This is a genomic window from Halopiger thermotolerans (assembly GCF_054654555.1).
Window position 1 is genome coordinate 333,095 of record NZ_BAAIEU010000001.1, and the last position, 110,882, is coordinate 443,976.

At 67.8% G+C, this 110,882-nt stretch carries 109 protein-coding genes and 1 pseudogene (2 of these 110 running past the window's edge); 53 read left to right on the top strand and 57 right to left on the bottom strand.

Going from position 1 to position 110,882, the window contains the following annotated elements:
- Positions 1-1,090, bottom strand: partial view of a heterodisulfide reductase-related iron-sulfur binding cluster gene (locus ACYQ26_RS01735; protein ID WP_459806562.1) — the 5' end (the start) only. Its footprint begins 1,097 nt before the window's first position; 1,090 of the gene's 2,187 nt are visible here — the first part of the coding sequence; the start codon lies at positions 1,088-1,090; its stop codon lies beyond the left edge, outside the window.
- A gap of 179 nt (positions 1,091-1,269) precedes the next feature.
- Between ACYQ26_RS01735 and ACYQ26_RS01740 the strand changes: the two genes are divergently transcribed.
- Both ACYQ26_RS01740 and ACYQ26_RS01745 read left to right on the top strand, forming a co-directional pair.
- On the top strand, positions 1,270-1,860 hold the full coding sequence (locus tag ACYQ26_RS01740) for a conditioned medium-induced protein 4 (RefSeq protein WP_459806563.1): 591 nt from the start codon (positions 1,270-1,272) through the stop codon (positions 1,858-1,860).
- A 107-nt stretch (positions 1,861-1,967) separates the two neighbouring features.
- A complete protein-coding gene (locus tag ACYQ26_RS01745; protein ID WP_459806564.1) occupies positions 1,968-2,708 on the top strand; it encodes a CRISPR-associated protein Cas4 in 741 nt (246 codons plus the stop codon).
- A gap of 34 nt (positions 2,709-2,742) precedes the next feature.
- On the opposite strand, the gene metX is transcribed toward ACYQ26_RS01745, so the two are convergent.
- The 3 genes from metX to ACYQ26_RS01760 all read right to left on the bottom strand — a co-directional run bounded on the left by metX (position 2,743) and on the right by ACYQ26_RS01760 (position 5,768).
- Positions 2,743-3,957, bottom strand: a complete 1,215-nt coding sequence (gene metX, locus ACYQ26_RS01750) for a homoserine O-acetyltransferase MetX (RefSeq protein ID WP_459806565.1) — start codon at positions 3,955-3,957, stop codon at positions 2,743-2,745.
- Positions 3,954-5,297 carry an O-acetylhomoserine aminocarboxypropyltransferase/cysteine synthase family protein gene (locus ACYQ26_RS01755; protein WP_459806566.1) on the bottom strand — a complete coding sequence of 448 codons (1,344 nt, stop codon included), beginning with the start codon at positions 5,295-5,297 and terminating at the stop codon, positions 3,954-3,956. Before ACYQ26_RS01755 ends, metX begins: the two co-directional genes overlap by 4 nt.
- A gap of 216 nt (positions 5,298-5,513) precedes the next feature.
- Positions 5,514-5,768 (bottom strand): DUF8028 family protein, encoded by a 255-nt coding sequence (locus ACYQ26_RS01760; RefSeq protein WP_459806567.1) that lies wholly within the window; start codon positions 5,766-5,768, stop codon positions 5,514-5,516.
- A gap of 381 nt (positions 5,769-6,149) precedes the next feature.
- Here ACYQ26_RS01760 and hisB point away from each other — a divergent pair, with 381 nt between their 5' ends.
- Entirely contained in the window at positions 6,150-6,743 is a 594-nt protein-coding gene (gene hisB, locus ACYQ26_RS01765; protein WP_459806568.1) for an imidazoleglycerol-phosphate dehydratase HisB, read from the top strand.
- Between the two features lie 105 nt (positions 6,744-6,848).
- On the opposite strand, the gene ACYQ26_RS01770 is transcribed toward hisB, so the two are convergent.
- Positions 6,849-7,634, bottom strand: a complete 786-nt coding sequence (locus tag ACYQ26_RS01770) for a hypothetical protein (protein WP_459806569.1) — start codon at positions 7,632-7,634, stop codon at positions 6,849-6,851.
- A gap of 176 nt (positions 7,635-7,810) precedes the next feature.
- Between ACYQ26_RS01770 and trpY the strand changes: the two genes are divergently transcribed.
- Entirely contained in the window at positions 7,811-8,314 is a 504-nt protein-coding gene (gene trpY / locus ACYQ26_RS01775) for a TrpY family transcription regulator (RefSeq protein WP_459806570.1), read from the top strand.
- An 11-nt stretch (positions 8,315-8,325) separates the two neighbouring features.
- Here the strand turns inward: trpY and ACYQ26_RS01780 are convergent, their stop codons facing one another.
- The gene (locus ACYQ26_RS01780; RefSeq protein WP_459806571.1) at positions 8,326-8,703 is read right to left on the bottom strand and encodes a DUF7522 family protein; all 378 of its coding nucleotides are present in this window, start codon (positions 8,701-8,703) and stop codon (positions 8,326-8,328) included.
- Positions 8,704-8,882: 179 nt separating this feature from the next.
- Here ACYQ26_RS01780 and ACYQ26_RS01785 point away from each other — a divergent pair, with 179 nt between their 5' ends.
- A complete protein-coding gene (locus ACYQ26_RS01785) occupies positions 8,883-9,503 on the top strand; it encodes an IMPACT family protein (protein ID WP_459806572.1) in 621 nt (206 codons plus the stop codon).
- A 70-nt stretch (positions 9,504-9,573) separates the two neighbouring features.
- Here the strand turns inward: ACYQ26_RS01785 and ACYQ26_RS01790 are convergent, their stop codons facing one another.
- From ACYQ26_RS01790 to ACYQ26_RS01800, 3 genes are all read right to left on the bottom strand, one after another.
- Positions 9,574-12,300 carry a TRAP transporter permease gene (locus ACYQ26_RS01790; protein WP_459806573.1) on the bottom strand — a complete coding sequence of 909 codons (2,727 nt, stop codon included), beginning with the start codon at positions 12,298-12,300 and terminating at the stop codon, positions 9,574-9,576.
- A complete protein-coding gene (locus ACYQ26_RS01795; RefSeq protein ID WP_459806574.1) occupies positions 12,297-12,809 on the bottom strand; it encodes a DUF1850 domain-containing protein in 513 nt (170 codons plus the stop codon). Before ACYQ26_RS01795 ends, ACYQ26_RS01790 begins: the two co-directional genes overlap by 4 nt.
- Positions 12,810-12,892: 83 nt before the next feature.
- Positions 12,893-13,930: a TAXI family TRAP transporter solute-binding subunit gene (locus ACYQ26_RS01800; RefSeq protein WP_459806575.1), complete on the bottom strand. Its 1,038-nt coding sequence runs from the start codon at positions 13,928-13,930 to the stop codon at positions 12,893-12,895.
- A 317-nt stretch (positions 13,931-14,247) separates the two neighbouring features.
- On the opposite strand from ACYQ26_RS01800, the gene ACYQ26_RS01805 reads away from it, so the two are divergent.
- Complete coding sequence (locus ACYQ26_RS01805) at positions 14,248-16,368, top strand: S9 family peptidase (protein WP_459806576.1); 2,121 nt, start codon at positions 14,248-14,250, stop codon at positions 16,366-16,368.
- Positions 16,369-16,476: 108 nt separating this feature from the next.
- Positions 16,477-16,677 carry a YgaP family membrane protein gene (locus tag ACYQ26_RS01810; RefSeq protein ID WP_459806577.1) on the top strand — a complete coding sequence of 67 codons (201 nt, stop codon included), beginning with the start codon at positions 16,477-16,479 and terminating at the stop codon, positions 16,675-16,677.
- A gap of 149 nt (positions 16,678-16,826) precedes the next feature.
- Here ACYQ26_RS01810 and ACYQ26_RS01815 read toward each other — a convergent pair whose 3' ends face one another.
- Positions 16,827-17,234: a cupin domain-containing protein gene (locus tag ACYQ26_RS01815; RefSeq protein ID WP_459806578.1), complete on the bottom strand. Its 408-nt coding sequence runs from the start codon at positions 17,232-17,234 to the stop codon at positions 16,827-16,829.
- A gap of 96 nt (positions 17,235-17,330) precedes the next feature.
- Positions 17,331-18,008, bottom strand: coding sequence for a uracil phosphoribosyltransferase (gene upp / locus ACYQ26_RS01820; RefSeq protein WP_459806579.1), 678 nt, complete (start codon positions 18,006-18,008; stop codon positions 17,331-17,333).
- Positions 18,009-18,339: 331 nt separating this feature from the next.
- On the opposite strand from upp, the gene ACYQ26_RS01825 reads away from it, so the two are divergent.
- Complete coding sequence (locus ACYQ26_RS01825; protein ID WP_459806580.1) at positions 18,340-19,020, top strand: four-helix bundle copper-binding protein; 681 nt, start codon at positions 18,340-18,342, stop codon at positions 19,018-19,020.
- 128 nt (positions 19,021-19,148) lie between these two features.
- Entirely contained in the window at positions 19,149-19,922 is a 774-nt protein-coding gene (locus ACYQ26_RS01830; protein WP_459806581.1) for a DUF5828 family protein, read from the top strand.
- A gap of 149 nt (positions 19,923-20,071) precedes the next feature.
- On the opposite strand, the gene ACYQ26_RS01835 is transcribed toward ACYQ26_RS01830, so the two are convergent.
- The 4 genes from ACYQ26_RS01835 to ACYQ26_RS01850 all read right to left on the bottom strand — a co-directional run bounded on the left by ACYQ26_RS01835 (position 20,072) and on the right by ACYQ26_RS01850 (position 23,873).
- Positions 20,072-21,157: an amino acid ABC transporter permease gene (locus ACYQ26_RS01835; RefSeq protein WP_459806582.1), complete on the bottom strand. Its 1,086-nt coding sequence runs from the start codon at positions 21,155-21,157 to the stop codon at positions 20,072-20,074.
- A 21-nt stretch (positions 21,158-21,178) separates the two neighbouring features.
- Positions 21,179-21,913 (bottom strand): amino acid ABC transporter ATP-binding protein, encoded by a 735-nt coding sequence (locus ACYQ26_RS01840; protein ID WP_459806726.1) that lies wholly within the window; start codon positions 21,911-21,913, stop codon positions 21,179-21,181.
- 113 nt (positions 21,914-22,026) lie between these two features.
- On the bottom strand, positions 22,027-22,935 hold the full coding sequence (locus tag ACYQ26_RS01845; RefSeq protein ID WP_459806583.1) for an amino acid ABC transporter permease: 909 nt from the start codon (positions 22,933-22,935) through the stop codon (positions 22,027-22,029).
- Positions 22,936-22,946: 11 nt separating this feature from the next.
- A complete protein-coding gene (locus tag ACYQ26_RS01850) occupies positions 22,947-23,873 on the bottom strand; it encodes a basic amino acid ABC transporter substrate-binding protein (RefSeq protein WP_459806584.1) in 927 nt (308 codons plus the stop codon).
- 186 nt (positions 23,874-24,059) lie between these two features.
- Here ACYQ26_RS01850 and ACYQ26_RS01855 point away from each other — a divergent pair, with 186 nt between their 5' ends.
- Together ACYQ26_RS01855 and ACYQ26_RS01860 are read left to right on the top strand one after the other, a co-directional pair.
- Positions 24,060-25,253, top strand: a complete 1,194-nt coding sequence (locus ACYQ26_RS01855; protein ID WP_459806585.1) for an inorganic phosphate transporter — start codon at positions 24,060-24,062, stop codon at positions 25,251-25,253.
- Positions 25,254-25,346: 93 nt separating this feature from the next.
- Positions 25,347-26,093, top strand: a complete 747-nt coding sequence (locus ACYQ26_RS01860) for a hypothetical protein (RefSeq protein ID WP_459806586.1) — start codon at positions 25,347-25,349, stop codon at positions 26,091-26,093.
- Positions 26,094-26,200: 107 nt separating this feature from the next.
- On the opposite strand, the gene ACYQ26_RS01865 is transcribed toward ACYQ26_RS01860, so the two are convergent.
- On the bottom strand, positions 26,201-27,634 hold the full coding sequence (locus tag ACYQ26_RS01865; protein WP_459806587.1) for a hemolysin family protein: 1,434 nt from the start codon (positions 27,632-27,634) through the stop codon (positions 26,201-26,203).
- A gap of 168 nt (positions 27,635-27,802) precedes the next feature.
- On the opposite strand from ACYQ26_RS01865, the gene ACYQ26_RS01870 reads away from it, so the two are divergent.
- The 3 genes from ACYQ26_RS01870 to ACYQ26_RS01880 all read left to right on the top strand — a co-directional run bounded on the left by ACYQ26_RS01870 (position 27,803) and on the right by ACYQ26_RS01880 (position 29,391).
- The gene (locus ACYQ26_RS01870) at positions 27,803-28,120 is read left to right on the top strand and encodes a glutaredoxin family protein (RefSeq protein WP_459806588.1); all 318 of its coding nucleotides are present in this window, start codon (positions 27,803-27,805) and stop codon (positions 28,118-28,120) included.
- A complete protein-coding gene (locus tag ACYQ26_RS01875; protein WP_459806589.1) occupies positions 28,120-28,635 on the top strand; it encodes a redoxin domain-containing protein in 516 nt (171 codons plus the stop codon). Before ACYQ26_RS01870 ends, ACYQ26_RS01875 begins: the two co-directional genes overlap by 1 nt.
- Before the next feature lie 105 nt (positions 28,636-28,740).
- Positions 28,741-29,391 carry an L-threonylcarbamoyladenylate synthase gene (locus ACYQ26_RS01880; protein WP_459806590.1) on the top strand — a complete coding sequence of 217 codons (651 nt, stop codon included), beginning with the start codon at positions 28,741-28,743 and terminating at the stop codon, positions 29,389-29,391.
- 143 nt (positions 29,392-29,534) lie between these two features.
- On the opposite strand, the gene ACYQ26_RS01885 is transcribed toward ACYQ26_RS01880, so the two are convergent.
- Both ACYQ26_RS01885 and serB read right to left on the bottom strand, forming a co-directional pair.
- Positions 29,535-29,879 carry a hypothetical protein gene (locus ACYQ26_RS01885; protein ID WP_459806591.1) on the bottom strand — a complete coding sequence of 115 codons (345 nt, stop codon included), beginning with the start codon at positions 29,877-29,879 and terminating at the stop codon, positions 29,535-29,537.
- A gap of 330 nt (positions 29,880-30,209) precedes the next feature.
- Positions 30,210-30,857: a phosphoserine phosphatase SerB gene (serB, locus tag ACYQ26_RS01890; protein ID WP_459806592.1), complete on the bottom strand. Its 648-nt coding sequence runs from the start codon at positions 30,855-30,857 to the stop codon at positions 30,210-30,212.
- 161 nt (positions 30,858-31,018) lie between these two features.
- Between serB and ACYQ26_RS01895 the strand changes: the two genes are divergently transcribed.
- Positions 31,019-32,641 carry a PAS domain S-box protein gene (locus ACYQ26_RS01895; RefSeq protein WP_459806593.1) on the top strand — a complete coding sequence of 541 codons (1,623 nt, stop codon included), beginning with the start codon at positions 31,019-31,021 and terminating at the stop codon, positions 32,639-32,641.
- Between the two features lie 259 nt (positions 32,642-32,900).
- Positions 32,901-34,487 (top strand): phosphoglycerate dehydrogenase, encoded by a 1,587-nt coding sequence (serA, locus tag ACYQ26_RS01900; protein ID WP_459806594.1) that lies wholly within the window; start codon positions 32,901-32,903, stop codon positions 34,485-34,487.
- Between the two features lie 112 nt (positions 34,488-34,599).
- Here serA and ACYQ26_RS01905 read toward each other — a convergent pair whose 3' ends face one another.
- Positions 34,600-35,535 carry a hypothetical protein gene (locus tag ACYQ26_RS01905; protein ID WP_459806595.1) on the bottom strand — a complete coding sequence of 312 codons (936 nt, stop codon included), beginning with the start codon at positions 35,533-35,535 and terminating at the stop codon, positions 34,600-34,602.
- A 165-nt stretch (positions 35,536-35,700) separates the two neighbouring features.
- Positions 35,701-36,723 (bottom strand): SGNH/GDSL hydrolase family protein, encoded by a 1,023-nt coding sequence (locus tag ACYQ26_RS01910; RefSeq protein WP_459806596.1) that lies wholly within the window; start codon positions 36,721-36,723, stop codon positions 35,701-35,703.
- A 137-nt stretch (positions 36,724-36,860) separates the two neighbouring features.
- Here ACYQ26_RS01910 and hisI point away from each other — a divergent pair, with 137 nt between their 5' ends.
- From hisI to ACYQ26_RS01930, 4 genes are all read left to right on the top strand, one after another.
- A complete protein-coding gene (gene hisI, locus ACYQ26_RS01915; RefSeq protein WP_459806597.1) occupies positions 36,861-37,241 on the top strand; it encodes a phosphoribosyl-AMP cyclohydrolase in 381 nt (126 codons plus the stop codon).
- A 6-nt stretch (positions 37,242-37,247) separates the two neighbouring features.
- On the top strand, positions 37,248-38,441 hold the full coding sequence (locus ACYQ26_RS01920) for a DUF7118 family protein (protein WP_459806598.1): 1,194 nt from the start codon (positions 37,248-37,250) through the stop codon (positions 38,439-38,441).
- A 68-nt stretch (positions 38,442-38,509) separates the two neighbouring features.
- Entirely contained in the window at positions 38,510-38,914 is a 405-nt protein-coding gene (locus tag ACYQ26_RS01925) for a universal stress protein (protein ID WP_459806600.1), read from the top strand.
- A 73-nt stretch (positions 38,915-38,987) separates the two neighbouring features.
- On the top strand, positions 38,988-39,497 hold the full coding sequence (locus tag ACYQ26_RS01930; RefSeq protein ID WP_459806601.1) for an HPP family protein: 510 nt from the start codon (positions 38,988-38,990) through the stop codon (positions 39,495-39,497).
- Positions 39,498-39,612: 115 nt separating this feature from the next.
- Here ACYQ26_RS01930 and glmM read toward each other — a convergent pair whose 3' ends face one another.
- Positions 39,613-40,977, bottom strand: coding sequence for a phosphoglucosamine mutase (glmM, locus tag ACYQ26_RS01935; protein WP_459806602.1), 1,365 nt, complete (start codon positions 40,975-40,977; stop codon positions 39,613-39,615).
- Between the two features lie 144 nt (positions 40,978-41,121).
- On the opposite strand from glmM, the gene ACYQ26_RS01940 reads away from it, so the two are divergent.
- The 3 genes from ACYQ26_RS01940 to ACYQ26_RS01950 all read left to right on the top strand — a co-directional run bounded on the left by ACYQ26_RS01940 (position 41,122) and on the right by ACYQ26_RS01950 (position 43,799).
- Positions 41,122-42,048, top strand: a complete 927-nt coding sequence (locus ACYQ26_RS01940; RefSeq protein ID WP_459806603.1) for an HVO_0234 family beta-propeller protein — start codon at positions 41,122-41,124, stop codon at positions 42,046-42,048.
- A gap of 102 nt (positions 42,049-42,150) precedes the next feature.
- Positions 42,151-43,008, top strand: a complete 858-nt coding sequence (locus ACYQ26_RS01945) for a ribose-phosphate diphosphokinase (protein WP_459806604.1) — start codon at positions 42,151-42,153, stop codon at positions 43,006-43,008.
- 239 nt (positions 43,009-43,247) lie between these two features.
- Complete coding sequence (locus tag ACYQ26_RS01950) at positions 43,248-43,799, top strand: heme NO-binding domain-containing protein (protein WP_459806605.1); 552 nt, start codon at positions 43,248-43,250, stop codon at positions 43,797-43,799.
- 28 nt (positions 43,800-43,827) lie between these two features.
- Here ACYQ26_RS01950 and ACYQ26_RS01955 read toward each other — a convergent pair whose 3' ends face one another.
- The 3 genes from ACYQ26_RS01955 to ACYQ26_RS01965 all read right to left on the bottom strand — a co-directional run bounded on the left by ACYQ26_RS01955 (position 43,828) and on the right by ACYQ26_RS01965 (position 49,777).
- Positions 43,828-45,978, bottom strand: coding sequence for a CARDB domain-containing protein (locus ACYQ26_RS01955; RefSeq protein WP_459806606.1), 2,151 nt, complete (start codon positions 45,976-45,978; stop codon positions 43,828-43,830).
- Positions 45,979-46,129: 151 nt separating this feature from the next.
- Entirely contained in the window at positions 46,130-49,336 is a 3,207-nt protein-coding gene (ileS, locus tag ACYQ26_RS01960) for an isoleucine--tRNA ligase (protein WP_459806607.1), read from the bottom strand.
- Between the two features lie 198 nt (positions 49,337-49,534).
- Positions 49,535-49,777, bottom strand: a complete 243-nt coding sequence (locus tag ACYQ26_RS01965; protein ID WP_459806608.1) for a DUF8151 family protein — start codon at positions 49,775-49,777, stop codon at positions 49,535-49,537.
- 105 nt (positions 49,778-49,882) lie between these two features.
- Here ACYQ26_RS01965 and ACYQ26_RS01970 point away from each other — a divergent pair, with 105 nt between their 5' ends.
- The 3 genes from ACYQ26_RS01970 to ACYQ26_RS01980 all read left to right on the top strand — a co-directional run bounded on the left by ACYQ26_RS01970 (position 49,883) and on the right by ACYQ26_RS01980 (position 51,775).
- Complete coding sequence (locus ACYQ26_RS01970; RefSeq protein WP_459806609.1) at positions 49,883-50,602, top strand: uracil-DNA glycosylase; 720 nt, start codon at positions 49,883-49,885, stop codon at positions 50,600-50,602.
- Positions 50,603-51,009: 407 nt separating this feature from the next.
- Positions 51,010-51,429 (top strand): HIT family protein, encoded by a 420-nt coding sequence (locus ACYQ26_RS01975; protein WP_459806610.1) that lies wholly within the window; start codon positions 51,010-51,012, stop codon positions 51,427-51,429.
- Between the two features lie 100 nt (positions 51,430-51,529).
- Complete coding sequence (locus tag ACYQ26_RS01980; protein ID WP_459806611.1) at positions 51,530-51,775, top strand: hypothetical protein; 246 nt, start codon at positions 51,530-51,532, stop codon at positions 51,773-51,775.
- Between the two features lie 37 nt (positions 51,776-51,812).
- On the opposite strand, the gene ACYQ26_RS01985 is transcribed toward ACYQ26_RS01980, so the two are convergent.
- Both ACYQ26_RS01985 and ACYQ26_RS01990 read right to left on the bottom strand, forming a co-directional pair.
- Positions 51,813-52,835, bottom strand: a complete 1,023-nt coding sequence (locus tag ACYQ26_RS01985) for an A24 family peptidase (RefSeq protein ID WP_459806612.1) — start codon at positions 52,833-52,835, stop codon at positions 51,813-51,815.
- A 98-nt stretch (positions 52,836-52,933) separates the two neighbouring features.
- Positions 52,934-53,812 (bottom strand): methyl-accepting chemotaxis protein, encoded by an 879-nt coding sequence (locus ACYQ26_RS01990; RefSeq protein ID WP_459806613.1) that lies wholly within the window; start codon positions 53,810-53,812, stop codon positions 52,934-52,936.
- A gap of 127 nt (positions 53,813-53,939) precedes the next feature.
- On the opposite strand from ACYQ26_RS01990, the gene ACYQ26_RS01995 reads away from it, so the two are divergent.
- Entirely contained in the window at positions 53,940-54,341 is a 402-nt protein-coding gene (locus ACYQ26_RS01995; RefSeq protein WP_459806614.1) for a hypothetical protein, read from the top strand.
- Between the two features lie 168 nt (positions 54,342-54,509).
- Here ACYQ26_RS01995 and fer read toward each other — a convergent pair whose 3' ends face one another.
- From fer to ACYQ26_RS02010, 3 genes are all read right to left on the bottom strand, one after another.
- Positions 54,510-54,899, bottom strand: coding sequence for a ferredoxin Fer (fer, locus tag ACYQ26_RS02000; protein WP_459806615.1), 390 nt, complete (start codon positions 54,897-54,899; stop codon positions 54,510-54,512).
- A 294-nt stretch (positions 54,900-55,193) separates the two neighbouring features.
- Positions 55,194-56,375 carry an inorganic phosphate transporter gene (locus ACYQ26_RS02005; RefSeq protein WP_459806616.1) on the bottom strand — a complete coding sequence of 394 codons (1,182 nt, stop codon included), beginning with the start codon at positions 56,373-56,375 and terminating at the stop codon, positions 55,194-55,196.
- Between the two features lie 101 nt (positions 56,376-56,476).
- Positions 56,477-56,902 carry a universal stress protein gene (locus ACYQ26_RS02010; RefSeq protein WP_459806617.1) on the bottom strand — a complete coding sequence of 142 codons (426 nt, stop codon included), beginning with the start codon at positions 56,900-56,902 and terminating at the stop codon, positions 56,477-56,479.
- Between the two features lie 155 nt (positions 56,903-57,057).
- On the opposite strand from ACYQ26_RS02010, the gene ACYQ26_RS02015 reads away from it, so the two are divergent.
- A complete protein-coding gene (locus tag ACYQ26_RS02015; RefSeq protein ID WP_459806618.1) occupies positions 57,058-58,485 on the top strand; it encodes an APC family permease in 1,428 nt (475 codons plus the stop codon).
- Positions 58,485-59,225 carry a universal stress protein gene (locus tag ACYQ26_RS02020; RefSeq protein WP_459806620.1) on the top strand — a complete coding sequence of 247 codons (741 nt, stop codon included), beginning with the start codon at positions 58,485-58,487 and terminating at the stop codon, positions 59,223-59,225. The genes ACYQ26_RS02015 and ACYQ26_RS02020 overlap by 1 nt, the downstream gene beginning before the upstream one ends.
- Before the next feature lie 23 nt (positions 59,226-59,248).
- Here ACYQ26_RS02020 and ACYQ26_RS02025 read toward each other — a convergent pair whose 3' ends face one another.
- From ACYQ26_RS02025 to ACYQ26_RS02040, 4 genes are all read right to left on the bottom strand, one after another.
- On the bottom strand, positions 59,249-60,010 hold the full coding sequence (locus tag ACYQ26_RS02025) for a universal stress protein (protein ID WP_459806621.1): 762 nt from the start codon (positions 60,008-60,010) through the stop codon (positions 59,249-59,251).
- Positions 60,011-60,140: 130 nt separating this feature from the next.
- The gene (locus ACYQ26_RS02030; protein ID WP_459806622.1) at positions 60,141-61,319 is read right to left on the bottom strand and encodes an inorganic phosphate transporter; all 1,179 of its coding nucleotides are present in this window, start codon (positions 61,317-61,319) and stop codon (positions 60,141-60,143) included.
- 144 nt (positions 61,320-61,463) lie between these two features.
- On the bottom strand, positions 61,464-61,865 hold the full coding sequence (locus ACYQ26_RS02035; protein WP_459806623.1) for a hypothetical protein: 402 nt from the start codon (positions 61,863-61,865) through the stop codon (positions 61,464-61,466).
- Positions 61,866-61,969: 104 nt separating this feature from the next.
- Positions 61,970-63,820, bottom strand: a complete 1,851-nt coding sequence (locus tag ACYQ26_RS02040) for an SLC13 family permease (protein ID WP_459806624.1) — start codon at positions 63,818-63,820, stop codon at positions 61,970-61,972.
- Positions 63,821-63,993: 173 nt separating this feature from the next.
- Here ACYQ26_RS02040 and hisA point away from each other — a divergent pair, with 173 nt between their 5' ends.
- From hisA to ACYQ26_RS02060, 4 genes are all read left to right on the top strand, one after another.
- Positions 63,994-64,749, top strand: a complete 756-nt coding sequence (hisA, locus tag ACYQ26_RS02045) for a 1-(5-phosphoribosyl)-5-[(5-phosphoribosylamino)methylideneamino]imidazole-4-carboxamide isomerase (RefSeq protein WP_459806625.1) — start codon at positions 63,994-63,996, stop codon at positions 64,747-64,749.
- Positions 64,750-64,817: 68 nt separating this feature from the next.
- Positions 64,818-66,050: an MFS transporter gene (locus ACYQ26_RS02050; protein ID WP_459806626.1), complete on the top strand. Its 1,233-nt coding sequence runs from the start codon at positions 64,818-64,820 to the stop codon at positions 66,048-66,050.
- A gap of 165 nt (positions 66,051-66,215) precedes the next feature.
- The gene (locus ACYQ26_RS02055) at positions 66,216-66,740 is read left to right on the top strand and encodes a plastocyanin/azurin family copper-binding protein (RefSeq protein WP_459806627.1); all 525 of its coding nucleotides are present in this window, start codon (positions 66,216-66,218) and stop codon (positions 66,738-66,740) included.
- Positions 66,741-67,047: 307 nt separating this feature from the next.
- The gene (locus tag ACYQ26_RS02060; RefSeq protein ID WP_459806628.1) at positions 67,048-68,160 is read left to right on the top strand and encodes a pyridoxal-phosphate-dependent aminotransferase family protein; all 1,113 of its coding nucleotides are present in this window, start codon (positions 67,048-67,050) and stop codon (positions 68,158-68,160) included.
- Between the two features lie 203 nt (positions 68,161-68,363).
- Here ACYQ26_RS02060 and ACYQ26_RS02065 read toward each other — a convergent pair whose 3' ends face one another.
- Positions 68,364-69,725, bottom strand: coding sequence for a S8 family peptidase (locus ACYQ26_RS02065; RefSeq protein WP_459806629.1), 1,362 nt, complete (start codon positions 69,723-69,725; stop codon positions 68,364-68,366).
- 453 nt (positions 69,726-70,178) lie between these two features.
- Positions 70,179-70,469, bottom strand: a complete 291-nt coding sequence (eif1A, locus tag ACYQ26_RS02070) for a translation initiation factor eIF-1A (RefSeq protein WP_013878773.1) — start codon at positions 70,467-70,469, stop codon at positions 70,179-70,181.
- 173 nt (positions 70,470-70,642) lie between these two features.
- On the opposite strand from eif1A, the gene ACYQ26_RS02075 reads away from it, so the two are divergent.
- Both ACYQ26_RS02075 and ACYQ26_RS02080 read left to right on the top strand, forming a co-directional pair.
- Complete coding sequence (locus ACYQ26_RS02075; RefSeq protein WP_013878774.1) at positions 70,643-70,822, top strand: DUF7470 family protein; 180 nt, start codon at positions 70,643-70,645, stop codon at positions 70,820-70,822.
- Positions 70,823-70,895: 73 nt separating this feature from the next.
- A complete protein-coding gene (locus ACYQ26_RS02080; protein WP_459806630.1) occupies positions 70,896-71,150 on the top strand; it encodes a DUF8015 family protein in 255 nt (84 codons plus the stop codon).
- Positions 71,151-71,215: 65 nt separating this feature from the next.
- Here the strand turns inward: ACYQ26_RS02080 and ACYQ26_RS02085 are convergent, their stop codons facing one another.
- Positions 71,216-73,189: a DUF460 domain-containing protein gene (locus ACYQ26_RS02085; RefSeq protein WP_459806632.1), complete on the bottom strand. Its 1,974-nt coding sequence runs from the start codon at positions 73,187-73,189 to the stop codon at positions 71,216-71,218.
- Positions 73,190-73,360: 171 nt separating this feature from the next.
- On the opposite strand from ACYQ26_RS02085, the gene ACYQ26_RS02090 reads away from it, so the two are divergent.
- Entirely contained in the window at positions 73,361-74,335 is a 975-nt protein-coding gene (locus ACYQ26_RS02090; RefSeq protein WP_459806633.1) for an aldo/keto reductase, read from the top strand.
- Between the two features lie 19 nt (positions 74,336-74,354).
- Here the strand turns inward: ACYQ26_RS02090 and rnz are convergent, their stop codons facing one another.
- The gene (gene rnz / locus ACYQ26_RS02095) at positions 74,355-75,290 is read right to left on the bottom strand and encodes a ribonuclease Z (RefSeq protein WP_459806634.1); all 936 of its coding nucleotides are present in this window, start codon (positions 75,288-75,290) and stop codon (positions 74,355-74,357) included.
- Between the two features lie 272 nt (positions 75,291-75,562).
- Between rnz and ACYQ26_RS02100 the strand changes: the two genes are divergently transcribed.
- The gene (locus tag ACYQ26_RS02100; RefSeq protein WP_459806635.1) at positions 75,563-76,789 is read left to right on the top strand and encodes a DUF7282 domain-containing protein; all 1,227 of its coding nucleotides are present in this window, start codon (positions 75,563-75,565) and stop codon (positions 76,787-76,789) included.
- A 74-nt stretch (positions 76,790-76,863) separates the two neighbouring features.
- A complete protein-coding gene (locus tag ACYQ26_RS02105; protein WP_459806636.1) occupies positions 76,864-77,868 on the top strand; it encodes an AAA family ATPase in 1,005 nt (334 codons plus the stop codon).
- 92 nt (positions 77,869-77,960) lie between these two features.
- On the opposite strand, the gene ACYQ26_RS02110 is transcribed toward ACYQ26_RS02105, so the two are convergent.
- Positions 77,961-78,554, bottom strand: coding sequence for a hypothetical protein (locus tag ACYQ26_RS02110; protein WP_459806637.1), 594 nt, complete (start codon positions 78,552-78,554; stop codon positions 77,961-77,963).
- An 87-nt stretch (positions 78,555-78,641) separates the two neighbouring features.
- Between ACYQ26_RS02110 and ACYQ26_RS02115 the strand changes: the two genes are divergently transcribed.
- Positions 78,642-79,079 carry an acyl-CoA thioesterase gene (locus ACYQ26_RS02115; protein ID WP_459806638.1) on the top strand — a complete coding sequence of 146 codons (438 nt, stop codon included), beginning with the start codon at positions 78,642-78,644 and terminating at the stop codon, positions 79,077-79,079.
- Positions 79,080-79,098: 19 nt separating this feature from the next.
- Here ACYQ26_RS02115 and ACYQ26_RS02120 read toward each other — a convergent pair whose 3' ends face one another.
- Entirely contained in the window at positions 79,099-80,121 is a 1,023-nt protein-coding gene (locus tag ACYQ26_RS02120; RefSeq protein ID WP_459806639.1) for a hypothetical protein, read from the bottom strand.
- A 207-nt stretch (positions 80,122-80,328) separates the two neighbouring features.
- Positions 80,329-81,414, bottom strand: coding sequence for a TIGR01177 family methyltransferase (locus ACYQ26_RS02125; RefSeq protein ID WP_459806640.1), 1,086 nt, complete (start codon positions 81,412-81,414; stop codon positions 80,329-80,331).
- Positions 81,415-81,607: 193 nt separating this feature from the next.
- Between ACYQ26_RS02125 and ACYQ26_RS02130 the strand changes: the two genes are divergently transcribed.
- On the top strand, positions 81,608-82,168 hold the full coding sequence (locus ACYQ26_RS02130; protein ID WP_004267580.1) for a TATA-box-binding protein: 561 nt from the start codon (positions 81,608-81,610) through the stop codon (positions 82,166-82,168).
- A 217-nt stretch (positions 82,169-82,385) separates the two neighbouring features.
- Positions 82,386-83,417, top strand: coding sequence for a potassium channel family protein (locus tag ACYQ26_RS02135; RefSeq protein ID WP_459806641.1), 1,032 nt, complete (start codon positions 82,386-82,388; stop codon positions 83,415-83,417).
- 8 nt (positions 83,418-83,425) lie between these two features.
- On the opposite strand, the gene ACYQ26_RS02140 is transcribed toward ACYQ26_RS02135, so the two are convergent.
- Both ACYQ26_RS02140 and hisG read right to left on the bottom strand, forming a co-directional pair.
- Entirely contained in the window at positions 83,426-83,650 is a 225-nt protein-coding gene (locus ACYQ26_RS02140) for a MarR family transcriptional regulator (RefSeq protein ID WP_459806642.1), read from the bottom strand.
- Between the two features lie 164 nt (positions 83,651-83,814).
- On the bottom strand, positions 83,815-84,675 hold the full coding sequence (hisG, locus tag ACYQ26_RS02145; protein WP_459806643.1) for an ATP phosphoribosyltransferase: 861 nt from the start codon (positions 84,673-84,675) through the stop codon (positions 83,815-83,817).
- Between the two features lie 192 nt (positions 84,676-84,867).
- On the opposite strand from hisG, the gene ACYQ26_RS02150 reads away from it, so the two are divergent.
- Both ACYQ26_RS02150 and ACYQ26_RS02155 read left to right on the top strand, forming a co-directional pair.
- Positions 84,868-85,578: an RAD55 family ATPase gene (locus ACYQ26_RS02150; protein WP_459806644.1), complete on the top strand. Its 711-nt coding sequence runs from the start codon at positions 84,868-84,870 to the stop codon at positions 85,576-85,578.
- Between the two features lie 8 nt (positions 85,579-85,586).
- Positions 85,587-86,030, top strand: coding sequence for a DUF8057 family protein (locus ACYQ26_RS02155; protein WP_459806645.1), 444 nt, complete (start codon positions 85,587-85,589; stop codon positions 86,028-86,030).
- Positions 86,031-86,056: 26 nt separating this feature from the next.
- On the opposite strand, the gene ACYQ26_RS02160 is transcribed toward ACYQ26_RS02155, so the two are convergent.
- Positions 86,057-86,410 carry a DUF8000 family membrane protein gene (locus tag ACYQ26_RS02160; protein WP_459806646.1) on the bottom strand — a complete coding sequence of 118 codons (354 nt, stop codon included), beginning with the start codon at positions 86,408-86,410 and terminating at the stop codon, positions 86,057-86,059.
- An 11-nt stretch (positions 86,411-86,421) separates the two neighbouring features.
- Positions 86,422-87,498 (bottom strand): stage II sporulation protein M, encoded by a 1,077-nt coding sequence (locus ACYQ26_RS02165; RefSeq protein ID WP_459806647.1) that lies wholly within the window; start codon positions 87,496-87,498, stop codon positions 86,422-86,424.
- A 177-nt stretch (positions 87,499-87,675) separates the two neighbouring features.
- On the opposite strand from ACYQ26_RS02165, the gene ACYQ26_RS02170 reads away from it, so the two are divergent.
- The 4 genes from ACYQ26_RS02170 (at position 87,676) to ACYQ26_RS02185 (ending at position 92,533) form a co-directional block, all read left to right on the top strand.
- The gene (locus ACYQ26_RS02170; protein ID WP_459806648.1) at positions 87,676-88,980 is read left to right on the top strand and encodes an amidohydrolase; all 1,305 of its coding nucleotides are present in this window, start codon (positions 87,676-87,678) and stop codon (positions 88,978-88,980) included.
- A gap of 186 nt (positions 88,981-89,166) precedes the next feature.
- On the top strand, positions 89,167-89,988 hold the full coding sequence (locus ACYQ26_RS02175) for an Ig-like domain-containing protein (protein WP_459806649.1): 822 nt from the start codon (positions 89,167-89,169) through the stop codon (positions 89,986-89,988).
- A gap of 368 nt (positions 89,989-90,356) precedes the next feature.
- A complete protein-coding gene (locus tag ACYQ26_RS02180) occupies positions 90,357-91,658 on the top strand; it encodes an adenosylhomocysteinase (RefSeq protein ID WP_459806650.1) in 1,302 nt (433 codons plus the stop codon).
- A gap of 119 nt (positions 91,659-91,777) precedes the next feature.
- On the top strand, positions 91,778-92,533 hold the full coding sequence (locus tag ACYQ26_RS02185) for a DUF8164 family protein (RefSeq protein WP_459806651.1): 756 nt from the start codon (positions 91,778-91,780) through the stop codon (positions 92,531-92,533).
- Positions 92,534-92,541: 8 nt separating this feature from the next.
- Here the strand turns inward: ACYQ26_RS02185 and ACYQ26_RS02190 are convergent, their stop codons facing one another.
- Both ACYQ26_RS02190 and ACYQ26_RS02195 read right to left on the bottom strand, forming a co-directional pair.
- Positions 92,542-93,561 (bottom strand): PAS domain-containing protein, encoded by a 1,020-nt coding sequence (locus ACYQ26_RS02190; protein ID WP_459806652.1) that lies wholly within the window; start codon positions 93,559-93,561, stop codon positions 92,542-92,544.
- Positions 93,562-93,657: 96 nt separating this feature from the next.
- A complete protein-coding gene (locus ACYQ26_RS02195) occupies positions 93,658-93,918 on the bottom strand; it encodes a HalOD1 output domain-containing protein (RefSeq protein WP_459806654.1) in 261 nt (86 codons plus the stop codon).
- A gap of 209 nt (positions 93,919-94,127) precedes the next feature.
- On the opposite strand from ACYQ26_RS02195, the gene ACYQ26_RS02200 reads away from it, so the two are divergent.
- From ACYQ26_RS02200 to hjc, 3 genes are all read left to right on the top strand, one after another.
- Complete coding sequence (locus ACYQ26_RS02200; protein ID WP_459806656.1) at positions 94,128-99,245, top strand: PAS domain S-box protein; 5,118 nt, start codon at positions 94,128-94,130, stop codon at positions 99,243-99,245.
- Positions 99,246-99,345: 100 nt separating this feature from the next.
- A complete protein-coding gene (locus ACYQ26_RS02205; RefSeq protein WP_459806657.1) occupies positions 99,346-100,161 on the top strand; it encodes a CPBP family intramembrane glutamic endopeptidase in 816 nt (271 codons plus the stop codon).
- Between the two features lie 73 nt (positions 100,162-100,234).
- Complete coding sequence (hjc, locus tag ACYQ26_RS02210; protein ID WP_459806659.1) at positions 100,235-100,756, top strand: Holliday junction resolvase Hjc; 522 nt, start codon at positions 100,235-100,237, stop codon at positions 100,754-100,756.
- A gap of 14 nt (positions 100,757-100,770) precedes the next feature.
- On the opposite strand, the gene ACYQ26_RS02215 is transcribed toward hjc, so the two are convergent.
- Both ACYQ26_RS02215 and ACYQ26_RS02220 read right to left on the bottom strand, forming a co-directional pair.
- Positions 100,771-101,247, bottom strand: coding sequence for a DUF6653 family protein (locus ACYQ26_RS02215; protein WP_459806660.1), 477 nt, complete (start codon positions 101,245-101,247; stop codon positions 100,771-100,773).
- A 68-nt stretch (positions 101,248-101,315) separates the two neighbouring features.
- Positions 101,316-101,945 (bottom strand): SWIM zinc finger family protein, encoded by a 630-nt coding sequence (locus ACYQ26_RS02220; protein ID WP_459806662.1) that lies wholly within the window; start codon positions 101,943-101,945, stop codon positions 101,316-101,318.
- A gap of 217 nt (positions 101,946-102,162) precedes the next feature.
- Here ACYQ26_RS02220 and pspAB point away from each other — a divergent pair, with 217 nt between their 5' ends.
- The 3 genes from pspAB (at position 102,163) to radA (ending at position 105,391) form a co-directional block, all read left to right on the top strand.
- Positions 102,163-102,771, top strand: a complete 609-nt coding sequence (gene pspAB / locus ACYQ26_RS02225) for a PspA-associated protein PspAB (RefSeq protein ID WP_459806664.1) — start codon at positions 102,163-102,165, stop codon at positions 102,769-102,771.
- Positions 102,772-103,056: 285 nt separating this feature from the next.
- Entirely contained in the window at positions 103,057-104,160 is a 1,104-nt protein-coding gene (locus ACYQ26_RS02230; RefSeq protein WP_459806666.1) for an outer membrane protein assembly factor BamB family protein, read from the top strand.
- Positions 104,161-104,359: 199 nt separating this feature from the next.
- The gene (gene radA, locus ACYQ26_RS02235) at positions 104,360-105,391 is read left to right on the top strand and encodes a DNA repair and recombination protein RadA (RefSeq protein WP_459806668.1); all 1,032 of its coding nucleotides are present in this window, start codon (positions 104,360-104,362) and stop codon (positions 105,389-105,391) included.
- A 57-nt stretch (positions 105,392-105,448) separates the two neighbouring features.
- Here the strand turns inward: radA and ACYQ26_RS02240 are convergent, their stop codons facing one another.
- From ACYQ26_RS02240 to ACYQ26_RS02280, 9 genes and pseudogenes are all read right to left on the bottom strand, one after another.
- Positions 105,449-106,255 (bottom strand): hypothetical protein, encoded by an 807-nt coding sequence (locus tag ACYQ26_RS02240; RefSeq protein WP_459806670.1) that lies wholly within the window; start codon positions 106,253-106,255, stop codon positions 105,449-105,451.
- Positions 106,256-106,371: 116 nt separating this feature from the next.
- The gene (gene sufU, locus ACYQ26_RS02245; protein ID WP_459806671.1) at positions 106,372-106,803 is read right to left on the bottom strand and encodes a Fe-S cluster assembly sulfur transfer protein SufU; all 432 of its coding nucleotides are present in this window, start codon (positions 106,801-106,803) and stop codon (positions 106,372-106,374) included.
- A gap of 100 nt (positions 106,804-106,903) precedes the next feature.
- A pseudogene (locus ACYQ26_RS02250) lies at positions 106,904-107,062 on the bottom strand (V4R domain-containing protein); the annotation flags it as partial.
- Positions 107,063-107,073: 11 nt separating this feature from the next.
- On the bottom strand, positions 107,074-107,283 hold the full coding sequence (locus tag ACYQ26_RS02255) for a hypothetical protein (protein WP_459806673.1): 210 nt from the start codon (positions 107,281-107,283) through the stop codon (positions 107,074-107,076).
- An 87-nt stretch (positions 107,284-107,370) separates the two neighbouring features.
- Positions 107,371-107,619, bottom strand: coding sequence for a DUF8015 family protein (locus tag ACYQ26_RS02260; protein ID WP_459806675.1), 249 nt, complete (start codon positions 107,617-107,619; stop codon positions 107,371-107,373).
- 110 nt (positions 107,620-107,729) lie between these two features.
- Complete coding sequence (locus ACYQ26_RS02265) at positions 107,730-108,407, bottom strand: HD domain-containing protein (protein WP_459806727.1); 678 nt, start codon at positions 108,405-108,407, stop codon at positions 107,730-107,732.
- 48 nt (positions 108,408-108,455) lie between these two features.
- The gene (locus ACYQ26_RS02270) at positions 108,456-108,863 is read right to left on the bottom strand and encodes a hypothetical protein (RefSeq protein ID WP_459806677.1); all 408 of its coding nucleotides are present in this window, start codon (positions 108,861-108,863) and stop codon (positions 108,456-108,458) included.
- 313 nt (positions 108,864-109,176) lie between these two features.
- Positions 109,177-110,421: an aminotransferase class V-fold PLP-dependent enzyme gene (locus ACYQ26_RS02275; RefSeq protein WP_459806679.1), complete on the bottom strand. Its 1,245-nt coding sequence runs from the start codon at positions 110,419-110,421 to the stop codon at positions 109,177-109,179.
- A gap of 99 nt (positions 110,422-110,520) precedes the next feature.
- On the bottom strand, positions 110,521-110,882 hold the 3' portion of the coding sequence (locus ACYQ26_RS02280) for a DUF8054 domain-containing protein (protein WP_459806680.1). The gene runs 505 nt beyond the window's last position; the window shows 362 of its 867 coding nt (coding positions 506-867); the start codon falls outside the window, past its right edge; it ends in the stop codon at positions 110,521-110,523.

Consider the following 110,882-nt stretch of genomic DNA (forward strand, 5'->3'; position numbering starts at 1 on the left):
CCGAGGTCCCACCGTCGGCGATGATCGGCTGCGGTTCGGCGCCGGCCTCGCGCTCCTCCCGGTAGCGCTTGAGATCGAGGATGACGTTGCGCGGGTCCAGCGGCCGATCGGAGGCCTTGGCCGGACAGACCGACGAACAGCGCCCGCACTTGGTACAGGCGTCCTGATCGAGCAGTTCCTTCCAGGTGAAGTCGTCGATGGACTCGGCGTTGGTCGCGTCCAGATCCGCGGGGACGTTCGGCAGCCGCTGGCCGGCCTTCTCGTCGCGCGTGACGACGTTGGCGAACGAGGAGAGCATGTGGAACGGCTTGGCGTACGGGATCCACGCGATGAAGAAGAAGGCCAGCAGCGAGTGGGACCACCAGGCGAGCCAGTGGAGGTTCTCGACGTTCAGCCCGGCGGCGTTGAGCCCGGCCTGTTCGGGACCCAGCGTCGGCAGCCCGGCAGCCTCGAACGCCAGCGCCATCCCGTAAGCGACGAAGCTCACGACCTCGTGGTCCGGAATTCCGGCGCTGTAGACGCGCAGCCCCTCGAGCAGGAAACCGCCGACGCCGAGGAGAAAGAGCGTCCAGACGAAAAGGTCGTCCTCGCCGGTGGTGTGTCGGCCCCAGAGCCGCTCGTTGCGGACCCAGTACCGGCGGTAGATGGCCATCCCGAGGCCGACGACGAACAGCAGGCCCATCGCGTCGACGACGAACTGGTAGGCCAGATAGAAGTCCCCTTCCCAGAAGTGCCCCTGAAAGATCGGCTTGTAGACGTAGCCGTCGACCGCCAGGATCGACGTCGCGATAAAGAGCGTCAGGAAGCCCCAGAGGATGAACGCGTGCATCAACCCGCCGTAGAGGTCCCGATCGAACTGCTTCTCGTTCGAGAGGACGATCTTCGCCGCAGTCAGCGTCCGCGACGGGAGGTCGTTCAGGCGTGCGAAGGGGTCGTCGTCGCCGGCCGCGTACCGGGCGAACCGCCGGTAGACGCCGTACAGGAAAACGGCGATCGTAATCGCCGTCAGGAGATAGAACACGGCGTACTCCGTGGCGCTGATGCCCCAGTAGGTCTCCCGCGCGACGTCCGACTGGGCGATAACGTTCATAGTCAATTACCCGGAAGACTGGACCTTAATTCTTGTCCCGATAGTTACCGGTCCATCCCGTCGCCGTCGTGCGAAAATTCGAAACCATTTGCGAGTTTCCGACGGTTCTACACGATCGATATCTCGCCAACGCTATCTGGCAACAGGCTTAAATAGCCGCCCGTCGGGAGTGTCCACGCATGAACGAAAAAACGGAGGAACTGCGGGACATCTTCACCGACGTCACCGACGGGGAGGAAACCGTCACGGAGTCCCAGGAGGACACGCGGGGCTCCCTCGAGCGGGACGAGCGCACCGACGAGGAGCGCCTCGAGAACGTCATCAGCCAGATGCGCGAGCGCTACGAGTTCGAGACCGATCTCTCGAACGACGAGCTCATCGAGCTCGCGGAGGCGTTCTACGAGGACGAGAGCGACGAGGAGATCGCCGAGGACCTCGGCGTCGACGCCGACGAGGTCTTCGAGGCGCGGATGTCGCTGCACCTCGTCCGCGACGACGACGCCGACGAGGTCGACCTCACGGCGATCCGCGGCCGCGAGGAGGACGACGCGACGCTGGCCGAGGAGTACGGCGTTAGCGAGGACCAGATCCGACGCTACCGCCGCGTCGCGGCTGCCGAGGACCAGTCGCGGACGGCCAACGACCGCTACCGAGACGAGTTCGACAGCATCCTCGCGGACGCCGAACTCTCCGAGCAGATGACGACCGACGTCCGCGAGGACGGCCTCGAGGACGCGACCGAGGGGATGGAGACGGACGTCGACTTCTAACGAGTCGACGGATCGATTCCGCTTGAGGTCGATTCGGCTCGGTTCGGCGGTGACGGGCGAGCACCGTCGACCGCGCGTTTTTGTACGAAGGGGCGGCCAGACGCCCCGTGTCCCGCTCCCTCGTCCCGTTTAGCGATCTTCGAACGGGCGCGTACTGTCCGCGGAAGTGTTACTACCGGCGTACCGCTGACGACGACCAGCGGCAGCCACCCCCGGAGGTCGAGGCCGTGCGCGACCTCGCGACGCGCTACGACGAGTTGCTCGAGGCGCCATCGGCCGCTCTCGCCGACGAACCGATCGCCGTCTCGGCCGCGCAGTACCGGGAGACGCTCGAGGCGACGCGGGAGCGGCTCGGCGGCTCTGCGCTCGAGTCCGAGCCGGGGACTGGAGCGGCCGACGATGCGACCGACGAACGCGACCGCTGGCGCCGCCTCTGCGAGCCCGCTGCTCGGAACGTGCTGGCCGCCGGTCGGGACTGTCGCGGCATCGTCCACAAGGTGCTCGAGGACCCGCTCGAGCCGGTGCTCGTCTCTGCGGGCGCGCCGCCCGAGCGGGGCGTCTGGGACCCCCAGTCGGTCCACGCCGTCGCGGCCGCGAAGGCGCTCGCGTGGGAGCGCGAGACGGCGGTCGACCGGGCCTGGCTCGAGTACCCGGCCTACGGCGTCGTCCGGTCGATCGCGTTGACGACGCGGCGGAAAGCCCGCTACCGGCGGGTGCTGCGGACGGTCCGGGAGCTGGACGGGCCGCCGGCGCGCACGACCAACCGCTCGAAGTGCGAGAGCTGTGAGTTCGCCGACGAGTGTGGCGTTCGAACGCGGACGCTGCGATCGCTGTTGGGGTTCGGATAAACGCGGCCACGCGGTGCGAGGTCGATTCGGCCGATCACTTGGAAAAGAGACTCGTGTGGACCGGCGCGAACCCCTCGGGTTCTGCTCCGGATTCGGTTTCCGCGTCGGTGTCGGTGATCATCCGCCCCGAGAGTCCCTCCTCGAGCAGTTCGGACAGCGGCGGACCGACCTTCTCGGGTTCGACGAGGAAGGCGTCGTGGCCGTGGTCGGACTCGATGACGTGGTGGGCGACGTCGACGTCGGCCTCGCGGGCGGCCTCGGCGAGCGCTTCGGACTGCTCGACGGTGAAGTGCCAGTCGCCGGTAAACGACAGCAGGAGGAGTTCGCCCTCGAAGGCGGCTAAGGCGTCGGCGTCGGACTCGTAGCCCGCCGAGAGGTCGAAGTCGTCCATCGCGCGGGTCATGTAGAGGTAGCTGTTGGCGTCGAACCGGTCGACGAACTTCTCGGCCTGATAGTCGAGGTAGGACTCGACCTCCCGGTAGGGGAAGAAGGCGGCGGCGGGGTCCGGCGGCTCCTCGCGGACCGTCTCCCGGCCCGCCGAGCGGCGGCCGAACTTGCGGGCCATCGAGGCCTTCGAGAGGTACATGATGTGACCGATCTGGCGCGCGCGTGCGAGCCCGTCCTCGGGTTCCGGGCCGCCGTAGTAGTGGCCGCCGTTCCAGTTAGGATCGCTGGTGATCGCCCGGCGGGCGACCGTATCGAGCGCGAGACACTGCGCGTCGAGCCGGCCGGCCGAGGCGACGACGCCCGCTCGCTCGAGGTCGTCGGGGTAGCGACGCAGCCAGTCCAGCACGTTCATGCCGCCGACGCTGCCGCCGACGACGGCATGCAGGCGGCCGACGCCGAGTTCGTCGAGCAACTGCCGCTGTGCGCGGGTCCAGTCCCCGACCGTCACCGGCGGGAAGTCGGTCCCGTAGGGCTCGCCCGTCTCGGGGTTCTCGCTTGCGGGCCCTGTCGTCCCGTAGCACGAACCGGGGTTGTTCGCGCAGATGACGTAGTACTCGCTGGTGTCGATCGCCTTCCCGGGCCCGACGACGTCGCCCCACCAGGCGCGGGCCTGCCCCGCGGTGTCGCCGCCGGAGTCGGGTCGTCGCGCGACGTGCGCGCTGCCGGTTAGGGCGTGGCAGATCAGGACCGCGTTGTCGCCGGTGAACTCGCCGTAGGTCTCGTAGGCGACCTCGAGGGAGGGGATCGACTCGCCGGAGAGGAACTGGAACTCTCCGAGGTCGATCGTGTTTTTCGTCGTCACGGCTGTCCACCCTCGCCGTCAGTCGCCTGCGTCGCCGCCTCGATCGCCTGCTCGAGGTCGGCCAGGATGTCCTCAGGATCCTCGATGCCGACCGACATCCGGATCAGGTCGTCCGTGACGCCGGCCTCCTCGCGTTCCTCGGGCGAAAGCTGGCCGTGCGTCGTGCTCGCGGGGTGGATGACCAGCGTCTTCGCGTCGCCGATGTTCGCGAGGAACTGGGCGACCTCGACGTTCTCGCAGAACGTCTTGCCGGCCTCGAAGCCGCCCTCGAGGCCGAACGCGACCATACCGCCGAAGTCGTCAAGATAGCGGCTGGCGTTGTCGTGGGTCGGGTGGTGCTCGAGGCCCGGGTAGGTGACCCAGGCGACGTCCTCGTGATCGTCGAGGTAGTCCGCGACCACGGCGGCGTTCTCGCAGTGCCGCTGGACCCGCAGGGGCATCGACTCGAGGCCCTGTAGAGTCTGCCAGGCGTCGAACGGCGACTGCTGGTTGCCGAGGCTGCGCAGCGAGCGGAACCGGACCGTTTCGGCGAACGGCGCCTCGGGGAAATCGCGCGAGAAGTCGACGTCGTGGTAGGCGTGGTTCTGGCCGGCGATCTCGTCGTAGCCGTGCGCGCCCCAGTCGAAGGAGCCGCCGTCGACCAGCACGCCGCCGACGGTCGTGCCGGAGCCGTGGAGCCACTTGGTCGTCGACTCCCAGACGACGTCGGCGCCGTGCTCGAGCGGCCGACAAAGCGCGGGCGTGGCGAAGGTGTTGTCGACCACGAGAGGCACGCCGTTGTCGTGGGCGATCTCGGCGACCCGCTCGAAGTCGGGCGTCACGAGCGACGGGTTGCCGATCGTCTCGACGTGGACGAAGGCGGTGTCCTCGTCGATCGCGTCCTCGTACGCGTCGTACTCGAGCGTCGGCACGAACCGGGCCTCGATGTCCCGACGGCTCGCGGTCTTCGAGAAGTAGGCCGTCGTCCCGCCGTAGGTGTCGGTCGAACAGACGACGTTGTCGCCGGCCTCGGCGAGCACGAGGGTCGCCGAGTCCAGCGCGGCCATCCCGCTGGCCGTCGCGACCGCGCCCGTCCCGCCCTCGAGGGCGGCGAGGCGCTCCTCTAAGGTGTTGACGGTGGGGTTGCTGATCCGGGAGTAGATGTAGCCGTCGTCCTCCAGGGCGTAGCGGGCGGCGGCGGTGTCGGCGTCGTCGAAGACGTAGGAGGTCGTCTGGTAGATCGGCGGTGCCATCGCCCCCGTTTCGGGATCGGGATGCTGTCCCGCGTGGACGCTTCGCGTTCCGAGCCCGCGCCCGGAACAGTCCGACTCGTCGGTCCCGTCGCTCGCGTCGTCGCTCATGTTTAGTATGCATACTACTCCACGCACATATGCGCCTCAGTAACGGCAAAATCCGCTGACCGTGGGTGAAAATCACACGGTTCGACGGACGACGGGGCGGCCGGTCGAAAACGATTCGAACGGGCGACGGCGGGCAGCGAACCGAACGGTGGAGGGTCGACGGAAAAGGAAGGGGAGGGCGAAATCGGCGAGCGTCACCGCACGCGACCGAGTCGACTACCGGTTGTAGCCGTGACCGACGTACAGCGCGAGCACGTTGACCGCGAGCAGCGCGAGGAACGTGAGGGTGACGCCCGGATCACCCAGTCCCTGCGCGAGCAGCGGGAGGTGGACGAAGGGGAGGGCGATTGCGACCCAGAACGAGAGGAACTGGGCGGGACCTTTGAGCGAGCGGAGGACTCGTCGTTGTCGATCCGCCTCAGGGTTGGACGGACCGATCGATTCGTTCGAGAGCGGGGAGTGGTTTGACATCGTCGTCGGTTCACCTCTGCGTACGACGGACATTCACTCCGGACATCATATAATGGGCCGAACATTGGCGTCGTTTCGGTCCGTTTCACGTCCGTAGCCGGCGGTGAACCACGATTCGAAACGGCTCGAGATCGCGTCTAAAATTTTAAAACAGTCTCTCAAGCAGTATTTTCGATCTGGATTGAGTGTCTCCCCGAGGAGAACGAGAGGCGTCAAACCCGCCGTTGGCCGCAACCGGTCAGAATGGAGATGCGAAATGCCAATAGATAATGTGTATTGGTAACTAGTCCGTACTAGGACCGTCGAACCAGTCAGCCCCGAGCATGACCGGCGGCACCGCCGAGCGCAATCCCCTTGTACCGTGGCTCCGATCGGTCCGACATGAGCGAGCGCACGGCGACCGTGACCCGCGAAACGGCCGAGACGGCCATCGAGTGTACGATCGCGATCGACGGGGACGGGACCGCGGCGGTCGACACCGGTATCGGTTTCTTCGATCACATGCTCGAGTCAGTCGCCAAACACGGCCTGTTCGACCTCGAGGTCGACTGCGACGGGGACCTCGAGATCGACGACCATCACACGGTCGAGGACGTGGCGATCGCGCTCGGGCAGGCCGTCGACGAGGCGCTGGGCGACCGCGCGGGGATCGTCCGCTACGCGGATCGCCGCGTCCCGCTGGACGAGGCCGTCGCCGGGGCCGTCGTCGACGTCAGCGGCCGGCCGCGGTTCTACTTCGAGGGCAACTTTTCACAGGAGTCGATCGGCGGGTTCACCAGCGACATGGCCCGCCACTTCGCCGAGTCGCTGGCGATGAACGCCGGCCTGACGCTGCACCTCGAGGTGACGGGCGAGAACGCCCACCACGAGGTCGAGGCGCTGTTCAAGGCGCTGGCGCGGACGCTCGACGACGCGACGCGGCTCGACGAGCGCCGGGAGGGAACGCCGAGTACGAAGGGAACGCTGAACGAGTAGCGACGGGACGCTCGGTCGACACTGACCGCTCGTTTGGCACTGATTTACGATCGGTTTGACTTTCGAAACGGCGAGTCCGAGACCGCCGGTCCGAGACCGAGCGCGTTAGGCCCGGTGTAACTCGCCGTCGCGGTCGACGAACTCGTCGTTCGCGATCGCGTGGTCGATGATCGCGTCGACCGCCGCGGGCTCGAGGTCGTACGCGCCGGCCGCCAGTTCCGCCGCGTCGTCCCTGTCGACGGGGAACTCGCGGTTGCGAAGCAGCCGGATCACCTTGCCGTAGGCCTGCGGCGGGCGGTTCGCGCCCGTGTCGGTCCCGTCGGCGGTTCCGCTCGCGTCGCTCGAGCCGGGATCGGACTCCGACTCGGACGATCGTGCTGCCGTCCGGTCGGTATCCGCCGGTTCCTCGGTGTCGTCCGGTTCGACCGCTCCGTCCGGGTTCTGTTCAGACCGATCCGCACTCGAGTCGACGCCGTCCGCCGCGTCGGTCTCGAACGTAACCCCCGACTCCGGTTCCGACGACGGCCCGTCGGCGGTAGCGTCGGCAGCAGCAGCGGTCGCGCTCGAGTCGCCGTCCGAGACCGTCGCGTTCTGACCGGTCGTCCGCCGGCGCGTTCGCGTGGTTTCGTCGGCGGCTGCGACGACGGTTCCCGAATCTGACGCCGCGTCAGCCGTGCCGTTCGAATCCGAGTCGCCGCTTTCCGCCGGCGCCGCACCGGCTCGGGCCCGAGCGAGCAACGGCTCGAGCAGCGTCTCGAGTCGGGCCCTGCAGTCCTCACAGCAGACGACGCGGCGCTGTTCGGCCTCGGTCGGCTCGAGTTCGGGCGGGACGACCTCGAACGCGCCGACCGCCTCGGCGTCACAGAAGTCACAGCTCCGGAGTGCGCGCATGGATACGGGCGCCGGTAGGCGCCGGGCGGGTAAAAACGTCCGTCAGACGGGTCGGCACGGGTTCGAGCGCCGGCGCGGCCCTCGAGCGGCCGAACTGCCAGCGCTGGGGGAGGGCGACCGACGACAACCACCGACCATTATACTCTCGCCCCCGTACACCCGGGAAGAATCGACGAATGTTCGACGAAATCATGGAGAAGTTCGAGGGATCGCCGAGCCAGCAGGCGGTGATCCGACTGCTCCTCGAGCGGGGCTTCTCGGTCAACGACGAGGGGCGGGTCGTCTCGGGCGGCATCGAGATTCCGAACACCGGGATCGCGCGGGAGATCGACGTCGACCGGCGGGTCGTCGACTCGACGACGGACGTCATCCTCGAGGATCCGGAACTGCGGCGGATCTTCCAGAACATCTCGCAGGTGCCGAGCCTGATGGACCTCGCGCCGGTGCTCGATCTGACGGTGCTGACGATCACCCCCGACAACGCCGAACAGGAGGGCATCGTCGCGGGCATCACCGGCACGCTGGCCGACAACGGCATCTCGATCCGCCAGACCATCAGCGAGGACCCGGAGTTCACCGACGAGCCGAAACTCTACCTGATCACCGACCAAGAGCTGCCGGGTGACGTGATCACCGAGATTCGAGACCTCGAGTACGTTCGCAAGATCGAACTGCAGTAGTCGCGGACGGATCAGGCGTCCTCGAGTACCCGCTCGAGCGCGCTCGTGAGTTCCTCGAACCGGTCCATCGACATGCTATCGGTCGTCACCCAGACGCCGTGTTCGCCGCGGATGACTCGGGAGAGATAGCCGTTTTCGAACATCCGGATCGTCGCCTCGTAGTCGCCCAGTTGCGTGTTCCGGTAGGCCGACTGCGAGCGAAAGCCCATCCGCTCGTGTTCGGCGAAGCCGACGAGGTCGGCGGTCCGCTCTAGGTCCGACCGGAGATAGAGCTGATCGACCTCGTCCTCGGTGAAGTACGTGACGCTGCGGAGTTCGTCGCCGACCGTCGTTCGGCAGACGGACATGATCTCGTCGGCCAGTTCGGGATCGATGTCGACGTCTTTCATGAGTGTCACTATCACGGCGACGACGATAAAAGGTGAGTACGGTTCGACCCGGCCGTAGTGTCGACGGGAGTGTCCACGGGACGGCCCTCGAGGCCGCGAGCGCGGGACCGACGGTCTCTTTTCGGCGGCGACCGTAGAGTCGCTATGGTCGAGACGCGGGTCAACGGCGGTGACCGGCCGTGAGTCGAACGTTCGAGACGATCGCCGAGCCCGCGACCGCGGAGTTCGTCGTCCAGGGGTCGGAGTTCATCGGGCACGCCCGACCCGTCGACTCCGTCGACGCCGCGGAGGCGTTCGTCGAGCGGATCCGCGAGGAGTACGCCGACGCCACCCACAACGTCCCCGCCTACCGGGTGCGGGCCGACGCCGACGGCGACCTCCTGCGGGAGTACTCGAGCGACGACGGCGAGCCCTCCGGTTCGGCGGGCAAGCCGGCGCTGAACGTCCTCGAACAGCGCGACCTCGAGAACTGCGCGGTCGTGGTCACCCGCTACTTCGGCGGCACCGAACTCGGCGTCGGCGGGCTCGTCCGGGCCTACTCGCGGGCGGTCAAAGAGGCAGTCGACGCGGCCGGCGTCGTGGAGCAACGCCCCCACGAGCGGGTTGCGGTCACCGTCGAGTACGACGATTCGGGCACCGTCCGCGGGATCCTCGAGAGCGAGGGCTACGAGTTCGAGGCCGACTACGCGGCCGAGGTCACCTTCGACGTCCGCGTGCCCCTCGAGGAGGCCGACCCCTTCCGCGATCGGTTGCGCAGCGCGACCAGCGGGCGGGTCGACCTCGGCGCGGACGACGAGTAACTGATTCTCCGGGAGCGATTCGAGTCGAGAAAAGCGCAGTAGTGCGGCGAACTGAGCGAGCGGGGGTCGGTTAGGCGTCGGTCGCCGCCGGCGCGGAGAGGCCCGACTCGCTCTCGTCGGCCACCCGTCGGTTGCGGACGGAGAAGCCGACGAGCAGCGCCAGGCCGACGGCGCGAAGCGACACCGTGAGCGGGAAGATCGTCAGCGCCGCCGGAACGCCGGCCAGTTCGATCGCGGCCTCGAGGATGAGCAGCGGGATCTCCGGCACCATCAGTAGGATCGAAGCGAGCGAGTAGACCGCCCGTTCCGCCCCCGAGACGGCGGCGAACTGGTACCCGATGATCGTCACGCCGAGCGCGTAGATCCCGAGGAACATGCCGAGCACCGGGATGACGACCTCAGGAACGAAGAACCCGAGGTCCGCGACGTCGGCCAGACTGATGACGGCGTTCGTCCAGCTACCGTCCTCGCCGCGCTGCAACAGGAGAATGCCCGGCGAGAAGACGAAGGCGAACGGGACCAGGATCTTGTTCAGCGAGAGCAGGAACGCGGTCGTCGCCGTCTCGAGTTCGTCGGCTTTGGCGACGCCGGCGCCGGCGAACGCGGCGACGGCGACCGGCGGCGTCACGTCGGCCATCAGCCCGAAGTAGAGCACGAACAGGTGCGCCGCCAGCGCGACGATGCCCGCCTCGACCAGCGGCGTCTCGAGCATCGCGATCAGGATGATGTACATCGCGGTCGTCGGCATCCCCATCCCGAAGATGATCGACGCGACGCCGGTCAGCGAGAGCAGGATCAGCGTCGATCCGCCGCTGACGGCGTCGATGAGCGCCGCGAGGTTCGGGCCGAGCCCGGTGACGCTGATGACCCCCGGCACGACGCCGGCGGCGGCCACGGCGACGACGACCGTCGTCGCGGTTCGCGCGCCCGAGTCCATCGATTTCAGGACGAACGAGACGAACCGGTAGGCCATGTTCGACTCCAGCCCCGGCCGCCCGATTGCCATCGCGGTCCGATCGGCGAACTGGTCGACGTCGTCCTCGAACTCGAGGAACGGCGAGTCGGACCGCGGCCGGGCGAGCAGGAACGCGAGACTGACGAGGACCGCGATCGTCCCGAGATCGCCGAACGCGGCGGCCGCGGCGGCGCCGGCGGAGAGGGACTCGGCGGCCGCGCCGGTGTCGGTTCCAGCCCGGATCGCGCTCGCGATTCCGGTGCCGGTGACGGCGTACGCTGCGGTCTGTGCGAGGTAGATGGCCCCGATCGTCCCGAGCAGCGGGACGCGGGTGTGCTCGTTGTACGCGGCGACGACCGAGATCAGGGCGATGATGGCGACGATGGTGTACCAGCCGGAGCGGCTGATCGACAGCCGAGCGACGACGAGGAAGTACAGCAGGAGGACGACCGGAACCAGGTAGAACCATCCCTCGCGGAACCGGGATCGCACGTTCGGTAACTCCGCCCGCGGCAGGCCGCCGATGCCGCCCCGAACCGCCTCGAAGTGGACCATGACCCACATCCCGAAGAAGAAGGCGATCGCGGGCAGCGTGGCAGCGACGATGACGTCCGCGTACGGGACGCCGAGCAACTCGACGATCAGGAAGGCGGCGGCGCCCATCACCGGCGGGAGCACCTGCCCGCCCGAGGAGGCCGAGGATTCGACCGCACCGGAGAACGAGGGGGAGTACCCCGAGCGTTTCATCAGCGGAATCGTAAACGCCCCGGTCGTCACGGTGTTGGCGATCGACGACCCGGAGAGCATCCCCATGAAGCCGCTCGAGACGACGCTGGCCTTGGCGGGGCCACCCTTTCGGGTCCCGGTCAGCGAGTACGCGAGGTCGATGAACCACTTTCCGGCGCCGCTCATCTCGAGGAAGGCGCCGAACAGGATGAAGATGTAGATGAAGCGGACGCTGACGGTGACGGGCGTGCTCATCACGCCCGCTTCGACCGTGTACCAGAGGTTGTAGACGATGTTGCTCCACGTCTCGGTCTGGATCGCCAGCGAGCCCAGGATCGAGTCCCGGGGGACGATGTGCCCCCATCGAGCGTAGACGATAAAGAAGGCGACCAGCCCCATGAGCAGGGGACCGAGCGTCCGACGGGTCGCCTCGAGGACCAGCAACAGCCCCAGAACCCCGAGCAGGAAGGCGTAGGACATGTCGCCGAGCGGGATTCCGACGGCCCCGAACCCGGTTACGAGCGCCTCGACGATCGGGTTGGTGTACACCTCCTGGACCGGGCTCACGGCCTGGATACCGAAGACGGGGATCTGTCGGATTTCGTCGAACTGGGTCACGATGTAGTGCGCCGGCAGCAGCGAGAGGAAGATCAGGACGACGTCGACGGGCGTGACCCGTCGCATCGCCGGATCGACGAACGCCCAGCGGGCGCCGTCGCCGAGCCGTTCGACGATCCGAGTCGGGGCACTATCCGGGCCGAATCGCTGGCGAACGGCGGGTTCGATCCGTCCGAGTCGCCGCGCGATAGGGCCGTCGCCCCGCGTCGGTGGAAACAGCAGAAACGCCAATACCAGCGCGAAGGTCACGTGGATCGCGTTGATCTGGAGTTGCTGCAGCGATTGCCCGTAGCCGACCTCGCCGAGGTACGGGAGCGTCGCCGCGAACGTGCGGCCGCGGGCGGCGAGCCACAGCTGGAACGCCGAGAACGTGATGGCGACGAGACCGACGAGACCGGCGACCAGCCCGCCGAGCGTTCGCCGGCGCTGGACTTCCTGTAGGATCTCTTCCTGTTCTTCCTCCGAGAGTGTCTCCGTATTGGGCGTGTCTTCGCTCATAGCTGATCAGGGAAAGGAGTGACCGAGTCCGGAGCGGGTACCGGCTCGAGCGGCCGGTCGGCCGCCAGCGGATCGGACAGTCGCTCGGAGAGGCCGCGCTCCTCAACCGAGAGGACCACCGGGCCGTCCGAGCGAGCGACCAGGTCGTAGCGCTCGTCGCCGACGACGAGTTCGTGGCCGGCGACCGAGCCCGGAACGACGCCCAGTTCCGTGTACGACGCGTTCGGGTAGACGACGAAGCCGTCCTCGGTCTCCTCGATCGGTCCGCTGGTCGGCAGCCCCGCTCCGTGCGAGTAAAAGACCATCCGATCCATCCGCAGTTCCGTCCCGTCGACGACGTAGACGTCCTCGACGGGCGTTTTCTCGACGCTGTGCGTGTACGCGAGCGTCACTTCGGTCCCGTCGTCGACCGGCGCTTCGATCAGGTGCTCTCCGGTATCGGCGTCCGCGACGACGAGCGTCTTCTCGTCCGCGGCGGTCGCGACGGCGATAGCCGACGCTCCGAGCACTGTCAGTACGAAAAAGGCAACGACGACGTGCCGACGGGTTACGTTCACGGTCAAGAGATGAAAGGGTGGGTCCCGAGCCGGTGTTAGTTGAAGTACGCTGCGGCGCCGGGGTGGAGGTCGATCGGCATCCCGTCCTGGGCGGAATCGGCGCTGATGAACTCGGCCTTCTGCGTGATCTGGTCGGTGTTGTCGAAGATGGCCGTCGTGACTTCCTCGACGATCTCCTCGTCGACCGCCTCGTGCGTGGCGATCATCGCCTGGACCGAGACGGTCTCAACGTCCTCGTCGATGCCGTCGTACGTGCCGGCGGGGACGGTGTCCTCGGCGAACCACTCGGCGTCGCCCATGATGGTTTCGCGAACGTCGCCGGAGATCTCGACCAGCGAGATGTCCGAGGTCGTCGCCAGCTCCTCGATGGAGCCGACCGGCCAGCCGCCGACGACGAAGGCCGCGTCGACGTCGCCGTCGCGGATCTGGTCGGCCGCGGTCGCGAAGTCGGAGTTCTGCTCCTCGAAGTCGCCCTCCGAGAGCCCCGCGGACTCGAGGATCTGCAGGGCGTTGACCTGCGTCCCGCTGCCGAGGTCGCCGGTGTTGACCGTCGCGCCCTCGAGGTCAGAAAGGGACTCGACGCCCGAGTCAGCCTGCGTGATGACGTGGATCGTCTCGGGGTACAGCGTCGCGACGCCGCGGATGTTCTCCAGGGCGTTGCCCTCGAACTCCTCGAGGCCGGTGCCGTTGTACGCGAAGTACGCGATGTCGTTCTGGATCAGGGCGAACTCGGTTTCCTCGCGGCCGAGGGCGCCGACGTTCTCGACGCTCGCGCCGGTCGACTGCACCTGCAGGTCGTGGGGCGTGTTCTCCGAGACGATGCTCTTGAAGTCGCCCGACAGCGGGTAGTAGGTGCCACCCGTGCCGCCGGCGTACCACGAGAGGATCTCCCCGCCCTCGTCGGGGTTGGCGTCCTCGGAGGCGTTGCCGTTGCCACCGTCGCCGCCGTTACCGCCGTTACCGTTGCCGTTGCCGCTATCTTCGGCGTCCTCGCCAACACAACCCGCGAGTCCTGCTACTCCAGCAATCCCACTTGCAGCGATGAATCGTCGTCGATTGATGTCTTGCACCATATCACCTGTATCTCTGCTATTATACTAATAGAGTCTTCGATTTCCCTTTGAGACACGTACCATTCTAGAGTTTTTCCTGTCAAACATATTCCCAATATTTAATAAATAGGAATAGAAGCACGGCCTGAGAACGGGCCGCTACGGCGTCACTACCTGTACTGCTCGTCGCGCCGGCTTTAACCCTCGGAAATATTGCCCGAATATTCACCGGTAATAGTAGCGGCGAGTTCACACGTGCGGTAGAACGGATCGCCTCAAGGAGCGGAACCGACGCCCGGACCCGAACGCCTTTCACATGGCCGGTATTCCCCGCTGGTATGAACGGTCTCTCCGCGAGCGATTACACCGACCTCGCACGCGCCGAGGAGCCGCGCCTCTCGCCCGACGGCGACCGCGTGGCGTTCGTCCGTCGCGTCCCCGACGACGACGAGTCGTACGCCGCGACGGTGTTCGTCGCCCCCGTCGGCGGCGACGAGCCGACGCAGTTCACCGCCCGCGACGGCGTCGACGGCCAGCCCCGCTGGCACCCCGACGGCGATTGGCTCGCGTTCGTCAGCACCCGCGGCGAGGGCGACCGGAAACAGCTGTGGGTCGTCCCGACCGACGGCGGTGAGGCCCGCCAGCTCACGGCCGTCGTCGGCGGCATTGGGAGCCTCGAGTGGAGTCCGGACGGCTCCCGCCTCTGTTTCACCCAGCGGGTCACGGCGGCCGACCGCGAGGCGGGCCGGGACCTGACGGTCGACTCCGACTACGAACCCGACGAGCCCGATCCGCGGGTGATCGACCGCCTCATCTACCGGGCGGACACCGAGTACGTCGACGGCCGCCGGAGCCACGTCTACGTGCTCGACCTCGAGACGGCGCTCTCGGGCGACCCCGTGCTCGAGGCCGGCGACGACGACGCTGAGGCGGGTCGTACCGCCGCGATCACCCGCGTCACCGACGGCGATCGAGACTACATCGCGCCGACGTGGGGCGACGACGAGACGGTCTACTACGCGAGCAAGGTCGGCGAGGAACCGGACGACTCGCTGCGGTACGAACTGTTCGCGCACGATCTCGCGACCGACGACCGCGAGGCGGTCACCGAGACGGCGGGCTGGCTCGGACCGGACTCGCTCGAGGCGACCGCGGACGGTCGGGTGGCCTTCGAGTACACGCCCGAGGAGCGGGCCTCGATGCGCCAGACCGAGATTCGGGTCCACGACCGCGCGGACGGCACCGAGACGACGCCGACGGCGCCGCTCGACCGGACCGTCGGCCACCGCTGCAGCTTCGCATGGGCGCCCGAGGGCGACCAGCTGTACTTCACCACGCCGGACGAGGGATCGCGCGTCCTCTGGTCGGTACCGGGCGATGCCGGGGCGGAACCGACGCGGGTCTACGGCGAGGGCGCCACCGTCGAGGCCTTCGACGTCGGTCGCGACGCCGTCGCGCTCGTCCAGAACGAGTGGGACCACCCCGGCGACGTCTTCGTGACGACCCGCGGCGGCAACGAGCCACACCGGCTGAGCCGCGTCAACGACAGGCTCCTCGCGGATCGGGCGGTCCGCCGGCCCGAGGAAATCCGATTCGAGAGCGAGGACGGAACGGAGATCCAGGGCTGGGTGCTCACGCCGCCCGCGTTCGACGCCGACGCCTCGCCCGGCGAGACCTACCCGCTGCTGGTCGAGATCCACGGCGGGCCTCATGCCCACTGGACGACCGCGGGGACGATGTGGCACGAGTTCCAGACGCTCGCAGCGCAGGGTTACGTCGTCTTCTGGTGCAACCCGCGGGGCTCGACGGGCTACGGCGAGGATCACGCGATGGCCATCGAGCGCGACTGGGGCGACGTGACCTTGACCGACGTGCTCGCCGGCGTCGACGCGGTCTGCGAGCGCGACTACGTCGACGCCGAGGAGGTGTTCGTCACCGGCGGCAGCTTCGGCGGCTTCATGACCGCCTGGGCGGTCGGTAACACCGACCGCTTCGCGGCGGCCGTCGCCCAGCGCGGCGTCTACGATCTGACCGGCTTCTACGGCTCGACGGACGCGTTCCACCTGATCGAGGGCGACTTCGACACGACCCCGTGGGAGGAACCCGAGTTCCTCTGGGAGCAGTCGCCGGTCGCCCGCGTGCCCGACGTCGACACGCCGACGCTCGTGATGCACTCGGAGCGGGACTTCCGGACGCCCGCCAACACCGCCGAACTGTTCTACCTCGGCCTGAAGAAACACGGCGTCGACACTCGGCTCGTGCGCTATCCGCGGGAAGGCCACGAACTCTCCCGGTCGGGCGAGCCCGCCCACGTCGTCGACCGCATCGAGCGGATCGCCCGCTGGTTCGACGGCTACTCCGACCGCCGCGAGGTCCCACCGGCGATCGAGCGCGACCGCGACGCGGGGCTCTCGGCCGCCGAGGAGTCTGACGCGGACGGCGGCACGGACGAGGAGTGACTGGCGGGTCCGACAACCGGTAGACGGCCGCGCGCTCGGCGTTCGACCGGAAACGAAGGGGTCGTCGCAGGGGTCAGGACTACGGCCGTCGCACGCGAAGGGAGTGGTATGAACAAGAACGTCGGCGGCGCCGATCGCGCGCTGCGGATCGTCCTCGCCTCGGTGCTGTTGGCGATCGGCTACCGAAACCGAGACAAAACGGCCGGCGCGCTCGCGTTCGTCGCCGGCAGCGACATTCTCGCGACGGCGGTCATCCAACGGTGTCCGGTCAACGCCCTGTTCGGGATCGATACCTGCTCCGGACGCTGATCGGCTTTTCCGCACCTCTCGAGAAACGAGAACGGTCGCGTCGCGGGCCGAGAGACGCCGCTGTGTCACACCTCATCCGACAAGTGTCGAAACATCGACGCCCCCGGCACCTGCGGAACCGGTTCGAACTGAACGGTGACCGCGACCGATCAGCCGCTCGAGCCGCCGATCTCGTCCTCGTCGGGATCGTACGCGTCGACGTCGTCGACCGGGGGCGCGCCGACGGCCACGACTTCGACCGCGCCGTCGGCGTCGTCGGGATTGAACGCCCGGTGGGGCGACTCGGGGTGAGCCGTGAATATCGATCCCTCGGGGACGACGAACTCCTCCTCGGGCGTTTCGACGTGCAGCGATCCCGAGAGCACGATAAACGCTTCCTCCTGGGTGTCGTGGTAGTGGTACGCCAGCGGCAACTGCTCGCCCGGCTCGGCCCGGAAGCGGTTGAGCGCCATCTTCTCGAGGCCGGCCGCGTCGCCGACGCGGCGAAGGTCGCAGGGTCGGCCGTCGACCGCCTCGAGCGCGTCCGGATCGATAACTGCGTATGCGTCGTCGTCCATACCCGTGGATTACGTCCGATCGGCAAAAATCCAGGTGCTCGCGCTCGAGCGGGAACGGGACACAGCGGTGCGAGGTGACTAGCGGGGTCGCCGGGCTCAGGTCGTGCGGAACGCGCGGTCTCCGGCGTCGCCCAGTCCCGGCACGATGAAGCCGTTCTCGTCGAGGTGGTCGTCGATCGAGACCGTCAGCAGGTCCGCCTCGGGGAACTCCTCGTCGACTCGGAGCAGCCCCTCGGGCGCCGAGACGGCCGAGAGGACGATCAGGTTCTCGGGCTCGACGGCGTTCTCGGTGACGTGCTCGAGGACGGTACACATCGTGGAGCCGGTCGCGAGCATCGGGTCCGCGATGATGACCGTGTCGTCCTCGGTGATCTCGGGCAGCTTCACGTAGTCGACGGAGATCGGGAACGAGCCGTCCTCCTCCCGACCGGCTTCCTCGTCGCGGCTCGCGCTGATGACGCCCTGTCGGGCGCGCGGGAACGCTTTGAGCAGCCCCTCGACGAACGGCGTCGCCGCACGCAGGACGTTGATGATAACCACGTCGTCGAGCCCGCGGACGCGCTCGCCCATGGTCTGCTCCAGCGGCGTCTCGATCTCGACGTACTCCGTCTCCATGCGGCCGTCGATGATCTCGTAGCCGCAGATGCGGCCGAGTTTGACCAGGCCCTTCCGGAAGCTGACCTGCTCGGTTTCGACGTCTCGGAGCCGCGAGAGGGTGTCCTTCGCCAGTGCGTGGGTGATCAGATAGGCGTCGTCCCGATCTTCGATCGGCATATCAGTACAGCCTGCCGCCGGATAGTTTACGGTATCGATCAGCCGCCGGTGTGCCCACCGTTCGCGCGGTTTCGCGGGGCTCTCGGCGCGTCCGGCCCGTCTCGAGGGGGTCGGCCGCGCGGGCTCTTGCCGGTCGACGACGAAAGAGCGCGTTACGATCGGCTAAGAATCGATTACGGCCGCGAAATTACATCGGTCGCCCGTTCGCTCGGTCGCCGGTCGGCGGCCTCGAGGGCGGTCGCGGGTCGGAAAACGGGGATTTGTCGGACGAACTGGTCGAAACGGTGGCCCCGGTTTAATCGGCGAATCGGCGAAGGCGCCCTCGAGGACGATGACTCACCAGCAACCGCAGCGACAGCACCGCGAACGGTCCGAGTACGAGGCGATGAACGAGCAGTCCGGGCAGATGCAGCAGGGAGAAGACAGAATGCAGATGACGGACATGCAGTCGGGCGCGCGATCGGAGATGGGCGGACGGATGGGCGGTCGGGGAATGCAACCGCAGTCCCAGCAGCAACAATCGCAGCCTCAAACCCAAATGCAGCCTCAAACCGGCGGAGCGCGCTCGTTCGAAGACCACCTGACGAACGAACTCCGCATCGCCCTCGAGGACTTCACGGAGCTGTCCCACGTCGCCGGCTGGTGCGCGAAGGAGTGTGCGGGGATGGGACCCCACATGCAGACGTGCGCGCGCGTCTGCCACGACATCGCCGAAATCGCCGAACTCAACGAGAAGATGATCGCGCGCGACTCGATGTTCGGGCCGGAGCTCGCGGAGACGTTCCTCCGCGTAGCGACCGAGGGCCTGCCGGAGATCCGCCAGCACGGCCAGCATAGCCCCCTCATCGCGGAGACCGTCGCGACGATCGAGCGGACGATGAACTCCTGCGAGACGGTGCTGGGGATGGTCGGTCAGCAGGGAGGGGCGGGAGAGATGGGCCAGCACGGTCACCAAGGCGGGATGAGCCAGCACGGGCAGATGGGCCAGCAGGGACAGATGGGCCAGTGGTAGCCGAAATCGCCGCGAACGGGCACGACCGCCGGTTCGAGCCGGCCGGCGCGGCGGCCGCGCCGACCCCCGCAGATTTCGGGAGGGCGGAGAAGTTTATACCGACGCGTCACTAGTACCCGGTCAACCGAATGGAAGAGAGCATCTCGGGATTCAAAGTTCGCGGTGACTGGGGAGACGTCGTCGAGCACGGCGAACGGATCACCCGCGCGCTCCGAGACGCGGGCGTCCACGACCCCGACGAGGAGATCGTCCGCGTCGACGACGCCGAAATTGACGGCGCCGACGACCGCGACGAGGAGCAACTCGCCGACGCCTTCGAGGAGTGGGAGGAGTGGCGGCCCAAGGCCCACGAGACCCTCGAGGTCGACGTCAGCGAGAAGACCGCCGATCAGGCCAGCGTCGAGGAGGGCAAGGGCGAGAAGGCCGGCAAGGGCCCCGACGAGGACATCAAGACGGCCGGCGAGAAGCTCTCGGAGTCCTACGAGCAACTCGAGGAGGACGACGCCGAGGCCGCGATGGACAACTGGAAGGAGTCGATCGATTACGTCGCGCGCGCGGCCGACTCCGCTAGCCGGAAGGCCCTGCGCCGGGTCGAGGACACGGTCTACCAGAACGTGATGACCCAGCTGGCGCCGTACTACTTCGACAACGAACTGATCAGCGCCAACATTCAGCAGTCGGCCCGTGGCGGAAACGGCGACGAGCAGTTCGTCTTCGAGGTCAACGTCAACGACGACGCGCTGAAGGCCGACGTCTCGGATCGGCTCGCCGAGTTCGACGACGAGATTGACCGCTGGCACGTCGAGATCGAGAAAGACACCGACGCGGCCGAGGCGATCGAGGGCGCGGAGCCGCCGCCGGAGCCCGACGAGGACTCGAGTTCGAAGTCGACGACGAACTGAATTGGACCGCCCTCGATCGTCCCGGTTCGATTCGAAACTGCATCCGCGAGCCGTCGGTTAGTGACTCGAGACCGAATAGCGGATTCCACACTGGTACTCGAACAGAGACAGAGGGGCGATCGAACCGGAGCGGACTGGAACCGCTTTTGCTACGCTCCGGATCGATCCGGCGTCTCGGCGCCGGCGTCGCGTTCGTCGTCGGCCGTCGCGTCGGGCCCAGCTTCGTCGTCCGTCGCCTGTTGGCGACCCTCCGCCCGGCCGATGCCGGGGATCGCGACGCGGCGTTCGACGCGGTCCATCAGGTTCGTCGCCGAGAGCACGATGCCGAGGTAGACGACGGCGAGCAACAGGTAGATCGGCGTGTACTCGAACGTCGAGGACGCGATGCGGCTCGCGCGGTAGTAGAGTTCGGGCACCGTGATGAAGCCCGCCAGCGAGGAGTACTTGATCAGGTAGACGAGTTCGTTCGTCCACGCCGGGATCGCGTACCGCAGCGTCTGGGGGAGCACGACGTAGCGGATCCCCTCGAGTTTCGAGAGCCCGATCGCCCGCGCGGCGGTCAGTTGGCCCTCGTCGACGCTCTCCAAGGCGCCGCGGATGTACTCGGCCTGGTAGGCCGAGCCGTTGATCGTGAAGCCGAGGATGGCGATCCAGAACGCGTACTCGGGGACGAATCCGCGGCCGATGACGCTGATGTCGTTGAGCCAGACGGCCAGCGGAAGCCCGTAGTAGAGGACGAACAGCTGGGCCAGAAGCGGCGTCCCGCGGATCAGTTCGGTGTAGGCCAGCGCGAGCCAGCGCAGCGGGCCGCCGTACACCCGGAGGACGGCGACCGGCACCGCGATGCAGAACCCGAGCGTGATGGACGCGGCCGTGAGGACGATCGTGTACCACGCGCCCGAGGCGAGCGCGGGCGCGATGTCGATCGCTAACGCGGCGCCTTCGAACAGGCTCGCGACCCAGCCCATCGGGATCTCGATCGGCCCGACCGCCGCCACCTTGCCCTCGAACATCGCCGCGACGGACTCGAGCGGGGCGACCGGGAGGAACTGCTCGCCGGCGCCGGGGCCGATCCCCCACTCGCCGAGCGTCCAGTCGTACAGCCAGCGGGTGATGAGCCAGCCCCAGAAGAGGGCGAACCCGAGGGTCGCGGGCGTCCACTCGACGTCCGCGAGCGAGGAGCGGAGCCGCTCGAGGGCGATCGACGGCGCGGACTCGGATTTCGCGCTGCTCATCCGACTACCGCCTCCGTTCGGTCACTCATGGCCGTCATGGCGAATGCTCTCGAAGAACTGTGCGGTTCGTTCGCGGTCCGGGTTCTCGAACAGCTTCTCGGGCGGGCCGCGCTCGACGATTTCGCCGTCCGCGAGGAAGGTGATGTTCGTCGCCCCGCCGCGCGCGAAGCGCATCTCGTGGGTGACGACGACCATCGTCATCCCCTCCTCGACGAGTTCGGCCATTACCTCGAGCACCTCGTTGCTCAGTTCGGGATCTAAGGCGCTGGTCGGCTCGTCGAACAGCATGACCTCGGGGTCCATCGCGAGCGCGCGGGCGATCCCGACGCGCTGTTTCTGGCCGCCCGAGAGCTGGGCCGGGTAGGAGCCGGCCTGGTCCGCGAGGCCGACGCGCTCGAGTTCGGCGTCGGCCCGCTGGCGGGCCTCGTCTTTCGATAGCCCCTTGACCTTGCGGAGCCCGAGCGTGATGTTCTCGCGGGCGGTGAGGTGGGCGAAGAGGTTGATGTCCTGGAAGACCATCCCGATCTGCTGGCGGATCTCGTTCGGGTCCGTCTCGGGCGCCGTCACCTCCGTGTCGCCGAGGTAGATGTGGCCGCTGTCGACGTCCGTGAGCAGGTTGAGACATCGGAGCAGCGTCGACTTGCCGGAGCCGCTGGGACCGACCAGCACCTCGACGTCGCCGCGGTCGACCGCGAGGTCGACCCCGAGCAGGACCTCCTCGTTGCCGTAGGACTTGTGGAGGTCCTCGATCCGCAAGAGCGGGGCGTCCGTCCCCGTTCTCGGTTCCGCGCCGCCGGGGTCGTCGGCTGCGCCGGCGGTCGATGCGTCGGTGTCGGTGCGTCGGTCGTCCGTATCAGGGTGGTGGTCGCTCACGACGATTCACCTGGAATTGCGAAGCGGTTGCTCACGAAGTCGAGCGTCCGGTTGGTCGTAAACGTCAGTACGAAGTAGATCAGGCTGATGGCGAGGATCACCTGAAGGACGGCGGTCGTCCGCTGGGTGAACAGCGCCTCGCTGCGCATCAGGAGCTCCCCGAGTCCGATCGCGAAGGCGATCGACGTGTCCTTCAGCACGATGGTGAACTCGTTCTGGAAGCCGGGCACGCTGCGGCGCAGCGCCTGCGGGACGATCACGTACCGGATCGCCTCGAGGCGGCTCATCCCGATCGAACGGGCGGCCTCCATCTGGCCCTCGTCGATGCTCTGTAGGGCGCCGCGGAAGATCTGGGACTGATAGGCGGCGCTGCGGAGGCCGAGCGCGAGCGTCGCCGCGAAGAAGGCGTTCGGCACGTCCGTCGGGGCCGCGAAGGGGGTCGGTCCGAGGACGAGATCGATCGCCCGGAGCGTCCACTCGAGCGCGCCGATCGCGATCTCGATCGGCAACACGAAGAACGTGATGAGCATGATGACGAGGATCGGCGTGCCGCGCAACAGGACGCCGAACTTCCGGACGAACGCGCGCGAGTAGCCGTCCCCGTACGTCTCGATCGCGCCGGCCGGAAAGCCCGCGAGGAAACCGAGCAGGAGGCTGGTGAGCGTCAGCGCGACCGTGATCACCGCGCCCCCCAGTAGATACGGCGCATTCCGGTAGACGAACCCCCAGTCCTCGCCGAAGCGGCGGGCGACCTGCTCCTCGGTCGGGAGGAGCCCGTCGACGAAAAACGGCTGCAGCGGCGCCCGCAGCTGCTGCTGGGCCTCGAGCGGGACCGAGACCTGCGCCTCGAGGGGGAGCGACAGCGTCGACGCCTCGACGAGCGGTGCGACGGAATCTATGGGCATGGCCGGTCAGCTTACTCCTGGGTTTCGTTGCCGTTCCCGCTTCCGTCGCCCTCGAACCACTTCTGCGTGATCTCCTCGTACTGGCCGGAGTCGCGGACGGCGGTGATACCCTCGCTGAGCGAGGTTCGGAGGTCGTCGGCGTTCTGTCGCACGCCGAACCCGTACTGTTCGCCGGTGTCGAAGGTGAACGCGACCTCGACGTCGCGGTTGCCCGCGAACGTCTCGCCGACCGGTTCGTCGATGACGATGGCGTCGAGCAGGCCGCGCTCGAGTTCCTGGACGGCGTACACGTAGTTGTCGTAGGACGTGTACTGGTTCTCCGAGATCCGGCCTTCGGCGATCAACTGCTCCCGGACGATGGTCTCGCCGGTCGTCCCCGACTGGGCGCCGACCTGCCGGTCTTCGAGGTCCTCGATCGACTCCGGCGAGAAGTCGCCGCCGGACTGGACGAGCACCGACTGGTTCGCGCTGTAGTAGGGCTCGGTGAAGGCGATCGTCTGCTGGCGCTCCTCGGTGATCGTCATCGCCGCGGCGATCACGTCGATGTTGCCGTTCTCGAGGGCCGGGATCAGCGAGTCGAACTCGAACTCCTTCCACTCGGTCAGTTCGTACTCGGTCTCGTCGACGACCGCCTCGAGGAGGTCGATGTCGAATCCGACGATCTCGCCGTCGCGAGTCATCTCGAACGGCTGGAACCCGGGCGCCGTGCCGGCGATAATCTGGTTGTCGTCCGCGCCGCCGGAGCCGTCGCTCTCGTTGGCGTCGCTTTCGTTGTCGGAGCCGTTCCCGCTTCCGTTACTGCCACCGTTCCCGCTCTCGCCACCGTCGCCGTTTCCGGCGTCCTCGAGACAGCCGGCGAGGCCGGTCACGGTGACGCCCGCGGTTCCGGTCAGTTTCAGGTACGTCCGTCGGTCGAACTGGTCGGTCTCGTCCACCATTGCTCTATGTAGTACTACTGAGGAAGCGGTTTAGGTGTTAAGATTCGACACCGTCGTTTCTGCCCGATCGTCCCGAGAAAATAGGATCGGTAAGCAGTTTCTTCACTACGGATGACACGACGACGTTCGAGTCGCGGGCCTCGAGGTCGGCACACACTTGTAGGATCGACAAATAGACCCCCGTAGATGGTCGAACCTGCGACGATCGCGACGTTTCTGGTAGCCGCAGTCGCCAGTCTGTTCATGGCCTGGGCGATCGGCGCCGGCTCGAGCGGCTCGACGCCGTTCGCGCCGGCGGTCGGGGCCAACGCGATTTCGGTGATGCGAGCCGGCTTCCTCGTCGGCCTACTCGGTTTCGTCGGCGCCGTGTTACAGGGGGCGAACGTCTCCGAAGCGGTCGGCGCCGAGTTGATTCAGGGGGTGACGCTGTCCCCGCCGGCGGCGACGATCGCGCTGACGATCGCCGCCGCGCTGGTCGCAATCGGCGTCTTCGCGGGGTATCCGATCGCGACCGCGTTCACGGTGACCGGCGCGGTCATCGGCGTCGGGCTCGCCATGGGGGGCGCGCCGGCGTGGGCGAAGTACACGGAGATCGCCACGCTGTGGCTGCTGACGCCGTTCGTCGGCGGCGGTCTCGCGTACGGCATCGCCCGGCTCCTCCGGGCCGAACCGATCGACGAGGCCTACCTCATCATGGGGCTCGCCGCGTTCGTCGGCGTCCTCGTCGCCAACATCGAGTTCGCGCTGCTCGCACCCAACCGGTCCGGCGGCGACTCGATCGCCGGCGTCGCCGCCGACGCGCTCCTCGGCTCGAGCGTCGTCGGCGTCGCGGCGGTGACGCTCGTGATCGCGGCGCTGTGGGCCGCCGTCCTCGCGCTCGACCTCCGCTCCGGCCTCGAGCGCGGTGAACGCCACTTCCTGCTGGTGCTGGGCGGCCTGGTCGCGTTCTCCGCGGGCGGCAGTCAGGTCGGGCTGGCGGTCGGGCCGCTGATCCCGCTGTCGGGCGACGTCGGCCTGCCCTTGCCCGCGCTGCTCGTGGGCGGCGGCTTCGGCCTGCTGCTGGGCTCGTGGACCGGCGCGCCGCGAATGATCAAGGCGATCTCGCAGGACTACTCGTCGCTGGGGCCGCGCCGGTCGATCGCCGCACTCATCCCCTCCTTTATGATCGCCCAGACGGCGGTCCTGTTTGGCATCCCGGTCTCGTTCAACGAGATCATCGTCAGCGCGATCATCGGCAGCGGCTACGCGGCCTCGGGTTCGGGGGGCGGCGTTAGCGCCCGAAAGATGGGCTACACCGTCCTCGCGTGGATCGGGTCGCTGGCCGGTTCGATCGCGGTCTCCTACGGCGGGTTCACCGTCGTCGAAGCGCTCGTGCTGTGATCAGTCGGCGCCAGCCCTCCGGCGGGTCCGTCGCCCCGGCCGCACCTGTGCGCGGACCGAACGGTCTTTACCTGCGGGGTGGCGAGTGCCGATATGGACGTGGACGCGGACGCCCCGGCCGATCCGGACGACCTGCTCCAGTGGCGGCGCGACGCCACGACGTCGCGCGCGATCCGACTCCTGTGGTCGCTCGGCGTCGGCACCTTCTTCGCCGTCATCTCGATCATCGTCTTCTGGCGGCTCTACGACCTCACCCGACAGATAGGGGGTCGATCGATCGTCGTCGCGCTGTTCGCCGCGATCGTCGCGACGGCCCTCGCGCTGTCCGTGAGCGATAACACCGTCGGCCACCTCGAGCGACTCACCCGACGCCTCCCGGTCTCGAGCCCGTCGGAACGGGCGGCCGAGCGCGCGTCGGACGCCGCGCTGGGCGCGATCGCGATGGCGACGGTCATCGTGGCGCTGATGGCGATCGGCCGGTACGTCTCGCAGAACGGACTGCTCGGCGACCTCGGCGCGGGGCCGTTTACGGGCCTGGCGGCGCTGACGATTCCGCTCGCGCTCGCCGCGCTCGTCCTCTCGTCGTTCCTCGAGTCGGTGGGCGCGTTCGATCCCGATGAGGGCGTGATCTACCTCTACGAACCCGAGCAGGCGATCGACCTCTCGGTGATTCAGGGGATTTCGATGCGTTCGATCGGCGACGCCGTCGTGCTCACGCTCGACTACGCCCAGCCCGGCGGACAGTACGTCGCCGGGCCGCGCCGGATCGTCGTCCCGCCGGCGATCGCCGCCGAAATAGAGACCTACGTCGAGGAACACGGGAGACGGGCCGAGGCGTGACGAGCGCGACCGCGGTCCGTCGCATCTGCTGGGTCGCTGAATTCTGAATTACTGCGTCTCTGCGTCTCCGAACCACTGCATCGACCCGATCACGAGAACAGAGGCTGCTACTCGACCGTACTATCCGTCACGTCGCTGGGCTCGGCGTTGCCATCCGTCGGCCCGCCCGTCTCCGCGCCGTCCACGTCCGGCGGTTTCTCGACTTCCTCCTGCTCGAGTTTCGTCAGCCGGGCCATCATGATCCGGGTGTTCTCGACGTCCTCGACGGTGATCCGGACGCCGTCGTAGGTGATCTCCTCGCCCTCCTCGACGAGCCGGCCCGCGCGGTTGAAGATGAAGCCGGCGATGGTCTCGAACTCCTCGCCCTCGGGGAGGTCGATCTCCAGGGCTTCGTTGACGTCCTCGATGTTGACCTCGCCCCGAACCAGCACCGTGCGGTCGTCGATCTCCTCGATGGGCTGTTCCTCGCCGCCCTCGAGGATCTCGCCGATGATCTCCTCGACCATGTCCTCCATCGTCACCAGCCCCTCGGTGGTGCCGAACTCGTCGATGACGATGGCCATGTGCATCCGGTTTTCCCGCATCTCGGTCAGGAGCTCGTCGACGTTCTTCGACTCGGGGACGTGCAGCGTCGGCTGGATGAGGTCCGCGAGCTCGAGGTCGCCGTCGTTGGTCTCGCCGTAGTTGAGATCGCGCACGAGGTCGCGGATGTGGACGACGCCCATCACGTTGTCGAGGCTGCCCTCGTAGACGGGGATCCGGGCGTGGCCGCTCTGGATACAGGTCTCGATGGCCTCGTCGATGCTGGCGTCCTTGGGGACCGCGGTCATGTCCAGTCGCGGGGTCATGACCTCCTTGACGATGGTGTTGTTAAAGCGGAAGATGCGCTGGAGCATCTCGTGTTCGTCCTCCTCTAAGACGCCCTCGCGCTCGCCGGACTCGATCATCTCCTGGATCTCGTCGCGGGTGACGTAGGGGGACTCGATCGCGCCGCTCGAGCCGATGAGCTGGTTAACCTGCCGGGTGAGGTAGTCGAAGACGATGATCAGCGGATAGAGCACGTACTCCGTGAGCTTCAACGCCCGCGAGACGCGCAGCGACCACGATTCGGTGTTCTCGACCGCGTAGGACTTGGGCACGCTCTCGCCGAACAGGAGGACGATCGCCGTCACGCCGAAGGTCGACAGGAGCACCGGCGTCAGTCCCGATTCGAAGTAGAGGCCGAGGAGCGCGGTCGCGATCGACGACATGGCGATGTTGACGAGGTTGTTTCCGACAAGAATCGTCACCAGCAGGCGGTGCGGATCCGATTTCAGGGCTTCGACGAGTTCCGCCCGGTCGACGCCCTCCTCGACCATCCCCTCGATCCGGTGTTTCGGCAGGTTGAACATCGCGATCTCCGAGGAGGAGAAGAATCCGGAGAGCGCGATGAGGACCACGATCGAGAGGAGTCCGACGATCGACACCGTCGACCGGTCGAGCTCGAGTCCGACCACTGGGAAGGCGGCTAGCACGGCCTCGAGCAGCACAGACAACGCCATTGATGGTATGCATTGGAACCCGATCGGTTAACCGTTTACCATTTTCGGGTTCGCGTGGCCTTTCGTCTGCGTCTGCGTCGGCGTCCACGTCGGAGTCCGCGTCCGCGTTTGCCCGCGTCGATCACCGGCGACGACACGTTTACGCCGCTCGTGGCCGAACGGACGCACATGTCGAGCACCAGTGCCAGTACTACCAGCGCCGGCGACGAGCCGCCGATTACGTTCTATCGGCTGCAGGGATGCCCGTACTGCGAGCGCGTCGCTCGCCTGCTGAACGAGTTCGACCTCGAGTATCGGTCGCGGTTCATCGAGCCGATGCACTCGCAGCGAAACGTCGTCAAGCGCGTCGCCGGCGTCCGGACGGTGCCGGTCGTCGTCGACGAGAACACCGGCGTCACGATGGCCGAAAGCGCGAACATCGTCGAGTACCTTGAGTCGACCTACGGGGACGGCGGTGACGCTGCGACCGACGGAGGTGAGGCCTGATGCCGGACTTCGAGGTCGTCGATCTCGGCCCCGCGGACGAACCCGAGGCCGGTGAGGAGGCACCCGACTTCACCCGGCCCCTGGTGAACGACGAGTACTGGGAGAACCGCTCGCTGTCGGCGCTGGCCGCCGACGCCGAGCGGACGATCGTCGTCTTCACCCCGATGACCGGCTCGTTCCTCGCGAAGTACGTCTGGGACGAGATCGACGAGCGCGGCTGGAACGACGCCGACGAAACGCGGGTCGTCGGCGTCACCGCCTCGACCCCCTACGGCGTGAAGCGGTTCCTCGAAGGGAACGGCTACGACGCCACGCTCTTTGCGGATCCGGGCGCCGACGTCGCCCGCGACTACGGCATCGAACACGACCTCGACGGGATGGAAGGGATCACCGAACCCCGACCTGCCGTCTTCGCCGTCGATTCGGACCTGACCGTCGAGGACGCCTGGGTCGCGACCGACTGGCCCGAGTTCCCCGACTACGACGAGCTCGAGGAGCGGTTCGGCCTCGAGTAACAGTACCCCGCGGGCGCCGATCCCAGTTCTCCACGGCGCCGATCGTCGCCGTTCCGGACGTCGCATGACGGTACGCTTTTGCCCGCACCGGCGCGAGTAGCGCGTATGAACGTCGACGAATCCGGTTTCGAGTACGATTTCGACGGCGATCCCGACGTCGACGCCGAGACGCTCGAGCGCGCGGCCGAAGCGATCCGCGGGGGCGGCCTCGTGGTCTACCCGACCGAGACGGTCTACGGCCTCGCCGCGGACGCGCTCGACCCCGACGCCGTCGAGCGCGTGTTCGAGGTGAAAGGACGGGACCGTTCGAAGCCAGTCTCCCTCGCGGTGCCGACGTTCGAGACCGCGATCGAGGCGGGATATATCGAGGCGACCGAGCGCGAGCGCGCGTTCGCCGCGGAGTTCCTGCCCGGGCCCGTCACCGTGCTCTGTGAACGCCGCGAGGTCGTTCCGGACGTGCTGACTGCGGGCGGCGAGCAGGTCGGCATCCGCGTGCCCGACTGCGAACCCGCCATGGCCTTGCTCGCGGCGGCCGAGCGACCGATCACGTCGACCAGCGCCAACGTCAGCGGCGACCCCAGCGCCCGCACGGTCGAGGAGATCGGCCGGCAGGTCCGGGACGAGGCCGTCGTCCTCGACGGCGGCGAGACGCAGGGCACCGAGAGCACCGTCGTCGACCTCTCGACGGGGACGATCCACCGACGGGGCGCGCTGGCCGACGAGATCGAGGCGTGGCTCGAGGAGGCGGCGGAGTAAGCGGGTCGAAGCGACGCCGCGAGGCGTCGAAACCTCGGAATCCAGAGACGCGGGTCTCGAGGTCGGAGGGTGAGTGAGCAGAACGAGAGAAGAAAGCGAGCGCAGCGGCAACGGAGAACCCAAACCGCGAGCGGAGAGTCGGCTTATTCGGAGGAGTACTGTTCGGCGGCGACGGTGTGCTCGGAGCGACGGCGGTCGAACCAGCGCGAGAGGTCGTGCGCGAACAGCGCGACCGACGTGCGGAATCGGTGGGACGCGGGCGAGCGGAACAGGGCGATCAGCGACCACATCGTCCCTGCGGCGAACGCGCCGGCGGCGGAGAAGGTCATCCCGAGGGTGAAGAAGGTCACCGCGTAGACGTACCCGATGCCCATCGAGGGGATGCTGGTCCCGAGGGGGACGTTCGCGTTTGCGTTTCGGAGGGTCGGTGCGAGGAAGACGATCGAGAGGCCGCTTCCGAGCATGAAGACGAGATCTTGCCACATCATCATAACTACTTACTCGGTCACGAGTTAATAACTCGCTCGGTATTGAAATAGGTAATTAGGCCGTATTGTCGTCGATTTCGGACGGTTCGGTGACTCGCCGGTATCCGACGGGATGACGGCAGCGAATAACCCGCTATTACGCCGGGGTATCGCGACGGAGTTTCGGGTAGTCCCCGATTAGGAGTCGGCGGTCCAACTCCGGCGCTCGGCCGGTCGTCGAGGGCGCGCCGAGACGAACCCGCGCGGACGAAATCGCACGATCCCCGACCGGTAGCCCGACGCCGGTCGGAATTCGAGAGAGAAACGAGTACGGAACCGCGGGGTGGCCGCTCAGTCCTCGAGCACGCCGTCGGCGACGAGTTCCTCGCGGGCGTCGGCCATCGAGGTGACGACGACGTCGCAGTGGGGTTCGACCGCCGGCTTCGGGTCGAAGCCGATCGCGAGGCCCGCCACTTTGAGCATCGGGAGGTCGTTCGCGCCGTCGCCGACCGCGACGGTGTCGTCGAGGTCGACGCCGACGTCCGCAGCGAGGTCCTCGAGGGCGTCGTCCTTGGTGCCCTCGATGAGCGGGCCCTCGACCGCGCCGGTGAGTTCGGTCTCCCCGTCGTTCATCGGCAGTCGGTTCGAGACGATGTGGTCGACGGTCACGCCCTCGCGCTCCAGGGCCGCGGCGACGCCCCGTTCGAAGCCGCCGGTCAGGATGGCGGTCGTGACGCCGGCCTCGTTCAGTTCGGCGATGAGGTCGGCCGCGCCCTCACGGAGGACGACCTCGTCGAAGGCGGCCTCGGCCTCCTCGGCGGCGAGGCCCTCGAGTAAGGCCGCGCGCTCGCGGAGGCTCTCGGCGTAGCCGATCTCGTCGTTCATCGCGCGTTCGGTGATCTCGGCCATGTCCTCGGCGACCCCGCAGCGCTGCCCGAGCAGGACGGTCATCTCGGAGTCGGAAAGCGTTCCGTCGAAGTCGAAAGCGACGACTGTCATCGACCGCCGATTGTGCGGCCCGGAATAAACCAGTTCAGGTTTCCCCTCGCGACGGCGAGGATGGCACCGGACGAGAGAGGAAGGGAAAGCGATGGAGCCGCCGGTTCGATCTCACAACGAGCCGACGCGAAGCCCACAGGTATATGACCGCCGCGGGGAGTATGTCCTGCGTGACCGACGACGGGGCACCATCATCGTCCGAACCGCCGGCGCCCGACTCCCCCGAGTCGCCGCCGTCGCCGTTCGACGAGGGCGATTTCTTCCGACAACTCGTAGCGAACACCTCCGAGGGACTGCTGACCATCGACGAAGACAGCCGGATCCTCTTCGCGAATCCGGCCATCGAGGAGATCCTCGGCTACGACCCGGGCGAACTCGTCGGGAACTCGAAGATGGTGCTCATCCCCGAGCGGCTCCGGCCGGCCCACGCCGCCGGCCTCGAGAAGTACCTCCGGACGGGCGAGAAACACATCGACTGGGACGGCATCGAACTGCCAGCACTGCACAAGGACGGCCACGAGGTACCGGTCCTAGTGAGCCTCCGCGAACACAGCTATCAGGGTCAGCGGATCTTCACCGGCCTCTTCCGGGACATCTCCGACCGGAAGGAGCGCCAGCGCCGCTTCGAGGCGGTCTTCAACAACACGTACCAGCTCACCGGCCTCCTCGAGCCAGACGGGACGCTCCTCGAAGTCAACCGGACGGCCCTGGAGTTCGCCGGCGTCGAGCGCGAGGAGGTCGTCGGGAACCCGCTGTGGGAGACCCCCTGTTTCGCCGCGAACGAGAAGGGACAGACGGTTGCGCGGACCGGCGTCGACCGGGCCAGTGCCGGCGACTTCTTTCGGGACGAACTCCGAGTACAGCAGACGAACCGGACCGCCGTCATCGACTTCTCGATTCGCCCGATCGACCGCGACGGCGGCGAACCGCAACTGCTCGTCGTGGAGGGGCGCGACGTGACGGCCCTCAAACGGCGCGAGCGGCACTTGCAGGTCCTCCACCGGCTGCTCCGGCACAACCTGCGCAACGACCTCAACGCGATTCACGGCTTCGCGGAGCTGCTGCTGGAGGAACTCGAGTGCGAGTTCGACCCCGAGAGCGACGGTGAAACCGGGGGCGCAGATGCAGACGCCGACGCGAACTCGCTGTCTGACGACCGCACCGACGCTGCCCGCGCCGAGGACCTGTGCGCGTACGTCGCGGAGATCGCGACGACCGCGACCGAACTGATCGAGACGAACGAGACCGCGAAGGAACTGGCCGACGCGACCCTCGGCGGCGAGCGACCGCGCGAGCCCGTCGTCCTCGAGGACGTCCTCGCCGAGGTCGTCGCCGACCTCCGCGATCGGTACCCCGAGAGCGTACTCTCGGTGACCGACCGCACCGCATCCGGGGAGCCGACGGTCGTCGCCGCCGACTCCCGGCTCCGGACCGTCCTCGAGGAAGTGATGGACAACGCCGTCCGCCACACCGACGAGCGGCCGGAGATCGAGGTCGACGTGGCCACGACCGAGACCGACGTTGCGATCCGCGTCACCGACAACGGCCCCGGCATCCCCGAACCCGAGCGAACGGGGATCTTCAACGAGGAGCCGATCACGCAACTCGACCACGGGAACGGACTGGGGCTGTGGCTCGTCGGGCTGGTGCTCGAGGAGTACGGCGGCGACCTCGAGTACGAGTCGGGCGCTGACGGCACCGACGGCGGCAGTTGCGTGATCGTCCGCGTTCCCCGAGCGACGGACGACGCTGCAACGGACGACGAAGTGCCGGATCGGAACTGAATTGCGCGACCGGAACCTGTGCGCTGCGTTCACCTCGAGATACCGACTGGAACCCGATCGCGAGGCGGCGCCGGGAGTCGACCGCGCCCCCGCTCTCCGGCTACTCGTCCGACATTGCCCGGCTCGCGGTCGGGAACGCGAACCGCCGTTCGCCGGAATCGTAACTCGATTCCGCATCAATACTGTCCGCGGCGAGGTAGTTTTTGCCAGTTGCGGACACAACGGAAGGGTTTACCCGCTCGAACTGATTGTCTCGCGCATGAAGGTTCTGGTCACGGATCCCATCGCCGACGCGGGTCTGGACGCACTCCGAGACGCCGGCCACGAGGTCGAAACGGGCTACGAACTCGAGGGCGAGGACCTCCTCGAGGCGGTATCCGACGCGCACGGGCTGATCGTCCGCTCGGGCACCGAGGTCACCGAGGAGGTCTTCGAGGCTGCCGACGAATTGGTGATCGTCGGGCGCGCCGGCATCGGCGTCGACAACATCGACATCGACGCGGCGACCGACCACGGGGTCATCGTCGCGAACGCCCCTGAGGGCAACGTCCGCGCGGCCGCGGAACACACCGTCGCGATGGCCTTCGCGACCGCCCGCTCGATCCCCCAGGCTCACATCCGCCTCAAGGACGGCGAGTGGGCCAAAAGCGACTACCTCGGCACCGAACTCAACGGCAAGACCTTAGGCGTCGTCGGCCTCGGCCGCGTCGGCCAGGAGGTCGCCAAGAAGCTCGACTCGCTGGGCATGGACGTCGTCGCCTACGATCCCTACATCAGCGAGGAGCGCGCCGAGCGCATCGGCGCCGAACTCGTCGACCTCGAGGAGAGCCTGCAACAGGCCGACTTCCTGACCGTTCACACGCCGCTGACGCCCGAAACTGAGGGCCTGATCAGCGAGGAGGAACTGGACATGCTCGGCGACGGCTACCTCATCAACTGCGCCCGCGGCGGCGTCGTCGACGAGGACGCCCTCGCGGCGAAAGTCGAGGACGGCACCCTGGCCGGCGCCGCGCTCGACGTCTTCGCCGAGGAACCGCTCTCGGCGGACTCGCCGCTGCTCGAGCACGACGAGATCATCGTCACACCGCACCTCGGCGCCTCGACCGAGGCCGCCCAGGAGAACGTCGCGACCTCGACGGCCGAACAGGTCAACGCCGCGCTGATCGGCGAGCCCGTCGCGAACGCCCTGAACGCCCCCTCGATCGACGAGAGCGCGTTCCCCCGCGTCGAACCGTACATCGACATCGCCGAAACGGCCGGCAAGGTCGCCGCCCAACTGCTCGAGGGCCGCATCGAGGACGTCGAGGTCGTCTACGAGGGCGACATCGCCGACGAGGACGTCGAGTTCGTCACCGCCTCCGCGCTCAAGGGCGTCTTCGAGCCGCTCGAGTGGCAGGTCAACGCGGTCAACGCGCCCCAGATCGCCGAGGATCGGGGCGTCGACGTCACCGAGTCCAAGACCCGCCAGGCCGAGGACTTCCAGAGCCTGATCTCCGTGACGGTGAGCAACGACGACGACGCCGTGACCGTCGACGGAACGCTGTTCGCGGGCGACGACCCGCGCATCGTCCGCGTCGACGGCTACCGCGTCGACGCCATCCCCCACGGGAAGATGGTCGTCACGCGAAACACCGACGAGCCCGGCGTCATCGGCCTCATCGGGTCGGTCATGGGGAAACACGGCGTCAACATCGCCGGCATGTTCAACGCCCGCGAGACCATCGGCGGCGAGGCCCTGACCGTCTACAACGTCGACAGCGAGGTCCCCGACGAGGCGAAAGAAGAACTCAACGAAGACGACCGGATCCTCGGCGTCGATTACATCACGCTGAACGGCCAGTCCTGATCGCCTCCGGACCGACGCGATCGCAAGATCCGACGATCTAATCGATTACCGACGATCGCGATTTTCCCGTAGCGTTTCGAGTCAAACCGATCGAGAGCGGCTCGGTCGCCGCTCACTCAGACGCGTTGCCCGCGCCGGATCCGGCGGCTTCCGAGTACACCGACTCTAGGTCCGGCGGCGCGCCGACGATTCGCGCGATCCGCCCGTCGATCTCGGACGACTCGACGCCGTCGGAGACGTTCTCGAGTTCCGCCAGCACGTCTTCGGTCAACGCCGCCGCGTCCTCGAAGAGGAACACCCACGTCATCGTCTCCGCGTCCGGCGACTCGCCCGAGACGCCCCAGAGGTAGATCTCCTCGACGGTGACGTCCTCGTCCGCGGGGCTGTCGTACTGACCGGAGATCGTGTTCTCGTGGGGCAGTTCTTCGAAGAGCCGTTTGAACTCCGGATCCTGCTCCGTCAGGCGCTCGCCGTCGCCGTAGCGGGCGTCGATCCGCTGTTCGTAGTCCATGCCGACGACGAGGGCGTCGCTGCCGACGGCGATGGGCGGGCCGTCGCCGTCGTGCTCGACGACGCCGTACCCCCTGTAGCTTCCAGTCACCGTGAACGCGTCGGCGGCGGCGGCGCCCTCGACGATCGTCTCGGCGTCGAACGACCCCATGAAGACCTGACTGAACGACTGGAACAGGTGCGCGTCGACGGTCGCGGGCGACACCTCGAGGAACGACGGCATGTTGGACCCGAAGTCCTCGGGGATCGTGCGGGTGTAATCGAACCGGCAGTTGCCGTCGGTGACCAGTTCGCTGTTTACCAGCCAGGCGTGGAGCGGCGGCACGTCCAGCGCGGGCGGCGTCTCACCGCCGACCGCATCCGCAGGGTTGTCGATTCCGCCGGCCGATTCGTTGCCGGTCTCGGCCTCGACGTCGGTCCCGTTCTCGGTACCGTTCCCTGTATCTGCGGTCTCGTCGCTGTTCATACAGCCGGCGAGTCCGGCAGCCGCGAGTGCGACGACGCCGCGCCGCGTCAGTCTGGTCCGCGAGTCGCTCATACGTGGCGGGACCACGAGGACACTGATAACGGCTCGTGACCGTCTCGCTGCGTGAGAGGTAATCGAATCCGGACAGTAACGGATCGAATACTGTTCGAACTCGGCGACGGTCGGGAGAGGTTCGAAGCAAGTCTCTCGGGATCGGTACAGAACCGGGCGACCTCGTTACTCGAGACGCTCCTCGAGGTGGTCGGCCAGCCCATCGCCGATCTGCTGCATGCCGGTATCGCCCGGGTGGAGGAGATCCGACGCCAGGCCGGTGAGCTCCATCAGTTCGGCGCCCTCGACCAGCGAGAGGTTCTCGTGCGGGGAGTCGGCGACGATCTCGCGCAGCGCCGCGCGGAAGTCGGCGGCCCGCTCGGCGTCGCCGCCCTCGATGACGTCCGCGAAGTACGGGAACAGGGTCACGCACGCGATCGGTTTCTCGGGGTTGGCCTCTGCGAGCCGGTTCGCGAAGTAGTCGGCCCGCTCGCGGAACTGGGCGACGGTGAACCCGCGGTTCGCCATGTTGACCGACAGCGCGAGCGTCGCCACGTCCCAGTCGTCGCGGCCCGCGAGGTAGTCCGCCATCGCCGGCTCGCAGTACGCAGAGCCCGAACAGCCGACGTTCAAGAGGTCGGCGTCAATCCCGCGGGCGACGCGGCTGGCGTAGTTCAGGTGCGGCGCCGAGGACGCGGCCCCCTCGGTGATCGAGGTCCCGTACGCGAGGTACCGCCGTTCGGGGAGTTCGGCGGCCGTCGGCGGCCGACAGTCGCCCGCGACGTCGTGCAGCGCGACGGCGGGGGCGCGCTCGAAGCGAAGGCGACAGACCCGCGGGTCGAACCGGCCGGTGTCGACGTCGGCGCCCGCCTCGAGTCTCGCGAGTCGCTCGGGCACGCTGAACGCGTGGGTTTCGGGTTCGGGGCCGATCTCGAACGGTTCCCAGGGGCGGAACTCGCCCCAGAACGGCCACACGCGCGTTCGGTCGGCCGCGGAGAGCGTGACCTCGATCTCGGCGTCGTCGCCGTCGGGAACGAACCGGAGTTCGCTGTTTGTCGGCCCGCGAACCCGTTCGCGGGCGCTCACGTTCAGTTCCGCGCCCACCGACGCGGGAACGCGACAGAGCTGATCGCCGCCAGCGGTCCAGTCCGGATCGGCGAGTTCGGCGACGTTGTGCAGCGACACGGAGGGATAGCGGTCTCCGATCATCGATTGTGATAGGAATCGAATGAGCGTCATATGATTCTATTGGTATGTATCCTATCGCGATACCGCGTCACGCGTTCGATTCCGGCGCGACCGGAACCGGCAAAAGACCTATCGCTCCGACGAACATCCACACGGACATGGACGACGCCGTTGCGGTCGATTTCGGCGAGGACAGACTCGTCCCCGCCGTCGCACAGGACGCCGACACCGGCGAGGTGCTCATGCTCGCGTACGTCTCGCCGGAGGCCTTAGAGCGAACCCGCGAAACCGGCCGCGCGCACTACTACTCGCGTAGCCGGGACGAGTTGTGGGAGAAGGGTGCGACGAGCGGGCACGTGCAGTCGGTCGAGGAAATCCGGGTCGACTGCGACGCCGACACGATCCTCTACCTCGTCGAGCAGGAAGGCGGCGCATGCCACACCGGCCACCGATCGTGTTTCTACCGAACGATCGAGGGGGAAACCGTCGGGGAGCAGGTGTTCGACCCCGATGCAGTCTACGACGACGACCACGAGTGACGGATGATGAGCGACCGCGACGGATCTCACCGCACCGGCGACGGCGTCGGTGCCGGTGAGCCGACGACCGACGCCGACACGACCGCGCTCGAGGCACTTGAGGCCGCCCGCGAGCGGTTCGAGCACGCGCAGCGACGCATCGAGGACCGCGGCGCCGACACCGTCGAGACCGCCGCGGACGCCTACCGTTCGGCGACGGACCTCCTCGAGGACTACGTCGACCGAGCGACGGGAACCGGCCGGGAGAACTTTCAGGCCTACGTCGAACTCGAGGGACAGTTCGCCACGCTCGTCGAGAGCCTGCCCGACGACCTCCCCGCGCGCGACGCCTTCGAGGACGCCTTAGACGCCATCGACAAGCGCCGGCTCAGCGAGTCCGACTTCGAGCGGGCCCGGGAGGCCCTCGAGCCGGCCGCAGAGTTCGCCGACCTGCTCGACGAGCGCGAGGCCGCCCGCGAGGAGTTGGCGGCAGCGCGCAAGGACGCCAGCAAGCGCCGCCGGGAGATCGAGGACGAAATCAGGTCCAAAGAGCGGCTGCTCGAACTGGGCGACGCCGACCTCGAGGCGCCGGTCGAGCGCCTCCGCGAGCCGATCGAAACCTACAACGAGGCGATCCGCGAGGCGTTCGCGCGGTACCGCAGCGAGGCGTCGGTCCGCGAGGTGTTCGCCCTGCTCGAGCGCAGCCGCCTGTATCCGTTCGTCGAGTACGACCGGCCGCCCGAAGATCTGCGAGAGTACGTCTACAACAGCGCGGACGGCGAGTACACGATCCCCGAACTGCTCGAGTACGCCGACTACTCGCGATCGAAGCTCGAGCACTACGTCGCGGACGCGGACCGGCTCAAGCGCCGGGTCGCGACCCAGCGGACCTTCCTCGACGGGATCGACGCCGAACCGCTGACGATCGACTGGCCGCCCGGGCCCGCGGGCGTCCTTCGCTGCCGAACGCGGGAGTATCGGCCGTTCGTCGAACGCGTCGGCGGCGAGGACGTCGTCGCAGCGCTGCGGGCGGTTCGGGCGCTGCTGAACGACCCCGAGATCGACTACGATCGGCTCCAGACGGCCGCCCAGGCGGTCGCCCAACTGACGCCCGAGCAACGCGAACGGCTGGCCGACGGCCGCGTCGACGCCGAACTCGAGGCGCTGCGCGAGGAGAAACGCGCTCTCGAGGCGGCCCTCGAGGTCGATGACCCGGTGTAACCCGGCTCGTCGCCTCCCCGATCGACTCGACGTATTTCCGTCTGCGCGTTCGTAGGGCGACCACGGCAATGTCTCGCACGCTACTCGTTCCGATGGACGACTCCGAACCCGCTCGAGCGGCCCTCGAGCACGCGCTCGCGGTCCACCGGGACGCCGAAATCACGGTCCTGCACGCGGTCGACGAACTCGAGTCGGGCTACGGCGGCGGGCCGGCGGGTGGCGCCGACGACGCCGAGCCCGTGTTCTTCGAGGACGTCCGCTCGACGGCCGACGAGTACGGCCGGCCCGTCGAAACGACCGTCGTCGAAGGGACGTCGGCGGACGCCATCCTCGAGTACGCCGACGAGCACAGCGTCGATCAGATCGTCATGGGCAGCGAGGGGCGGTCCGGCGTCTCGCGGATGCTGCTGGGCAGCGTCGCGGAAGCGGTGACGCGACGGGCGTCGGTACCGGTGACGATCGTTCCGTCGTGACCGCAGGCGGCGACGCGGCGGACCATAGCGGCGAAACGCCGGGGTTTTCACCGCGAGAACGCAACGGGCCGGCATGGACGACCGGACGGGGACGACGCTCCACACCGGCCTGCTGATCTCGACGACGGCCGCGCTGGCCTGGCTCACGGGACTGCCGATGCTGTTCCCGAGCCTCGGCCCGTCCGCGTTCGTGCTCGCGCTGTTTCAGGACAGCGAGGCGACCGCCCCGCGGCGAGTGATCGGCGGCCACGCGATCGGCGTCGCCGCCGGCCTGCTCGCTTATCACCTGCTCGGGGGCGGCGCCTCGATGACGACCGCGACCGACCCCGGCTCGCTCGCGGGGTTGCACCTTGCCGCCAGCGGCGTCGTCGCGACGACCCTGACCGCCGGCGGGATGCTCGCGACCGATACCCGCCACCCGCCGGCCTGCGCGACGACGCTGATCGTCTCGCTGGGCCTGCTCTCGCGGCCGCTCGAGGGCGCACTAATCGTCTGTACGGTCGTCGTTCTCGTGGTCGCGCACCGACTCCTGCTCGCGACCGAGCGGGTCGGCGCGCGGTACGGGAGCGAGTTGCGGTCCTGACGCGCACCGCTCACACGGCACGCGGCCGCCTCGAGCGCGACGCATCTGGCTCGATGGGATCCGTCGTTCTCTCGGCCGACTCATGGCGAATAGAATAGGAGAGCGAAACGGTAGGTCAGGCGTCGGCTTTCGCCTCGGCGAGCGTCTCGCACATCTCGTCGGCCAGTTCGGTCGCGCGGTCGGCGTCGCGGGCTTCGGCGTAGATGCGGACGAGCGGCTCCGTCCCGGACGGGCGGGCCAGCACCCACGCGTCGCCGTAATCCAGCCGATAGCCGTCGCGGGTGTTGAGTTCCGCGTCGGCGGCCTTGGCGTGGTTCGCGGCCGCGTCCAGCATCGCGTCGCGTTCGGCCGTCGACTCGTACTCGATGTTGCGCCGCACGTTGGCGTAGCCGCCGTAGGGCGCGACGATCTCGCTGACCGGCTGCTCCGCGACGAGCTCGAGGAACCGCGCGGCGGTGAACGCGCCGTCCCGCGAGAGGCGGTACTCGGGGAAGAAGACCCCGCCGTTGCCCTCGCCCGCGATCGGCACTCGCTTGCCCTTGTCCTCGAGTTCGCGGATGCGGGTGATGATGTTCGTCGAGCCGATCGGCGTCAGTTCGAGGTCGGCGCCGACCTCGGTGACGACGTCGACGAGCCGCTGGGAGACGTTGACCGCGGAGACGGTGGTGTCGCCGGCCTCGAGTTCGGCGGCCGCCAGCGCGGCGAGGGTGGCGTCGCCCTCGACGTACTCGCCGTGTTCGTCGAAGAAGATCGCGCGGTCGGCGTCGCCGTCGTGGGCGATGCCGACGTCGGCGTCGGTCGCCCGGACCAGTCGGCCGAGGTCCGCGAGGTTCTCCGGAACGGGTTCGGGGTCGCGGCCGGGGAAGTGGCCGTCGGGCTGGCCGTTGACGGTGACGACGCGACAGCCCAGTTCGCGGAAGAACTCGGGGCTGGTGAGCGCGCCGGCGCCGTGGCCGGGATCGAGCGCGACGGTGAGGTCGGCGTCGGCGATCCGGTCGCGGTCGGCCGCCGCGAGCAGTTCGTCGACGTAGTCCCGCGCGACGCCGTCGACCTCGCGGACCCGTCCCGTCTCGTCCCAGGGCGCGACCGTAAAGCCCTCCGCGAGCAGCGTCTCCTCGATCGCCTCGAGGGCGGAAACCGAGAGCTCGATGCCGTCGGGGCCGACGAGTTTGACGCCGTTGTACTGCGGCGGGTTGTGCGAGGCCGTGATGACGACGACGGGAACGCCCTCGCGTTCGGCGTAGGACTGTGCACCCGGCGTGGGGACGACGCCGAGCCGGTCGACGTCGGTGCCCGTGCTGGCGAGGCCGCTGGCGGCTGCGTCGGCCAGCATCCGCCCGGTGTATCGAGTGTCGCGGGCGATCCCCACCCGGTCGGCCCCCCACGCCGTGCCGGCTGCTTTCGCGACGCGCAGGACGAACGCGGGCGTCAGTTCCTCGTTCGCGACGCCGCGCGTCCCGCTGGATCCGAACACTTCCATCAGGCGCTAGTCTTACCGGCCCCCTCAAAGGAATTCCGGAGCGCCGCGTCGTGCGTAGCGCGTCACCACGCACCGCGGACGGCCGCCGAACGGGGCGGCCGACGCAGACGGAACGCTTTCGGACCCCGCCGGTAACGTATTCGTATGGATTCGATCGAGGAGAAGCGGGTCTACGGCGACCGCGAGGGCGCGCTCGAGGCGTACGTCACGAGTTCGATGGGCGTCGTCCGCGTGCGCGTCGCCGGCGACGCCGTCGGCGAATTCAGCCTCTGCGAGCGCTGCGACGCGCGGGACGTCGCGACGACGCGCGACGGCGTCGCCGTCGCGATCGCGACCGACGAGGACGTACGCGTCTTCTCGCGTGCAGCCGAGGACGGCGGGAACGACGACCCCGCCTTCGAGGAGACCGGCTTCGGTGAGGCGGTCGCCGTCGGCTACGACGGTGCGGAGCTCGTCGCTGCGGGTCCTGCGGGCGAGGTCGCCTGCTGGCGTCCCGACCCCGACCCTGACCCCGATCCTGACGGCAAGGGCGGCGAATGGGAGACCCTCGAGGACGAGACCGTCGCGGCGGTGCGGGCGATCGACGGCGATCTGATCGGCACCGAAAGCGGCGTCTACCGGGTCCACGACGGCGGGCTCGATCACGTCGGACTGAGCGACGTCCGCGACGTCTCCGCGGCGGGCGTCCCGCTGGCGGCGACCGCCGAGGGGCTGTACAAACTCGGCAACGGCTGGATGGAACTGGCCGACGGCGCGTTCGACGCCGTCGCCGCGGACCCGCACACGGAGCCGGGCCGACTGACACGCGCGATCGCCGCGTCCGCGGCCGGCACGGTGTACGCGCTCGCGGACGGCGAGTGGACTGAGCGTGAGGGACCGGCGGAGTCGATCGTCGCCGTCGGCTACGGCGACGCGGACGCGGTCTACGCCGTCACCGAGGGCGGCTCCTTCCTCGCGCTCGAGACCGGCGAGAGCGCGGACGGCGACGGTGGACCCCCAACGTGGCGACCTCACCCGATCGGCGTGACCGACGTGACCGGACTCGCCGTCGGCGCGCCCGTCCGCGAGTAACGACCGGCGTCTGTCGCGTCTACCGGCCCCTTTCCCGCTGCTGGGCGGGGACGGGATCGCGAGAACGAAAACTGGTTTACCCCGCGGGCTGTCCCCTCGAGTATGATCGTCAGCGGATCCGCGTCGCAGGCCCTCGCCGCGGCGCTTTCGGAGGAACTCGAGGAACCGCTCGCCGCCGTCGAGTACGATCGCTTCCCCGACGGCGAACTGCTCGCGGCCGTTCCCGGCCTCGCTGAGGCCGACCCCGATCGGGCAGTGATCGTCGCCTCGACGGTCTCGAGCGACGCCCACGTCGAACTCCTGCAGTTGCAGGACGCCGCCCGCGAGGCCGGCGCCGAGGAGGTCGTCACCGTCCTGCCGTACATGGGCTACGGCCGTCAGGACGAGGCCTTCGAGGCTGGCCATCCCGTCTCTGCGCGGGCGGTCGCGCGGGCGATCTCGACCGGCGCGGACCGCGTGCTGACCGTCAATCCCCACGAGGCGGCCGTCTGCGACTTTTTCGAACCGACCGCGACCGCCGTCGACGCCGCCGGCCGGCTGGCCGAGCCGCTGCCCGAGGACCTCGCGGACCCCGTCTTCCTCTCGCCGGACGCCGGCGCGATCGGCCTCGCGGAGACGGTCCGGGACGCCTACGGCGAGGGCGAGACGGACTACTTCGAGAAGACGCGCCACTCCGGCACCGAGGTCGAGATCACGCCCAGCGACGTCGACGTGAGCGGCCGAGACGTCGTCGTCGCCGACGACATCATCGCGACCGGCTCGACGATGAGCGAGGCCGTCGGCGTCCTCGCGGACCGGGGTGTCGGCCGCGTCTTCGTCACCTGCGTCCACCCGCTGCTGGCCCGCGACGCGTACGCGAAGCTCTCCCGGGCCGGCGTCGAGGCGATCTACGGCACCGACACGATCGAACGCGGGGCCAGCGCCGTCTCGGTCGCACCCGTACTGGCGTCGCACCTCTGATCTCTCTAATCTGAGGGGTGTCGGTCGTCGCGACCGATATCGAGGCGGCACGACGCGACGCCTTCGAGCGCTCGAGCGGCGATGCGAGAGTCCAAATACGAAAGCGAGACACGACCGTACTAGACTCGAGCGGGCAGCGGGCCGATAGAACGAAGCGTGGCGAACGGCAACCGGCTACTCGTGCCGGCCGTCCGCTGACAGACCGCCGCCTCGACCTGCCGACCCGCCGACCCCGACAAATGCACGGAATCGTCCACAAAACGCTCGAAACGTACGTCGTCGATCGGACCGACGAGGAGACGTGGGAGCGCGTCGTCGACCGCGCCGACCTCGAGCCACGGCTCTACTTACAGGTGTCCCACTACGACGACCGCGAAATCGACGCCGTCCTCGAGACGCTGACCGCGCTGGCGCCGCAGGACCGGCGGACCATCGAACGGGGATTCGGCCGGACCCTCGCCCCCAAACTGCTGTCGACGTTCAACGCCCACGTTCGGACCGATCGGGACGTCCGCGAGTTGCTCGCCGACCTCGAGCGAATCACCGACGAGATCGACGCGGCGACTGAGAAGGCGTCCCTGCCCGACGTCTCGAGCCGACGTGAGGGGAACGAGGTGCTCGTCACCTACGACACGCATCGGGAAACGACCTACTGCGGGCTAGCCCACGGGGTTCTCGAGGGGCTGCTCGTGTCCGTCGACGCGGACGGCACCGTCACCGAACGAGCGTGCGGTCGCGAGGACGGCGTCGACGCCTGTCGATTTCTGGTGACGGTCGAGGACGAGGACTAGAAGGACCGGGACGGCGACCGCGGCTCTGTTACGAACGGCGCGACCGCAGCGTAAGTCCGTGTGTGACCGCGAGGAACGCGACCAGCGCCGCGACCGCCGCCGGCGCGCCGAATCCGGGGACTCCCTCGAGTTCGGCCGGCGGCCGAGAGCTGTTTTCGACGGTGACGACCCTGGACTGTTCTCCGACGGCGACCTCGTACCGCGCCGGCGAGTCGAACCGCAGTTCGCGGTCGACCGTCGCCGTCTCGCCGGCCGCGACCGCGACGGGTACGTCGGCGACGCCCTCGGGCGTCCGAAACTCGAGGAGGGCCGCGCCGGGCCCGTCGCCGGTCGCCTCGACCGTCGCGGTCGCCGTGATCGGATCGCCCGGCGCGACGGTTTCGGGCTCGAGGGTCAGGTCCGTCACCCGGACGCTCGAGTCGTCGACGACGACGGCCGTCAGCCGCTCCTCGCCGACGCGGAGGTCGTACGTGCCGAGTTTCGCCGGCGTCCAGGTGAGGTTCGCGGTCGCCGCCGCGCCGGCCGCGAGGCGCCGTTGCCGGTAGTCGACGACGTCGCCGTCGACCTGCAGCGTCGCGTCGTAGGTCCCGTTCCGGTCGCCGATGTTGGAAACCGTTGCAGGTATTTGAACGGATGTGCCGGCGGGGACTGGGATCACTCGTTTTTCGGCCTGCTCGCCCGCCGAGCCGAACGACTCGTTCGCGACGCGAATCCCGTCCGCGTCGATCCCGTACTCGAACGCGGCGACGGACCGGTCGAAAGCTTCCCGGTGAGCCGCTCGATCCCACATCTCGGGCGTCGCCTTCGTCCGCGTGTACTTCTCCGCGGCCGCGCGGACGTCTTCGCCGCCCGCGTCCTCGAGCGCTGCGAGCAGCGCTTCCTCGGTCACCGGCTCCGTTCGGGCGTTCAGTCGCCGGAAGACGTCCTCGAGCGTGCGGTCGCCGTCGGTGGCCAGCCGGAGTCGGCGATCGAGTTCGCCGTAGACGAGCCGTCCCTTCGCGTAGGGCGTGCGCTCGTCGGACCAGCTTCCGGGTTCGGCGAGGACGTCGGTAGCGTACGGCGATCGCTCGCCGTCCGCGAGGAACTCGCGGAACTCCGCGAAGTCGATCAGCCCGCGCTCGAGCGCCAGCGTCGCGGCCCGGTAGTCGGCTTGGCCCTCGACGAGCCAGTCCGTTTCGGGCGTCGTGCCGACCGACGACCGCTTGTACCCCTGTCGGACGTGGACGTACTCGTGGAGCCAGGCGCTGCCGGGGGCGGACAGCTCGGCGTCGGCGGCGACCCACGCGTCGGCGCGGCCGTACTGGAGGCCCTCGGGCTCCCAGTCGACGCCGGTCGGCGCAGCGACGACGAACACCTCGTCGCTGGTCGCACCGACGTCGAGTCGATCGCGGGCCGCCTCGAGTTCGTCGAGCACGGCCGCGGGCGGTTCCTCGAGGTCGGCGGCGTCGGGAACGACCAGCCTGATCGTCCCCGAGCCGCCGTCGACGGCGCGCTCGTACTCCGTCACCGGGCCGAAGACGGCGATGTCGCCGCCGGTCGCTCCCGGACCGTCGACCCGAACCGTCTCCTCGAGGGCGATCGGTCCGGTGTACCGGTAGGAGAAGGCGCCGGGCACCCCCACGATGCCCCAGTCGCCGGTCTCGACGAAGGAGTACCCCTCGCGCGACGCAGCCGCCCCGGACGGCCCTGCGTTCGACGGCGCGCTCGCAGTCGAGACCGACGATCCCGCCGCCACGAGGGCGGCCCGGCCGGTCGTTGTCCGGTTCGCCGGCAGCGTCACGCGAAGCGTCGGCTCGTCGGTCGTCTCGGTCCAGCGGAAGGTCCCACCACCGTCGCCGCTCGCCTCGAAACCGGCCGCCGATCGGACGGTCGCCTCGGAATCGAGGTGGACCTCGAGGTCGACCACCGCATCCGGAATCCGGAACGCCAGTTCGGCCTCGTACGTCCCCGGCCGGTCGGGGAGTTGGCGCAGCGTCGTCGTCCGGTGCAGCGTCGCGCTCGAGGCCGAGGCGGCCGGAGCAGTCGATGCGGACGAACTCGCTGCCCCGATCGAAGCGGTCCCGACATCGGTCGATTCGGCGGCACCGCTCGAGTCGCCGGCGGCGAATCCGACAACGGGTGCAGCGAGTGAGCCGACGAGAAGAACGACGAAGAAGACGACGGCAACCCGGACGCGCATGGACATACGCTTGAAACTGACCGTCAAGTCCTTTGTGGTGTCGGCCGTCGCGGTCGGCGCCACGCGGGTGACGGTACGGACTCGAGCGTCACGGACTCGAGCAAGAGCAGAAAAGAGTCAGCGAGCGTTCTCGCCGAAGCGGATCAGCCGATCAGTCCGATGCTTCGGCCGCCGCCAGCGGCTCGATCGCAATCTCCATCTGAACGCCTTCGACGTCCCACTCCTTGCGGTGACCGTCCTCGACCGTCCGCAGTTCGTCGGCGCGGACCTCCTCGCGGATCAGGTCCTCGCGGTCGTCGACGAGGTCGGCCACGCGGTCGTCCGCGATCTCGAGGTCCAGGGCGATGCGCTCCTCGACGTCGAGATCGAGGTCCTTGCGCATCTCCTGAACCCGGCGGATGACCTCGCGGGCGTAGCCCTCGCTCTCGATGTCCTCGGTCAGCGAGGCGTCGACGTAGGCGACGCCGCGGTCGTCGCCGTTCAGACCGAAGGCGGTGCCGGCGATGTCCTCGGGCGTCTGCGTGACGAAGCTCACCATCGACTCCTCGAGGGACTCGTCGTCCTCGAGTACGTCCGAAACGGCGTCCTCGAGCGCCTCGAGCGTGGGTTCGTCGATCCGGGCCTCGTTGAGCGCGTTCATGACCTGCCCGGCGCGGTCGCCGAAGGCGGGCCCGAGTTCGCTCATGTCGGCCTCGGCGCTGTACTGGAGTTCCTCCCAGCGGTCCTCCGCGGAGACGAGTTCGATCTCGCGGGCGTTGAGTCGGTCCTCGAGCAGGTCGGTGTGGCGCTCGACCGCTTCAGCGACGCGCTCGTCGTCGGCGGCGACGACGACGCGCGGAACCGGCCAGCGGAGCTTGCGACCGGCCTGCTGGCGGGCGTTCGCGCCGGCTTCCTCGATCGCTCGCAGGATGGCGACGTCCGCCTCGAGCTGCTCGTCCTGCCAGTACTCCTCGATTGCGGGCCAGTCGCACATGTGGACGGTGTCGTGCTCGGCGTCGCCCGTGAGGGTGCCGTAGATCTCCTCGGCGATGAATGGCGCGTAGGGCGCCAGCAGCGCGACGGTCTCGCGGAGGACGCGGTAGATCGTCGCATAGGCGGCCTCCTTGGAGGCGCTGTCGTCTTCCTCCCACATGCGCTCGCGGACGGCCTGGACGTAGAACCGCGAGACGTCCTCGACGACAAAGTCGATGAGGGCGTCGACGGCCTTGTCCTGACGGCGGTCCTCGAAGTGCTCGGTCATCTCGGCCTTCGTGGACTGGAGACGGGCGAGCACCCACTCGTCGATGAGCTCGAGGTCGTCGTCCACGTCCTCGAGGGTCGTCTCCTGCGGATCGAAGTCGTCCAGCCGCATGTAGGGAAGCGGGAACCGGAAGACGTTCCACAGGGTGCGGAGGTGGTTCTCCATCGTCTGCATCCCGTCCCAGTCGAAGCGCATGTCTTCGCCCTGCGGGTTGTTCGAGAGGAGGAACATGCGCATGACGTCGCGGCCGTGGCGGTCGATGGCCTCGTGGGGATCGATGAGGATGTCCTTGGACTTGCTCATCGCGCGGCCGTCGGGCATGAGCGCGTGGCCGTGCATCAGGACTTCCTCGTAGGGAATGTCGCCGATCGCGGCGGTGCCCATCCCCAGCTGGGACCAGAACCAGCCGCGGGTCTGGTCGTGGGCCTCGAGGATGAAGTCGGCGGGCCAGAGTTCGTCGAACCGGCTGTCGTCCTCGGGGTAGTTCAGGGTGCCCCACGACGCCACGGAGGAGTCGAGCCAGACGTCGAAGACGTCGGGGACGCGGGTGTAGGTCGTCCCGTCCTCGGTGATCGTCAACTCGTCGACCGTGTCCTTGTGGAGGTCGACCTCCTCGGGGTCGACGTCCTGGTCGACTCGCTCGGCGAGTTCCTCGCGGTCCCCGATGACGATCATGTCCTCATCGTCGTCGCGGTCCTTGGGGGTCCAGACCGGCAGCGGGATACCCCAGTAGCGCTGGCGTGAGACGTTCCAGTCGGGGGCTTCCTCGACGAAGTCTCGGAAGCGGTTGTCGCGGGCCCAGTCGGGGTGCCACTCGCTGTCCTCGATGTTCTCGAGGAGTTCGTCCTTGATGTCGGTGATCGTGATGAACCACTGGTCGGTGACGATCTGGATGATGCCGGTGTCACAGCGCCAGCAGTGACCGTAGCTGTGGTGGACGGTTCCCGAGGCCAGCAGGGCGCCGTTCTCGTCCAGATCGGCGATGATCTCGTCGTCGGCGTCCTTGACGAACTGGCCCTCGTACTTGCCGGCCTCCTCGGTGTAGACGCCGTCACCGCCCACGGGACAGAAGATCGGGAAGCCGAGTTCGCGGCCGCGCTCGAAGTCCTCCTCACCGTGGCCCGGCGCGGAGTGGACGAGGCCGGTACCGTCGCCGTGGGTGTCGACGTAGTCGGCGTCGTAGACCTCGAACGCGCCCTCGGCGTCGACGTGGTCGGGGACCTCCTCGTCGAGGGGGTGTTCGTAGGACCAGCCGATCAGTTCCTCGCCGGTGAGTTCTTCGACGATCTCGTAGTCCTCGTAGCGGCCCTCGCGGAGGACCTCCTCGTGCTTGGCCTCGGCGACGTACAGCAGTTCCTCCTCGCCGTCTTTCTCCGCGCGGACGCCGACGTAGTCGCCCTCCTCGTCGACGGCGACGAAGGTGTTCGCGGGGATGGTCCACGGCGTAGTGGTCCAGATGACGATCTTGCCCTCACGGTCCTCGAGGTCGAACTTGACGTAGATCGAGGGGTCCTCGACGTCCTCGTACTCGACCTCGTTGTTCGCGATCGCCGTTTCACAGCGGGGGCACTGCGAGATCGAACGATGGCCTTTCTCGACGAGACCGCGTTCCGCCGCTTTGGAGAAGCCCCACCAGGCGGCCTCCATGTACTCCGGCCGGACCGTCTTGTACGGGTCGTCCCAGTCCATCCAGACGCCGAAGTCCTGGAAGTCCTCCTGGAGGCCCTCGAGTTGCTCCTCGGCGTACTCCTTGCAGGCCTCGATGAAGTTCTCCTCGCCGTACTCCTCGATGTCCTTCTTGTTCTCGAAGCCGAGGTTCTCCTCGACGCGGGTCTCGATGGGAAGCCCGTGCATGTCGTAGCCCGGGCGGTCGGTGACGTCGTACCCCTGCATCCGGAAGAAACGGAGGTAGACGTCCTTCAACGTCTTGTTCCAGGTGGTCCCCATGTGGGCCGACCCGGAGGTGTACGGCGGCCCGTCGACGAAGAAGAACGATTCCCCGTCCGATCGGTGCTCGACCGTCTGCTCGTAGGCGTCGACCTCGTCCCAGTACTCGAACACCCGCTGCTCGAGTTCGTGGGGGTCGTACTGGTCGTCGACCTCGCCGAACCTGCTCATACGTGACGTGATTCGCTCAGACATTAAAGGGGAATCGGTCCCGCAGGCGCGGACGCGGGGGTGAAGGGGAGGACATGGAGGCGTTCAAAAGGCGGGTGTAGGCCCGAGCGAGGATGAGCGACGAGCAAACAGAGAGAGAACGAAGGCCAAACGAAGCGTCGAAAACCGGCCAAAAACGGAAACCGAGTACCGACCCGATCAGTTCAGTCGCAGGCGCACTTCCGCGAGCAGTTTCTGGTAGGCGAGGCCGTAGACACCGGCGTAGAGCATCACGGCGCCGATGGCGGCGAGCCAGAGCGCGACCGTCTGGTCGCCGGCACCGAGGTGCTGCGTACTCGCGTACTCGGCGGCGATGCCGGCGATCGTGAGCGCGCTGGCGGCGACCGCGTAGAAGAGGACCGACAGCGATTCGATGATGAGCTCCGGGTCAAGTGACGTCATTAGCGCTAAAATGCCGCTACGAACACGTAAACTTGTCCCATCGTGTCTGCTCGCCGAGAGACGCGACCCGCGCAACCTAAGCCCGCCGAGCACCGAACCGCGGGCGTGTCCCCACCGAACGGTTCGTCGTCCTCGTCCTCATCCGACTCGAGCGCCGACGCAGACTCGAGTTCCCCCGCCGATCCCCCGTTCCCGAAGTCGCGCAACGTCATCGAACCCGACTGTACGCGCTGTTCCGCGCTCGCCGAAACCCGCGAGTGCATCTCGTGGGGGACCGGCCCGCTCGACGCGAGCGTCGTCGTCGTCGGCGAGGCGCCCGGGTACGGCAATCCCGACGCCGACCGCTGGCGGGGCGGCAACTGGACCGGCAAGGCCTACACGTCGAGACACTCCGGTCGCCGGATCCGGCGGATGCTGTCCCGAGTCGGCTACGGCGACGAGGCCTACTACACCAACGCGGTCAAGTGCTTTCCAGCCGACCCCGAGGACCCCTCGAGCAACCGCGAGCCGACGCCCGAGGAGCGCGCGAACTGTCGCCCCCACCTGCTGACCGAACTCGAGACCGTCGATCCGGCGGTCGTGCTCGCGACCGGGAAGCACGCGACGACGACCGTGTTGGCTGCCGAGGGGAAGGAACTGGACGGCTTCGTCGACTGCGTCCTCGAGCCGGTCCGCTGCGAAACGTTGGACGTCCGGCTCGTGCCGATCCTCCACCCCTCCTATCAGGACGTCTGGATCGGCCGGCTCGGCTACGAGCCCGAGGAGTACCTCGCGGCGATTCGGGAGACGCTCGACGACGTGATCGTGGCGGCGGAAAGAAAGTAGCCAAAGCGGTGGCGGCGGGGTCGGTGATGGTGGTGGTAGACGGTGGTGTGTCAATGCGTGAGGTGGCCCCCCGCCAGCGCAACGGTGCCCGCGTGGGCACGTCGTCTCGAGGGACCGATCGGTAATGAAGACGGTGACGGTATACGCTAATTCCGGACAGTTTATCGGAGTTATCGCGAATATACGATCGTTTACCGCAGTCAACGGTCGGTCGAACCAATCGATCCGACGGTCGGCGCCGGTCGGACGCGCTGGCAGGCCGTCGGTCTCGAGGCGACGCCGGGATGCGAGCGCCGCGACGACAGCGCCGGCCCGGCCAACGTCGACCGCGACCGCGACGACCGCGACGACCGCGGCCGCCGCGCGACCGAGTAACCTTCTTACGCCGAGCCGACACATACTCGCGTATGAGCACGATCTTCAGCCAGATCGTCGAGGGGGAGATCCCCGCGCGAGTCGTGTACGAGGACGAGACTACGCTGGCCTTTCTCGACGCCAACCCGCTGGCGCCGGGCCACACGCTCGTCATCCCCAAAGACGAGTACGAGCGGCTGAACGACGTCCCCGAGGACATCGCGACCGATCTGTACGACACGATCCACCGGATGGTCCCGGCCGTCGAGGACGCTGTCGACGCCGACGCGACGACGGTCGCCTTCAATAACGGCGAGGCCGCCGGGCAGGAAGTCCCCCACGTCCACTGCCACATCGTCCCCCGCTTCGATGGCGACGGTGGCGGCCCCATCCACGCGGCCATGGGCAGCCGCCCCGATCTGGACGACGACGAACTCGACGAGATCGCGGAGGACATCGAGTCTCGAGCCTGAACCGTCCGCGGACAGATCGTTCCGGCGGCGCTGGCGCGACGTGCTACGGGCGGCCGCGCGACGCCGTGACTGTTTTGCCGATCCGGTGTGAGCCTCGAGTATGCCACTCGTCAGTATCGTCGCCCGCTTTCGGGAGCGCCCCGTCGCCACGGCGCTCGAGGTGGGCAGCGTGCTCCTCTGTTGTCTGCTGTTCGTCGTCACGTTCGTGCTCCTGCTGAACGGGCAGCCGACCGGCCGGGGCGGGGCACAGCGGCCGTGGCTCGCCGTCGTCGCCGTCGGTGCCGTCTTCGTCGTCTTCTGGACGGCCCTCGTGCCGCTGTACGAGCGGTTCGTCGGCTTCGACTGAGTGCGTGAGGATCGGCCCGAAAAAATAGAACCAGACGTCAGAAGAACGCTCCAAGCAGTAGATCGCCGTACGTCACCGCGATCACCAGCCCGACGAACACCGGCACCAGAAATGGCGTCCCCGGCGAGATCCAGACCGTCTCTTCTTCGGCGACGACGTCCAGCCCCGCCCGGAGCTTTGCGGGCGTCGTCCCGTAGGCCGACCCCTCGATGTCCTCGAGGAAGGCTTCGGCGCCCCAGGGATCGTCGAACGTCCGCTTTCGAGCCGGCGAGGACCGCGGCGGCTCCCGCTCGAGGTCGCCAGCGGCGGTGCCGCCGTCACCGCGCACGTCGGCGTCGATGGCGCCGTCGGTCGGGGGGTTCGGCTCCTCGGGGAGCGTCGCCGGGTCGCGGTAGGCCTCGGGATGGGCGCGCACGTCGCCCAGCGAGAGCCCGCGCCAGCGGAGGTACATCCGCAGGGCGTCGAGGTCGAGGCCGCTCAGGGAGATCCCCTCCGGCATCTCGAGGAGTTGGCCGTGGCGATCGGACAGCGACTCGGTGGAGACGGGCCAGCCCAGCACCATGACCGGCGCGATGCGGCCGGCGACGGCGTTGCGAACGGCCAGGACGACCGGAATCGCGACGGCGACGACGACGGCGTTAGTCAGGATCGTAAACGAGAGCGCGCCGAGCGGCGACGTCGTCAGCGGTAGCGTCCGCGCGCCGACGGCGTACTCCGGGAACGTCGGAAAGAGCAGCGCGATGACCAGCAGCGCCTTCGCGTCGGCGCCGCCGAAGCCGCCGAACCACCAGAACAGGTAGGCGATCGGGACGACGAAGCCGAGGCTGATCGCGGCCGGCACGAGGAACTCGGTCGTCCACGCGTGCGGCCCCGCAGCCCGCGCCAGTTGCGCCTCCCAGACGAGCAGGGCGGCACCCAGCAGGGCGAGCGGAATCCAGACGCCGCTCGAGACGCGTCTGGTCTTGATGTCGCGAACGGCGACCCAGGCGAAGACCGGGACGGCGACGAGTCGCAGGAGATCCGGACCGGTCGCCATCGCGGCTACGGCGGCGAGTGTCACGTTCACAGTCTCTCGAGTGCGGGGGCGTTATTGTTTCGGCTCGACCGGGGACGAGAGCGGAATCGACGGCGGGTCGCTCGCGGGCGATCGGCCGTCGATCACTCGACGCGCTCGCCGAGTTCCGTGATCTTCGCTTCCTGCTCCTCGTTGGCGGCCGCGACGCGGCTGATCTTCGTGGCGACCGTCTGGGCGTTCTCGGCGGTCGAATCGACCATCGTCGCGACCTCCTCGGTCGAGGACGCCTGTTCGTCGGTCGCGGCCGCCACCTCCTCGGCCCCCTGGGTCGCCTCGGTGACGGCCTCGTCGATATCCTCGAGGATGTCGACCGTCTCGCTGACGTGCTCGATGCCGGTTTCGACCTCCTCGTTGGCGTTGGCGATCCGCTCGACGGTCTCGTCGGTCTCGTCCTTGATGTCGCCGACGAGCGCTTCGATCTCCTCGGCGTTCTCGCGGGACTCCTCGGCGAGGCTCTTGACCTCGTTGGCGACGACGGCGAACCGGTCGCCGGACTCGCCGGCGCGGGCCGCTTCGATGGAGGCGTTCAGCGCCAGCATGTTCGTCTGGTCGGCGATCTCGTTGATTACGTCGACGATCGTGTCGATCTCGTCGATGCGATCCTGCAGCCGGGAGACGGCCTCGGCGACGTCCGCGTTCGCGTCGTCGACGGACTCCATCGCGTCGATGGCGTCGTCGGCGACGTCGCAGCCGTCGTCGGCGAGCTCCTGTGCGGTGCTGCTGACTTCCTTGACCTGGTTCGAACTAGCTGCGATCTCCTCGACGGTCGCGGAGAGCGACGAGACCTCGTCCGCGACCTCCTGCATCGTCTCGGACTGCTCGTCCGCCAGCTCGCTGATCTCCTCGGAACTTCCGGAGACCATCTTCGAGATGTTCAGCAGTTCCGTCACGGAGTCGCTGACCTCGTCGGCCAGCGCCTGCTCGGCCGGGTCGGCAGCGTTCCCTGCAGTGTCGTCGGTCATACACGAATCCTTCCCCGCTGCCGAGATAAAACGAACGGCCGGTGGCAGAACCATCACAGACGGCGATCCGTACTACCGCGACACATCGGCAAGAAAACTTAATCCGGTTCCGCGGAATCTGTCTGGCGTGACACAAGAAGTGGCAGCCGACACGGACCTGTACACGATCGAGCGGGACGACGACATCGACACCGTCACCTTCACCTGGGACCAGTTCGCCAGCGGCGATCGGTTCAAGGAGGGCGCGAACGCGCTGCTCGAGTACGTCCAGTCCAACGACGTCGAGAAAGTCATCCACGACACGAGCGGCATTCAGGCCCACGACGACGCGGATCTGGCGTGGCTCGAGAGCGAGTGGTACCCGAAGATGGTCGACGCCGGCCTGCGGTACTCCGCAATCGTCCACCGGGAGAGCGTGATCTCGGAGATGGACACGGAGGAGTTCGTCGAGGACGTCAAGGACATGCCGTACAAGCTCATGCACACGGCGGATCTCGCCGAGGCGCGCGAGTGGATGGCCGAGCAGTAACGGCGCAGGCGGACGCGCAGTCGGCGACTCGGTCGCCTATCGCGGCCGACCGAAGAACGACCGCGACCCGAACGGGTACCCGATCGCGGGAGAGGCAGAGACCGGCGCTACCGCTCGAGCGGACGCGAGCGGGTTGCGCGAAAAATCGAATTGGACGGATGCGTCAGTTTAAATGACGCGGTTCTGCAGGTAGTCGAGGTGCTTCGCGTTGTAGACGATCTTGACCTCGTCGGTCTCGGGCGAACCGATGCAGGTCAGGCGGACGTTCTTCTCCTCGACCTCCTCGTCCGAGAGGATCTGCTGCATGTCCATGTCGATCTCGCCTTCGACGACGATGGCGGCGCAGTTCGCACACGCACCGGCGCGGCACGAGAAGGGCCAGTCGTAGCCCTGCGCCTCGGCGGCCTCGAGGATGTACTCGCCTTCGGCGACGTCGAGCGTGCCGTAGTCCTCGTCGTCGAGGCCGGCGTCGGCGGCCTTGTCGAAGACCTCCTCGTCGTAAATGTCCCAGCCTTGGTCGTCCACTACTTCGTAGTTGAGGTATTCTACCGTGGGCATCACCTGATGATTCACGGGCCGCACTGGTATAGCTTGCTGTTCAGTCCTAAATTGTCTTTACACATGAATTGCCAGTTCGACTGAAAGTGTGGAAAGGAGTGCCGGAGTATCGGGATCGAGAGGCGAAGATAAAAGAACTCAGAACATATTCGGATCGAAGGTACCGGTTTTCAATTGTCGGCTAATCGGGCGGTACAGGCCCCGTATTCCGACAAACCGAACGTGTCATCCGTGCCAGAGGAATCGGCACTGTGTCGGATCGACGCGATCGGTTCGAGCGCCCGCCGAGCCGACCTAGAGACCGAAGATGGGAACGAACCGGAACGTCAGGTACGCGCCGACCGTCGAGATGAGCGGGACGACGTTCTGCATCAGGATCACCCGTGCGGTCGTCGACGGGTCGAACAGATCCGACGCTTTCGGGATGTCTTCGGGTTCTTCCTCGCCGATCTCCGGGGCCCGTTCGCCCTCCTCCTCGGCGGTCAGCGCGCCGACGGAGACTCGCGTTTCCTCGCCGCGGCGAGCGTCGGAGATCGTCGTCGTTCGCGTCGCCCGGCCCCAGCCCAGGCCGATGATGCTCATCGTCGCGATGACGACGAAACTCGCCGGAACCCCGATCGAGGAGAGCGCGATCACGATCGTCGAACTGATGACCGCGACGACGATCGCCGCCGTCAGCGGCAGGTTCGTGATGTCGTTGCCCAGCGTGTCCAGCGTCCGCCGGGCGATCGTGAAACAGCCGACGGCGACGGCGGCCGAGCCGATCAGGATCAGCGTCCCCATATCGACGGCGCCGGTGCCGTAGATCGGCGCGATTGCGTTCGCGATGTTGCTCGTTCCGGAGGAAAAGCCCATCAGACAGCCGATGGCGACGACGACGAACGCGCCCGTGACTTCGCGGCGGGTGGCGTTCTCCTGGAACTGCAGCCGCGGGACGGCGCCGGAGCGGTCGACCGTGATCATCTGTCGCCCGTCGCGGTTGGCCTCGATCGCGACCCACTCGTTGATCCGCGGGTAGAAGTAGCGGCCCACGACGCCGGCGACCCAGAAGCCGATGATGGGGGCGACGATCCACCAGACGACGATCTCGCCGAGCTCGCTCCAGTTGAGTTCGCCGGCCGCCATGCCGAGCGCGGAGATGGCGCCGACCGCCGTCATCGAAGTCGAGGCCGGAACCCCGGCGTAGTTGCCGATGAACAGCGCGCCGCCGATGAAAAAGAGGACGGCAACGTTCGAGCGCATGGTGAAGACGTCCGTGGTGTGGACGAGTTCGGTGCCGAGCGTATCGACGACGTTCGGGCCGATCGTCCACGCCCCGACGAAGAAGAAGATCGACATCAATCCGGCCGCCATCAGCTTGGTGATGACGTTCGCGCCGACGGCCGGGCCGAACGCGGGGCCGGTCGTCGAGCCGCCGATGTTATATCCGACGAAGATAGCGGTAAGGACTCCCACGATAAGCAGTACTTCCGTCACGTTCCGTAGTCATTCGATTCGACCATAAAAAACGCGCCTATTCGCGGCGGCGTCTCCCGGACGCGGATCGGTCGGCGACGGATTCCGCGACGGACGGCGGGTCAGCGAACGACGACCACCGGAACCGGGGAGCGACGGACGACCGTCTCCGCGACGTTGCCGACGAAGACCCGATCCGCGACGCTGCCGCCGTGCGTGCCGATCACGACCGTCTCGTAGTCGTCGGCGCGGTTGATGATCGCCCGGGCGGGATGGCCCAGTTCGATCGTCGTCTCGAGGTCCGGATCGCCGTCGGCCGCCGCGACGAGTTCGCGTGCGCGATCGAACACCTGCTCCGCGTGCTCCTCGGCGGCCTCCTCGAAATCGTCGGCGAGCGCGAGTCCCGTCGCCTGCGCCCACATCGGCGACGGTTCGCCCACGACGTGCAGGACGGTTATCTCGGCGTCCGGATAGACCTCGAGGGCGTACTCGAGCGCGCGTTCGCTCATCTCCGACCCGTCCATGGGGACGAGGACGTGCGAGACCATACGCCCCCTCCCACGCCGACGGGAATAAGCGCGTGGGTGCGTCGAGAGGGCGCTCCGGACGGGCCCGCGTTGGGTCTGTGGTCAGCGGTCGGTGAACCTCACCCCCAGTACCAAGAGCGCGTGTCGCATAGTCATCCGTGGATCGCGGACCCACCATGGACAGTGATACTCCGGGATCGGGCGTCGGCGGAACCAACGTCGACGACGAGTCGCCGCGGATCGAGCCGACGGTCGAAACCGGCGGGGCGACGAGAACCGACGACGCCGAACTCGAGCGGACGCTGGGGCTCACCGGCGGCCTCGCGATCGGGATCGGGACGATGATCGGCGCCGGTATCTTCGTCTTTCCCGGCCTGGCGGCGGGGCGTGCGGGACCCGCGGCCGCGGGCTCGTTCGCCATCGGAGCCGTGATAGCGCTGTTCGTGGCGCTGCCGGCGTCGGAACTCGCGACCGCGATGCCGAAAAGCGGCGGCGGCTACTACTTCATCTCGCGCGGGCTCGGCACGCTCGCCGGGACCGTGGTCGGCCTGTCGCTGTGGCTGGGGCTCGTGTTCGCGACGGCCTTCTACCTCGTCGGCTTCGGCTACTACGCCGTCGACACGTTCGCCGAACTCGGCATCGCCGTCGGCAGCGGGTGGGTCATCCCGCTGGCGCTGCTGTTCGGCGCCGGGTTTACGGTGCTGAACGTCACGGGCACGGAGAACGCGGCGAAGCTCCAGAACGGGATCGTCGCCCTGTTGCTGTCCATCTTGACGTTCTTTCTGGGATTCGGCGGACTCGACGCCCTCGGTCTCGTCGGCGAGCCGGCCGCGCCCGAGCGGTTCGCGCCGTTCGGCGCGGTGCCCGTGCTGACGACGGCGGCGCTCGTGTTCACCTCCTATCTCGGCTTCGCACAGATCGCGACCGTCGCCGGCGAGATGCGCAATCCCGGTCGGAACCTCCCACTGGCGATGGTCGGCTCCGTGCTCGTCGTCGGCGTCCTGTACGTCGCGACCATCTTCGTCGCGACGAGCGCGTTCGGCAGCGAGCGCCTCGCCGACCTCGGCGAGACGGCGATGGTCGAGGTCGGCCGCCACTACCTCGGCCCGCTCGGCGCGGTCGCGATCGTCTTCGGCGGTCTGCTCGCAACGATCTCGAGCGCCAACGCCTCCATTCTGAGCACCTCGCGGGCGGTCTACGCCATCTCGCGGGACGCCCTGCTCCCGCGGTGGGCGAGCCGGATCAACCTCCGGTACGGGACGCCCCACGTCGCGCTCGGATTGGCCGGCGGGCCAATCTTGGTGTTGACCGCCACCGGCCGGGTGACGATCCTCGCGGAGGTCGCCTCGTTCCTCCACCTCGTCATGTACGGCCTCATCTGCGTCGCGCTCGTCGCGTTTCGCCGCGACGAGCCGGCGTGGTACGACCCCGACTTCCGGGTGCCCGGCTATCCAGTCGTGCCGGCGGCGGGTGCGATCGCCAGCTTCGGACTCATCGGGTTCATGCAACTGACCTCGCAGCTGATCGGCCTCGCGGTGATGGTCGCGACCGCCGGGTGGTACGTCTACTACGCCCGGAACGTCACCCTCCGAGGTGTCCTGTGATGCCCCGCGTCCTCGTTCCGCTGGCCGTCCTCGAGGACGAGTCCGCCTCGCCGGGGCTCGTCGACCTGCTCGCGCCCGCCGACGTGACCGTCCTGGGTTATCACGTCCTGCCCGAGCAGACGCCGCCGGATCAGGCCCGGGTCCAGTACGGCGACCGCGCGACCGCCGCCCTCGAGGACCTGACGGCGACGTTCGAGGCGGCCGGGGGCGCGGCCGACTACCGACTCGCGTTCACGCGCGACCGCGACCGAACGATCGACCGCGTCGCAGCCGAAACCGGCTCGCAGGCGTACGTGCTGACGGGGATCGCAGACTCGATCGACCGGCTCCTGGTCCCGCTGACCGGGGACGTCGCCGCCGACCGGGTTCTCGCGTTCGTCGCCGATCTGATCGGCGACCGGGAGATCGACGTGACGCTGTTTCTCGCGACCGACGCGGAGGCCGACGGTCGACTGTTGCTCGAGGAGGCCGCCGAAACGCTCTCGCGTCGCGGCATCGATACCGAGTCGACGCTCGTCATGAGCGAGGGCCCGCTCGACGCGCTCGGCGGCCGGACGTTCGACGCGCTCAGGGAGGGCGCCGCCGCCCACGATGCGGTCGTCGTCGGCGAGCGCGCGCCCTCGGTCCGGTCGCTGCTGTTCGGCGACGAAACCGAGCGGATCGCCGCGGAGTCGGTCGGCCCGGTGCTGGTCGTCCGGCGCCCGGAAGAACCACCGGCGGAGACCGAGCCGGAGCCGTGAGGCGCCGTAGCGCGCCTCGGGTCTCATTCCGAGATCGCGTCTCGCGCCGCCTCGTCGTCGGCCTCGGAGTACTGCCCGCGGACGACCAGCACCGGATCGGCCGTCCGCTTCGCGAGCCGCTCGGCGCGGTCCCGGAGGACGTAGCGGCGAATCGAGGGGCGGCTCTCGCCGGCGACGAGCATATCGTGTTCGGCGGCGGCCTCGAGGATCGCCTCGGTCGGCGAGTCGTCGACGACCACCGACCGGGAGATGCGGTCGGGATCGAAGCCTGCGTCCTCGAGCGCCGCGGCCATCGTCGCGAGCAGGTCCTCGCCCTGCTTGCGATCACGCTCGTCCCCCACGACGTGTAGAAGCGTCGCGTCGATGTCCGTGTCCTCGAGGACGGTGGCGACGAGTCGGGCCTTGTGTTCGACGTTGACGTCGCTTCGAATCGCGACGAGCATTGACTCGAGGATCGGGGCGGGGTTGAGGATCAGGACGGCGTCACAGCCCGCTTCCACGGCGACGCGTTCGAACGTCCTGAAGCGGTCGCGGGTGAACACGAGCCGCGAGGTGACCGGACAGCCGGCGGCCTCGAACACCGTGCGGCGCTCCTCGAGTTCGCGCATGGCTCGCGGCTGGAACTGCTCGCGCGCCTGGTTCGGCGACGTCTGGTCGGGGACCTCGTGGTAGCCGAGCAGGAGGACCGGAATCGACGCGAGCGCGTCGATCAGGGTCGTGGGAACGCTCTCGCCGCGGAGCACCGCGACGGGAACGAGCACGCGGTGATCGTCGGTGTCGGGCATCGACGGGGAGCGGTCATCACGTACGGGTCGGCGCGTAATATAGCCCTGGCAGGGCCACGGGCGAGGGAGAGGACGAGAGCGCCGGAACCGACTTCGGGCCGACGTCTCGCTTCGCTGAGATCGACCCGGATTAGAGGCCGAAGATCGGGACGAATCGGAACGTGGCGTAGGCTCCGATCGTCGCGATGGCCGGCACGACGTTTTGCATGAGGACGACGCGGGCCGTCGTCGACGGGTTGAACAGATGGGCCGCGCTCGGGATCCGCTCGGGCTCCTCCTCGCCGATCGGCGGCAACTCCTCGCCCTCCCGGTCGGCGGTGAGCGCGCCGACGGAGACCGGGGTTTCCTCGTTCCCGCGAACCGCGTCGGTCACCGTCATCGGGCGCGTCGCCCGTCCCCAGCCGAGGCCGATGATACACATCGTCGCGATGATGACGAAACTCGCGGGAATGCCGATCGCCGAGAGGAAGATGACGAGCGTCGAACTCACCGCTGCGGTGATGATCGCCGCGGTCAGCGGTAGCTCCGTCAGTTCGCTACCCATCGTCTCGAGGGTCCGGCGCGCGATGGTGAGCGTGCCGATCCCGACCGCAACGCAGCCGATGATGATGGCGGGGTTCATCTCGAGTTCGCCGCTGCCGACGAGCGGGGCGATCGCGTTCGCGATGTTCGAAGTGCCGGAGCTGTACGCCATCAGGCAGCCGATGCCGATCACCATCGCGACGCCCGCCAGTTCGCGCCGGTTCGTGGTCTCGCTGGGGATCGGAACCGGGACGGCCCGGGAGCGATCGATCGTAAAGAGCGGCCCCTCGCTGCGCTCGATCACGATCCGCCGGTTGATGGCGGCGTAGAAGTACCGGCCGATGATCAGCGAGACCCAGAAGCCGATGAAGGGCGAGACGATCCACCAGACGGCGATCTCGCCCATCACGGTCCAGTCGAGTTCGCCGGCGGCGAGCCCCAGCCCCGCGATCGAGCCGACGGCCGTCATCGACGTCGACGCCGGGACGCCGAAGAAGTTGCCGATAAACAGCGCGATCCCGATGAAAAAGAGGACGCCGACGCTCGCCTCGAGCGTGAACACGCCGGGATCGGTGACGAGTTCGTTCCCGAGCGTGTGGACGACTTGCCGGCCGATCGTCCACGCGCCGACGAAGAAAAACACCGCCATCAACAGCCCGGCGACGGTTTTCGAGATGGCGTCGGCGCCGACGGCCGGCCCGAACGCCGGTCCCGTCGTCGCGCCGCCGATGTTGAATCCCACGAAAACGGCCACGAGAATGCCGACGAGCAGCAACACCGTGCTCATTCTGTGAATCTATCGTACGGGTTTCACGTCGATTCGCATATTCGTTATGCTCGCACGCTATGAGCCGAGTATCGCGTCTTCGCGGTTTGCCCGAGACACGGCACCTGGCGCGGCCGAGCGAAGAATCGTCGCTCGGCGCCGGAATCAGCGATCGACCGGCCGGTCGGACTCGTCCGAGTCGTCCGGGTCGTCGGAATCGGCTTCTCCTTCAGCGACCGTCTCCTCGAGCAGCTCCTCGATCTCGTCCTCGCGCGGTCGGCGATCGATCCGTTCGTCGACGGTGTCGATCTGTTCCTGGACCGCGTCGACCTGCTCGCCGATCGTCTGTTCGACGGTTTCCTCGACCGTCTCCTCGACGGCGGTCGTCATCCACTCGGGATCGAACCGGGCCATCTTCCAGACGACGTGGACGGCGTAGGAGATCAGGACGCCCAATCCGAACGCCAGTCCGACCTGCGTCCCGACGGAGACGATCAGCACGATCGAGACGAAGATCAACACGCCGTAGACGAGGTCGATGATCGCGTCGACGCGTCGCGGATTCATCGCTCGGCCGGCCCCTCCGTCGCGACGAACTCGATTCGAACGCAACCCCTGTGAGAGCTCATGCTGTGCTGCTAATTCAGGGTAGCCTGTGAAAGTACTTGGGTTCAGACCCCCCAGAAGAACGCGATTCCGAGCACCGTCACGACCGACAGTAGCAACTGCAGCGGCGCGCCGATGCGGGCGTAATCGGTGAAGCGGTAGCCGCCGGGCCCGTAGACGAACAGGTTCGTCTGGTAGCCGATCGGGCCCAGGAAGGCCGTACTGGCGGCGAAGGTCACCGCCAGCACGAACGAGAACGGGTTCGCGCCGATGCCGGCCGCCGCGGCCGCCGCGACCGGAATTAGGAGGACGACGCTGGCGTTGTTGCTGATGACGTTCGTCAGCAACGCCGTGAGGACGTAGAACAGCCAGAGAACGGCGATCGTCGGCAGTACCGACGCGGTCTCGACGACCGTGAACGCGAGCAACGCCGCCGCGCCGGACTCCTCGAGCGCGATCCCCAGCGGAATCACGCCGGCAAGCAGAAAGATGATGTCCCACTCGACGGCGTCGTACAGTTCGTTCGCGTCGAGGACGCCGGTGACGACCATCGCGACCACGCCCGCGAGCGCCGAGATCAGGATCGGATAGATCTCGAGGGCGGCGACGGCGACGACGCCGACCATGATGGCGACGGCGATCGGCGCCTTGTCGGCGCGGTACTCCGGTTGGGAGGATTCGCGGGCGACGATCACGTCGTCCCCGCGGGCGAGGCGGTCGAGCGTCTCGGGGGGCGCCTGAACGAGCAGCGTGTCTCCCACACCGAGACGGGTGCCGACGATGCGCTCGGCGATGAGTTCGCCGCGGTGGCGCAGACCGAGGACGGCGGCGTCGAACTCCTCGCGGAAACCCTCCGGATCGAGCCGCTCGCCGACCAGCCGCGAGTCCAGCGAGACGACGAGTTCGGTGATGATCCCCTCGTCGGCTGAGAGGTTCAGATCCGTCCGGGGGAAGCCGACTGGCTCGATCCCCGCGGCGTCCTCGAGCGCCGCGATCGCGTCCCGATTCGTGCGGACGACGAGGACGTCGCCCTCGTGGAGTCGGGTCTCCTGTCGCGGCGCGATCGAGCGGTCCTCGTCGCGGACGACCTGCACGACGTCGACGTCGGGGGCGAGCATCTCGACGGCGTCGCCGACCGTCTCGCCGACTAGCGGCGAGCCCGGCACGACGGCCACGTCGGCGACGTAGTTCCCCACGTCGTACTCCTCAAGGTAGTCCGCGCGCGGGGGGACCCGCTCGGGCAGGAGGTAGTGACCGACGAAGATCAGGTAGAGCCCGCCGACGAGCGTGACGAGAGCGCCGAGTTGCGTGAACTCGAACATCGAAAACCGGTGGAGTTCGGGGTATTCGCTGCTGAGTCGGGCGCTGATGTCGCTGGCGAGGATGTTCGTCGAGGTCCCGATCAGCGTGAGCATGCCGCCGATCTGCGAGGCGTACGACAGCGGGATCAGCAGCTTCGAGGGCGAGGTGTTCCCGCGGTTGGCGACATCGGTGACGACCGGCACCAGCAGGGCGACGACCGGCGTGTTGTTGAGGAAACCGGAGACGGGGCTGGTCGCGGCGACGGTCGCGAACAACTGCCGGCGGACGCTGTCGCCCGCGAAATCGGCCATGCGCCGACCGAGTTCCTGGACGACCCCCGTCCGGCTGATGCCGCCGCTCAGGATGAGCATCGCGAGGACGGTGATCGTCGCCTCGTTCGCGAATCCGGAGATGCCGGTTTCGGGATCGATGCCGGTCCACGGCTCCAAGACGACCAGCACGACGATCAACAAGATCGCGGTGACGTCGATCGGCAGGCGCTCGGTGAGAAAGAGCACGAGCGCGAAGAAGACGACGCCGAACACGACGAGGACATCGGTCGTCAACTCGGGTTGAGCCGCCGGCTCCTGGACCAGCGGCGCGAGAACCGCCATAGTTCGTACTGGTAGCCACACCGAGCGAATATGTAATAACTCCGTAAGGAAAGCGAACTGTAACGGGCCGATGACGACCATCGGCGTCGACACGCGCTCGGAACCGTCGACCCGGCGGCGACGCGCCGGTCAGAACCGTCGGCTTTACTCGAGTCGGGCGCGCTCACACGCGTATGCACGATCAGTTCGAGTCCGACGCCGAGTTCGAGGTCATCCCCGCCGTCGACATCCAGGACGGCGAGGTCGTCCAGCTCGTCCAGGGCGAGCGCGGGACCGAGAAGACCTACGGCGACCCCGTCGAGGCCGCCCAGCGGTGGATCGACGCCGGGGCCGAGTCCCTGCACCTCGTGGACCTGGACGGCGCCTTCGAGGGCGAGCGCGCGAACGCCGACGCCATCGAGGGGGTCCTTGAGGCCGTCGACGTGCCAACCCAGCTGGGCGGGGGCATCCGCACCGTCGACGATGCGGTCGACCTGCTCGAGCGCGGCGTCGATCGGGTCATCCTCGGTACCGCGGCGGTCGAGAACCCCGAGATCGTCCGCGAGATCAGCGAGGAGTACCCCGAGAGCGTCGTCGTCAGCCTCGACGCGAAGGACGGCGAGGTCGTCGTCGAGGGCTGGACCGAGGGCGCCGGCATCTCGCCCGTCGAGGCCGCCGCACGCTACGAGGACCTGGGCGCCGCCGCGATTCTGTTTACCAACGTCGACGTCGAGGGCCAACTCGAGGGCGTCGCGACCGAGCCGGTGCGGGAACTCGTGGCCGCGACCGACGTCCCGGTGATCGCCAGCGGCGGCGTGGCGACGCTCGAGGATGTCCGCGCGCTCGCGGATGCGGGCGCGGCCGCGGTAGTCGTCGGCAGCGCGCTCTACGAGGGGAACTTCACGCTCGAGGAGGCGCAGGCGGCGGTCGACGGCGCTCGGGGGAACTGAGCCGGCGCAGCCCCGTCCGCTCGTCCGGGACGGACGCCTTGATAGGCCCGTAGTACGTAGGGTCGGCCGTGCGCTCGAACGATCGGGACCGGCTGGTACTCGCCGCGGTCGTTTTCGCCGTGTTGTTCTCCCAGCTGTTGCTCTACCCGGGGGTCGCGACGCTCGTCGAAACGCTGGGTGCCGACGCGTCCACCTCGGCGTTCGCGGCGACGCCGCTGGACGCGAGCATGTGGTTCCTCGTCGCCGAGTTCGCCGCCTACGTCGCCTTCGTCGGCGTCTGGGGCGTCGCCAGCGACGTGACCGGCCGGCGGACGCCGTTTATCGTCGCCGGCGCGCTGGCCGGCGCCGTCGGCTACGCGGCGCTGGCCGCGGTTCCCGCGATCGGTTCGATCCCCTTCGAGGGCGTGCTCCTCCTGCGGCTCTTTCAGGGGGCGATGACCATCGGCGCGTTCTCCCTGACGATGACCATGCTGATGGACCTCGAGGGGGGCCACGGCCGGAACATGGGCGCGGCCGGGATCGCCATCGGACTCGGAGCCGCGACCGGCGCGCCGATCGGCGGGCAACTGACCGAGGTCGATCCCCTCGCGCCGCTGGTCGCGGCCGCCGGCCTACTCGTCGTCGTCGGCGGCGTCGTCACGCTGGTCGAGGACCGCGCGCCGACCCAGAAGCGAACCGCCCGCGCACTCCTCGAGGGCGTTCGCCGCCGCCCGACGCTGTCGATCCCCTACGCGTTCGGGTTCGTCGACCGCATGACCGCCGGCTTCTTCGCGCTCGTCGGGACGCTGTACTTCCAGGACGTCTTCGGCGTCGACGCCGGGACGACCGGCCTGCTGCTGGCCTGTTTCTTCGCCCCCTTCGCGCTCCTACAGTATCCGATGGGCGCGCTGTCGGACCGGATCGGCCGGACGATCCCGATCGTCGTCGGGTCGGTCTGCTACGGCGTCGGCATCCTCGCGCTCAGCGCCGCCCCCTCGGTGGCGACCGCCGCGGTCGGGATGGTCGGCATCGGCGTCCTCGGGGCGCTGGTGTCGCCGACGACGATGGCGCTGGTCACCGACCTCGCCGACGAGAGCGAACGCGGCCTCGCGATGGCCGGCTTCAACCTCGCCGGCAGCCTCGGCTTCCTCGGGGGCTACCTCGTCGGCGGCACCGTCGCCAGCAACTACGGCTACGGGCTCTCGTTCCTCGTGGTCGGCGGCCTCGAGATCGCCATCGCCGTCGTCACCGTCCCGATCTTCATCAAGCTCTCGCTCGAGCCCGAAACCCGGTTCGGCCGCGACCCCGAGACGACGGAGTAGTCGACGCCGAGCGATCCGCCGACCGCTGCGGCGGGCGGTCGAGGATTGGTTCGATAAAAAAGGATCTCGGCGCCGTTCGGATTCGACAGTTGTGGTATGTTACTGAATCACTCTCCGGGGGTAGAGGGTGTCCATTTTTATGTGGTCAGCCCCAAACCCAAAGTGATGACACGAGAGAACGCGGTCTCACGCCGAAAAGCGCTCAAGGTAACCGGCGCAGCAGCCACGACGGCGCTCGTCGCTGGCTGTGGCGGCAGCGGCGGTAACGGCGGTAACGGCGGTAACGGCGGTGACGGCGGAGACGGCGGTAACGGCGGTGACGGCGGCAACGAAAGCGGTGGCGGCGGCGAAGGCCCCTACGAGATCGAGCCCGGTACGACCATCGAGCTCCGTTCCCTGGCCCAGTCCTGGGAAGGAATCGCGCCGTCCCAGATCGAGGGCGTCGAGAATCCGGCCCTCAGCCTGGCGGAAGGCGAGAGCTACACCATCCTCTGGGCGGAGAACGAGTCCGGAACGCACAACCTCGCGGTCTACGACAGCAACCAGGAAGCCGTCGCCGGACCGACGGAGACGAGCAGCGACTCGGAACCCGGCCTCGAGGTCGAGTTCGAAGCCTCGAGCGACACCGTGGAGTACGTCTGCGAGCCCCACTACCAGGTGGGCATGAACGGCGACATCGAGCTCCAGTAAGCGTACCGAGCCGATTCGACACCGCGAACTCTTCGTTTCGGACGGACGACTCGCTGTCGAGCCGGTTTCGACATTTTTTGCGGACGCTACGAGGGTGTCGTGAGCGCCGTCTGACTGCCAACCGGTCGACCCGCCGATCCGCCTACCCGCCGAGCGGAGCGGCGGCGCCGACGCGGGAGTCGTCTGCCGCTCGTCGGTCGAGACGCCCGGAGCCGGTAGTTCGTCCACCGGGCCGCTTTCGGCGTCAATACAGCATCAAAAGTACCATACCATCGGGTGACCCAGTAAGCCGTATCAGGTGGTTTCCGTGACCGAGAAACGCGAGTATACCGACGATTACCCCGACAAGACGCTGTACATTCCCGGCCCGACCGAAGTACGCGAGGACGTCCTCGAGGCGATGAGCCAGCCGATGTTCGGCCACCGGATGGACCGGATGACCGACCTCTACACGACCGTCGTCGAGGACACGAAGGAGTTCCTCGGCACGGACAACGAGGTCATCGTCCTCACCGCCTCGGGCACCGAGTTCATGGAGAGTTCGATCCTCAACCTCGTCGACGAGAACGTCCTCGTGACGACCTGCGGCAGCTTCAGCGAGCGCCAGGCCAACGTCGCCGAACGCCTCGGCAAGACCGTCGACACCCTCGAGTACGAGTGGGGGCAGGCGGTCAAGCCCGAGGGCGTCCGCGAGAAACTCGAGGAGAGCGACACCGACTACGACGCCGTCACCTGCGTCATGAACGAGTCCTCGACCGGCGTCCGCAACCCCGTCGAGGAGATCGGCGACGTCGTCGCAGAGTACCCGGACACCTACTTCATCGTCGACGCCGTCTCCGCGCTGGGCGGCGACTACGTCGACATCGACGAGCACAACATCGACGTCATCTTCACCTCGGTCCAGAAGGCCTTCGCGATGCCGCCGGGACTGGCCGTCTGCGTCGTCAGCGACGAGGCCTACGAGCGCGAACTCGAGTCCGAGTCCGCGTCGTGGTACGGCGGCTTCCAGCGTTCGCTGGACTACTACGACCGGAAGGGCCAGACCCACTCGACGCCGGCCATCCCGGTCATGCTCGCCTACCGCAAGCAGATGAAACACATGCTCGAGGAGGGCCACCAGGCCCGCGACGAGCGCCACCGCGAGATGGCCGAGTACACCCGCGAGTGGGCCCGCGAGCACTTCGCCATGTTCCCCGAGGAAGGGTACGAATCGCAGACCGTGAGCTGCATCGAGAACACCCAGGGGATCAACGTCGCCGAGACCATCGACGCCGTCAGCGAGGAGTACGACTTCGTCTTCTCGAACGGCTACGGCTCCCAACTCGGCGAGCAGACGTTCCGCATCGGCCACATGGGCGAACACGACCTCGAGTCGATCAAGCGGCTGACCGACGCGCTCGAGGACGTCGCCGGGCTGTAACCGGTTTGCGGCGCCGGGCGTTATTTTATTTGATCGTCTCCTCATCGCATAATGGTTATTTTTCTATCACTACTGAAGGTCACAACTGCCGGCAGAATTCGAGACACTGCAGGTGACAAAGACCGCGACGGAGCGTTACAGGTATAGCAGGCAAGCTCGGCTGTACCGTCGATTCGACGGCGAGTACGTGGCCGTCGACGTCCTCAGCGCAATCCGCGGAGCCACTCGAGGAACTCCTGGATCGTCTCGGCGAGCCACTCGAGCGCCGCCTCGAGTCGACTCCCGGCGCGGTCACCGTCCCGATCCGCGCCGCGATCGGGTTCGTCGTCGACCGCACCCTCCGCCGCGAGCGCCGCGCGGGCGTCGACGAGTCCGTGCCCGTATTCGCAGGTCTCGAGGACCGGCTCCGCCGTCTCGGTGAGCGTCCGCCGGACCGCCTCGTTCGGACCGGGTCCGCCCTCGTCTCGCTCCGCCCAGACTAACGCGGCGACGCCGGTGACGAACGGACAGGCCATGCTCGTCCCGCTCGCCTCGGCGTACTCGTTGTCGACGACGCTCGAGACGATGTTCGTCCCCGGTGCCAGCAGGTCGACGGCGGCGCCGACGCTGCTGTAGGACGCCAGCGAGTCGTCCTCGTCCGTCGCGGCGACCGCGAGGACGTCCTCGTGGGTCGCCGGATAGGTCATCGTCTCCGCGTCGCAGGCGCCGTCGCCCGAGTGTCCCTCGTTTCCGGCCGCGGAGAGCAGGAGGTGCCCCTCCTCGTGGGCGCTCTCGATCGCCTCTGCGAGCGTGTCGCTCTCGGTCTCGCCGCCGAGGCTCATCGAGATGAGCTCGACGTCGTTCGACATGCACCAGTCGATCCCGGCGATCAGTTCGCTGTACCGGCCCCGGCCCTCGTCGTCGAGCACCTTTACCGCATAGAGGTCGGCGTTCGGGGCGGTTCCCACCACGCCGCGATCGTTATCCAGCGCACCGGCGATGCCGGCGACGTGAGTCCCGTGTCCGTGGCGGTCCTCGTAGTCGCCGGGCGGGCCGGACGCCGTGAAGTTCCGGCCGCCTGCGACCGAGAGGCTACAGTGGTCGGTCTGGATGCCCGTATCGAGGATGCCGACGTCGACGCCCGTTCCGTCCGGCTCGACGTCGTCGGCGCCGATTCGCTCGTGGCCCCACGACGCCCGCTGGTCCGGGTGGGTCGAACAGTCCGCCCTGTCCGGCGGCAGTAAGAGATCGAGCAGCGAGGGATCCCAGCCGTCGGGAATCCCCGTCTCGTCGTCCTCCTCGACGGTCGCGACGCCGGTTGCGGAAAGGAGGTCGTCCAGCCGGTTCTCGGGGACCTCCGCGACGACGAAGTCGAAGTTGTCGTACTCGAGGACCGTCGTCCCGCCGACGGAGTCGATGACATCGAGCAGGTCGCCGAGAAGGCCGTCCTGCGGGTGGACGAACACCCTGCGGGCGTCCGAAGCGGTCGGCGACGCCGACGCGGATCTCGAGGCCGTCGTCCCGAGCACCCCAGTCGCGACGCCGGCGCCGACGCGCTGCAGCAGCTGCCGACGACTGAAAGTCATGGATTCCGGAAGGTAAACGGACGAGATAAGCTTTCTGTGCTGCCCTCGTTTGTGACAGCTATCCGTTAGATACGGACGCTGGCCGCGAGGGCGCTTCGAGCGCTGCGAGGAGCGCTCGAGTCGGGGAAGGGCAGGCTACTGACATACGGAGCGGAAGATAGCGCCAGCAGCCGACGAAACGAGCCACCGGCGTACCCTCGGCGAGCGGACCAACGACTGATGTGAACGGTAGAACGAGTGAACGGAAGGAGGAGTGTCTTCGTGAGCAAAGCGAACGAAGGCACGGAAGTCGAACCCGTGAACGGCGTGAGCGGGAACGTCTTCCGTCGTTTTTACTCGAATTTTTGCCGAGGGCACGGCAAAGTCGCGCCCGTGGTTCGAAAGACGCCAAAGGCGTCTTTCGTCATCACGAGAGCGGGTCGCTCTCTCGAACGACAGCGCAAAACGTCGTGCTTACTGGATGTGACCTTCTTCCCGCAGCTGGTCGGCTTCGCTTTTCTCGTAGCGCCAGGTGATGTCGGCCTTCTCGTCCTGCCAGTCCCAGGGTTCGACGAGGACGACGTCGTCCTCGCGGATCCAGATGCGCTTTTGCATCTTGCCGGGGATGCGCGCGGTGCGCTCTTGCCCGTCGGCACAGCGTACTTTCACCCGATTCGCCCCGAGCATGTCCGTGACGGTCGCGAAGACCTCGTCGTCCTCTGGCATCCGGAGGTTCTTGCGACCGCCGTCGCCGTCGTCACTCATACGGCCAAATTCGCGTTGGAGGCGTTTAACCCTTTATCGATTTCCGCGTCGGGACCGCCCTACGCGGCGGGGACGAGCGCGGGAGCGATCGGCGTCGGCTGCGGAGGGAGACCGACCGCTCGAGCAGTCGGCAAACCGCGCCGTTTATTTCCGTCCCCTGACCACTCCTGCGTATGATCGACAAGATCGGTCCCCTCGGGATCGTCGGCGTCGTGGTGTTGCTCGGCGGCATCGGACTCATTGCGTACGCGAACCCGATCATCGCCGCGGGGATGGCGCTCGTGCTCGTCGGACTCGGCCTGGTCGTGAAGTCGCTGGTGTCGGGCATGCTCCAGAGCTTCGGGATGTTCTAACTCGGGCCGTTCCGGCCGGTGACTGCGCGATCGCATCCCTTACCGTTTTGTCGCCGAATCGGCTTTTCCCGGTATGGGCTATTCGCTGCACTACTACGATCTCGTGTTGGGCTGTATCGGCGGTAGTCTCGCCGTCGGAGTACTGATCGGCTACGCCACGCCGATCGCGATCGAGTTCTCGATCGCCGCGCTCGGGCTCGTGGCGCTGGCCTTCATCGGGCACGCGCTGTTCGTTAACGGGCCGGTCGACGACCCCGGGGACCTGACCGAGGAAGTCGACGTCGAGGAGGTGCCGCAGGTGCTCTCGCCGACGGAGTCGGCGGACTGAGCGCGACTCGAGACGGCGGGTCACGGGTCACGAAACTACTGAGCAAAAACTCGAGTAACGCGGATTCACACCTCGTTGTTGCCGGCCCGGTGCTCGCTGATGAGTTGATCGACCATCTCTGCCTTTCGGTCGAGGCGGCGGTCACGAGCGCGCTCGTGCCAGTCGTCGATGACGGCCTCGACGTCGTCCTCGCGGGCGACGGCGAGTTCGTCGACCTCCTGCATGGCGACGTCGTCGGCGGGGCCGACCGGGATCTCCTCGTCGAAGAGGATCTCGTCGGCGATGTCGGAGAGGCCGCCCTCCTTTAGGATGACGCGGGGCTCGAACTCCGCGAGCAGTTCGGCCGTCGAGCGACCCGCGCCGCTTGCATCCCGGAGGTAGACGACGTCGCCGGCCGCGATGCCGTACTGCTCGTTGGCCTCGCGGATGGCGCCCTTGGTGAACTTCTCGACGACCTTCACCGGGACGAGCCCCTCCTTCTTCGCCGAGACGTCGCTGAAGTTCGAGTGATCGAGCTTCCAGAGGGCCTTCATCCGCTCGACTTTCTTCTCTAACTGTTCGACCTCCTCGAGCGCCTCGTCGCGCTCGTACTCTAAGCGCTCGGCCTTGCGCCGGTAGCGGGTCACCTCGCGGTCCTTCCGAACCTCCTTGCGCTCCTCGCGGCGGGCGGCCTCGAGTTCGGACTCGAGGTCGTCGATGCGGTCGTCTTTCTCCTCGAGGCGGTCCTCTAAGGTGTCGACGTGGGACTGGAGGCGCTCGACCTGCCGCTTGAGGTCCTTGATGCGCTTTTCCTCCTCGGTGAGTTCGCGGGGCTGGTGCTCGGTCGTCTCCTCGTCGCCGTCGTCGTCGTCCTCGAGGTCCGCGAGGACGGCTTCGACGCTCTCCTCGCCGGCGACGACGCGGGCGGTCACCTCGCCGCGGTCGACTCCCGGCGGAAGCTTCCGGGCGATCCGGTCGAACTGGTCCTCGTGGGCGTCGAAGGCGTAGAGTGCGGCCGCCATGGCGTCGCGCTGGTGGTCGTTCTCGTAGGGGTGGTCGCGGGTCCGGTGTTGCTTCTCGTCGACGGGGAGGTCGGTCTCGGGGGTCCAGCCCGCGGCGTCGAAGCTCCGGCGGAATTTTTCCACCGTTTCGGGCATCGGCGTCACGTCGGCCGCGACGACGATCGGCCGACCCCGTTCGACGATCCACTCGATTACCTCGGCGGTGTCGCTGGTCCGGGAGCTCCAGACGTCCAGCACCTCGCCCTCGAGGCCGACGATGGCGACGGCGGTCGTCGTGCCGGGATCGATCCCGACGATGACGTGGTCCCGGCGCTTGGCGAGCGGGCGGAACTCGATGCCGTCCCGGCGCTCCCGCTCGATTTCGACGCGAACGTCGCCCGAGCGATTGCGGGAGACGGGGATCTCGCTCGGTTTCGCTTCGACGGTGAAGACGGCGTTCGCGTAGCCGCCGTAGGCCTCGCGGGTCTCGGTCTCGTACGCGAGGTTGGCGTCCTCGAGTTCGGACTCGACCTCGCGGGCCCGGCGCTTGACGGAGCCGTGGATGCGGCGGGTGTAGCGGTCCTCGCTCCAGCCGCCGCTGCCGGTCGAGCGGCCCCTCGAGACCTTGACCTCGGTGGTGTCGGTGAAGGCCGACACCTCGTAGCCGACGTTGTGGGCAGCCAGCCGGGCCGCGGCCTCGGCCTCTTTCATTGGCTGCTTGCCGTAGGGGATCCCGTGGCGCTTCGCGACGCGGGAGAGGGGTTCGGGCTGCTCGGCCCCGGTCACCTGGACGAGCTTGGTTCCGGAGGGCAGCGAACCCAGAAAGTGGATGAGCTGGTCCTTGTCGGCGGCCAGCTCGTACATGTTGTCCGTCGCGACGATCGCCGGCTCCTCGTCGTCGATCAGTCGCCGGAGTTTGCGGTGGGAGACGACGTCGCGGCGGACCTCCTCGCCGTCGTACCTAACCAGTGCGTAGGAGGGCGCGTCGCCCCGCACGTCGCCGCTTTGCACGTCGACTCCGAAGACGACTGCATCGAGCGCACTCGTTCGGGTGCTCACGGATACCGTTAGGCAATCCCCGAATATAAACCCATGGCGGGCGGTAACAGCGATTCGCTCTCGCGGTTCGGGGCGTCGATTCGGCCCTCGAGAGCTCGAGGTTCCGCGGGTCCAACAGATTGTTCTGCCGCTGCCCGTGGCTATTTGACGAGCCCCGAGTCACGTGTTCCCATGGAGTATACCACACTCGGCTCGACCGGGATGGAAGTGAGCAAGATCTGTCTCGGCTGCATGAGCTTCGGCACCGACCGCGACTGGATGTTAGACCGCGAGGAGAGCCGCGAGCTCATCGAGCGGGCGATCGATCTGGGAATCAACTTCTTCGACACGGCCAACGTCTACTCGGCGGGCGAGAGCGAGGAGATTCTGGGCGACGTACTCGCCGACTACGACCGCGACGAGATGGTCGTCGCCTCCAAGGTCCGGTTCAGCGGCGAGAAGGATCACCGCAACGCGACCGGGCTCTCGAGAAAGACCATCGAGCAGGAACTCGAGCACTCTCTGGATCGGCTGGGGATGGACACCCTGGACCTCTACCAGATTCACCGCTGGGATTACGACACGCCGATCGAGACGACGCTGCGGGCGTTAGACGACGCCGTTCGGCGCGGACAGGTGCGCCACATCGGCGCCTCGTCGATGTGGGCCCACCAGTTCCTCGAGGCCCGCCGCGTGAGCGAACGGGAGGGGCTGGCGCCGTTCGAGACGATGCAGAACCTCTACCACCTCGCCTACCGCGAGGAGGAGCGGGAGATGTATCCCGTTTGCGAGAAATACGACGTCGGGACGATTCCGTGGAGCCCGCTCGGGGCGGGCTACCTCGCGCGACCCCACGAGGAGTTCCAGACGACGACCCGCGGCGAGCACGAGGTCGAGGAGGCCGGCGTCCCCTACCACGAGTTCCCGGGCAGCGAGGCGATCAACGAACGAGTGCAGGAACTGGCCGACGAGAAGGGCGCCACGATGGCCCAGATCGCGCTGGCCTGGCACTTCCAGAACGACAACGTGACCGCGCCGATCGTCGGCACCTCGAGCGTCGAGCACTTAGAGGAGGCCGTCGAGGCGCTCGAGATCGACCTCTCGGACTCCGATATCGACTATCTCGAGGAACCGTACGAGCCGGTGCCGGTGTACGGCCACGAGTAGCGCCGCCACCTCGATCGGCTCACTCCTCGTCCGCGTCCGGATACGGAATCTCGAGTTTCTGGCCGTCTTCGGGGACGAAGACCTCGCCGTCGAACACCTCGCGGGCCTCCGCGAGGTGATCGTCCGTGTACCCCGCGTACCGCGAGGACAGGTGCATCAGCGCCAGCCGCTTCGCACCGGCCCGGTTGGCGATCTCGGCGGCCTGTCGGGCCGTCGCGTGGGCCGTCTTCGCCGCGCGGTCGGCCCGATCCTCGGCGAAGGTCGCGTCGTGGATCAGCAGGTCCGGCTCGTCGGCGACCTCGATCGTCGCCGCCGTCGGTCGGGTGTCGCCCGTGTAGACGATCGTCCGGCCCGGCCGCGGATCGCCGACGACCTGCTCGGGTTCGACGACGGTGCCGTCCTCGAGCTCGACGGGGTTGCCCTCGTGGAGTTCGGAGAACTTCGGGCCGACCGGGACGCCGAGTTCCTCGGCGCGGTCACGGTCGAACCGGCCCTTGCGGTCGTCCTCGACGAGGGCGTAGCCGACCGACCGGGCGTCGTGGTCGGTGCCGAACGCGCGGACCTCGTACTCGTCGGCGCGGTAGGCGACGTCGCCGTCGCCGACCTCGTTGATCCGCACCGGAAACGCGGGGTCGTTGTCGAGGGCGTTCACGAGCGACTCGAGTTTCCGTCGCGTGCCGCGTGGCGTGTGGATCGCCAGGGGCTCCTCGCGGTCGTTGAAGTCCATCGTCTGGAGCAGCCCCGGAATCCCGAGGACGTGATCGCCGTGGAGGTGCGTGACGAACAGGTGCGAGACTGAAAAGCCGGTCCCGAAGCGCATCATCTGGCGCTGGGTGCCCTCGCCGGCGTCGAACAGCAACTCCTCGCCCTCGCGGGAGACGAAGATCCCGCTCGGATTCCGCTCGGTCGTCGGAATCGCCCCGGCCGTCCCCAGAAACGTCACGCGCAGTGGCATCGGCTCGGTATCGGGCCGGGACAAGTATACCGGCTTCGAATTTCGAATCGGAACGACGCCGTCGGACGCGTTCGCGGCGCTGATCCGATCGGACGCGCGGCGTCATCGGTCGACGGTCCGCAGCCGTGGTCGGCCGTCGGTAGTCGTCGATCGGTGCGCGCAACCGCGCCGGTGCACGATCGGCAGACGAAGTCAATGTTTACATCGATGCGCCACTAATCGCCGACTACTGCGATCCGCCGTCCGACGGGACCGTCGGGGCCAGAGTCACAATGAGTTCGAGATCGACATTCGGCACGATCAAGCGTATCGTTGCAATTTTGATCGCGATCACGGTCGTGCTCGCCGCGGGGATACTCGTCGGGCAGGCTCCGACCCTCTTTGGCGTCGAGGAGAATCCGGAGGCGTCGATCACGTTCAAGGACCAACAGGGCAACGGGTCGAGCGTCACGATCGACTCGGTCACGCTCTCGGAGGGCGGCTTCGTCGTCATCACCGACGGCGGCGCGGAGCCCATCGCCGTCTCCGACTACCTGAGTGAGGGGAGCCACGAGAACGTCACCGTGGAACGCGAGGAGGGCGCGAATCGAGAGCTCGTCGGCCAGCTGACGGCGACGGCCCACCGGGACACCGACGACGACGAGACGTACACGTACGCGGAAAGCGACGGCGAGGAAGATCGCCCTTACCTCGAGGACGGGTTCCCGGTCAGCGACACCGCCACGGTGACGACCCCCGAGAAGCAGGGGCTGAGCAACTCCTTCGTCGTCGAGTCCGTCGACGCGCCGGCGTCGGCGACGACCAACGAGACGGTCGAGGTCACCGCGGAGATTCGGAACCCGACCGAGTTCACCACCCAACAGAACGTCGAGGTCCGCCTCGACGGGGCCGTGCTCGAGCGCCAGCTCCTGGAACTCGAGGCCGAGGAGACCCGGAACGTGACCTTCCAGATCGACGGCAGCGAGGTCTCTCCCGGCGAACACACCCTCGGCGTCTATACCGACGCCGACGGGAAGCTCGAGGAGATCGACTTCGAGTTCCACACGGAGCCGGCCGTCAACGTGACGAACACGAACGAGAGCGCCCGCGAGGTGACCGTCGACGTCGCGATCCCCGCGGACGGATTCGTGGCCGTCGAGGACCCGGCCGACAACGCCACTGGCGACGACGCCGAAAACCGCAGTTTCGTCGGCACGAGCGCCGTCCTCACGCCGGGCGAACACGAGAACGTCACCGTCTCCCTCGAGGAGTCCGTCGACGCCGACGAGGAACTCGTCGCCGTCCTCTACGAGGGCGACCCCGCCGACAACGCCTCGGCGACGCCGATCGAGCGCGGCGGCGAGCCCGTCGAGACGACGTTTACGCTGGCGGACGGGGAGGTCGAGCCGACGGGCGACGGCGGCGACGGCGCCGCTGGGAACGAAAGCGACGCCGAAGCCGACGCCCGCAACCAGTCGGCAGACGGCGGCGTCGTGAGCGTCGAACCGGCCGGCGGGTAACCGAACCGCACGACCGCGACCGGCGGATCGAACAATCGACCGATTCTTACCCGCGCCGCTCCTACCGGCTGTCGATGGACGCGCCGCTGTGGACCGATACGCACGCTCCCGAGCTGGCGGAGTTACCGCAGGACGACGTCCGCGAGTACCTCGAGCGGGCCGTCGACGAACCGATCAACCTCCTGCTGCAGGGACCGCCCGGCAGCGGGAAAACGGCGGCGGCGCGGGCGCTCGCTCGCGAGGCCCACGCGGACCCGGACAACGACCTGATCGAGATCAACGTCGCCGACTTCTTCGGCCGGACGAAGACCGAGATCAAGAACGATCCCCGGTTCGCGCAGTTCCTCGTCGGCCGCTCCTCGATGTCCAAGCGCGACATGATCAACCGCGTGCTCAAGGAGTCGGCGAGCTACTCGTCGGTCTCGGGCGACTACAAGACGATCCTGCTGGACAACGCCGAGGACGTCCGCGAGGACTTCCAGCAGGCCCTGCGCCGGATCATGGAGCAACACCACCGGACGACCCAGTTCATCGTCGCCACCCGACAGCCCACCAAGCTGATCCCGCCGATCCGCTCGCGGTGTTTCCCCGTCTCCGTCCGGTCGCCGACGACCGACGAGACCGTCGCTGTCTTAGAGCGCATCCTCGAGGCCGAGGACGTCGAATACGACGATGACGGCCTCGAGTTCGTCGCGAACTACGCGGACGGCAACCTCCGGCAGGCGATCCTGGGCGCGCAGACGACCGTCGAGGATGCGGGCGAACTGACGATGAACGCGGCCTACGAGACGCTCGGCGAGGTCGGACTGGACGACGAGATCGAATCGATGCTCGACGACGCCGAGGCCGGCGAGTTTACCGACGCTCGGAGCGCGCTCGACGACCTGCTCGTCGACGAGGGGCTGGACGGCGAGGAGGTACTCGACGAGATCCTGCGGATCGCCCGCAAGCGGTACCAGGGGGAGAAGCTCGCTCGTGTCCACCGGCTCGCGGCCGACGTCGAGTTCGAACTTCACGAGGGGACGAGCGACCGGATCCACGTCTCGCACCTGCTGGCGGAGTTAGGGCGGGACGCTTGATCGACGCATCGTGCTAATCGTATCGGGCCCATGTTTCTCGAGCGCAGTACAAGTATAATCGAGTGAGTCGGATAGCCAGGACGAAGCGGCACTCACGAATTCGGCGAGTCCGCCGTCACCTGATATCGGCTCTCGAGCCGCGCCATCGCAGCCGGCCTGCAGACGTACAGAAGTCCGATGATGAGGCAGAAACCGCCGGTGACGATCGTCTCGAGCCATCCCAGCGCGCCGGCGCCGTACCCCGCTAGTCCGAGGCCGACGATGCCGACGCCCGCGGTCGGCACGAAGACGCCGAACGCGCGCCTCGAGAGGGAGACGTACCGGGAAAGAACGAGCGCGAGCGCGAACAGGAGTCCGACGGTGAAGGTGATCGCCAGTTCGGGGTCCAGCCACCGCTCGCCGGCGGGGGTCAACAGGGACAGCGCCGCCGCGGTGATCGCCAGACAGGCTAACAAGGCCAGCCCGTCCCGGGCGTAGCGATCTCGCCAGCGGGTTTTCGAGACGTACGCGTAGCCGAGCCACAGACAGAGGACGGCGATCCCACTGAGCCCCCGAACCGCCTCCCGAATCGACATCGCGTCCGCGAGCGTCCGGAACGCGAGTCCGAAGACGATCGCGGCGACGAGCCCGTAGCAGAGGAGGCGGGCCCACCGAGGAGGGTCGGGAATCTGCGCGTCTCGAGCCATACGACCGCCTCCGGGTGCCGTCCGAAAAGGTCATTCGATCCACACGTCGGGGCCGTTTTCTTCACGCAGTCGTGCGAACACCTCCGCATGCCGAGCGTCCTCGAGACTCGCATCACGAACCGTTTTCGTGTCCAGCCGAACCACGCGAACAACAACGAGTCGCTCCACGGCGGCAACCTGATGAAGTGGCTCGACGAGGTCGGCGCGATGTCGGCGATGCGCTTCGCCGGCGAGACCTGCGTCACTGCGCGGGTGAACCAACTGAACTTCGAGCGGCCGATCCGGATCGGCGACACGGCGCTCGTCGAGGCGTACGTCTACGACGAGGGCCGAACCAGCGTCCACGTGGCGCTGCGGGCCTGGCGCGAGGAACCGCGCAGCGGCGAGACCGAGAAGACGACCGCGTCCTCGTTCACCTTCGTCGCGATCGACGGCGACGGCGACCCCGTCCCGGTCCCCGACCTAACGGTCGAGAGCGACGAGGGAGCGGCGCTTCGGGAGCGCGCGCTCGAGGCCGATTACTGAAGCCGATCGAATCGGTCCGTTACAGGTCCTCGGCCCACTCCGCGGGGAGGACGCGGAGCAGGCCGTCGGATGCGAGCTCGTCCGTCGTAACGAACAGAATACCATCGCCGCCGTTGACGGCGGTGCCGCCGCCGAACACCTCGTCCCAATGGTCGAGGACGGTGTCGGGGATCGGTAGCTCGCGGGCGTCCTCGCCGATCTCGCTGCTGGCGACGTACCGCACTCCGTCGCGGCCCGCGAGACCGTCGTAGTTCAGCGAGACCAACACCCCGTCGTCGCGGTCGCGGATCCCCCAGAACGCCTCGGTCGAGTGAGCCAGAAAGCCCTGGTTGAACGCCCGCTGCGGCGCCGGGACCTCCCGGCTCTGCCTGTCGAAGGCGGCCTCGCCCAGCCGATCGATCTCCTCGGTCTCGGGGAGATCGCCGACGCCGGTGCCCTCTTCGGCCGTCGTCTGGTCGCCCGTCCCTTCCACGCCACCGGCATCCGCCGTTTCGCGCCCGGTCGCCTCCGCGAGATCCTCGGCGTCGACGCCGGTGTCGGCGATTTCGCGCCGATCGACCGATTCCGACTCGGCGTCGGCTTCGGATTCGGACTCGAGCCCCGATCCCGCGTCCTCGACGTCCGGTGACGTGTCCGCGACGTCCGCGGCCGCATCGCCGGCAGCGCGGTCGGTCGCTCCGACGCCGCCGGCCTCGTCGGCGACCGCACCGACGTCGGGCCGGGTGTCTACCACGTCGGTTTGCGCGACGTTGGACTCCGCGCCGCGGCTGCGGGACCGCCGCTGGTCGAGCGCCGCTCCGATGAACCCGGCTCCCAAGACGAGGCCGGCGAGGCCGCGCTCGTGCTCGCCGGCCAGGAGCGCACGAATACCGCCGAGGAGGCCTGCCCCGCCGATGAGTGCCGTCACTGCGCCCGATTCGACGGCGCGCTGGAGAAAGGACGCCGCCCTCGAGACGTATTCGCGGCCGCTGCTCGCCGTCGCCCGCGCGGTATCGACCGCTGACTCCGATCCGGATCGTACGCTGGTGTCGGTCTGGTTCACACTGCCTCATTCGTTCGCGAGGCACAAATCCCCACTGTCGTCGTATACATACCGTATAGAATTCGCACCCCAATTGCCGCCGAATAGACGCTCTCATTCAGCGATCTCAGCAAACCGCAATACCTTATCGCTACTCGAGCACCAGCACGTACCGCGTCAGCGACCGGTGGACGCGCCGCTCGAACGACGCCGCGAGTTCCCAGCCGGCTACTCGAGCACCAGCACGTACCGCGTCAGCGACCGGTGGACGCGCCGCTCGAACGACGCCGCGAGTTCCCAGCCGGCTTCCCGAGCCTCGCTCGTCCACGACCGGTCGGCGACGACGACGGCCCGCGAGCCGACGCGGCAGGCCTCGGCGAGCGCGCCGGCGACTAAGTCCTCGAGGCGGTGGGTGTCGATCTTCGACTGGCGGCCGTAGGGCGCGTCGAAGACCACGCCGTCGACCGCGTCGTCCGCGAGCGGGAGCCGGGTGGCGTCGCCGCGGCCCACGTGCCACGCGCCGCGGTCGACGCCGGTCGGCGAGGGCTCGTCCGCGTCGAGGAAGTGCGCGAGGTTCTCGCGGGCCCCTTCGGCCATCTTCCGCTGGGCGTCGGTGCCGATCACGTCCGCCCCGACGAGGCCGGCCTCGACGAGGACGCCGCCGGTGCCGCACATGGGATCCAGTATCGTGCGCCCGGGGCGCGCGCCCGCGACGTTTGCGACCGCGCGGGCCAGCAGCGGGTCCATGCTGCCGGGCTGGAAGAAGGGTTTGTCCGTCGGCGCGCGAGTCCCGAAATCGCGGACGCTCTCGGCCGCGAGCCAGCCGAGGGCACAGACCGAGACGCGGTCGCCGCCTCGAGCGTCGGATTCGTCGCGCGCCGCGGAATCGTCCACGGCGTCAGCCGCGCCCTCGAGTCGCCCCTCGGAAAACGCGACCCGCAGCAGGTGATCGGGGGCCTCGAGATCCACCGAGAAGCCGCGATCGACCAGGACCTGACCGAGTTCCCGTTCGGCCTGCTCAGTGCTGATACCGGTCGAGCCGTGGACGTCGGTCGCCCGCACCGCGACCGTCGCGTCGCGGTCCCGGTCGATCGAGGCCGCCTCGAGCAGCGCGCGGGCGCTCTCGACGTCGGCGTCGGTCCGGCCGATCAGTTCGCTCGCGCGGTGGGTGTACGCGAGGCCGCGGACGCGCTCGGGAGCGATCCCGCGCGCGACGGCGAGGCCCGGCGCGACCCGTCGCACGCCGGTCGCGGCGCTTGTCGCCTCGCAGGCCGCGAACGCGTCGTCCTCGCCGCCGAGCTCGAGCAGGTACACGGACGGCTATCGCCGCGGGGCGAGTATGAGCCTACCGCTTCGGGCGAACCGTCGCGTTCATCGCGGTGCTGACAAAACGGCGCGAGCGGCCGCCTGCGGAACGTATTCGGTTCGGTGACCGTCGAACGAACCGGATATATCATGCGGCGGCACCAACCTTTATAAGCCTTAAATACGTCTTTTTAAGCGACTAATGACGGATCCGAAGGACACCATCAACATCGAAAACGTGGTGGCGTCGACCGGTATCGGCCAGGAACTCGACCTCCAGAGCGTCGCGATGGACCTCGAGGGGGCCGACTACGACCCCGAGCAGTTCCCCGGGCTGGTCTACCGAACCCAAAACCCCAAATCCGCCGCACTGATCTTCCGATCGGGGAAGATCGTCTGTACCGGCGCGAAGAGCACCGACGACGTTCACGAGAGCCTGCGCATCGTCTTCGACAAGCTCCGCGAGCTCCAGATTCAGGTCAACGAGGACCCCGAGATCGTCGTTCAGAACATCGTCACGTCGGCCGACCTGGGCCGCAACCTCAACCTGAACGCGATCGCCATCGGCCTCGGCCTCGAGAACATCGAGTACGAGCCCGAGCAGTTCCCGGGGCTGGTCTACCGCCTCGACGACCCCGAGGTCGTCGCCCTGCTGTTCGGGTCGGGCAAGCTCGTCATCACCGGCGGCAAGAAGCCCGAGGACGCCGAACACGCCGTCGACAAGATCGTCTCCCGACTCGAGGACCTCGGCCTGCTCGAGTAACGCCGTCTCCGGCGTTCGTTCGCGACGCTCGAGTGTCGACGCCGTCGATACGAATACCGGTCGCCGCTCGATTCCCCGTCGACGGGACGCCTCGAGCCCCTCGTTTCTCGACGCGACCGACTCGCCCGCGCGGCCGATTGCTCTCCATTCCGACGGGTCCCTCGTCTCGCCGGCCGACCGTTGACGGACCCGCCCGGCGTACGGCGACGGAAGGGAAATGCAACCGCTGTTCCTCCTCGCGGGATTCGCACTGCTCGTCGCGGCGATCGTGGACATCATCTGGACGACGCTCTGGGTCGACGGCGGCTCCGGGCCGCTCTCGTCCCGACTGACGACGATCGTCTGGCAGGGGCTACGACGCGTCAGTAGCGATCAGTCGCGGGTGCTCAGCCTGGCCGGGCCGCTCATCCTCACGTTGACCCTCGCGATGTGGATCGGGCTGCTGTGGCTCGGCTGGACGTTCGTGTTCGCCAGCAGTCCGGTCTCGCTGCTCAGCACGCGAACCGGCGTGCCCGCTGACTGGCCGGGCCGGTTCTACTACGTCGCGTACACGATGTTCACCGACGGTAACGGCGACTACACGCCGACGAGGGACGTCTGGGAGATCGCCAGTTCGTTCACGACGGCGACCGGCATGGCCTTCGTCACGCTCGGGATTTCCTACATCGTCGCAGTGATCGGTGCGGTTTCCGAGAAGCGGTCGTTCGCCAGCGACGTCACCGGCCTCGGCGAACGGAGCGAGGCGTTCGTCCGGGCGAGCTGGTCCGGCGACGACGAGCGGTTCCGCGGCGTCGAGCTCCCCCTCGAGTCGCTCTCGTCGGATCTCTCCCTGCTCGCGGACCAGCACAGGTCCTACCCCATCCTCCACTACTACCACAGCGAGCGCGAGAAACGCGCGTCGGCGATGGCCGTCCCCATCCTCGACGAGGCGCTGACGATCTATCGGCACGGTATCCCCGACGACGAAGGACCGAACCCGACGCTCGTCGAGGACGCCCGCTCGAGCGTCCAGAGCTACCTCGACACGCTCGATACGGCCTTCATCGATCCCGCGGACGAGGTACCGCCCGCCCCCGACCTCGATCGGGTTCGCGAGGACGACATTCCGACCGTATCGGACCAGGAGTTCGCCGACGCGCTCGCGGACCTCACCGAACGCCGTCGGAAGCTACAGGCGATCGTGAACGCCGACGCCTGGCACTGGCCGCCGGTCGATCGCGACGAGGACGAGAACGAGAACGAGGACTGAGTCGGGGGTCACGACTGGGAGTCGTCCAGTGCCGTCAGATACGACCGGCCGTCCTCGGTGATCACGTACACGTCGCTCGAGATCCGTCGAACGTAGCCGTCGGCCCGAAGGTCGTCACAGTACTGGGTGACGGTCAGCGGATGCGCGTCGAGTGCCGCCGCGAGGCGTGTAACGCGTATCGGTCCGCGCTCCTCGAGGAGCGCGAGCAGCGCTCGATCCGAACAGCCGGTCATGGCGTGATAACGATTAACACATCATCGGTCGGTATAGTAGTTTTGCCGCACGAGAACGCGATACGCCGAGCCGACGATACTGCGCGTCGTCAGCGAGCGGCGGTGGCTCAGTCCGATACTCGACCGGTCGCTCCGCCCTACTCGACCAACCGCTCGACCTCAGCCTACTCGACCAACCGCTCGATCTCGGTCACGAGGATGTCGCTCGCGCCCGCCTTCTTCACCTCGGTGATCGTCTCGAAGACGTCGCGTTCGTCGACGACCGCGTGGACGGCGACCTTCCCCGTCTCGCCGTTCTCGTCGGCGATGTCCATCACCGTCGGCCCGCCCATGCCCGGAATCACGTCGCGGACGGCCTCGAGCCGATCCTCGGGAACGTTCATCATCAGGTACCGCTTCCCTTCGGCCTGCTTGACCGAGGCCAGCGCCGTCCGGACCTCCTCGACCTTCGGCTCCTCGAGGACGTCCTCGCGGCCGAACAGTCGGACCGAACTGGCCAGGACCTCCTCGACGACGGCCAGCCGGTTCATCTTCAGCGTCGTGCCGGTGCTGGTGATGTCGACGATGGCGTCGGCCATCTCGACGTGCGGGGTGAGTTCCGTCGCGCCCGAGACCTCGACGATGTCGGGATCGACGCCGGCGTCGGCGAAGAAGTCGGCCGTGATGTTCGGGAACTCCGTGGCGACGGTGCCGCCCTCGAGGTCGGCGACCGACTCGATGTCGCCGTCTTCGGGCGCGGCGAGGACGAGGCGACAGCGGCCGAACTCGAGGTCGAGCAGTTCGTCGACGTTGTCGACGCGGGCCTCCCGGACCTGATCGTAGCCCGTGATGCCGAGGTCGGCCGCACCGTCGGCGACGTACTCCGGGATGTCCGCCGCGCGGGCGAAGAGGACGGAGACGTCGGGGTCGACGGTGTCGGCGTAGAGTTTGCGGTCGGCACCGTTCTCGAGGTGCAGTCCCGCCCGCTCTAGGAGGTCGATCGTCGGCTCGTGCAGGCGGCCCTTGTTGGGAACGGCGATTCGCATTAGCCGCACCTTCGAGGGCGGTCGGGAACTGTCTTTTCATCCCGGCGAGGGGCCGATCGGTCGGCCGGCGACTCGACGCGAACTCTGAGAGGGAATTGGATACTCGGCTGAAACGTCGGATTCAATGAGACGAGTTCTCGGAATTACAGTTCTGCGGAACCTATTTATTCACAGACTGCACTGGATTTAACGATGCGACTCTCCACGGGAGTCCCGGGGTTCGACGAGTTAGTCGACGGCGGGCTGTTGCGGGATCGCCTCTACGTCGTGAGCGGCCCGCCGGGGAGCGGGAAGACGACGTTTTGCGCCCAGTTTCTCGCCAAGGGCGCCTTTAACGGCGAGACGGGACTGTACGTGAGCATGCACGAGTCCGAGCGGGAACTCGTCGCGGACATGTCGTCGTTCCAGTTCGGCTTCGATCAGGCCGTCAACTCGGGGCAGATGAAGTTCATGGACGTCTTCTCGAGCGAGACGAAGCGATTCCTCTCCTCGTCCTCGCGCGGCGGCAGCGAGGGGCCCGACAACGTGGAGAACCTCGCGAACAAGCTCGTTTCCTACGTCGAATCGAACGGCGTCGACCGGGTCGTCGTCGACTCGACGATGCTGCTCGAGTACTACTTCTCCGAGGCGGTCGACGAACTAGTCACGTTCCTGACGAAGCTCAAGCGCGCCGACGCGACGGTGCTCGTCGTCTCCGAGATGACCGATCCGACCTCCTACTCGGACGGCCACTACCTCGCCCACGGCGTCGTTTTCATGCACAACTACCTCGAGTCGGGCGGGATGACCCGCGGACTCCAGCTCATCAAGATGCGTGGCACCGAGATCGACTGCGACATCCGTCCACTCGAGTTCACGGATCGCGGCCTCCGGGTCCACCCGAACGAGAAGATCCAGTCCTGACCACAACGATGTACGAACGAACCTTCGGCACCAACTGGGACACCCTCGAGGACCGCGAGGAGGCGCTGCACCGCGCGTTCGCGCTCGGCGTCGCCGAGGCGCTCGGCGAGGGCCACCCCGACGAACGCGAGCGACTCGCCGACGCGGTCGAGACGGCCTACGATCGCCGGTTCCTCGACCTGGCGTACCGAAAGGGACGGCAGCGCGTCCGGCAACTCGACCCGGAGGTCGACGACGGCCAACAGCTCCGAAAACGCTTAGCCGACGAACTCACCGACCTCACGCCGTTGGTCGCACCACACGGCGATCCGGAATCGGACGAAGATGACGAGGAAGACGGCGACCGCAGCGGCCTCCCGACCTCCCTGCAGGGGTATCGGATCGATACGCTGCCGGACGACAGCACCGAGCGCGTCCGGCGGCCGAGCTTTCTCGAGCGAGACCAACCGTAGACCGCTCGGGACGGACCGCCGAGCGATCACTCCGACCCGTCTTCGCCGTCGTTCTCGTTCACCTCGTCGCCCTCGAGGTCCGCACCGGGAAGCCGGCGAACCGACTGCAGCCATCGTTCTTTCGCCATTTGCCCGGGGGCGAGCGGATCGTACACGAGGTCGCCGGCCGTACCGAGGTGGTCTCCGTCCCTCCCGGTCTTCCATCGCCACAGGCCGACGACCATTGCGAGTACCACGAACGCAAAAAAGACGGCTACCGGGACCCTGGCGGGACGGTCGGTTCCGACCATCGAAACGAGGAACAGTACGAGCATGCTCAGCGTGACCGCGTAGAGAAGGTACACGATCGATTTGCCCGATATTTTGACCGTCTTCTCCATACGTGCGAAAATTACGGGATCGTCGTCCCGCCGGCCCCTGCGAGTCGATCGGCGAACAGGAACTCCAAGAGCGTCGTCGTCACGTAAGCCTCGACGAACGCCGCCAGCACCAGCAGCAGCCAGCCGAAGGCGATCACGGCGGCGGTGCGCGCGAGGTACGCCTTCGTGAAGAAGGCGTCCCGGGAGCCGATGAGTCGCTCCCCGAACCGGTAGACGATCCGGAAGCCGACGCCGGCGGCGATAAACAGCGCGGGGAGTTCGAAGATACCGTGCGGTGCCAGCCCGACGAGGATGTAGTCGATGCCGATGCTCTGGCCGATCGAGGCGCCGATGTTGCCGATGATGACGCCGTTAAAGAGCATCACGAACGCTGTGAACAGGCCGACGGACAGCGCGCCGACGATCGACAGCACGTAGACGCGCGAGTTGTTCATGACGAAAAAGGTCGCCGTGGGTTCGAACGCGCCCGTCTCGTCCTCGAGTTCGGGGAACAGCCCCTCCTCGAACAGTTCGGTGAGCATCTCGAGCAGGTCGTAGCCGGCGAGCAGCAGCGCGATGCCGCCGACGGTGCCGAGCGCGAACAGGCCGGTCGCGAACCAGACGGAGCGGCGGTACTCGTCCCAGCCGGCGGCCAGGGCGGCGACAAGCCGCGTCCGCCCGGATCGCGCGGCGAGCCCGACGGCGCCAAAGACGAGGCCGAGTACGCCCGAACCGGCGGCGGGAGTCGGTTCGCCGCGGGTCGCGACGATGACCGCCGCCGTTCCGAACGCCGCCAGTGCGAGCGCCAGCAGCAGGGACGACCAGGTGCGGACGGTGGCCGGATCCGGTTCGGCCCCGGAGCTCGAGGCGGCCGGTGCAGCGCCGGGGTCCGCGCCCGACGGCGCCGTCGTCGGACGTTCGTCGGCGGCGGTCCCCGCGTCCTCGTCGGGCGACGTGCGATCCGTACCGACGCCGTCCCGCTCGTCGGAAACGGCGCGACGCTCGGGTCCAAATTCGAATCCCCCGTCACCGTCTCCGTCCGCCTCCGCATCGCCGTCGGAACCGCGACCGGAGCCGTCGCCGATCGCGCCGTCCTCGGGTCCGTTCATGCCGTCGTGTTGTGCAAAATAGAAGATAAATCCGCCGACCGTTTGCCGGGCCGCAAACCGCTCGAAGGCCGCTCCAGTCGAAACGGTGGCGGGGCGACCGGCCGCGGCCGCTCGAGGCCCGCACCGATCGACCCGGGAATCGACACTATAAGGCCCGGCGGGGCGAAACCACGGTCCATGACGACGCTTTCGATCACCGGCGGCCGGGTGCTGCGACCCGACGCGACGGTGACGCGCGCGGACGTACTGGTCGATCAGGACGCCGGCGAGATCCTCGAGATCGGACCGGACCTCGCGGGCGAGGGCGACGAAACCCTCGACGCCGACGGTTCGCTGGTGACCCCCGGCTTCGTCAACGGCCACTGCCACGTCGCGATGACGCTCCTGCGGGGCTACGCCGACGACAAGCCGCTGGACGCGTGGCTGCAGGAGGACATCTGGCCCGCCGAGGGCGAACTGACCGCCGAGGACGTCCGAATCGGCGCCGAACTCGGCCTCCTCGAGATGATCAAATCCGGCACGACGGCGTTCGCGGACATGTACTTCCACGTTCCCGAGATCGCCGCCGCAGTCGAGGAGGCCGGCGTGCGTGCCCGCCTCGGCCACGGCATCGTCACCGTGGCTAAGGACGAGGCGGGCGCCCGCGCCGACGCCGAGACGAGCCTCGAGATCGCCCGCGAGTACGACGGCGCCGCGGACGGCCGGATCTCGACGGCCTTTATGCCTCACTCGCTGACGACCGTCGGGACGGAGTACCTCGAGGAGTTCGTTCCGAAGGCCCGCGAGGCCGGCGTCCCGATCCACTACCACGCCAACGAGACCGAAGACGAGGTCGCGCCGATCGTCGAGGAGGAAGGCGTCCGGCCGCTCGCCTACGCCGCCGAGCGCGGGATGCTCGAGCCCGAGGACTTCCTCGCCCACGGCGTCCACGTCGACGAGAGCGAGATCGACCTGCTCGCCGAAGCCGGCACGGGCGTGATCCACTGTCCCGCGTCGAACATGAAACTCGCCAGCGGGATGGCACCGGTCCAGCGGATGCGCGAGGCCGGCGTCACCGTCGGCCTGGGAACGGACGGTGCGGCCTCGAACAACGACCTCTCGATGTTGGACGAGGCCCGCGACGCGGCCATGCTCGGCAAGCTCGCCGCCAACGACGCCTCGGCGGTGCCCGCCGAGGCCGTCGCCGAAATGATGACCGCCGGCAGCGCCGACGCGATCGGCCTCGAGAGCGGCCGTCTCGAGGAGGGGGCGCCCGCCGACCTCGCGGTGATCGACCTCGAGAAGGCACACCTTACTCCCCGCCACGATCTCGTGAGCCACCTCGCCTACGCCGCGGCGGCGGCCGACGTGCGCCACACCGTCTGCGACGGGCGAGTACTCATGCGCGACCGCGAGGTGCTCACCCTCGACGAGGCGGCCGTTCGCGAGCGGGCCCAGGAGGCGGCCGCGGCGCTGGCAATCCGGGCCGGCGACGGGGACTGAGGCGACTACGACCACACTGATCGCAGAACGATGATCGAGAACTGAACGTTCAGACGCCTCGATAAACTGTTTAACTTTTTCTGCGGGCGTTTTGGAATCGACGAATCGGTCCGAACTGCCGGCGGGGTTTATTCACGTCATCCTGTATGTCTCGAGCGGATGAGGAACACAAAACCGCTCGCAGTAATGCTGACTGGAGCGTTGCTGCTGTCCGTTCTCTTCGCGGGCGGCGGCATCGCAACGGTCGCCGCGTCGAACGCGTCGGCGAACGAGAGCGTCGATCCGGCGATCAACGTCGCACAGGACGTCGACGCGACCGTGACTGTCACGGACGCGAACGCCGATAACGAACCCGTCGCAGGCGCGACCGTCGACGTGACCCTCGCCGACGGCGAAAACGCCTCGTACGCGGACACGGGCACGTACACCACCGACGAGAACGGAACGGTGACGCTCGACGCCCCGAGCGGCAACGAGAGCGTCGACGTGACGATCACCGCAACGGTCGACGGCAAGAGCGCCACGACGACGGTCACGCTCGAGCCGCTCAGCGAGCTCTCACCCGATAACTTCGGCGCGCTGGTCTCGCAGTTCGTCGAGCAGCAACGCAACGAGACCGACGGACCGCTCGGCCTCGCGGTGGCGGACTTCGTCGTCGAGAACAACCCCGGTAACGCGCCCGATCACGCCGGCCCGCCGGACCACGCCGGTCCGCCGGGTGACGACGATGAGGACGAGAAGCAGGGGCCGCCGGAGCACGCCGGCCAGTCGGACGGCGATGACGATGAGAAGCAGGGGCCGCCCGAGAACGCCGGTCCATCGGACGACGATGACGACAAGAAGCAGGGACCGCCGGAGGACGCTGGTCCGTCGGACGACGATGAATCGGACGACCAGAACGATAGGGACGACAGCGACGAGGAGTCGGGCGACGATGATGACGGCGGAAACAGCGGTAACGGCAACGGAAACGGCGGCGGGCCGCCGGAGAACGCCGGCCCGAACTGAGGAACGAATCCGAACGCGACGATGATCTCGATACCGGTCGACGAAAACCGATCGACCGACGCGCTGTCAATGTCAGAGGCACGTTCCGTCGCCGGTATCGAGCGCGGCGACGCGCACGAACGGCCGCCGAAAACGGGGGCCGCCGTGCGCCGACGTCCGCTCCGATCGACACCCTAAGCGCGGGTACCGTACCCGCACGCCCAACCACCCCCTATCAGCACCCACCAGTTCGCTCTCGCTTTTCGTTTTTATCGACGGTCGCCAGTTGATTCCCGATTTGGTCCTTCGAGCTCCGACGCTCGCCGACGGAACCGGTGTCGTCGGTCCGGTTCGGTAGCGTTTTGGCCCCGGTCCCACTCAGTCGACCCATGACCGAGCTCGATATCGAGAGCGACTATCCGCCGATCAGCGAGCAGCTCGAGGACCTCGAGTCGGCCCAGGAGGAGGGCCGCCGCAAGATGGACTGGGCCGCCCAGCACATGCCCATCCTCGAGTCCGTTCGCGAGGAGTTCGTCGACGACCAGCCCTTCGAGGGCGAGCGCATCGCGATGGCGATGCACGTCGAGGCGAAGACGGCGATGCTGGTCGAGACGCTGGCCGAGGGGGGCGCCGAAGTCGCAGTGACGGGTTGTAACCCGCTCTCGACCCACGACGACGTCTCAGCCGCGCTGGACACCCACGAGAACATCACCAGCTACGCCAAGCGCGGCGTCGACGAGGAGGAGTACTACGCCGCCATCGAGGCCGTCATCGCCCACGAGCCGACGATCACCGTCGACGACGGGATGGATCTCGTCGCCGCGATCCACGAGGACTACCCCGAACTGATCGACGGTATCGTCGGCGGCTGCGAGGAGACCACCACCGGCGTCCACCGCCTGCGCGCGATGGACGCCGACGGCGCCCTCGAGTACCCCGTCTTCGCGGTCAACGACACGCCGATGAAGCGGCTGTTCGACAACGTCCACGGCACCGGCGAGTCCTCGCTGGCCTCGATCGCGATGACCACGAACCTCTCGTGGGCCGGCAAGAACGTCGTCGTGGCCGGCTACGGCTACTGCGGGAAGGGCGTCGCGAAGAAGGCCGCGGGCCAGAACGCGAACGTCATCGTCACCGAGGTCGAGCCCCGCCGCGCCCTCGAGGCCCACATGGAGGGCTACGAGGTCATGCCGATGGACGAGGCCGCCGAGGTCGGCGACGTCTTCCTGACGACGACGGGCAACCGCGACGTCATCGTCGAGGAGCACTTCGAGAAGATGCAGGACGGCGTCCTACTGGCGAACGCGGGCCACTTCGACATCGAGATCGATCTGGACGCGCTGGACGACCTCGCGGTCGACCGCTACGAGGCCCGCGACGGCGTCGAGGCCTACGAGATGGACGACGGTCGGCGACTGAACGTCATCGCCGAGGGCCGCCTCGTGAACCTCGCGGCGCCCGTCTCGCTGGGCCACCCCGTCGAGGTCATGGATCAGAGCTTCGGCGTGCAGGCCGTCTGCGTCCGCGAAATGCTCGAGAACGGCGACGAGTACGGCCCCGGCGTCCACGACGTGCCGGACGAACTGGACAAGGAAATCGCGGAGATCAAACTCGAGGCCGAAGGCGTCGAGTACGATTCGCTGACCGACACCCAGCGCGACTACATGGACAGCTGGGACCACGGGACGTAGATCAACGCGAACCGGGAGCCGTCGCGTATTCTCGTACTCTTCGCCTCCTAGTAAGTCCGAGCTAGTGACTGCAGTGAACGGCCGAAGCGCTGAAAGTAGCCCGCGGAGATATCAAGCCGATGGGTGAACGGTCCGCCGTCGGAACCGAGAAGGCGAACGCGGGCGACGAGAGCGACGGGGTTCCGATCTCGCCGCTGCTCGAGCGGTCGCCGATCGACGCCGACGGCCACCTCGAGGTCGGCGTCTCCGTGGCGGATGCGGGACAGGTCGCGGAGAACGACCTCGACGTCTTTCTCAAGCGGACGCGGCTCTCGCCGGGCAAGCGGATCGAACTGGGGGTCTTCGTCTCCGGACTCGACCGGGTCGACGAGACGGACCTCAGCGTGTTTTACGACGGGGAACGCGACGAACTGATCGATCTCGAGGATCCCGGGATCGTGCGCCGAAGCGCGGGTGAAACGACCCCGGGATCGGCCTCGACCTCAACCTCGACGCCGACCGACCCCGACGCGAACCGGACGGATCCGGAGGGCGAGCAGACCGGGCGCGGTTCGGAGCCGTTCGTCCACCCGACGACCCTCGAACGCGGGGAGCCGGACGCGTACGCGCTCGAGCGGAAGCCGCTCGACGGGACCCGTACGGGCGGGCCGTCGTACATCCTCGAGATCAACACGCGGGCGGCCGCCCCACCGGGGACGTACTCGCTGCCGATCGTCGTCACCTGCCGCTCCGAGAGCGGGATCAAGCAGATCAAGGAGGTCCGAACGGTCCGCGTTCGGTCGCGCCGCGAGCGGTGGCTGCCGTGGCTGGCGGGCCTCGCCGCCGTCGGACTGCTGGCCGCCGTCGGCGTTCGGTATGGACTTGGGATTTTCTGACGGCGGCGTCAGGGCGCGGTGTCGGTCGCGCCGTCCTCGTCGTCTGCGTTGCCAGTGGCCGCGTCGTCGGCGCTCCCACCGTCGGCGTCCGTCGTATCGACGTCCTCGACCGCGAAGACGAGACTCCCGTCGTCGAGGGCGGCGAGCCGAACGCGGACCGGGATCGACTCGCCCGACCGGTGGCGTCCGGTGCAGGTGCCGGTCCACCGCCAGCCGTCGGCGGCCGTCGGAATCGCGGTCGTCTCGAGGTGTGCGACCGCGTCGGCGGCGAAAAAGTCCCGCCACGACCGACCCCGCAGCGTCGCGCGGTCGTAGCCGAACTGCGCCGCGAACCAGCAGTTCGCGGCCGCGAGCCGCCCGTCGGGTGCGGCGATCGCGATCGCGTCCCTGGAGAGTTCGATGGCCGCGAGCAGCCGCGTCGACAGCGCGGCGTGCCGTCGGCGCTCGACGAGCGTACGGATGCGGCGGGCAAGTCGCTCGCGGTCGCGGTCGCGATCCCGGTCACCGCCGGCGTCGGAACCGGAATCGGACTCACGGTCGGCCGCGAGGACGCCGTCCGCTCGAACGACGTCGGCCAACCGGTGCGTCCGAACGGCGTCGAAAACGGCCCGCCGATCGGCGCTGCCCGCCGGTGCGTCCGAGACCACGACCGCCGGGAGCCGCGGATACCGACGCCGAACGGCGTCGAGAACGGCGCCGACGTCCGCGGACGGCGGTCCGGACGCCGGCCGGTCGAGAACGAGACAGTCCGCGTCGGCCAGTCGCTCGAGGAGCGTGGCGGTCGCGGTCGACGTCGAGAACGAGGGGACCGTCCGAATGTCGATTTCGACGCGATCGGGGTCGGCGTCGAGGTTGGGGTTGGGGTCGAAATCCCCGTCGTCGTCATATGCGTCGAGCAACGCCGCCTCGAGTCGGTCCGGCGCTCGCCCGAGCGACGATCGAGGGGTCGCGACGAGCACGGTGATCCGGGCCGGCGTCGGCCGTCCGTCGGAGCCGGGCGCTATCGGCGAGAGATCGGGCAGTGTCATCGGTGGATTCGGATGTCGTCGAACTAGAACTGAGAGGGAGCTTCGCCGCTGTACCGGGCGCCCGTGACGAACCCGGTCGGCGTCCGTTTCGGACGGTTACGCGCACTCATCGTAGATCGTGCTGTCGACGGCGATGACGCCGTCGCTCCGAACTTCGACGCAGTGGCCGTCGTAGCTGAACTGCACCGTCGCCGCGCCGGTCGAGTCGCCCTCGAGGAATCGGTCCAGCGCTTCGGGATCGACGGCGTCGTACAGGGGGTCGAGCTCGAGCGGATCGGTGTCGGTCGCGTCGGCGAGCGCGTCGATGAGCCGGAGACTGGGCGAGTCGTGAGCCGCGTCGAGGGTCGTTTCGGGCATTATAGCCATTCGAAGGGCCGCGGCGGGCATCTTCCTGACCGTTATACACGTTCGGTCGGCGGACGCGAGACGCTATGTGTATAGAAGGCGGCGAGCGGAACGGCTCGGCCGCCCCCGGGACAGTAGCGTGTGCGTGACGGTCACGCTGCGACGTGTATCTATCCGTGAGGGAGCCAACGTATAATTCCCGTCCGACCTGTATCGAACCCATGGTCGAGGCCTGGCCTCGTACGGGCGAGTTCGATCGAACCGCGCTCGTCCGCGCGATCGCCGTCGTTGCGGGCGTCCTCGGACTGTTCGCCGCGGGACTCGGTCACGGCGGCGCCGGGGTCGAACTGGTTCCCGCCCCCGGAGTACTGGGACTGGCCGCTCGAGACGAGTCGGATCGGACGGCCATCGAGCGACTCGCGAGCGAGGTCGAAACGTACGTCGACCGGCTCGAGGTCGAGGATCGCGACGCCGATTCGAGCGCGAGACCGGGCGAGTTCGAGTTTGGGACCGAGAGCGAGACTGAGTCCGAGTCCGAATCGACGTTCGAACCCCAACTACCGGCCCGTCTCCGCGATCGGAACGACGAAGTCGGGCGGCTCGCGGCGGCCGTCGACGAGCTGACGAGCGCGGTCGAACGCCGCGAGCGGCGCCTCGCCGAGAGCGAGCGCTACCGGACGGAGCTGTACCGCATCACGTCGGACCCGTCCGCGAGCGGCGACGAGAAGATTCGGCGGGTGCTCGAGCTCGGGTGCGAGCGCCTGGGGGTCGAAGCGGGGTTCGTCTCCCGCATCGAACCGGAGTGCGACGAGTATACGGTCGAGTTCGCCCGCGGCAGTGATGTCGTTCGAGAAGCCCAAGAGAGCGACCTGTCGACGATGTACTGTCGCAACGCGATCGACGCCGACGACCTCCTCGGGATCTACAACGCGCCCGCGAAAGGGTACGAAGACGATCCGAGCTACGCGGAACTGGGCATCGGCTGTTACCTCGGCGGGCGAATCGAGGTGAACGGCGAACTGTACGGCACCCTCTGTTTCGTCGACCGCGACCCCCGCGAGGAGCCGTTCACGAGCCCGGAGCGGACGTTCGTCGACCTCATGACGCGGTGGATGAGCCACGAACTCGAGCGCCGCGAGTACGAGCACGAACTCGAGCGCCAGCGGGCGTTTACCGACGACCTGCTCGACGCGCTGGATGATATCTTCTACGTGGTCGACGAGGACATGGTCCTCCAACGCTGGAACGACGCGCTCGCCGAGACGACGGGGTACTCCCACGCGGAGATCGAGGAGATGGACGAGCCGCTGTACTTCGATGATGACGCGCTAGCGGCAATCGAGGAATCAGTGACGGAGGTCTTCGAGACCGGCGAAACACGCCTTGAGGCGCCGCTGACGACCAAGGACGGTGAGCGGATCCCCCACGAGTTCGTCGCGTCCGTGCTCGAGGACCCGGACGGGAACCCGATCGAGGTCGGCATCGCCCGGGACATCTCCGACCGGAAGTGCTACGAGCGCGAGCTCGAGCGGACGGCGCACCTCCTCGAGCAGGCCCAGCGGCTGACGAACGTCGGCGCCTGGGAGCTCGAGGTGCGCCCCGACGCCGACGCGGCCGACTTACGGTGGTCCGACGAAGCGGCCCGTATTCACGGCCACGATCCGGACGCCGACGGCGAACTGGCGTCCGATCTCGAGGACGCCCTCGAGTACTACCATCCGGAGGATCGGCCGCGGCTCCGCCGAGCGATCGAGCGGGCGCTCGAGCGCGGCGAGTCCTACGAACTCGAGTTGCGGATGCGAACGGCGGCGGGCGAGCGGCAGTGGGTCCGGACGATCGGCGAGCCGATCTACGACGACGGAAGGGGGCCCGGATCCGACGGCGAAGCCGAACTCGGGCCCGGAACTGGAACCGGAACCGAAATCGGAACTGCGGCCGGCGCCGATACCGATGCTAATACCGACTCCGGCACCGAATCCTCGGCCGAGACCGAGGCTGAAGCCGAAGCCGAGGCCGCAGCCGAGATCGTCGGCGTCCGGGGCTCGATCCAGGAGATCACCGATCGGAAGGAGCGCGAGCGGGAACTGCGGGAGACCAACGAGCGGCTCAACGCGATCATCGAGGCGTCGCCGGCGGCGCTGATCGCGCTCGACCGCCAGGAGAACGTCACGCTGTGGAACCCCGCGGCGGAGCGAATCTTCGGCTGGAGCGAGGGCGAGGTTCTCGGCGAGCCGCTGCCGATCGTCCCCGACGAGCGCGACGACGGCCACCAGACCCTCTTCCAGCGGTTGCTCGAGGGGGAGACGCTCGCCGCGGTCGAGACGGAACGGCGGCGGAAGGACGGCACGCTGATCGACGTGAGCGTCTCCGCCGCCCCGATCCGCGACGCGGACGGCGACATCGTCGGGACGATGGCCGCGTTCGAGGACATCACCGACCGCAAGGAGCGCGAGCGCCGACTGGAAACGACGACGGCGCGACTCGAGGCGCTGTTCGAGGACTCGCCGGACATCATCAACGTCATCGACGCCGAGGGGACGATCGTCGAGGCGAACCGACGCCTCGCCGACGAGCTTGGGTACGCCGAGGGCGAACTGCTCGGAACGAAAATCTGGGAACACGACGAGCGGTTCGACGCGGACGGCGTCCGCGCGGTGCTCGAGGGGATGGCGGTCGGTGAGCGACGGAAGTTCGAGGGGCGGTTCCGCCGCCGCGACGGGTCGACGTTCCCGATCGAAGTCCACCTGATACGCCTTGATCTCGAGTCCGAAAGCCGCTTTCTCGGGATCTGCCGCGATATCACAGAGCGGAAGCGGCGCGAACAGGATCTCCGAGAGACGAAGCGACGACTCGAACTGGCACTGGAGGGGACCAACACCGGGCTCTGGGAGTGGAACGTCGACACCGACGAGATCAGCTGGAACGCAACGCTGGAGCGGCTGGTCGGCCTCGAGCCCGGCGAGTTCGAGGGGACCTACGAGGCGTTCAAACGGCGCGTCCACCCCGACGACGTCGATCGCGTGGAGGCGGCGCTCGAGGCGGCCGTCGAGGAGAGCGAGCTCTACCGGACGGAGTTTAGGATGCGACACGAGTCCGGCGACTGGGTCTGGATCGGCGCCCGCGGCCGGCTCGTAAACGACGCGAGCGGCGGCCGGCGCATGATCGGCATCCTCAACGACGTGACCGAACGCGTCGAGTACGAGCGGGAACTCGAGCGGATGACGAACCTGCTCGGGCGGGTCCAGCGGATGGCCAACATCGGCGGCTGGGAACTCGACGTCACCGACGAGCCGCGGATCGCGATCTGGTCCGACGAACTGTATCGGCTCCACGATCTGCCCCGCGACATCGATCCGGACTTCGAGACGACGGTCGCGTGCTACCATCCCGACGACCGCCACCGCGTCCGCGAGGAACTCGAGCGCGCGCTCGAGACCGAGACGGAGTACGAACTCGAGGCGCGGATCCAGACCGACGCGGGCGGAGTCAGGTGGGTCCGGGCGATCGGCGAGCCGATCCACGAGGACGGCGACCTCGTCGCGTACCGCGGGGCGATACAGGACATCACCGCGCAGAAAGAACGCGAGCGAACCCTCGAGGCGCTCACGGAGACCGCCCGGCAGATGCTCAACGCGACGACGGAGCCGGCGGTCGCCGAACTGGCCGCGGAGACGGCGACCGAGTTGCTCGACGGGGCCAGCGCCGGCGTCTACCTGCTGGACTCGGAAACCAATCGGTTCGAGCCGGCCGCGTCGACCGGCGACTTCGCCGACCGAACCGGCGGCGCGCCGTCGATCGCGGTCGGCGATGACGATTCCCCGGTCTGGAACGCCTACGTGACGGGGACACAGACGGTCGTCGACGAGGAGTGGGGGGCGGACGGAGACGACCGCGGGGACGGAAACGCCGCACCGCCGTTCGGCGGCGACGCCTCGAGCGGGCTGTTGGTGCCGCTTGGCGATCACGGCGTGTTCGTCCTGCTGGCGCCGCCGGCGGCGATCGGCGACGAGACGCGGCGGCTGTTCGAGACGCTCGTCGCGACGGTCGAGGCGGCGTTCGACCGCCTCGAGAGCGAGGCGAGCCTGCGGGAGCGGGACGCGGAACTCGAGGCGCGCAACCGGCGGCTCAGGCGCCAGATCGCGATCACCGATCTCATCCGACGGATCGATCGGTCCCTGATCGGGGCCGAGAGCCGCGCCGAGATCGAACGCACGGTCCCCGAGCGACTGATCGAGGCCGACGACATCGCGTTCGCCTGGATCGGGGCCGTCGATCCAGGCGAAACGACCCTCGAGCCCCGCGCGTGGGCCGGCGCCAGCCCCGAGTACCTGGACGCGGTCTCGCTCGCGCTGTCGTCGGGCACGGAGCCGGCCGTTCGGACCGCCCGCACCGAGGCGCCGACCGTCGTCGAAAACGTCGTCGACGACCTGCAGGAAGGGGCCTGGCGGAAGGCCGCGCTCAACGAGGGACTGCAGTCGGCCGTCGCCGTGCCCCTCGAGTTCGAGGAGTACGGCTACGGCGTGCTTGCCGTCTACGCCGACGAACCCGACGCGTTCACCGACCTCGAGCGGACGGTGTTCGCGGAACTCGGCGAGGGGATCGCGAACGCGATCAACGCGGTGCAGACGCGGGAGGCGTTGCACTCCGAGTCGGTCGTCGAACTCACGCTCGAACTCGCCGAGGCGGACGACGTGCTGTCGCGGCTCGCGAGACAGGCCGGGACCCGCGTCACCTACGAGGGGCTGAGCACCGGCTCCGACGAGGAGACGCACCTGTTCTTCGAGGTCGAGGGTGACGGCGACGACGTCGACGCGGTCCGCGACGCGCTCGAGGGGCTCGTCGCCGTCGACGACTACCGCGTCATCGGCGACCCCGACGGCGGCCGGCTGTTCGAGGCGACGGTCGCGGGCGACGTGCTCGCCTCGCAGCTGGTCCGCCACGGGGCCAGCCCGCGCTCGATCGACGCCGACGGGGAGCGGACCGTCGTCACCGTCGACGTCCCGACCGGAACGGACGTCCGCGAGTTCGTCGAGATGCTCGCGGAACAGCACGCGGGCGTCGAGCTCCGGTCGCAGCGACACGTCCAGCGGGAGACCCACACCCGCCGGGAGCTGGTGGCATCGCTGCTGGAGCCACTCACGGAGCGACAGCTCGAGGTGCTCCGGACGGCCTACTTCGCGGGCTTCTTCGAGTGGCCCCGCGAGAGCACCGGCGAGGAGGTCGCCGAGTTGCTCGGCGTGACCCAGCCGACGGTCAACCGGCACCTCAGGATGGCCCAGCAGCGGCTCCTCTCGCAGCTGTTCGGGACCGAGTCGCGGTCGTTCGGCGACGAGTCGTAACGAGTCCGAACGCCGTTCGAGACGGCCGATCGAGGGAGAGTTCGTTTCGCCCGGCGGACAGAAAGGAATGCCCAAGGGGCTCGTGCCCGTACCCCGACGCATGGAAACGCCCTTCGGTCGTCGCGACCGCGAAGACGGTCCGGTCCGCTCGGTTCTCGTCGCAATCGGATTGACGGTTTTCGGCCTCGTCGGGGCCGAATTCGCAACTACACCCGCGATACTGCTCGATCCGACGCTCGCGACCGCGCCCGGCGAGGTCTCGATCGAGGTCCGGACGCTGTTTATGGTGTTGAACTTCGTCGGCATGGCGCTGGCCGGCGCGATCTATCTCGCCGTTACCGATCGCGGCTGGTCGTACGTCGACCTCCGCCCGCCGACCAAGCGGGGCTGGCTCTACATCGGAATCGGTGTCGTCGCCAGTATCGCGTATCTCATCTTCATCAACGTCCTGATAACGGCGCTTTCGCTCCAGTCCGCCCAGAGCGGCGTTATCGATATCCTCGGGAACGATCAGACGATGATCCTGATCATGATCGCCATCGTGTTCTTCTTCAACGCGCCGGCAGAGGAGTTCCTCTTTCGGAACGTGATCCAGAAACGCCTCTACGAGGCGTTCAGCCGAATCAGCGCCGTGATCGTCGCGAGCACCATCTTCGCGCTCGTTCACTTCCCGATCTACGCGCTGACGACCGATTCGCTGGCCGCGGTCGCGACCTCGCTGTCGATCCTGTTCGGCGGCTCGGTCATCTTCGGCTACCTGTACGCGAAAAGCGAGAACCTCGCCGTCCCGATCGGCGCCCACGCCACGCTCAACGCCGTCCAGTTCGGCCTCCTCTATCTCAGCCTCGAGTACGACCTCGAGGCGGCGGAGCCACCGACGTCGGCGGTGGTCGATCTGGCGACCGCCCTGCTGTAGCGTCGCGACCACTTTCACCGCGCCATCCGACGGCGTCCGGCCCTTTATTATCGCCCGCGGACGAGAGGGCCGTATGTCCCAGGCGAAGGGCGACCGTCGCGAGCGCGAACTCGTCAACGAACTCGACGAGGCCGGCTTCGCGGTGATGCGCGCCCCCGCGAGCGGCTCCGCGACCGAACGCGAACTCCCCGACGTGCTCGCCGGCGACGGCGAGCAATTCTACGCGATCGAGGCGAAATCGAGCTCCGGCGACCCCATCTACCTCACCGGCGAAGAGGTCGAGGCGCTGATCTACTTCGCGCAGAACTTCGGCGCGAAACCCCGCATCGGCGTCCGCTTCGACCGCGAGGACTGGTACTTCTTCCACCCCGGCGACCTCTACGTGACCGACGGCGGCAACTACCGCGTCAAGAAGGAGACCGCCGTCGCCGACGGCACCGACTTCGCCGAGTTCGTCGGGAAGTCCGAGAAGGTCACGCTCGAGGAGGTCGGCGACGACGAGGACGACGGCCCCGACGAGGACGTGCTGCGCGTTCTTAATGCCGTGAAACAGGGCGTGATGGACATCGAGGAGGCGGCAGAAGCGCTCGAATAGCGGGAAGAACGGCGTTATACCGCATCGTCGCGGCGATCGTACCGCCGCGCGATCGCTTCGATCCAGGCGAACTTACAGGCCATCGAGAGGCCGTACGTGACGGCCGCGCGAACCGGTCGGCGCTCGTAGGCCGCGTACAGGGCGTAGCCGTACAGCGGCACGTTCGCGGTATTGAGGACGTTCGGCCAGTCGAGCCCGAAGGTGCCGTTCTCGCCGTCGATCCACCACCGCTCGGCCCGGACGCCGCGGGTCATCCAGCTCTCGGTTTCGGGGTCCGGCCGGGCGAAGAAGATCGGGTTGACCGCGAGGCCGACCGCCACCGCGCCGAGCAAGCGCCAGTCCCGCCGGTAGAGAGCGACCGGAACGAACAGGCCAAGCAGCACCCGCGACCAGCCGCTTTTCGGGTTCGCGTGGCGCTCCCAGAACGTACGTTCGAAACGCTCAAGCCGCGTGCTCCGGGCCGACGCGTCGTCGCCGTCTCGAGTCGACATACCGAACTGTACGGCGAGCGGCGAGAAAAGCGTTCTTCGGTCCGAACGGTCGGGTGCGCGCCTGCGAGTTAGTCGGCGGTAACCTTCTCGAGGCGCGTCCGCGGGAAGACGTAGACCTTCAGCGAGGAGGGGACGACGCCGTTTGGCTTCACGCTGGCGTGGGGGTAGACCGCGCCGACGACGGGGACGCCAGGGTCGTAGTCCTCGTTGGTCGCGTACTCGGCGACGGTCTCGTCGGTGCCGCCGATCTGGACGGCGTCCGAGCGGTACTCGGAGACGTCGACGACGGTAAGCCGGTCGTCCGTCTCGTGGTCGCGGACCGTATCGCCGGGACGGATCTCGTGCTCGTCGCAGTAGTACGGTTCGTCGGCGTCCTCGTCCACGAACAGCGTCTCGCCGCAGTCGTGACACTCGACGGCGATCTCGCCCGGCGGTGGCGTTCGGCCCTCGGTGATCTCGATCGCGACGCGACGGACGTGCTTGCAGCGGGCGCCGCGGAAGACGTGGTCCGGACAGGTGCAGCGGCCGGCCCCGAGATCGACGAGGTAGGTGCTCTCGCTGGCGGATTCGACCTCGTAGAGGCCGTCGCCCAACGCGAGCACGGACATCGGCTCGATGCGGGCGCGCAGCGAGCGCTCCTCGAGGTGGTCGGGGGTCGGAACGGGAAGCGGTGCTTTCGGTGATGCTGTTGTTTTCATGGTTGCATCAGGGGTGAACTGACGAAATCGGTCGACGGACTATTCAACACTCGTAGGGGCTCGAGCACTATAACGGGCCCGCTACCCCCAGTTTGACCTGAAATTCTGGCTTTCGGTCCGATCGAAGACGGCCTCGAGACGGGGTCCCACCGGCGCCGCTCGAGCAGTCGCTTCGGCGATACTAACAGACTAAATGATCGCCGCCCCTAGATCGGATATGGGACTGCTGGACGGTCTCCGCGCCGCCCTCGGGTTGCGCGCCGAGACCGACGCTCGGCGCGACGCCGACCCCGACGACCTGTTCGGGATGAGCACCGCGTACCTGACGATGGAAGCCGATTTGGGCTACGAGTCGCTCGATATCGGGGCGCTGTGTTTCTCCGGCGTCGACTCGCACAGCTTCAGCGAGACCGTCGACGAGGTCGTCTCGATCCTCGAGGCCGGCCAGGAGGAGACCGGCACCGAGTTCTCGGTCTCGGAGGACGACCACGGCTACCGCTGGGTGATCCTCGAGGACGACGACCCCGAGGACCTGATCACGAGCATGCACTTCGCCGCGGACACGTTTATCGAGCGCGGCTACGGCTCGCGGCTGCTGGCGGCCGTCTTCGCCTACGAGGACCGCGACGGCGACCCCGCCTACTGGATCTACTCGTTCCGCCGCGGAGCCTACTACCCCTTCGCGCCCCGCGACGGCCGCGAGCGGGACTCGAGCGCGGAGTTCAAACTCGAGTCGGCGCTGGACGGCGAACTCGAGATCGAACGCGAGAAGGAGTACTGGTACCCGCTCTGGCCCAGCGAGCGGGGAACCCATCCCTGGGAGTGAGCGGTTCCGAACTCGCCCCGACCCGCCGTACCAAATTCTGTTGGCAACACCGCTATCCCTTCGACGCACCGAGAACGGGTGTCGGCAGGACGCCACATCATCACCATCACAACTGCGCCATACACAGTTGCCCTTCTCCTGCCGCCTTTCACCGATCGCATAGCCACGCGACCGTCCGAATCCTCGTCGTCGTCCGTCGAGCACTCGAGCGAAGCCGATACGCGGACGGCCGTCCGCCGACGGCGGTCACACCAATTATGGGAGTGGACTCGGTATCGACCGGCAGTGACCGAGTGGAACCAGTTCAAGGGCGATCCGCGAAACGGCGGTCTCCGGCGCGACCTCGAGGGACCGCGCCGCATCGAGACGGCGTGGTCGGTCGACCTCGCCGACCCGGTCGGCCCGCCGGTGCTGGATCACGACACCGTCTACGTCGGTACCGAGCGCGGCACCCTGTTCGCACTCGAGCGCGAGACCGGCCGGCGGCGCTGGACCGTCGAGACGCGGGTCGCGGCCGACGAGGCACCGGCCGCGACGCGCGACCGGGTGGCGTTCGGCACCGCCGACGGAACCGTCCGTGCGGTCGATCGGGCGTCCGGCGACCCGGAGTGGCGAACCGAACTGCCGGGCGCGCGGCCGACCGCGCGAGCGCGGTCGGCCGCGGGCGATCGACTCTACGTCGGGCACGCGGCGGGCGTTACCGCGCTCGGAGCCGATACGGGTGACGCGGTCTGGACGCACGAAACAGAAACGCCGGTCGTCGGCTGTCCGACGGTCGCCGACGACCGAACGTGGTCCGGCCCGCGCGTCTACGTCGCCACCGCGGACGAGGCGGTGCGCTGTCTCGAGGCCGCGACCGGCGAGGAAGTCTGGACGACGCCCGCGGACGGCGTCCCGGTCGCGGGCCCGACGGTCGCCGACGGCCTGGTCTACGTCGCCGACGAGTCCGGCACGCTGCTCGCGACGAACACGGAGTCGGGCCAGCCGTGGTTCGCCTACGAGATCGACGCGGCGTTCGCATCGTCGGCGACGGTGCTGCCCGACGCGGAGACGACGTTCGTCGGCGCGACCGACGGTTACCTCCACGTCACCGACACGACCTTCGGCCGGCGAAAACTTCGAGGCTGGCTCTTTTCGAAGCAGGGCGTCCCGCTGGACGGCCCGGTCAGCGCGTGCCCGGTGGTCGTCGGCGACGTCCTCTGCGTCGCCGACGAGACCGGGTCGTGCTACGGTCTCGACGTCGCCGACGGCTGTTCGCACCTGTGGCACCGCGCGCTCGAGGGCCCCGTCTCGCACGCTCCTGCTGTCGGCCGGGAGCACCTGTACGTCGGTGACGACGAGGGGACTCTCACCTGCCTGACGTGGACGCCCGGTGAACCGCGGCCCTGAATCCGTCGCGGACTCGAGACGTTCCGCCTCCTTCCGCCGCCTCTCCTTTTCCGCGAGCGTCTCGAGTAGCGCCGATCGCGATCGGCTTCCCACGTAAACCCACCGGCCCCGAGTTCGACAGCCCCGGCGCCCGCCTGCACTTTCACTTTCACCCTCCTGTTAACGAGGGTTTATGGTGGGTCCGGCACAACGGCAGAGTATGCCCGACGCAGATCTCGAGACGCTCCCCGGCGTTGGACCGGCAACCGCAGAGAAACTTCAGGACGCAGGCTTCGATTCCTTCCAGAGTCTCGCCGTCGCCTCTCCCTCCGAACTGTCGAACACGGCCGACGTCGGCGAGTCCACCGCCGCGGACATCGTCAACGCCGCCCGCGACGCCGCCGACGTCGGCGGCTTCGAAACCGGCTCGACCGTGCTCGAGCGCCGAAACAAGATCGGCAAGCTGAGCTGGCACATCGACGAGGTCGACGACCTGCTCGGCGGTGGGATCGAGACCCAGTCGATCACCGAAGTTTACGGCGAGTTCGGCTCCGGTAAGTCCCAGGTCACCCACCAGATGGCCGTCAACGTCCAGCTTCCCAAGGAGGTCGGCGGCCTCCACGGCAGCGCGATGTTCATCGACAGCGAGGACACGTTCCGCCCCGAGCGGATCGACGACATGGTTCGGGGCCTCCCGGACGACGTCATCGAGGCCACCCTCGAGGACCGCGAGATCGAAGGCACGGCCGACGACGAGGCCGCGCTCGACGAACTCGTCGACTCCATCCTCGAGAAGATTCACGTCGCGAAGGCGTTCAACTCCAACCACCAGATGCTGCTGGCCGAGAAGGCCCAGGAACTCGCAAGCGAGTACGAGGATTCGGAGTACCCGATCCGCCTGCTCGCGGTCGACTCCCTGACGGCCCACTTCCGCGCCGAGTACGTCGGCCGCGGCGAACTCGCGGACCGACAGCAGAAGCTCAACAAGCACCTGCACGACCTCGACAAGGTCGGCAACCTCTACAACACCGCCGTCATCGTCACGAACCAGGTCGCCTCGAACCCCGACTCGTTCTTCGGCGACCCGACCCAGCCGATCGGCGGGAACATCCTCGGCCACAAGTCCACCTTCCGCATCTACCTCCGCAAGTCCAAGGGCGACAAGCGGATCGTCCGCCTGGTCGACGCGCCGAACCTCGCCGACGGCGAGGCCGTCATGCGCGTCGAGGACGGCGGTCTGAAGCCCGAGTAACGGAGAGCAGATCACGCCCACGAGTCGATCGCGGCGACACGCAACCGATTTTTCGTCTTACTTTTCGAGTGCCTCGAGCAGAGCCGTTAGCCCCTCCCGCGCTGCGTCGAACCCCTCGTCGGAGTCGATCCGCATCGTCGTCGGTCGCTCGGGACCGAGCCGCTCGAGGAGCCCGCCGACCGCGGCGATCGGCAGCGGAGCGTCCGGCGGATCGGTCCACGCGAGGGTGATCCGCCGGCGGTCCGGATCCGCCTCCAGTCCCGCTAGTCGCGAGCACCGGAAACACGCCCCGCTCGAGACGCCGAGCGGGCCGTCAGTCTCGTAGCAGAGGCTCGCTCCGGCGAGTTCGAACGGCGTGCCGTCGACGGTCCACCGGCGGGGCTCGGTCGAGACGATGCCCGCAGGTGCCCCCTCGAGTGCGGTTGCGATCGCCTCCGGAGCGTCGGGCGCGGCATCGCCGCCGAGGTTGAGGACCTGGTGGTCAGGATTGTAGTAGAGAAACGGCGTCTCGTCGTGCTCGAGGCGAACGGACTCGAGCGCAACGTGGCCGTGCCAGGTGGGGACGGTCAGCAGCGAGCGGACGATCTCGAGCGCGTCGTCGGTTGCGGGCGCCTGGTACGTCGCGATCGACCCGTCCGTTCGAACGCACTCGAACGCATCGCGGAGTCGTTCCGTCCGGGCGGGATACGCCGCGGCAAAAGTCTCGTCCTCGAGGCGGAGCCGACAGCGGTCCGCCGGCGTCGCGGCAGCCTCGATTGCGGTCATCGCGAGGTGGCGGTCGTCACGGTCGTCGCCCTCGAGCGCCGCGGTCCTGACGACGAGTTCGTGGGTCGGGTCGACCCGCGGCTCACTGTGGTCGGTCACGGTCGGAGCGGGGTGAGAAAAGCATCGACATCGGTATCGGCATCGTCGGCCGGTCAATCGGTACTCGTGGATCGCTGGGCGTCGCGAATCGGTGTGCCGCGGTGTGCGGTACCGCGTCAGTCCTCGGTCGTCGTCTTGTCGACCTCGAGTTCGCCGCGTTCGATCTCGGCGCCGTCCTGTGCGACCTTCTCGGCCAGCACCGCGCACTTGACGCGCATCGGTGAGATGTCGACGCCGAGCATGTCGATGACGTCGTCGCGGTCCATCTCGAGGAGTTCCGCGACCGTCATTCCCTGGAGTTCCTTCGAGAGCATGCTCGCGGAGGCCTGGCTGATCGCGCAGCCGTCGCCGGAGAACGCGACCTGCTCGATGGTCGCGTCGTCGTCGTCGACGGCGCCGTCGAGTTTGACGTCCATTCGAATCTCGTCGCCGCACATCGGGTTCTCGCCGACGTGGGTAAACGTGGGATCCTCGAGTTCCCCGTAGTTGCGGGGGTTCTTGTAGTGATCGAGGATCTGCTGTCGGTACATATCGGAGCCCAGTCCCATCGTTACCCGTGGGTACGGCAGGTTCACCGAAAAGGGTTCCGACCGGGACGATAGCGACGATCGTACGGCGGACGTGCGACCGTTTCGGACCCGCTCGCCGTCACACGGCGCCCGCGCGTCGACGAGTCACCACGAAGACGCAGCGGTCCGCCCCTTCGTGCACGCAGCGGCGCTGTTCGACGTGTAACGGTTCGTCGTAGTAGTCCGCGATCACCTCGAGGAGGCCCCGGGCGAGCGCGCAGAGGCCGCCGGCGACCTCGTGGAGCGCCGCTAGGTCGCCGCGTCGTACACCTCGGTGACGAAATCCTCGAGCCCCTTCAGGACGATCCCGTGCACGGTCAGGCTTCCCCCGCGGAGCGTCCCGCTCGCCGCGAGTCCCGGTCGGACTCGTCGGTCGCGTTTGGTACGGACGACGGCAGTGCCTCCAGAAATGGAGCGAGTGGTAAATAGCTTGTTACAGGCAGCGAGTTCCTCGCTCACCGACCGGTCAGCGCGGATCGATCGCGACGGCAGTTCGGAAAACGGTTGCACGTCCTCGGCGCGGGAAGCGGTTGGTGGTCGGTACCGCTACGTCGACCCCTGGTCGATCGGGGGGTTACGGTAGCAGCCATCGACGATGACGAGCACGCCGATGATCGCCGCGGCGAACAGCGCTTCGACCAGCGACACGCTCGCCACGGTCGCGACGACCAGTGCAACCGCGAACGCAGCCGGCACGATCCCAAGCAGGAGGTCGTACCGGCTGGCCGCGGTGAGAACGTCGACCAGGGCGTCGAACGGGTCCCGGTCGGGACGGCCGATGGTTTTCTCGTACATACGTTCTCACCTCGGCATCGGACTAGTACCGACGGGACGCGGATAAATCCTCCGCGGGTTTCTTGTTGTTTGATAGGTGACAGAGGCCGTCACCGGCGTCCGCGGCCGCGCTACCGCTCGCCCGCCACTTCGGCGTCGAACTGCCGAACGTACTCGCGGACGAACGCCGCACGATCCGCAGCGAGTTCCCGGCCCTGTTCGGTGTACATCCGCTCCGGCAGGTCGAGGAGCTTCTCGTGGATGTGGTCGTACTGCGTCCCCTGCGGGGTCGAGGCCGCGGCGCCGTCGCCGCCGTCGACCGCGGCATCCTCGTCGCGCCCGCCGTGGATCGGCGAGCCGACCGCGCCGCCGTGGGCGAACGCGCGAGCGATCCCCACCGCGCCGAGCGCGTCGAGGTTGTCCGCGTCCGAGACGAGCTTCGCCTCGAGCGTCTCGGGGTCCAGCGCGTTCGAGTAGCGGTGGGTGCGAACGCAGTGCTGGACGCGCTCGATCGTCTCGGCGTCCGCGCCGACGTCCGCGAGGATGTCGCCGGCCTCCCTCGCACCCCAGATCGCGTGGTCGTCGATCTCGCCGCGGTCCTCGCGCTCCCGGCCGATGTCGTGGAGGTAAACCGCGAGGGTGACGACCCGTTCGTCGACGGCGTCGCCGTCGGGGCGGCGATCGATCAGCGTCTCGGCAAGCGCCGCGACCCGCCGGACGTGCTGCCAGTCGTGGGCCGGCGGTGCATCCTCGAAGTACGTCCGAGCGCGGTCGCGAACCGCCTCGAGCGTCGAGGGAGACGGGGGCATGGACACGGCACCCCGTTTCGGTGGCACTGACAAAAGCGTCTCCCTCGATCAGCACTCGGACTGTTCGCGGTCGTGCTCGCGCTCGAGCGTCGGACACGCCGGCAGCAGGTGCTCGGGAACGGCGCCCGCGTTCTCGTAAAGCGCGTCGAGGACGACCGCGACCTCTTCGAACCGCGGTCCGCGCGTCGCCTGAAACGGCGCTCGTTGCCACTCGATGTACCCCGCGTCGGCTAGCATCGGGAGGTGGCGGTGGTGGAGGTCGATCCGCAACTCGTTGGCGTCCGCCTCCGCCCCCGCGGGTGGGACTGCCGCGTCGGGCAACGACACTGAGCCACCGTCGGGTACGGCCGCGAGCTCGTCGACGAGGTGCCGCCGCGGTGCGGCCGACAGCGCTTCGAACGCGCGGTCCCATCGTCGGATCGCCTCTCGTGCCTCCTCTCGCCGGTGGCTTGTCATACCCGCATATCATGACATCGTTTATCATAAATGTGTGCAACGGTAACATTCGATCGAGTTACTGCTGACGACCGACTCGCCGGTACGGCGGGCGGTCGAGAGAACTAGCCGAAACAACACAGCTGGGTAGTACGGGTGGTGAAGCGGCCGATTGGGCGAACGGTTCCCGCGTCCTCGAGCGCGTCGACAGCTCGTCGACCTCCTCGCGCGTATCGTGAGACCACCATTTTCCTCTCAGGTTCGCACCCGCCGATCGCTCACCGCTCGAGCAAAAATCTGGACCAAAAAGCCGCTCGCTCCGTTCGCGGTCTACTTAGGCAAACAGCTCTCGCGCGTCATCCAGCGCATCGACGAGCGCGTCGACCTCCTCGCGCGTGTTGTAGACGTAGAACGAGGCTCGCGTCGAGGCCGGGACGCCGAGTTTGTCGTGGAGCGGCTGGGTACAGTGGTCGCCCGCGCGGACCGCGACCGTGTGGTCGTTCATGATCGAGGCCAGGTCGTGGGCGTGGACGCCCTCGACGTTGAAGCTCACGAGGCCGCCGCGGTCGAGCCCCGGTTCGGGACCGTAGATCTCGACGTCGTCCTCGGCGGCGAGTTGCTCGTAGGCGTAGCGGGCCAGCTCCTCCTCGTGGGCCCGGATGCGCTCCATGCCGACGTCCTCGAGCCAGTCGACGGCCTCGTGGAGGCCGACCGCTTCCGCGATCGGCGGCGTGCCGGGTTCGAACTTCCAGGGCAGGTCGCCCCACGTGGAGTCCTCGAAGGTGACCTTCCGGATCATCCCGCCGCCGTAGAGGTACGGCTCCATCGCCTCGAGCAGGTCTTGCTTCCCGTAGAGGACACCGATGCCGGTGGGACCGGCCATCTTGTGACCCGAGAAGGCGTAGAAGTCGGCGTCGATCTCTTTCACGTCGACCGGGCGGTTGGGGACGGCCTGGGCGCCGTCGATAAAGGAGAGCGCGCCGTGCTCGTGGGCGAGATCGGTGAGTTCCGAGACGGGGTTGACGGTCCCGAGCGTGTTCGAGACGTGGACCGCCGAGACGATGGCGGTGTCGTCGGTGATCAGCTCCCGGGCGTGGTCCATGTCGAGCCGGCCGGTCTCGTCGACCCGGATGTACTTCACGTCGGCGCCGGTCCGCTCGCCGATCTGCTGCCACGTCACGAGGGAGGCGTGGTGTTCCATCTCGGTGAGGACGACCTCGTCGCCGGGACCGAGTTCGTTCAGTCCCCACGAGTAGGCGATCAGGTTCTCGCCCTCGGTCGTGTTCTTGGTGAAGATGACCTCCTCGCGGCCGTCGGCGTTGATGAAGTCGGCGACGCGGTCGTGAGCCTCCTCGTAGGCGATGGAGGCCTCCTGGCTGAGGTGGTGGATCCCCCGGTGGACGTTGGCGTTCGTCTGCCGGTAGTAGTCGCTCATCGCGTCGACGACCCGATCGGGGGTCTGAGTCGTCGCCGCGTTGTCGAGGTAGACGACCTGCTGGCCGTCGAACTCGCGCTGCAGGATGGGGAACTCCTCGCGGATGGCCTCGACGTCGAACGACTCGAGGTTCTGGTGGCTCATTGTGTGTCTACAGGGAGCCCATACAAAACACTCCTTCGGTCCCTCCACGGTTTGCTTCCATCGCGGTCGCCTCCCTCGGCCGGAAGTGACGTTCGAGGTCTACCGCGGTGCCTCGAGCAGCCGCGCCTCGCAGTCGTCGCAGGTGAGCGCGTACACCCGCTGGGATCGACAGCAGGACTCGACGGTTTCCTCGCCGAGCGAAACGGGGCCGCCACAGCGCGGACACGTCTCGAGGAACGCCCGCAGGCCGGTCGCCAGCCGGCTGCGGTGGGAGAGGGGCCGCCGGTTCCAGTCCGGGATCCGATCCGCGAGCACCTGCGCCCCCGCGAGATCGGCAAGCAGTGCCGGTTCCGACTCCCAGCGACCGACCGTCCGCTCGTCGGCGCGGACGACGACGCGCTCGTCGCCCCGCTCGATCGTCACCGTTTCGGGATCGACCTCGAGGAAGCGCGCGGCCTGCC

What these genes read in the sequence shown, in the direction of transcription:
- ACYQ26_RS02130 (WP_004267580.1), top strand. Translation starts at nt 81,608, where the DNA reads ATGACGGATCCGAAGGACACCATCAACATCGAAAACGTGGTGGCGTCG.
- ACYQ26_RS02200 (WP_459806656.1), top strand. Translation starts at nt 94,128, where the DNA reads ATGGTCGAGGCCTGGCCTCGTACGGGCGAGTTCGATCGAACCGCGCTC.
- ACYQ26_RS02105 (WP_459806636.1), top strand. Translation starts at nt 76,864, where the DNA reads ATGGACGCGCCGCTGTGGACCGATACGCACGCTCCCGAGCTGGCGGAG.
- ACYQ26_RS02010 (WP_459806617.1), bottom strand. Translation starts at nt 56,902, where the DNA reads ATGGTCTCGCACGTCCTCGTCCCCATGGACGGGTCGGAGATGAGCGAA.
- ACYQ26_RS02185 (WP_459806651.1), top strand. Translation starts at nt 91,778, where the DNA reads ATGGGTGAACGGTCCGCCGTCGGAACCGAGAAGGCGAACGCGGGCGAC.
- ACYQ26_RS02270 (WP_459806677.1), bottom strand. Translation starts at nt 108,863, where the DNA reads ATGACAAGCCACCGGCGAGAGGAGGCACGAGAGGCGATCCGACGATGG.
- ACYQ26_RS02080 (WP_459806630.1), top strand. Translation starts at nt 70,896, where the DNA reads ATGGGCTATTCGCTGCACTACTACGATCTCGTGTTGGGCTGTATCGGC.
- ACYQ26_RS02030 (WP_459806622.1), bottom strand. Translation starts at nt 61,319, where the DNA reads ATGAGCACGGTGTTGCTGCTCGTCGGCATTCTCGTGGCCGTTTTCGTG.
- ACYQ26_RS01800 (WP_459806575.1), bottom strand. Translation starts at nt 13,930, where the DNA reads ATGGTGCAAGACATCAATCGACGACGATTCATCGCTGCAAGTGGGATT.
- ACYQ26_RS02065 (WP_459806629.1), bottom strand. Translation starts at nt 69,725, where the DNA reads ATGACTTTCAGTCGTCGGCAGCTGCTGCAGCGCGTCGGCGCCGGCGTC.
- ACYQ26_RS02275 (WP_459806679.1), bottom strand. Translation starts at nt 110,421, where the DNA reads ATGAGCCACCAGAACCTCGAGTCGTTCGACGTCGAGGCCATCCGCGAG.
- upp (WP_459806579.1), bottom strand. Translation starts at nt 18,008, where the DNA reads ATGCCGATCGAAGATCGGGACGACGCCTATCTGATCACCCACGCACTG.
- trpY (WP_459806570.1), top strand. Translation starts at nt 7,811, where the DNA reads ATGTTCGACGAAATCATGGAGAAGTTCGAGGGATCGCCGAGCCAGCAG.
- ACYQ26_RS01925 (WP_459806600.1), top strand. Translation starts at nt 38,510, where the DNA reads ATGTCTCGCACGCTACTCGTTCCGATGGACGACTCCGAACCCGCTCGA.
- ACYQ26_RS02180 (WP_459806650.1), top strand. Translation starts at nt 90,357, where the DNA reads ATGACCGAGCTCGATATCGAGAGCGACTATCCGCCGATCAGCGAGCAG.
- ACYQ26_RS01965 (WP_459806608.1), bottom strand. Translation starts at nt 49,777, where the DNA reads ATGACGTCACTTGACCCGGAGCTCATCATCGAATCGCTGTCGGTCCTC.
- serA (WP_459806594.1), top strand. Translation starts at nt 32,901, where the DNA reads ATGAAGGTTCTGGTCACGGATCCCATCGCCGACGCGGGTCTGGACGCA.
- fer (WP_459806615.1), bottom strand. Translation starts at nt 54,899, where the DNA reads ATGCCCACGGTAGAATACCTCAACTACGAAGTAGTGGACGACCAAGGC.
- ACYQ26_RS01980 (WP_459806611.1), top strand. Translation starts at nt 51,530, where the DNA reads ATGCCACTCGTCAGTATCGTCGCCCGCTTTCGGGAGCGCCCCGTCGCC.
- ACYQ26_RS02260 (WP_459806675.1), bottom strand. Translation starts at nt 107,619, where the DNA reads ATGTACGAGAAAACCATCGGCCGTCCCGACCGGGACCCGTTCGACGCC.
- ACYQ26_RS01790 (WP_459806573.1), bottom strand. Translation starts at nt 12,300, where the DNA reads ATGAGCGAAGACACGCCCAATACGGAGACACTCTCGGAGGAAGAACAG.
- ACYQ26_RS02090 (WP_459806633.1), top strand. Translation starts at nt 73,361, where the DNA reads ATGGAGTATACCACACTCGGCTCGACCGGGATGGAAGTGAGCAAGATC.
- ACYQ26_RS02175 (WP_459806649.1), top strand. Translation starts at nt 89,167, where the DNA reads ATGCTGACTGGAGCGTTGCTGCTGTCCGTTCTCTTCGCGGGCGGCGGC.
- ACYQ26_RS01880 (WP_459806590.1), top strand. Translation starts at nt 28,741, where the DNA reads ATGAACGTCGACGAATCCGGTTTCGAGTACGATTTCGACGGCGATCCC.
- ACYQ26_RS01895 (WP_459806593.1), top strand. Translation starts at nt 31,019, where the DNA reads ATGTCCTGCGTGACCGACGACGGGGCACCATCATCGTCCGAACCGCCG.
- ACYQ26_RS01825 (WP_459806580.1), top strand. Translation starts at nt 18,340, where the DNA reads ATGACTCACCAGCAACCGCAGCGACAGCACCGCGAACGGTCCGAGTAC.
- ACYQ26_RS02075 (WP_013878774.1), top strand. Translation starts at nt 70,643, where the DNA reads ATGATCGACAAGATCGGTCCCCTCGGGATCGTCGGCGTCGTGGTGTTG.
- pspAB (WP_459806664.1), top strand. Translation starts at nt 102,163, where the DNA reads ATGGGACTGCTGGACGGTCTCCGCGCCGCCCTCGGGTTGCGCGCCGAG.
- ACYQ26_RS01850 (WP_459806584.1), bottom strand. Translation starts at nt 23,873, where the DNA reads ATGGTGGACGAGACCGACCAGTTCGACCGACGGACGTACCTGAAACTG.
- ACYQ26_RS02015 (WP_459806618.1), top strand. Translation starts at nt 57,058, where the DNA reads ATGGACAGTGATACTCCGGGATCGGGCGTCGGCGGAACCAACGTCGAC.
- ACYQ26_RS01930 (WP_459806601.1), top strand. Translation starts at nt 38,988, where the DNA reads ATGGACGACCGGACGGGGACGACGCTCCACACCGGCCTGCTGATCTCG.
- ACYQ26_RS01950 (WP_459806605.1), top strand. Translation starts at nt 43,248, where the DNA reads ATGCACGGAATCGTCCACAAAACGCTCGAAACGTACGTCGTCGATCGG.
- ACYQ26_RS01885 (WP_459806591.1), bottom strand. Translation starts at nt 29,879, where the DNA reads ATGATGTGGCAAGATCTCGTCTTCATGCTCGGAAGCGGCCTCTCGATC.
- ACYQ26_RS02220 (WP_459806662.1), bottom strand. Translation starts at nt 101,945, where the DNA reads ATGAAAACAACAGCATCACCGAAAGCACCGCTTCCCGTTCCGACCCCC.
- hisG (WP_459806643.1), bottom strand. Translation starts at nt 84,675, where the DNA reads ATGCGAATCGCCGTTCCCAACAAGGGCCGCCTGCACGAGCCGACGATC.
- ACYQ26_RS02110 (WP_459806637.1), bottom strand. Translation starts at nt 78,554, where the DNA reads ATGGCTCGAGACGCGCAGATTCCCGACCCTCCTCGGTGGGCCCGCCTC.
- hjc (WP_459806659.1), top strand. Translation starts at nt 100,235, where the DNA reads ATGTCCCAGGCGAAGGGCGACCGTCGCGAGCGCGAACTCGTCAACGAA.
- serB (WP_459806592.1), bottom strand. Translation starts at nt 30,857, where the DNA reads ATGACAGTCGTCGCTTTCGACTTCGACGGAACGCTTTCCGACTCCGAG.
- hisA (WP_459806625.1), top strand. Translation starts at nt 63,994, where the DNA reads ATGCACGATCAGTTCGAGTCCGACGCCGAGTTCGAGGTCATCCCCGCC.
- ACYQ26_RS01905 (WP_459806595.1), bottom strand. Translation starts at nt 35,535, where the DNA reads ATGAGCGACTCGCGGACCAGACTGACGCGGCGCGGCGTCGTCGCACTC.
- ACYQ26_RS01865 (WP_459806587.1), bottom strand. Translation starts at nt 27,634, where the DNA reads ATGGCGTTGTCTGTGCTGCTCGAGGCCGTGCTAGCCGCCTTCCCAGTG.
- ACYQ26_RS01830 (WP_459806581.1), top strand. Translation starts at nt 19,149, where the DNA reads ATGGAAGAGAGCATCTCGGGATTCAAAGTTCGCGGTGACTGGGGAGAC.
- ACYQ26_RS01740 (WP_459806563.1), top strand. Translation starts at nt 1,270, where the DNA reads ATGAACGAAAAAACGGAGGAACTGCGGGACATCTTCACCGACGTCACC.
- ACYQ26_RS01780 (WP_459806571.1), bottom strand. Translation starts at nt 8,703, where the DNA reads ATGAAAGACGTCGACATCGATCCCGAACTGGCCGACGAGATCATGTCC.
- ileS (WP_459806607.1), bottom strand. Translation starts at nt 49,336, where the DNA reads ATGAGCAGGTTCGGCGAGGTCGACGACCAGTACGACCCCCACGAACTC.
- ACYQ26_RS01860 (WP_459806586.1), top strand. Translation starts at nt 25,347, where the DNA reads ATGGACGTGGACGCGGACGCCCCGGCCGATCCGGACGACCTGCTCCAG.
- ACYQ26_RS02035 (WP_459806623.1), bottom strand. Translation starts at nt 61,865, where the DNA reads ATGAATCCGCGACGCGTCGACGCGATCATCGACCTCGTCTACGGCGTG.
- ACYQ26_RS02020 (WP_459806620.1), top strand. Translation starts at nt 58,485, where the DNA reads ATGCCCCGCGTCCTCGTTCCGCTGGCCGTCCTCGAGGACGAGTCCGCC.
- ACYQ26_RS01835 (WP_459806582.1), bottom strand. Translation starts at nt 21,157, where the DNA reads ATGAGCAGCGCGAAATCCGAGTCCGCGCCGTCGATCGCCCTCGAGCGG.
- ACYQ26_RS01845 (WP_459806583.1), bottom strand. Translation starts at nt 22,935, where the DNA reads ATGCCCATAGATTCCGTCGCACCGCTCGTCGAGGCGTCGACGCTGTCG.
- hisI (WP_459806597.1), top strand. Translation starts at nt 36,861, where the DNA reads ATGGACGACGCCGTTGCGGTCGATTTCGGCGAGGACAGACTCGTCCCC.
- ACYQ26_RS01805 (WP_459806576.1), top strand. Translation starts at nt 14,248, where the DNA reads ATGAACGGTCTCTCCGCGAGCGATTACACCGACCTCGCACGCGCCGAG.
- ACYQ26_RS02165 (WP_459806647.1), bottom strand. Translation starts at nt 87,498, where the DNA reads ATGAACGGACCCGAGGACGGCGCGATCGGCGACGGCTCCGGTCGCGGT.
- ACYQ26_RS01855 (WP_459806585.1), top strand. Translation starts at nt 24,060, where the DNA reads ATGGTCGAACCTGCGACGATCGCGACGTTTCTGGTAGCCGCAGTCGCC.
- ACYQ26_RS02170 (WP_459806648.1), top strand. Translation starts at nt 87,676, where the DNA reads ATGACGACGCTTTCGATCACCGGCGGCCGGGTGCTGCGACCCGACGCG.
- ACYQ26_RS01875 (WP_459806589.1), top strand. Translation starts at nt 28,120, where the DNA reads ATGCCGGACTTCGAGGTCGTCGATCTCGGCCCCGCGGACGAACCCGAG.
- ACYQ26_RS02025 (WP_459806621.1), bottom strand. Translation starts at nt 60,010, where the DNA reads ATGCCCGACACCGACGATCACCGCGTGCTCGTTCCCGTCGCGGTGCTC.
- ACYQ26_RS02215 (WP_459806660.1), bottom strand. Translation starts at nt 101,247, where the DNA reads ATGTCGACTCGAGACGGCGACGACGCGTCGGCCCGGAGCACGCGGCTT.
- ACYQ26_RS01940 (WP_459806603.1), top strand. Translation starts at nt 41,122, where the DNA reads ATGGATTCGATCGAGGAGAAGCGGGTCTACGGCGACCGCGAGGGCGCG.
- ACYQ26_RS01990 (WP_459806613.1), bottom strand. Translation starts at nt 53,812, where the DNA reads ATGACCGACGACACTGCAGGGAACGCTGCCGACCCGGCCGAGCAGGCG.
- ACYQ26_RS02190 (WP_459806652.1), bottom strand. Translation starts at nt 93,561, where the DNA reads ATGACACTGCCCGATCTCTCGCCGATAGCGCCCGGCTCCGACGGACGG.
- ACYQ26_RS01810 (WP_459806577.1), top strand. Translation starts at nt 16,477, where the DNA reads ATGAACAAGAACGTCGGCGGCGCCGATCGCGCGCTGCGGATCGTCCTC.
- ACYQ26_RS01945 (WP_459806604.1), top strand. Translation starts at nt 42,151, where the DNA reads ATGATCGTCAGCGGATCCGCGTCGCAGGCCCTCGCCGCGGCGCTTTCG.
- radA (WP_459806668.1), top strand. Translation starts at nt 104,360, where the DNA reads ATGCCCGACGCAGATCTCGAGACGCTCCCCGGCGTTGGACCGGCAACC.
- ACYQ26_RS02135 (WP_459806641.1), top strand. Translation starts at nt 82,386, where the DNA reads ATGCAACCGCTGTTCCTCCTCGCGGGATTCGCACTGCTCGTCGCGGCG.
- ACYQ26_RS02160 (WP_459806646.1), bottom strand. Translation starts at nt 86,410, where the DNA reads ATGGAGAAGACGGTCAAAATATCGGGCAAATCGATCGTGTACCTTCTC.
- ACYQ26_RS02115 (WP_459806638.1), top strand. Translation starts at nt 78,642, where the DNA reads ATGCCGAGCGTCCTCGAGACTCGCATCACGAACCGTTTTCGTGTCCAG.
- ACYQ26_RS02205 (WP_459806657.1), top strand. Translation starts at nt 99,346, where the DNA reads ATGGAAACGCCCTTCGGTCGTCGCGACCGCGAAGACGGTCCGGTCCGC.
- ACYQ26_RS01755 (WP_459806566.1), bottom strand. Translation starts at nt 5,297, where the DNA reads ATGAGCGACGACGCGAGCGACGGGACCGACGAGTCGGACTGTTCCGGG.
- ACYQ26_RS01760 (WP_459806567.1), bottom strand. Translation starts at nt 5,768, where the DNA reads ATGTCAAACCACTCCCCGCTCTCGAACGAATCGATCGGTCCGTCCAAC.
- glmM (WP_459806602.1), bottom strand. Translation starts at nt 40,977, where the DNA reads ATGGAAGTGTTCGGATCCAGCGGGACGCGCGGCGTCGCGAACGAGGAA.
- ACYQ26_RS02140 (WP_459806642.1), bottom strand. Translation starts at nt 83,650, where the DNA reads ATGACCGGCTGTTCGGATCGAGCGCTGCTCGCGCTCCTCGAGGAGCGC.
- ACYQ26_RS01955 (WP_459806606.1), bottom strand. Translation starts at nt 45,978, where the DNA reads ATGCGCGTCCGGGTTGCCGTCGTCTTCTTCGTCGTTCTTCTCGTCGGC.
- ACYQ26_RS02155 (WP_459806645.1), top strand. Translation starts at nt 85,587, where the DNA reads ATGTACGAACGAACCTTCGGCACCAACTGGGACACCCTCGAGGACCGC.
- ACYQ26_RS02055 (WP_459806627.1), top strand. Translation starts at nt 66,216, where the DNA reads ATGACACGAGAGAACGCGGTCTCACGCCGAAAAGCGCTCAAGGTAACC.
- ACYQ26_RS02100 (WP_459806635.1), top strand. Translation starts at nt 75,563, where the DNA reads ATGAGTTCGAGATCGACATTCGGCACGATCAAGCGTATCGTTGCAATT.
- ACYQ26_RS02040 (WP_459806624.1), bottom strand. Translation starts at nt 63,820, where the DNA reads ATGGCGGTTCTCGCGCCGCTGGTCCAGGAGCCGGCGGCTCAACCCGAG.
- ACYQ26_RS01910 (WP_459806596.1), bottom strand. Translation starts at nt 36,723, where the DNA reads ATGATCGGAGACCGCTATCCCTCCGTGTCGCTGCACAACGTCGCCGAA.
- ACYQ26_RS01920 (WP_459806598.1), top strand. Translation starts at nt 37,248, where the DNA reads ATGAGCGACCGCGACGGATCTCACCGCACCGGCGACGGCGTCGGTGCC.
- ACYQ26_RS01870 (WP_459806588.1), top strand. Translation starts at nt 27,803, where the DNA reads ATGTCGAGCACCAGTGCCAGTACTACCAGCGCCGGCGACGAGCCGCCG.
- ACYQ26_RS02195 (WP_459806654.1), bottom strand. Translation starts at nt 93,918, where the DNA reads ATGCCCGAAACGACCCTCGACGCGGCTCACGACTCGCCCAGTCTCCGG.
- rnz (WP_459806634.1), bottom strand. Translation starts at nt 75,290, where the DNA reads ATGCCACTGCGCGTGACGTTTCTGGGGACGGCCGGGGCGATTCCGACG.
- ACYQ26_RS02150 (WP_459806644.1), top strand. Translation starts at nt 84,868, where the DNA reads ATGCGACTCTCCACGGGAGTCCCGGGGTTCGACGAGTTAGTCGACGGC.
- ACYQ26_RS02265 (WP_459806727.1), bottom strand. Translation starts at nt 108,407, where the DNA reads ATGCCCCCGTCTCCCTCGACGCTCGAGGCGGTTCGCGACCGCGCTCGG.
- sufU (WP_459806671.1), bottom strand. Translation starts at nt 106,803, where the DNA reads ATGGGACTGGGCTCCGATATGTACCGACAGCAGATCCTCGATCACTAC.
- hisB (WP_459806568.1), top strand. Translation starts at nt 6,150, where the DNA reads ATGAGCGAGCGCACGGCGACCGTGACCCGCGAAACGGCCGAGACGGCC.
- ACYQ26_RS01975 (WP_459806610.1), top strand. Translation starts at nt 51,010, where the DNA reads ATGAGCACGATCTTCAGCCAGATCGTCGAGGGGGAGATCCCCGCGCGA.
- ACYQ26_RS01815 (WP_459806578.1), bottom strand. Translation starts at nt 17,234, where the DNA reads ATGGACGACGACGCATACGCAGTTATCGATCCGGACGCGCTCGAGGCG.
- ACYQ26_RS01770 (WP_459806569.1), bottom strand. Translation starts at nt 7,634, where the DNA reads ATGCGCGCACTCCGGAGCTGTGACTTCTGTGACGCCGAGGCGGTCGGC.
- eif1A (WP_013878773.1), bottom strand. Translation starts at nt 70,469, where the DNA reads ATGAGTGACGACGGCGACGGCGGTCGCAAGAACCTCCGGATGCCAGAG.